Consider the following 103,483-nt stretch of genomic DNA (forward strand, 5'->3'; position numbering starts at 1 on the left):
AAAATGTGTAATCTAATTTTTACAATGTGCACATATTGTCTGCAAAGGACATCATTAAATTTAATGTCTCCTTGTGATTTAACATTTTAATTTTATTATGTAGTGTTTTAGCCACAGAGCCTAAAAGCTTAGCGCGCAATGGGGAGAACTTTTTAAGGTTTTCAGTTGTTCATCTCATAGAAGTTCAACAAAAAAAAAATGAAAAAAGACCTGATAAATCAATGCGGCCAACTATTGATCGAGAAAGGATTGACTATTGCTTTTGCAGAAAGTGCCACTGCAGGACGACTCGCCTCAGAATTTTCGCTGGCGACTGATGCGGGAAAATTTTTACAAGGCGGAGTGGTTTGTTACGATGCGCGTCTTAAAGAGTATCTATTAGATGTGCCGGCCCAACAGATAAAGGAATTTACACCTGAATCTCCCGAAGTAACACGTTCTATAACGTTGGGCCTTTCGAAATTAATTGATGCAGACATCTTTATAGGCGTTACTGGTTTGACTTGTCCAGGGGGAAGTGAAAAACCAGAAAAACCGGTAGGTACAATGTTTATTCACGCAGTGAAAAACGGCAAACAGCTGCTGGCTTCCAGAATATGGTTTGGTGGATCTCAGGAAGCCATCGTGGCCGCAACCGTAGATTATGTCGTGAGGCAGCTGATTACCCTATTGTCGGAATCAGATTCTGTGAAAATTTAATACTGAGGACGGTGAGACTGACCCTATTGAAACATCTGCCAATCTGCAATAGAAAATATTATAAAACGACTAACCCTTATGCAAAATATAAAAAACCTTCAACGTGTCATTTTAATTTTACTGCTTTTTTCGCTTAGCATAGTTATGCTGTATTTCGGAAAAGGCTTCCTTGTGCCTTTAGTGTTATCAGCTGTTTTAGCGATGTTGCTGACAAAGGTATGCCGTAGATTGGAAGCCTTTAAAATACAGCGAGGTCTAGCAGCTTTTATTTCGGTCTTGCTGTTCGTGACAGCGCTGGCGGTACTCGTTTTCTTATTAGGCTGGCAACTCACAAGCTTCGCTGATAATCTGGCGGAGCTAAAACAGCGGATGCTGGAGGTTGTCGAAACATTTAGAGATTGGCTACACGAAAATATGGGTATCGACCGCAAGCAGCAACAGAATATCACAAGTTCTCAAGGAAACTCTTCAGCCGGTGCGGGCGACATGCTAATGCGCTTTGCTACAGGAACTTTAAGTATAGCAGTCGATATGGTACTCGTTATCGTGTACATTTTCCTTTTACTACTGTATAGAGGACGTATCAAAAATTTTATTTTGATGCTTGTTAATACAGAGTACCGCGAAAAAGCTACGCTTATTTTGCAAAAATCGTCTGCGGTAGCTCAGCAATATTTAGAAGGTCTCTCCAAAATGATTGTAATGTTATGGATAATGTACGGCATAGGATTCTCTATACTAGGTGTAGAAAATGCATTGCTTTTTGCCGTGCTCTGTGGAATATTAGAAATAGTCCCTTTTGTGGGAAACCTGGCAGGAACTTCATTCACTATTTTGGCGGTAGCTGCACAAGGAGGCGATAGCAAAACCATAATCGGTGTCATTGCAGTTTACATGCTAGTTCAATTTATACAAACATACGTACTCGAGCCATTGGTAGTAGGCAGTCAAGTGAGGATAAACCCCCTGTTTACAATAATTGCATTGGTGGCAGGAGAACTTCTCTGGGGAATCGCTGGCATGGTGCTAGCGATTCCGCTTGTGGGTGTGATGCGAATTGTATTTGATCACATTCCCCATTTAAAGCCTTACGCCTACTTAATTGGCGCTGACCAGAAGAAACGTAAGCATTTTCTTGCAAAGACAACGAGAAAATGAAGCATCAGTTTATATTTCGAGCATCAGATAATACTTGTGCCACGCTATTTTCCAGATCGGCAAGATCAAAAGGTTTAGCCAAGTAGGTATCGGCTCCTGCTGTTTCAGCAAGTAAATGGATATCATTGTTTGCGGAAACGTAGATTACAGGTAGATGATTGAAATCAGGATGCTGTTTCAGAAGCTGTGTAGCCTTGACGCCTCCAATATCCGGTATCCAGTTGTCCATCAAAATGACATCGGGTCTAATCTCCGTCACTTTCTCAATGATATCATGAGAGGTTTCGGAAACGGCGACACGATATCCACATGCTTCCAATACAATGGAACATACTTCTAAGATGTTCACGTCATCATCAAAAATTAATACAGTTTTGTCTTTCATAAACAGCTAATTTAGTTGGAATATGTTAATTATTGAAATTAATATTGTAAATATTATCTGCACAACCGGTTTATAAATCCAGCCATTTGATCCGGTCTTAGTACATGGTCTGTTTTAACTTGTGATATTGCTTGTTTGGGCATATAATCCACTTCCGCGGTACCTGGCTCTTGAACGACGACAAGTCCGCTATTCTGTTTGATGTACTGTAGTCCATCTACCCCATCTGCATTCGCTCCAGACAACAATAAAGCAGCTGCGCTTTCTTTGAATATTTCCGCTGCCGACTGGAAAGTTACATCTATAGATGGTCGTGAATAATTCAATTTCTCGGATGAGTCCAGAGAGACGGTGTGTTTATCCTCAAAAAGAAGATGGTAATCCGGAGGCACCAGATAGATGCACCGACTTTTTAGCGTCATTTTATCTTCAACTTCGCATACTTCTAAATCCGTGTAGTTAGACAACAGGGCATTTAAAACGGAGTCGGGATGCGATTTACGATGGAGGATAATTATTATAGGAAACGAAATATCATCATTAAGTTGCGGCAATACCTCCAAAAGTACAGTCAGACTTCCGGCCGATCCCCCGATTAGGAATATTTCTGTCCTTTTTACCATATTGCTCCTCTGATTATTTGATTTTCTTCCAGATTTTTTCTGTAACCACTTGTTTATAATGATTTTCCAGGTTAGAGAAACGTATTGTTTCTTTGGCTCCAAGAGCCAGAAAACCAAAATTATCTAGACTATCATTAAATAATTTGAATACTTTATTTTGTAATTCTTTTTCAAAGTAGATTAAGACATTTCGGCATATTATTAATTGAAATTCGTTGAACGAACTATCTGAAACCAGATTATGTGTAGAAAATATCATCTTTTCTTTTAGGTCCGTATCGAATTTTACCATATCATAATTGGCCGTATAATATTGCGAAAAATCCGCTGCTCCACCCGATAAAATATAATTTTCCGAATACTGCTTCATCTGACTAATAGGGAAAATACCCTTTCTAGCTTTTTCCAATACCCCGGGATTAATGTCTGTGGCATATATCAACGACCTGTTGTATAAATTAGCCTCTTTCAATAGTATTGCTATGGAGTAGGCTTCTTCCCCTGTGGCACATCCCGCCAGCCAAATTCTGATAAAGGGGTAAGTTCCTAATTTTGGAAAAACCTTTTCACGTAACGCTTTATAAAAAGATGGATCCCGAAACATCTCGGTTACATTTACCGTTATTTCTTCGATAAAACGTTGTAGGTATTCCGGATGGTGGATAAGGTTATATCTTAGTTCCGCAAAACTGGTAAATTTATCGATTACACAAATTCTGTTTAGCCTTCTTTTTAGCGATGCCCTACTGTACTGGGTAAAATCATAACCATATAACGAAGATACATCTGTTAAAAGAATTTCCAATTCTTCATCTTTAATAATATTTGGATTCAGCATGAACATACTTCTTCTATCACCGCTATCAACTTATCGATGTCAATAGGCTTGGAGACATATCCCCACGCCCCTGCTTCGATACATTTTTCCCTATCTCCATACATAGCTTGTGCCGTAACGGCAATTATTGGAGTCATTTTACATTTTTCGGATGATTTGATAGCCTTTATTGCCTCATATCCATCCATTTCAGGCATCATCATATCCATAAGCACTGCACTAATATCTTTGTTTTCTTGGAGTAACGCTATTCCCTCGGCGGCCCCCAAACAGGATATCGATTTATATCCTCTTGCTTTCAGCGCCAACCCCAATGCAAAAATATTTCTGCTGTCATCATCAATGATTAATATCAACTTGTCTTTGTCCATAGCCTTCATGATTATATTAACTCTCGTATAACCAAACTCTTAATAAAGATAGTAACTGATCCGTATCTACCGGTTTGGAAATGTAATCCGATGCCCCTGCAATAATACATTTTTCCCGATCGCCGGTCATTGCTTTAGCTGTAACGGCCATTATAGGTAGTCTAGTATGTTGGGGTATCTGCCGGATTAGTTTGATGGTTTCATATCCATCCATCTCTGGCATCATCATATCCATCAGTACAATAGAAACATCGGGGTTTTCTTTTAACTGCTGAAGCGCTTCTTTACCGTCGATCGCCGAAATTACTTTCATCTGGTATTTTTCCAACGCCTTTGTAAGTGAAAATATATTTCTGACATCGTCATCGGCTACCAATACTTTTCTACCATTTAATACTTCGCTTAGCGAGCCCAATTTGTTCGATTTCCGTTTTTCGGTATCGGCACCTTTTTCTTCTACGAGATGTAAAAATAGACCGACTTCGTCCAAGATACGCTGATAGGAATGCGCGGTTTTTATGACAATCGAATCCGCATATTGCTTAATTTTTCGTTCTTCGGCTTGAGAGAGATTTTTGCCCGTGAAAATGATAATCGGCAGGTTTTCTAATCCAGTATTCTGTTTGATGGCTTCCAAGGTTTCGTAGCCAATCTTATCCGGTACACCCATGTCGAGGATCACACAATTAACCGCATCGGATGTCAAGGCTTTTACGCTTTCTTCTACATTACTTTTAATTTCTGATACAATATCAAAACTGCTAAGGAAATAGGAGAGCGCCGTCGCATGTTTGGCATTTTCTTCAATAATCAGTACTTTCTTAGGATATCGGGTTAAAGCATCTTCAATTTTTTTAAACATATTGCTTATCTGCTCTAAAGCAATCGGTTTGTTAATAAAATCAATCGCGCCTTTTAACAAGCTTTCTTTTTTCACTTTTAGCGACGACATAATGTGCACTGGAATATGCCTAGTCGCCATATTGCTCTTTATTTCTTCCATTACCTGCCAACCATCTTTGATCGGTAATTGGATATCCAATAGGATCGCCAGTGGTTGGTATTTTACCGCAAATCCAGCCGCTATATCTCCCCGTACGACGACGATTCCTTTGTAATTTTGCTGCCGAGTATATTTCAATAGTGCTTTTGCAAAATTTGTATCGTCTTCTACAATCAATATGATCTTATCCCCCTTCTTAATCGTGTGCCTGTCGTCGTCTATTTCGTCGGGAATTTCCTGTACTGTATAGGAGCTGATCCCTTCCGTAACAAGGGTATTAATTTCTTCCACATCAGAAGATATGCGTTCTATCAATTCTTCGGTTTCAGGTTTTACCACTTGGGTCATTTTGACCTTGGGAATAACGAGAATGAACGTACTACCCTCATTTTCTTTACTTCGTAGTTTTATCTCTCCTCCTAACAGTCGTGCTATTTCACGGCTTATAGACAAGCCCAGACCCGTACCTCCAAATCTCCTTCTAGTTGAGCCGTCGGCTTGCTGAAACGCTTCGAAGATTATTTTTTGCTTTTCTTCTGCGATCCCTATGCCGGTATCGGTAACTGCAAAGACGATATTATCCTTATTGGTATCATCATCAGATATCTCCAGCTTAATACTTCCTTTAGCGGTAAATTTAATAGCGTTTGACAAAAGGTTCCGCAGAACTTGATCAAGCCGCATTTTATCGGTCTCTATCGTATCACATAAATCTGGCTGAATAGTAATCTGTAAATCTAAAGACTTCTCTTTTATGATGGGGAGGAATAAGTTACTAAGCTCTTGCGTCACCTCTGAAAGCACCACCCGCTGATAGTCGAGTTCCATTTTTCCCGCCTCAATTTTGGAAAGATCCAAAATTTCGTCAATAAGGCTTAATAAACTTGTGCCAGAGCTTTGTATCACTTTAGCTGATTCGATCTGGTCTTCATTTAAGTTTTCGTCCGCATTTTCGGTCATTAGCCTTGATAACAACAATATTGAGTTTAACGGTGTCCGCAATTCATGAGACATATTCGCCAAAAATTCCGATTTATATTTAGTACTTAACGCGAGTTCTTCTGCTTTTTGTTGGATATCTAAATTTCGTTCGGCAATAAGATGATTCTTTTCTTCCAGTAATTTAGAGCGTTCTTCCAGCTCTTCATTAGACTGCAAGAGCTCTTCTTGTTGTACTCTCAGCTCTTCTTCGGAGGCTTGAAGTTTTTGGGTCTGTGCTTCAAGTTCGGTATTAAGATTTTCAAGTTCGCTATGCTGCGTCTGTAACTCCTCTGCCTGAGCCTGCGTCTCTTCAAGCAATGTCTGAACCTGCTTCCTACCCTTTGCGGCAGATATCGCAAGCGCAATATTCCGACAGGCCTCTTTATAAAAGGCTATTTCCGTTTTACTAAATTCAGTGTTAGACCCCAATTCAACGACACCTATGCAACGCTGATGTAGAAGTACAGGTAGCAACAAAATATGTTCTACTTTTAATTGTCCATTAGAAAAACTTACAACATAATTTTCATTATTTAAGTTCTCAAATAACTTCTCTTTCCCATCTTTGAAAACCTGTCCTATCATACCATGTCCTGGCACGAAGGATTTTTTCATTCTATCTTCTAAGCCATATGCACTCTGCAATTTTATATTTCCATTATCGAATAGATAAATGGCTCCATTGATACATTCACCGTAATTAATCAGGTGATTAAGGGAATCGGATGTCAGCAACTCTTCGGTTTTATTACCAACAAGCGTTTCATTCAACGTGGCTAAGCCGGTTTGTCTCCACTCATTGCTATTAAGCTCATCAAAAGATGATTTTAAAGCTTCTGTCATTTCATTGAGGGAACTTACTAAACTCCCTAAATCATCTTTTTCGGTATCGTCGATTTTCATCGTATAATCGCCGTGCGCTATTTGATGAGCGATTGCTTGTATAATATTTAGTCGTCGGCTTATTTCTTCGTCTTTTTTCTTTAGTGATGCCTGTAACTCCTCTCTTTTGCTGAAGTCCGCTCGAATTCGCATATACGATATAAGCGTAATAACTAGGGAAACTAGAGCGGCCAGAATGATAAAAATGGACGTGTAACTTGATGACTGATTCAACATTTCAGATCTTCTGCTTAGCAGTACCTCTTCTTCGTTGATAAATCGTGAAATAATATTCCGACAGCTATCCATATACAGTTTCCCTTCCTCCAGTTGGGGTATAGTGACATCACCTCCACTCCGTTTTATAGCTATCAACTCGGTGAGAATGTCTATCCTAGACTTAACCAACGAAGAAAGGCTATCCGCCCGCTGGGCTTGAAACGGATTGCCTAACGTTAAATCTCTTACTACGGCCAGCGACCCCGGCACAAACTTCAAGCTATGCCGATAAGGTTCTAAAAAGCTTTCCTTGCCTGTAAGGTGGTATCCCCTCTGCCCTGTTTCAGCGTTTTGAAGATCGATGAGAACATCATTAACCGCAGCTATAAGACGTCGTGTGTGATCTACCTTCTCTCTATTATCTATTTGTTGTTTGATACTAATATAGGATGCAGTAGAACTTGCCAGAAGGATGATTAAGGAAATTCCAAATCCCAATTGCAGGTTACGTAAAAATGGTCTAGGCATAATGTCTAGTTTAGTTTAAAAGGTATAGTAAAATAAAATGTCGATCCTTGTCCCGGCTGACTGTGTATACCATAAGTTCCGGAATGCTGCCTAATTATTTCAGCACAAATATAAAGCCCTATTCCCAATCCCTGAAATCGGAGTGAAGATTCTTCTACACGATAAAATTTATCGAATATATCTTTTTGTTTGTGCTCAGGAATACCGATTCCAGCATCGATAACACTTACCCGTACTCGAGAATCTTCCCTTTCTGTTTTTATAATTACGCGGTTGGAATTCGGGGAATATTTGATGGCGTTTGTAAGATAATTGATAAGAACCTGTTCGATCCTTATTTCATCTCCATTAATGGGCTGGTCTATTGTATCACCTTCTCTTTCAATTGTTATATTACTTTTCTCATGTGTATGATAAATGGTATCCATTACGCTAGCAAGAAGATGCTCGAAATTGAACGGCTTTTTGTTCATCTGCATCTTACCATTATCTATTTTGGAAATATCAAGCAAATCAGCAATGAAACTGTTTAATTTAGATAACTGAGTCTGTACCCTGCTAATATACATGTTTGTTGTGCTGTCCTGTTTAATATCTACCGTTCGTTCCAGCAACTGTATATAAGCCTTTATACTGGTAAGCGGTGTTTTTAATTCGTGGCTTGCTATACTCAGAAATTCATCTTTCTTTTTTTCGATCTGTTTTTGGTCATCAATATCCGTAAACGTGCCTACCCATTTTACAACAGTATTTTTTTCTTTTATAGGGATAATTCGTAGCAAATGAAACCTAAAAATATCGGAACCTATTTCTTTAAGTCTGATTTCGAGATCGAGAGAACTATCTGTAAGAATGGAGGCTGTCCATTCATCCATTATGTCTTTGTCTTCTGGATGTGTCTTTGGAAAAGCATTTGATGATACAGCGTACTTAAACCATTTTTTATTAACAAATTCGATTTGCCTTTCCGCATTTGCAGTAAAGGCTATCTGCGGAAGAGACTCCAATGTAGAATGCAAATGATCTACTCTTTCTTTTAATTCTGCCTGTGCTTTTTTTCGGGTTTCTATTTCGGATCGTAATGCCTGCTGCGTTTCATTCAGTGCCAAGGTCTGTTCGTATAACCGATAAAACGTTTTCACCTTTAACATTAAAATATCGGAATCCACCGGCTTCGTGACATAGTCTATACCTCCAGAAGCATAACCTCTAGTAATAAATTTCTTATCGGTATTCACAGCCGAAAGAAAGATAATAGGTATATCTTTTGTTTTGTTAAATCCGGACAACGTTTCTGCCACTTCAAATCCATCGATTCCGGGCATTTGAACATCTAATATGATTAATGCATAATTATTTCTTAATACCTTTTTTAAAGCCTCTTCGCCCGATAGTGCGGTATCTACCAAAAAATCTTTGGACTCTAATAATTTTTTTAAAGAATAAATATTCTCCGGTCTATCATCAACAATTAGAATCATACCTGTTTTTCATCTGTATAAATTATTTCGTGAACTCACCTTTCCTCGAGAGGTGGTAAGCTAATTCATCCAATCCTTATGGGACAGTAACCTTGGATTTGAAGTTCTAAAAATAGCTATTTATTATTTGATAATACAAATTACACCATCAAAATCAATTTTCTTAGAAGTCTCCTGCAAAATGTTCACCGATCAAACGCATTCTTTCACCGAATTACCCCGTGCGCTCGTCTATTTCCTATCCGCTCGTAAGATGACCTATCCTACTTTTGAACTAAATATCATAACAATTAAAACACTATCATGAAAAGAATCATCTTCTCCATCACCACCGCACTTATATTAATAAGTCCATTCAGTTCTTCCGCTGTCGAAAAAGCGAATCCATTGAAAAACATGAACACCACTGCCATTGTTGCCGTTTATCTGAATGCTACAGCGCTGGGCAATCCGGAATTTAGCGAACAGCTATTTGCAAGGGATTTCGAATATTATGTTGCAGGCCTCAATGTATTTAAGTTTAACAGAAAACAGTACTTAAAGTTTCTTAAGCAGAATACCGGACTGCAGTTTAATTGTAAAACCACATCTGAAATCTTGGCTGAAAACGGAGACTCCTGCACAGCAAAAACGACAATGCAGTTTGAAAACTTTACGCGTGTGGATTACATCACCCTTTGCCGAAAAAAAGACAGCTGGCAAGTAAGTAAAGTAGTAACAACTTATCCTTAGCGCCTGTTTAAATTTTAGACAGGCTCTCCATATAATTTTACAAAACAATACCTGATTTGCATTGTCATAGTAAGAAACGGAACATGGATTAAACTAAAACAGCATCTATTATGAAAAAGCAAACAGGCCGTACTAAGAATGAGCAACAAAATCCGGAGGAAAAATATCCTCAACCTCCATTTCCTAAACAAAAGCAAGAATTTCCAGGAACTGAATCCGCCATGCGTCCGCAAGCGGACCACGGGCAGAGCAGTTACAAAGGCTCGGGAAAACTAAAGGATAAAACCGCTATCATTACGGGTGGTGATTCGGGAATAGGGAAAGCTGTTGCTATTGCATTCGCAAGAGAAGGCGCCGATGTCGTCATCAGCTACCTGGATGATATGGAAGATGAGGATGCACGCGATACCGCGCATTATGTAGAAGAAGCCGGACGAAGGTGTATATTGATTAAAGGGGATATCACGAGTGAAAAACAGTGCAAAAAAATCGTTTCTACCACAGTAAAAGAGTTTGGAAAGATTGACATCCTCGTAAACAACGCCGCTTTCCAAATGGCGCGTAAGTCTTTAAAGGACATCCCTTCTAGCGAATGGGTACATACTTTTGATGTCAATATTCATAGCATGTTTTATCTATGTAAGGCGGCCGAACCACATATGAAGGCGGGTAGCTCCATTATTAATACCACTTCGGTGAATGCGTATCACCCGTCTGATGATTTACTGCCCTATGCGGCTACGAAAGCGGCTATTCAGAGCTTCACGGCCAATCTTGCTCAAATCCTTTTAAATGAAGGTAAAGGTATACGGGTAAATGCCGTTGCCCCGGGGCCGGTATGGACACCACTGATTCCCGCTACTAAATGGCAGGACATCGATATTTTTGGAGAAAACACACCGGTTGGTAGACCCGGACAACCCGCAGAAATAGCGCCTTCCTATGTTTTCCTTGCATCCGAAGAAAGCAGCTATATCTCGGGAGCAACCCTACCGGCAACGGGCGGACGCATTACAATTTAAGTTTTATCGTAAACACTAAACAAATAAGATTATGGCAAAATATTCAAAAAAAGCTAGCGAAAAGGTAGAAGAAGCGATGCACGAAATGAAGGAAGGAGAGCTTAAAACGGGTACCGGAAAAAAAGTGACATCCAAAAAGCAAGCTGTCGCTATTGGTCTTTCTCAGGCGAAGAAAGAAGGCGCAAAAGTTCCTAAGAAAAAGACCTGACAAGGTCTTTTTTACATTGGTCTCTTGTTCAATAGCTTTCTGCATCGGAACATGCCCGCATGAATGCACATCACCGACGATAAGCCCCTTGACAACAACGTGGCATACGATCTCGGGGAGAGGTCTGTCTGTAGACGATGCCCTAAACCCAAAGCCGTTTCCGAATAAAAATATCTTTTTCCATTCCCCCATAACTTTGTTAGTATCCTTGGAAAGGATAAATTTTACGGCACGTCATCCAGGATGTGCGGATTCAAATTTGTGTTTAATGAAAGATGGTTTAACAAATTGTATTTAGTCGAAAATTTCATTAAGTTTATCCTAACTATGAGACAATTATGATGTAAAGATACCTTCAATACCAAGGAATCTATACAAAATACCTAATTTATGAAAAGACCCATACAATTTGTATTAGAGAATGCAATAGTTAGCCAGCCAAAAAAAAGTCTTGGGTATGTGGGATCGAGCGTTCATAATCTTTTTGGAGGTGTCAGAAGTGTTACCTATTACGGAGGCGCTACCGCCGTGGAGAGTTATAGTGAAGGGTGGGGAGGAATAACTTTAGGTAATTTTGTTATTGGAGAGCGAGATTTACAAGCAGAGCCAGGCAATTCACTGTTTCAGCATGAATATGGGCACTATTTACAAAGTCAAGCTTCTGGTGTATTTTACCTGCCCCGATATGGTGTACCGAGCTTGTTCAGTACAACTCTAGGATCACGGGACATAGAAGCTACTACTTGAAAATTTAACCTATTTTTTGTAGCTTTATTTCTAAATAATAAACCACTCAATTAAAAATTATGAATATGGTTAGGGATTTGTATAAATCGCCCCTAACCCAGCTAACTTAAATTATGCTTTTAAACATCAGTCTACCCCTATTCCTTACCTCCGGTATCTCGGTTAATACATCTTTAGTTTCCAAGGCAAGGTATTTCAACTTTATGCGGGAACAAGATATGCTTTTATCGCATAAAGATGGTTACATTGCGCAGCGAAAAATAGGCCAGCTCTCATTTATCGAAATTAAATGCAACTGTGACATAGATTGGTATTTTACGGTAGCCAACGCCCACCAGACATTTTGGATGGTATTTCAGCTGCTCGGAAACTCTTTTATAGATGATGCGCAAAAACACAGCATCGAACAGCAACAATACCAAGGCTATTTCAACGAAGAAAATACGGTACGGCATCACCTCCGATCGGGAAAGACATGGATGATCCTCATCGGACTGGAAATCAGCGACATGAAACTGCTCTCTACGGAATGGAAAATGCTGTCTGCAGAAAGCGGATCCCAGCTTAGTATACGGCCAGCGCAAAAAATAGCCTTTCGGATATACAAGATCCTGCAGCAGATACAACACATCAAAGATAGCCCCTTTTCACTAAAGTATAAGCTACCGGCCTTAATGGTTCAGCTCATGGACACCTACCACGCCGACATCCTCGAACATGCCCGATCCATGCAACAGGATGATATTCCGCTTCTACACCGCGCTAAGGACTATATCATGAAGCATTATATGGATGCCGATATAGATATTCAAGTAATAGCCGACAAGCTGCTGACCAGTGAACGCACGCTGTATCGCATCTTTAAAGAAAATGGACTGACAGTGAATGCAGCCATACGGACCATACGCATTTACAAAGGCAGGGAGATGCTCCGTAGAACCGACAAGTCCGTAGATATGATAGCCTTCTATCTGCAGTTTTCAACGGCCAGATATTTTATCAAACAATATGTCAACTACTTCGGACACACACCGGCAATGGAAAGAAAACTAAATCAACGTCCCTCCTTGCGGAAGACCAAATGAAGTGCAGATAACAGATACAAAGATTTATAATATCCAACTTTTCCACCCGACAATGCAGTTTCGTCAACAAACTATTTAGCTTTTCCGATCGGCAATTCAACTTCTCCAGTTGGCCATTCAATTTCACCAATCGGCTAACTAACTTGTCCTTCTGACAATGCAACTTTTCCAACCGACTAGGTAGTTTTGCAAACAGACTCTCCATGTTTTCCAGCCGGCTGCCCAACTTTTCCGATCAACTAACTAACTTGTCCAACCGACAAGGCAGTTTTGTCAATTGGCCCTCCGAGTTTTCCGACCGGAAATTTAACTTTCCCAGCTGGTCATGCAATTTCACCAATCGACTAATCAACTTTTCCAACCGACAAGTCGGCTTTATCAACAGACTCTCCAAGTTTTCCGACCGGAAATTTAACTTTTCCAGCTGGTCATTCAACTTTTCCAATCGACAATGCAATTTTTCCGAGTGGTTTACTTCGGTGAAAATTTAGCGCTATGAAGTTCGAAAATCGGCCTAAATAGTGCATACACAAACTTTTTTAACCAAAATAACCGCTCCGACCCTCCAAAAAAGGGGTAAAATTCCGCCAAAAAGTTTTTCGGACTTTGCGAATTTTGGCGGAATTTTACCCCCTCCATGTCATAGCTCTTGTCGTATGTTTGTATCGTTGCTAGCACAAACAAAACGAGCGTGCCCACTTTCCGGACGGTAGGCGAGCTCACAACGTGATTTATTAACATTTTTAAAAAAAAGACATGAGTAAATTAAAATTACCAGGAAAGAAACAGACCGATGTTCAATTGATGCAGACTGCAGAACAGATCTACTCCAAAATGACAGCAGAGTCGACACTGTTTGCAGCGCCAGTACCAGCGCTCGCTACACTAGAAGCAGCATTGACCGCCTTCCGTAACTCCGCGACCGAAGCGGCTTACCGTGATACAAGGGCGATCATGATACGCAAGCAGAAACGGCAAGAACTGGACTATGTGCTTAAAGAACTGAGCAAGTACGTCGATACGGTGGCAAATGGCGACGGCACGGTAGTACTGGCGGCCGGATTCAGCCTACAGAAATCAAATGAATCCTATAGTGGACTGGTCCCAAAAGCCCAGCGCCCTTTAGCTGAACCAGGGCAGATCGGTAGCGGACGTGTACTGATCAAAACGACCTCGTGGACCGGGGCACGTATGTATGAGTTTCAATACCGCATCAAAGGAAGTACGGATGCGTGGACTTCGCAACTGAGTTCGAAAAGCAGCTGTGTACTCGAAGGGTTGGAAACGTTTAAGGAATATGAATTCCGTGTCACGTATATAGGGATTAATCCGACAGCAAACTACAGCGATAGCACAAGCAGCTACGTGCTTTAAAGAGATTGCTTGATACCCGCGGTAAGACATGCACACACCTGTCTTTCCCTGTGGTAAAAATTTTCTTGGACACAATAGAACTTCCCGTTCAGGGAGGTATTTAAACAAGCCTCAGCAAGGCCGCATAATATATGCAAAATGAATATACTTGAATATAACAGCGTCATTTCCTACCTTGACATGGAAAATAGGAAAGAACAGGTCCATACAAAATGGGAAATGACGTCTGTTTCTTTTTGCTATAAATAAAAACACTAAAAATGAAAGAAATCGTCAAAGAACATCCGTTGAGACCCATCATATTACGTGTTGACCTGCAAAAGCCCTTATTAGATTTTGAGAAAAAAGGGCTTGAAGCACATTACCTGATGCACGACCAGACCTGGGATATGCTGCAACAGTTGAAAGCACATTATCAGGCGTTGGAACAATTAGACTTTGAAATTGCGGAGCTCGACTACCTCTTGCTGCCAATTGAACAAGATCTGGATATACTCGAAGTATTCCTCAAAATTAAAGATCCTTCGGTATTGCCGTTCGACGACAAAGATGATAATGCTGAAATAAACATCGACCTGGGGGAATTTTATAAAGGCGTCGCTTATCATAATCAGCGTTTGCAAGATATGCACGAAGATCTCGAAAGCGAATATGACTGGTTCATAAAACACTTTGATATGATCTATGAAAAAGAGAGCTGGATAGACGAGCAGCTGTGGGACGACATCCATCAGGTATACCGAAATTACCTTGACGCTCAAGTTGATATTGTTACGTTGGACCGGGATCAGGAAGAATTCAAGGGAACATTGTCGGAAGTTCACGATTACCAGGATAGGTATAGGGAATACGGGGAAAGCATATTTGCCGCATATAACGAACTGCATAAGCGATCTGAAGAAACCTACCGTCGCACCGAAGTCGTCAATCAAGGTTTGAATAAATTACCGCTTTAAACAATGAAGGCCTTTTTTATCACGAGCACTGTTGTACTTGTGCTCGCGTTGGAGATGGGGCATATAAGATTGCCACACCTTCGTTCCTCAGGTTCGCAATGACGGTACTAGTTCCTACCTGAACGTCACTGCGAGGAGGTACGACGGCAGTCTACTAAGAAGCATTCCCTACCATCCCACCAATCGAAGGGATCTAGACCACGAAGTGCTCTGCAGAGCAAAAAAACCTACTGATCCAAAAGTAGTTTACAGATCCAAAGTTGCATCAGGCCCTCGAACCTCCAACACACCCCTGATGCCTGCTTCGCAGTCACTGTGTTCAGACAAAATGAACGTTATTTCCCGCACTTTAGACGACAAATCGAAGGTTTATCACAATGGGTTGAAAATTATTAGTTTATAATGCATACCTTTGCGCGCATGAAAAAAATCGCAGACTACAGAAAACTTTTGAATGTAGACAAATCAGCAGATCTTCAAACCTTAAAATCGACGTACCGGACGATCATGAAAGAATGCCATCCGGATAAATTTGTAAATGATGAGGAAGGGAAGCAAAACGCGGAGGTAAAGAGCAAAGAAATGATCGAAGCTTATCATTTTTTAGTCAGCATCTGTCCGGAAACCCGGGAACAACAATTGCCTATATACACGAATACGCTGGCGAATTCAAGTATTTATGATTTTGAATGGAAGTCTCAGGTATTGGTCATTACCTTTCAAGACGGCAGTCAATACGAATATTTCGGTGTGTCAAAAAATGAATATGTTAAATTTGTAAATGCGGATTCTCCTGGTCGCTTTGCCAGAAGACATATTTTCCATACGTATCCGTATAGAAATGTTTTAAAAACCACCGCTCCCGTACAATAAATACCTCCTTGTCAATTCCATTTTAATTGATATCTTTGATTGGCTTTAGGGGTATTCCGAAAGGAATTGAGATAGACCCTTTGAACCTGATTCGGTTAATACCGGCGTAGGAAAAAGCAACCTTTCAAAGAAATCCCCTCTTTAGCCATTAATTATTTACAAAAAGATGTAATTAATGGAAAATCAAATCATTAAACAGTTAAAGGAATTACGCGAAAAAACTCCCCTTGTCCACAACATAACGAATTTTGTGGTGATGAACAATACGGCAAATACGCTGCTTGCCGTAGGAGCTTCTCCGGTAATGGTACACAGTGTAGACGAGGTCCAGGATGTCGTAGCATTGAGCAATGCCCTTGTAATAAATATAGGAACGCTGGACCGCAAGTGGGCAAAAGCAATGGCGAAAGCCGCTAAAAGGGCGAATAAGCTTAACCTTCCCTGGATTCTAGATCCGGTTGGAGCCGGTATTTCTCCCCTTCGCAATGAAATTCTTCGCGAATTGTTACTCCTTAAACCTACCGTAATTCGAGGCAACGCATCTGAAATCATAGCATTACATAATAGTAATTTATCTACCAATAAAGGCGTGGATAGTACACAATCGAGTAACGATGCACTCGAAGCTGCAAAAGCATTGAACCAACAATACGGCTGCGTGATCTGTGTTTCAGGAAGGATCGATTATATCCTGTCGGACACGAGAATAGCGGAGGTACACAATGGTGATCCGATGATGACTAAGGTAACGGGTTTGGGTTGTACCTCTACAGCCCTGATCGGTGCTTTTCTCGGACTTAATCGCAATCCTTTTGAAGAGGCGGTTGCCGGTGTAGCGATAATGAGCTTATGCGGTGAACTCGCAGCTCAAGGAGCCAATGGCCCTGGCTCGCTGCAGCTTGCCCTCTATGATACACTCTACCAGTTATCGGATGAACAGATTTCAAAGCACGTGAAACTAACATGCTATGCCAATACATGATGCTTTTCCCTATCCACTGTATCTGGTCATATCCGAAAGGGATTGCACTAAAAAACATTGGCTCACCGTAGCTGAAGAAGCTATTTTAGGTGGTGTGGACATCATACAGCTGAGGGAAAAAGATTGCAGCAGGCACGAGTTGCTGCAGAAAGCCAGGGAGCTCAAAAGACTTACCGATCGCTACCAGATACCTTTGATCATTAATGATGCGGTAGATATTGCCATTGAAATACAGGCATGGGGGGTACACGTGGGAAGAAGCGATATGCCACCTTCAGAAATTATAAGCACCTACGGGCAGCATCTTTCAGTCGGCTGGTCTATAGAACTTATGTCGCAGATGAGGAGTGAGGAGTTACAACATGTACAGCATCTCGGCATTAGCCCCATATTTAGTACAGCTACCAAGAAAGACACGATCTCCACATGGGGAATAACCGGTATACGGGAATTACGGAATTTATCTCCTAAACCATTTATTGCAATTGGTGGAATGCAACTAGCAAATGCAAAAAAAGCTTTTGACGCGGGAGCAAATAGTATCGCTGTTGTGTCGGCAATTTGTGCCAGCGGCGATCCCAGAAAAGCTAGTCATGAACTTAAAGAGTTATTGAAATGAGACCAATGATGAAACTAAAAACAATTAGCGTGCTCAGTATTGCCGGCTTTGACGGTAGTGGTGGGGCCGGAATACAAGCGGATACAAAAACCATTTCGGCATTAGGATGTTATGCCACAAACGTATTAACCGCCCTGCCGGTACAAAATACGCAAGGCGTACGCAATATTTTCGAAATTAGCCCGAAAGCCATCGAAGAACAACTGAGCGCTATCTTTGACGACATCTATCCAGATGCGATCAAAATCGGAATGGTACACAACACAACGCTGGTTAATATCATTGCAGACTTTCTAAAAGATTATACCGGAAAAATTGTATTCGACCCTGTTATGGTTTCCACCAGTGGCCATCGATTGATTGACGAAGACACGATAACGGCATGTATAGAAAGACTATTCCCATTAGTGGATATTATTACGCCAAATCTGGATGAAGTAGCGGTATTGGCTGGCGATAAGATAAAAACCGTTGAGCAGATGGAAGTAGCAGGCAGATCTTTGTTAAATATGGGCTGCCAATCGGTATTGGTAAAAGGGGGGCATCTCGACAGCGACATATTAACATCTCTTTTGGTGCTACAAAATGAGCCTATCCTTTCCTTCCATACACCCAAAATCGCCACCTCGAACACCCATGGTTCTGGATGCACGCTATCTTCTGCTATCGCAACATTCCTAGCTCAGAAATACACGTTAAAAGAGGCTGTTGGAAAAGCACTGAATTTTGTACACGAGGCTATTTTTCATAGCAAAGACCTGATTATAGGCCAAGGTAATGGCCCCCTTAATCACCTTTTTGCACCACAGAAACTTATTACATATGAAATATCCGCGGGCACAAAGCCCGGCAACGGATAAAATACAAGGAATATTCCTTATGACCTTTAAAACATAATTAAATACATATGAAATGGACTAATCTCGCTTGGGACAACATCACACCATTATATCAGAATATTTTGGACATGCCCTTTATTCGGGAATTACAACAAGGAACGTTACCGTTAGAAAAATTTCAGTTTTACATGCTTCAAGATGCTAGATACCTCGAGCACTTTGGCCGTGTTTTAGCATTTCTGGGCTCCAAGTGCCAGGACAATGCACAAGCTTTAGATTTTTTTGACTTTGGAAAGAACGCATTGATCGTCGAAAAGGCACTGCATGAGTCGTATTTCCAAGATTTTGGCCTGACGGTGCAGCAGCATATCCCTATCGAACCGGTATGCCATCATTACATACATTTTCTCAAAAGTACGGCGGCATTCGACAGCTTAGAAGTCGCTATGGCTGCTGTATTGCCCTGCTTTTGGATATACAAAGAAGTGGGCGACCATATCTACAGCAAACAGATGGTAGTCGGAAACCCATACAAAAAATGGATCGATACGTATAGTGGAGATGATTTTGGAGAAAGTGTCCGGAAGGCGATCGACTACGTGGATATAATGGCTGAACAGACTACAGCGAAAGTCCGGGAGCAAATGCTTGACGCATTTGTGACCGCCAGTCGTCTTGAGTTTCAGTTTTGGAATGCCGCATATGATGTAACAAAGTGGTGATCTCAACAGGCACAAGTCTAGCCTATCCTACACACTAAGACTTGCGTCAAGTAGGTACCGTCATCGCGAACCGGAGGAACGATGGTGCGGCGATCTATATTTAAAGACTGCCACGTCGTACCTCCTCGCAGTGACGTATAAGTGGTAACACCGTCGTCATCGCGAACCGGAGGAACGATGGTGCGGCGATCTATATTTAAAGACTGCCACGTCGTACCTCCTCGCAGTGACGTATAAGTGGTAACACCGTCGTCATCGCGAACCGGAGGAACGATGGTGTGGCGATCTATATTTAAAGACTGCCACGTCGTACCTCCTCGCAGTGACGTTCAGGCAGGAACTGGTATCATCACAATTAGCGCAAGTGTTAAGCGTAGCATCACTTGTGCTTGATAACAACAAACACAAGTTTAGCCGATCTCTTGATAAGATATCTATTAATGTAAAAATATTGTATTTTTACCCTCATGAGCATACTGAATGATAAATTTAAAACGGCATATGATACAGCGCCGTTCTCACAAATAGAAACTAAAGATTATATTCCTGCTTTTGAAAAAGCCATACAAGAAACACGAGCAGAAATAAATGCCCTAGTTGACAATTCTGACACACCAACTTTCGAAAACACAATCGAAGCAATGGCCTATTCCGGAATGCCACTCGATCGCCTATCAAATATCTTTTTCAATCTGCATGCTGCAGAAACGAACGACGAAATGGATCAAATTGCACAGGAGATCGCTCCGAAATTATCTGAACTGGCGAATGATATCACGTTGAATTTCGAACTATTCAACCGCATCAAAGCGGTGTATGAAACCAAAGATAGTATTCATCTAAATCAGGAACAGCATACCCTATTGGAAAAATCATATCGGGATTTCGTGAGAAACGGAGCGCTGTTGGATGAGGAAAAAAAAGAGAAGCTGCGCAAGATAGATGCCGAACTTTCTGTATTAAAATTGAAGTTTGGGGAAAATGTTTTGGCGGAGACAAATGCTTATCAACTACACATTACAGAGGAAACCGATCTCTCCGGACTTCCTGAGGGGACTATCGAGGCGGCAAAAGGTATAGCGGAGTCACAAAACAAAGAAGGTTGGATATTCACATTGGATTACCCGAGCTACATTCCTTTTGTAACGTATGCCGACAACCGTGAGCTGCGCAAAGAAATCACCCTAGCTGCAGGAAGAAAAGCATTTCAAGATAACGAATACAACAATGAAGAAAATATACTACGGATCGTTAATCTCCGCTTTCAACGCGCACAACTTCTAGGCTATCGTACACATGCAGATTTTGTACTGGAAGAACGTATGGCACAACATCCGGAGAAAGTAAATGAATTTCTATCCGACCTGCTCATAAAAGCAAAACCAGCTGCTGAAAAAGAATTTCAAGAACTGGCTGGTTTTGCAAAAAAAAGAGACGGATTGGATCAGTTGGAAAAATGGGATTCTGCTTACTATGCTGAAAAACTAAAGCAAGAAAAATTTAGCTTGGATGACGAAAAGTTAAAACCTTATTTTAAATTGGAAAATGTATTAAATGGTGCTTTTGAAGTAGCTAAAAAATTGTTTGGTTTACACTTCAAAGAGGTTAATACCATTGAAAAATACCACCCAGAAGTGCAAACGTTTGAAGTACATCATGAAAACAACGAATTCGTAGCCGTATTTTACGCAGATTTCTTCCCTAGAAAAGGGAAAAGGAATGGGGCGTGGATGACTTCTTTTAAACCTCAATACCTATTAAATAATCAACAAGAACGTCCGCATATCTCTATTGTCTGCAATTTCACCAAACCTACGGCAACCAAACCGTCCTTATTAACATTTAATGAAGTCACTACCTTATTTCATGAATTTGGTCATGCATTGCACGGTATGTTGGCTAATACCACCTATCCCACGTTATCTGGTACTTCTGTGTATTGGGATTTTGTAGAATTACCAAGCCAAATTATGGAAAATTGGTGCTACGAAAAACAAGCCCTGGAATTATTTGCTAAGCATTACGAAACCGGGGAATCCATTCCAATGGATTTGGTGGAAAAAATTAAAGAATCTGCTTCATTCTTGGAAGGTATGGCTACCCTACGTCAATTGAGTTTCGGTTTGTTGGATCTGGGATGGCATGGGCAAGATCCGTCCGAAATAAAAAATGTAAAGTCTTTTGAAAATGATAGATTCGGTTCTACTCAATTATTTCCGGACGTAAAAGAAAATGCAATGACCCCTTCTTTCTCTCATATCTTTGATGGGGGCTATTCCTCTGGTTATTACAGCTACAAATGGGCAGAAGTATTGGATGCCGATGCATTTGACTATTTTAAACAAAACGGAATTTTCAACCGCGAGATTGCTCAGAAGTTCAGCGACAATATACTATCACGTGGCGGGACGGAACATCCGATGGTTCTTTACAAACGCTTTCGAGGTCAAGAGCCGCAAGTAGATGCTTTGCTAAAAAGGGCTGGATTAATAAAATAAAACGTTTAGATTTTGAGGTAAGTGTGAAGTTAAAGGAACCTATAACTTAATCAATTTCTTTTGTCGCTTGGCCCGCGACGGGAGCCTTCTTTTTACCTCAAAAAGAAGCAAAAACTCGTCGCTGTACCCATTTGCCACTGTGGGTAGTGCCTCCTCCTGCTATTGGCAAATGGCTAAGGCGACATCTTGAGTAATTGTAAGGATAGTGCTTTATTCTTAGATATTATTTATACTTCAGCTAGATTTAAAAAGGCGACCTAGGTCGATGTAGCGTTAAGAAAGCTTTTGGATTTGCGTTAAGAACAGATCCCCCAAGTGAAACGGCTTGGAGCTGTTTAGTAAATCCAAAAGCTTTTAGCGTAACATTGACCAAGTCTTGACTCTTTGCTTCTTTCTCGTCAAGGAGAAAGAAGAAGCCTTGTCGTGGCAACGACGGAAAGGCAATGCGGTGGGCAAAAAAGATGATTAAAATAATCCTTCCTTTTTAACACCCAATCCGTTCCTTCAAAATAAACTATCATTTAATAGGGCGAACATGTCTTAAAATTACTCCTTCCGTAATACTTCCAGTGGAGAACGGTTCAAGACGGATAAGCTATTGAGCGTACCAATACCGACGGTAAGTACCGACACGAACAAAATTAATAACAGTATAACGCCGATCCCCGGTACAAAAGCGCTTTGAAAAACAAAAACAGCCAGAAGATTACTGGCCAACAAGGCTACCATAAGACCGGCAACCGAAGAGAATACACCCAAAAATAAATACTCACATACCGTTATGATCACAATTTGTTTGCGGCTGGCTCCCAATGTACGCAATAGCACATTTTCCCGGATACGCTGATACTTGCTTATCATCACAGCAGAAATTAAGACGACGACTCCGGTAAGGATGCTAAAGGTTCCCATAAATTGTATGATAAAACCGATCTTTCCCAAAAGCTCGTCCAAAATCTCTAGAACAGCATTCATATCAATCACAGAAACATTCGGAAATTGATTCACGACCAGCTGTTGAAATGCTGCGGATTCGCTTTCCCCTTCAACCCGTGTCATCAGCACATGAAACTGTGGTGCATCGTCTATACTTCCTTTTGCCAGTACCATCCTGAAGTTGGTCTGAAAGCGATTCCAGTCTACTTCGCGCAAGCTGCTTACAATTGCCGGGATCATAACTCCTTGCACATTCAACAACAAACGATCTCCTATTTGTATACCGATCTGATCCGCATAGCGCTTCTCCAGCGAAACTTGCGCAGTGTCTCCTGACTTAACCTGGCCATGCCAGATACCGGATGTAATTTCCTCCGCATCACTCAAGGAATCACGATAGGTTGCACGGATTTCATTCCTAAACACACGTGATGATATACGGGAGGAGGAGTCTGACGCAATGTCCGCGAGATTGTCTCCATTTACGGCGGCAACTTGTAACGTTACGACGGGAACTTCTTCTAGGACAGGTAGACCTTCAGCTATTATCCGTTGTTTTATAGCCTCCTTTTGAGCAGACTGTATATCGAAAAGAATCATGTTTGCCTGCTTTTCCGAGGAGGACCTTTGGACGCGTTGCAGTAAGATATCCTGTACAAAAAATAAGGTAGCTATCAATGCGGTACCTAATCCAATCGACACAATCAATACCACAGTTTGATTATGAGGCCTGTATAGGTTAGACAGTCCTTGTCGCCAAAGATAAGGCCAACCACTTGGAAAATAACGTCGAACAAGTATGATCAACCCCTGCGATACGGCATACAAAAAGAGAAAAGTAAGACTTATTCCCAATGTGAAGAACAGGGTTTGCATCCAATCATCCAGCTGTAACCTAGCAAATAAAACAATGAACACAAGAATAACCCCATAAATCCACCATTTCAGCGGATCTGTCTTGACGGTGTCTGACTCGTTACCCACCCGCAGCGTATTTAAAGGGGAAATATGCCGGATCGCCATGAGCGGTACCAAAGCAAATAAAACAGCAATAATTATCCCTAAGCTTACACCTTGAGCAATAGCATACCAGGATACCTGATTATCTAACACGATCGGTAAAAATTCCTGCATCACTAAAGGCAATATATACTGCACCGACGTACCCAATAAGGCGCCCACTATACCACCTATAAACCCCATCACCGCCAATTGAATGAGAAAAATAAAAAAAGCCTGTCTGGGCGTTGTCCCCATACAGCGTAGTATGGCTACAGTGACCAATTTTTCGCGCATATAGATGTGTACCGCACTCGAGATACCTATACACCCCAAAAGCAACGCAATAAAACCTATCAACTCCATAAATTGGGTCACATCCGAAAACGATCTACCTGTATCTTCTTTTGTAGACGAGACGGTCGAATGCCTTAATTGCAGATCACTGAAACGGTCGTCCATTTTTTTAACGAACTGATCGACATCAAAATCTGAACTAAATTTGAAGTAATAATAGTAATCGATGCGACTCCCCATCTGTCGCAGACCGGAGCCTTCTAAATACTTAAGTGGAACAAAAACAGTAGGTGCCATGGCACCCGAAATAGTAGTCTGCCCGGGTGCTCCCACTAGCCTTCCCCCGATGACAAAACTATTCAAACCAAGCTGAATCGAATCTTGTAACTGAGCATCAAATTGCAGCATCAGGGAATGATCGACCAGTGCGGAGCGAGTTAGACCAAAATCTTCAGATCCTCCGCTCGGATTAGTCTTCAATTGGCCATAAAACGGAAAAGCGCCAGACAATGATCTCACCTGAACCAAACGGGAACCTTCAGCTTTAGGGAAACGAATCATGGACATAAAGCGTTCTTCTCGTGCATAGCCTTCACTTATCCGTTGAAGGGAATCGATGAATATCAATGCCTCTTCAGAGGGCTTTCGCCTGCTTTCCAATTCGAGATCTGCTCCAATGAGTTGAGCAGCCTGATCATCTATATTACGGGATAAATTTTCATTAAAAGAATTCATCGCGACTAATGCAGCAATTCCCAGTACAATTGATGAGACGAAAAGAAAAAGTCTTGATCGATTTTTTCGACTATCTCGCCATGCCATTAAAACAATCCATCTCCAGTTCATACAATTGTTCCCCCTTTGATCGGTATAATTCGCTGTGTTTTAGCCGCTAATTCCATATCATGTGTCACGATGACCAACGTAGTGCCCAACTCTTCATTAAGTTGAAAAAGCAGGTTCTCCACGAGCAACCCTGTTTCGGCATCGAGATTGCCCGTAGGTTCATCTGCAAAAAGAATCTTTGGACTATTGGCAAAAGCCCTAGCCAGTGAAACGCGCTGCTGCTCTCCCCCAGAAAGCTGTGAGGGATAGTGGTCAATTCTGGCAGAGAGTCCTACTTTATCCAAAAGATCCATTGCCTTGTTCTTCATATTCTTCATTCCGCGTAGTTCCATGGGCACAAGGACATTTTCGAGCGCCGTAAGCGTGGGCAAAAGTTGAAAATTCTGAAATACAAATCCCACGTGCGCATTGCGTACCTGTGCTAACTGATCTTCGTTAAGTTCGTTTAATGAAATACCGTTTAAGATTATAGTTCCTTCGCTGCAATGGTCTAAACCAGCACACAGACCTAACAGGGTTGTTTTTCCACTACCGGAAGGCCCTACAATGGAAACTGTGGCGCCTTCTTCGATATCAAAACTAATATCACGTAGTACAGAAAGATTGGCCGTGCCAATACGATAATTTTTGGAGACCTGATTTAATTGGAGAATATTTGACGACATGAATACGTAAAGTAAATGGTTTTGACTAATTTAGTCTTATGATATCGATTATTAGAAGTTGTACATTTTTATTTTTTATAACATCGTTGTTCTCTTGCAATAATACCGGAAATACGGAAGCCCGAGATCGCAACCATGAATTAAATAAAAATAGTGAAGAAATCGCTGAAAAAAGAATATCCCGAAAGCTTATTCTTTTTTTCGGAAATAGCCTGACAGCGGGATATGGTCTAGATGGTCAGGAAGACGCTTTTCCTGCTCTTATCCAAGCAAAGATAGATTCACTAGCACTACCCTATGACTGTATCAATGCCGGTCTCAGTGGCGAAACAAGTGCGGGGGGAAAAGAACGTATTGATTGGCTTCTGAAACAGCCCATTGATATTTTCGTTTTGGAACTCGGTGCAAATGATGGCCTTCGTGGAATCGCGAACAGTACAACTTATGAAAACCTAAGCAGCATCGTCGAAAAAGTAAAAAAAGCTAATCCCGACTGCAAATTGATACTTGCTGGTATGATGGTCCCGCCAAGTATGGGTAACGCTTATTTTGATAATTTTAAGAATATTTACCCCCGATTAGCTGATGAATATGACATGGCATTAGTTCCTTTTCTTTTGGATAAAGTCGCAGGAATAGAAAATCTGAATCAAACTGACGGCGTACATCCCACAGATGAAGGCCAAAAAATAGTCGCCGAAAATGTATGGTCGGTCTTAAAACCGTTATTGGATTAACATCGCACATCACCTAAATTACTTGCAGAAGCTATTACTCGTCTACAGGTCTAATCCTTATAAAAGAGAAAGCGCAGTTTTTATACTGTGCTTTCTCTTTTATTCACACGATTCATCTCTTTAATCGTGTCCATGTATTTTTACAATTTTATTATAGATACCAAATAATAAAAACGGAGCGACCCATTGCCCTATAAATCATTCAGCCAACTTTCGACTTCTTCTTTAGACTTACCTGTCTTGGTCTGAAGTCTGCCTAATAACTCATCTTCCTTACCCTCTACATATAACAGATCATCGTCTGTCATATCAGCGTAGGACTGTTTTACTTTTCCTTTTAGTTCGTTCCAACGACCTTTCCATGTTAATTCGCTCATAATAATACTCCTTTCTATTTTATTTAATGACAACTGTTTTATTGATTGTATTTACAACACGTCAATCCAGATGTAGTTGTGAAAAATCCGACAACGCGTACAAATCGTGAAGAGACGCGTATATACCGGGGTAAGCCGTAAAAAAGACTCACATATTAAAGTATACGTTTGGTACACATGTTATAACACATCGAAAAATTAAAGATCACGAACTGAAAATAACCTGCTTAACAATTGAGATAAGAAATAAAATACTTTTTATAAACAATTCGCTTCCTTCGACAGTTGTTTTATGCATAGACATTAATTAAAACAAAGTTATTCTACACCTGCGTTAGAATATAGAGGGTAGCATGATTTTATTTTTTTTTAAAAACGCCGTGAAAGGTAAGAATTATGCATAGGAAATGAACAAAAACAACATCAAATAAAAACTAAGAACATGGAGAACAAACGCCATACACGCCAGCAGACCTTGCTTGTACTAAACATATTACAGCAAGAGCAACTAGATCCTTCGGATCAGGAGATTAAAAACCCAAATGAAAAGACACCTCCCGAAACAAATCCAGAGGTACCCAATGAGTTGGAAAAAATTGAGACGGGTGATAATACCCCTCCAAATCTTCCTGAAGAAGAAATAGAAGAGCCGGATCCAGAAGCTCCGGAAATTGAAGAACCCGTAAGAGAACAAGAAATTGAGGATAAAGAAGCTGACGATATCGTCGAAGCGGATAAACAGGGTATACATCCTGATACCGATCCGGGGGGAAATGATGATGAACTTTTTTAAATTAAAAACAACTGCCCGCTGAGCCTGGGATTTCGCTTTTAACTTTTTTGTCCGTTTCTCGTCATCGAGAAGGAGGTACGACGACGAAGCAATCTCATTATTGGCCTTAGACTGCTTCGTCGTACCTCCTCGCAGTGACGAATATTTTTAAAAGCGAAGTCCCTGCTCGCTGAGCGAAGCCGAACAGTATCGATGTATAATACAATCATCATCAAATAGATAACATGCATCTACAACACAAGCAAGATTCAGCACTCAAACTCAAATATGTTCGTGCGGATGCGGAAGGCTATCGTCGGCTGAGAAACAAAAATGGTTTTTTCTACGTAGATTCTGAAGGAAAAAAAATTAAGGATACTGAGATTCTGTCGTATATCGAGAGCCTGGTACTTCCCCCAGCTTGGGAAGACGTATGGATAAGCATGGAACAAAATGGTCATCTATTGGCAACGGGTATTGACGCTTTAGGCAGAAAACAATACCGTTACCATACCAAGTGGATGCAAATAAGAAATCTCAAAAAGTTTGAAAAACTATATGATTTTGGATCTGCTTTACCTAAGTTAAAGCGACGGCTTAAAAAGGATCTCAGAAAACGTACGTTCATTAAGGATAAAATCACGGCCACAGCGATACTCGTCATGTCTGAAACTTATCTCCGTGCGGGAAACACGCTCTATGAACAAAAATACGGTTCCTATGGATTGACCACATTAAAAAATAAGCATGTTAACATCGTGGGTTCCAAAGCATTTTTTAAATTTACAGGGAAGAAAAGCGTACAACAAAATATCGTATTGACGAATTCGGGTCTTGTACGTGTACTCAAGAAGATTAAAGAATTACCCGGACAAAAACTATTTCAGTATTACGATTCGGAAGGTTGCATCCAACAACTTGATTCGGGTAATGTGAATCAATATATCCAAACTTACATGAACGGGGATTTCAGTTGCAAGGATTTTAGAACCTGGGCTGGTTGCTGTATGGCCTTACTATGTATGATCGATACAGAAACAGGAAAAATAAAAGATCCAACACACAAAAACCTGGTAGGTATAATTGACGAGGTAGCCAATAAGTTAGGTAATACACGTAATATAACCCGCAATTATTACATTCACCCACAGTTACAACAGGATTTTCTCGATAATAAATTAAACAAACACATCAATAGACTAATTAACCGCATAAAAAAAGGAAAACAACCAACAGAGAGCGCTGAGCAGATTTTCATGAGCTATCTAAAAGAAAATGGCACTGTGAATTACCAAAAAAGTGCCCGCCCGTAGAAGTACTCAAGTCTGTGGCTTTAAATACTTATTTTTCAACAATGTGGAAACATAAATGATGGAGAACTTGTCTTTATAGCAAACACAAATATTATGGAAAATAGAACAGAAAAAACCACAGAGGTATTGAATGATTTAATTGAAATCAATAATGATCGAATAGAAGGATACGCTAAAGCAATCGAGTTGTTAGATCCTGCAGGAGACATCGATTTGAATTCTTTATTCGAAAAGTATAGACAACAATCCCAACAATTTAAATCCGAATTGACACCGTTGGTGTTCAAGGAAGGAGAAACTCCCGAGGAGGGAACCCGCGTAACAGGAAAACTATTCAGGACTTGGATGGATATAAAAAATACATTAGCTGGCAACGATCGAAAAAGTATCCTGGAATCCTGCGAACGAGGAGAAGATGCTTTTAAAAGAGTATACGAAAATGCCTGGACGGATGCGGATGGTCTGGATGCGGAGGTGCTTTCCATCATTCGGAGTCAGGCAGAACTGCAACTTGCGGCTCACGACGAAATAAAAGCGCTTCGAGATGAGGCTAGATAAAAGTAGTAATTAAAAATGTCTAGAATAAACTAGACATTTTTAATTACTATGCCCAAAGGAATAAATTGATATCTTCTCTACGACATATCAGAATTTAATATGCACCTGTATGAAAAATAGAAACTTTTCTGATTTCTGGCCCGTTCTACTATTGTTGGCGGCAGTATCTTGTGGTCAACGTATCAATAAGGAATCTACACAAACATCCGGAGATAGCGTTGAGTATAGCCATGAATACGGAAAGAATATTGTAATAAACCCCGTCGAGACACCCGTTTCTACAACTAAATATGCAAAAATTGTTGGATGGAAAGAGGGCGAAACACCTAAAGCACCCAATGGATATCGGGTGGTAAAGTTCGCGGAAAATTTAAATAGTCCCCGTAATATCTACGTAGCGCCAAATGGAGATATTTTCGTATCTCAGGCACGCACAGAAAAGGAAGGAGAAGAACAAGAAAAGAAGAATTCAAGAAATATTTTCGAAAGTCCTAGTCCAAATAATATCCTGCGATTCAAAGATGCAAACCAAGACGGTACCCCCGAGATAAAAGAGGTATTTTTGAGTGAGCTAAATCAGCCTTATGGCATGCTGATATTAGGTGACTATTTTTATGTCGCTAATACGGATAGTTTTGTGCGTTATCCATACGACAAAACAAACGTAACGATCACGGGTAAAAGGCAAAGATTAGCCAACTTACCTGCAGGAGGGTATAACAATCACTGGACTAGAAATCTGGTCGCCCATCCCGATGGTACCAAGATTTATATTTCGATCGGCTCGGCCAGTAATGCCGGCGAACATGGAATGGGAGAAGAAAAGCAGCGGGCTAATATCCTCGAAGTGGATTCTAGTGGAAAAAACCTACGCATCTACGCGAGTGGCCTACGTAACCCTGTAGGAATGGACTGGGAAAAGCAAACCGGAAAACTCTGGACCGCTGTAAATGAGAGAGACGAACTCGGAGATGAACTGGTGCCCGATTATATCACGAGTGTTTCGGAAAACAGCTTTTACGGCTGGCCTTATACCTATTGGGGCCACCATATTGATCCGCGTTGGATAGACAAAGCTCCCGATTCCCTAGTTAAAAAATCTATCACTCCAGATTTCGCAATCGGTGCTCATACGGCTTCGTTGGGATTGGCGTTCAACAAAGATTCGAGTTTCAAAAACGGTGCATATATTGGTCAACATGGATCGTGGAATAGATCCTCTTTCGCTGGATATAAGGTCTTGTTTGTGCCGTTCGAAAATGGAGCACCAAGTGGAGAACCCGAAGATTTCTTAACTGGTTTTATTGCAGATGAAGAAAGTAACACCATCCGTGGGAGACCGGTAGCTGTAGTATTTACAACGAATTACATGCTGGTGGCTGATGATGCGGCAAATATTATCTGGGCTGTTATTCCAGATTCAAAGTAGCCTAGTCTGCAGATAGCGTGTTCTAATGGAAATAGAAATAATACATTAAAATAAGCGATTATGAACATAAAGAAACCCGACATCGCTCAAATAAAAATCGATAAAACGTCGCAAAAAAAGACAGATAAGAACACGAAAGTAAAACACGATACCGGTAAAAGGCCTGAGAAGGACACTAATCCTCTACCACCTAATCCAAATAAAGTGGATAATCATGATGATGATTAAGCGATCAGTCCGTTTAATATCGCAAATTTTATCAAAGCAGCTGTATTTTTAGAACCGGTCTTTTGTAAAAGATTTTGACGGTGCCCCTCTACTGTGCGTTTACTTAAAAATAGTTGTTCCGAAATTTCACTATTGGTAAAACCCTCACTTAGCTTTTCTAAAATTTCTATCTCTCTCACGGTAAGATCCATTTGCGGCTTTTCCCGCATATCGATATAATTCAAGGGATTTTGGATTGCCTTGGCTACGAAACGCATTGAAATCTCTTCACACAGGAAGCGTCCACCACTTGCAACGTGTCTTAAACAGAATAGCAATTCATCGGAACTAACATTCTTCACCAAAAATCCCGCGGCGCCGGCTTTAAAAGATTGCGCAATATATTGTTCGTGATCTGTAGTCGATAAAATCACAATAGGTGTAGCAGAAGGAAGACCATTAATGATCTTAGTCAGTTCAAGACCGTCTAAAGAATCGAGATTGATATCGCATAGTAAAACATCCGGGCGAATATCACGTTCCAGGTGCGCTAATACTTCCTGTCCGGTTGTCGCAGTTGCAACAACTTCAAAATCTGGTTGATTTTCCAATAACAGACGAATACCATCCCGCACTAACGCATGATCGTCTGCCAACATTATTTTAATCATTGTCTCCAAATTTTTAAATTCAATCTATTTTATACGAGCAGCTTGTCGACTATCGATTTTATTTTTTACTTAAAGAATCTTTTGCTAAAGAATCTTGTTTCAATGTATCCGAAGTACCGTATAATAGTTCGTCCGAATTATTGAGATTATAGCGCGTCTTATCCATTTCTGTGACTGGACCTGGATCCTGCTGTTCCTGATTGTTTCCGCAAGAAAGGGCACTTATTCCTAGAATAATCCCCATTAAACTATATATAACATTCTTGTTGCGCATAATTTTGTTTTTAGAGTGTTTGTGCTACTGATAGTCTTTCATCTATAAAAGTATTAATTAAGCCCATTCCACTCGGTTCAATTACTATCAAAAATCCGCATGGCAGTGCGTGTTACCACTAGTCATGAAGATCTTGTTTTATAACATTTTATAAATAAAACTGTTATAAAAAAAGTAATATCACGTATAAAAACCTCATTTCCAGTATTAATACCTAAATGTAGGTTGCAATTTAAAAATTGGAATTGCCGGGGTGAAACTATAATTGTACTGTGTAAAACGTCGAGGAAAATCATTCACACGTATTTGAAAACATAATTGTAGAGGAAAATACGCTATTATGCTAGCATAATAATATCAGGATTGTATATATTTGTATTGAACCAGAATAGCATAACTATGACAAGTCAGTTAATATTTGCAATTGTATTGGTTGGAGCTCTTTTCCTATTTTATAAGAATGCGCGTAAAATTTATAGGAATATCCAACTCGGAAAATCTGTAAACCGTTTTGATAACGCATCAGAGCGCACAAAATTGATGTTACTCGTTGCTTTTGGACAAAAAAAGATGTTCAAAAGACCTATTCCGGCGCTACTGCATTTGTGTGTATACGTCGGTTTTTGCATTATCAACATTGAGATGTTAGAAATTTTTATAGACGGATTGTTCGGTACGCATCGCGTATTTTCGTTTATGGGTGGATTTTATGATGTTCTGATTTATAGTTTCGAAATTCTAGCCGCTTTGGTGCTTACGTCCTGCATTATATTTTTAATACGTAGAAATATATTAAAAGTAAAGAGATTGAATCAAGCGGAACTAATGAACTGGCCAAAAACAGATGCTGACTTAATATTAGTTACGGAGATTGCACTTATGACCGCTTTTCTGTTAATGAATGCAGCAGATTTCAAGCTACAGACACTTCAAGCAGCACATTATACGATAGCCGGTTCTTTCCCCATAAGTTCCTCGTTAGCTAATTTTCTTCCAAATAACAGCGATTCCTTGATCTTTATAGAACGTTTCAGTTGGTGGTTTCACATACTGGGCGTATTAGCATTTTTAAATTACCTTCCGATATCAAAACACTTGCATATTATTCTTGCATTTCCAAACACCTATTTTTCAAACTTAAAACCCAAAGGAAAATTTGAAAATATGTCGGCGGTAACGGAAGAAGTGAAAGCAATGTTGGATCCATCACTTCCCTCACCATCCGCAGAGATTTCCCGATTCGGTGTAAAAGATGTACAGGATTTGACTTGGAAAAACCTCTTGGATGCATACACCTGTACCGAATGCGGCCGTTGTACTGCAGCTTGTCCAGCGAACATTACCGGAAAACTCTTGTCACCTCGTAAAATCATGATGGATACGCGGGATCGCCTCGAAGAGGTGGGAAACAATATAGACCGAAATAAATCATTTGTTGATGATGAAAAGTCGTTGTTAGATGATTACATCAGCAGAGCAGAAATATGGGCTTGTACAAGTTGCAACGCTTGTGTAGAACAATGCCCGGTTAATATCGATCCGTTACAGATTATTATGGGGTTGCGCCAATATGTGGTAATGGAAGAGTCACAGGCACCAACAAGTGTTAATGCCATGTTGAGCAATATGGAGAACAACGGTGCACCCTGGAAATATGCACAGGCAGATCGTGCCAATTGGACAAATCAATAAACGAAAAGAACACATGGAAAATCAATTTCATATACCTACAGTCGCTGAATTATTAGCTTTGGGGGAAAGCCCGGACTTATTATTTTGGGTAGGCTGCGCCGGGTCTTTTGATGAAAGGGCGCAACGTATCACCCGTGATATCTGCAAAATACTACAGCATGTCGGTATCAAATATGCGATATTAGGTACGGAAGAGTCCTGTACAGGCGACCCTGCCAAACGCGCTGGTAATGAATTCCTGTTTCAAATGCAGGCGATGATGAATATCCAAGTTTTGGATGGATACGAAATCAAAAAAATCGTAACGGCATGTCCGCATTGTTTTAATACCCTAAAAAATGAATATCCGAGCTTAGGTGGACAGTATGAGGTTATTCACCATACGGAACTCATCCAATCCTTAATCGATGCCGGTAAATTAAAGCCGACTGATGGCCACGAGTTTAAAGGTAAGCGTATCACTTTTCACGACCCCTGCTACCTGGGGCGCGGCAATAACGTCTATGAAGCTCCGCGTAAAGCCCTAGAAATTCTGGATGCCGACTTAGTTGAACTGAAAAGATGTCGCAGTAACGGACTTTGTTGCGGAGCAGGTGGTGCACAAATGTTTAAAGAACCCGAAAAAGGCGACAAAGACGTTAACATCGAACGCATCGAAGATGTGATTGAATCTGCCGCTACTGTGGTTGCGGCGGCCTGCCCCTTCTGTATGACCATGCTTCGTGATGGTGTCAAAGCCAAAGAGAAAGAACAGGAAATCCAAGTTCTTGATATTGCAGAAATTACTGTAAGAGCAAATAAACTTTAGAAGTTTCGGTCAATAAATCACCATATAAGTAAAAAGGCTCGATCTTCGGATCGAGCCTTTTATTGTTAAAAGGACGTTACCTCTCAACACGGGTAAAAAACTAGCCGACATAGGTACCCCTGCTGGTTAAAATACGGTTGTAAAACAAGAGATTGTCGGGATGAATCACTTCTGCGTATCAGTTGGTCCAACTCGCTCTTGCTTAAAATCATTTATACAGAAGGACGGTTTCATGGCTTTTCAAAAACGTACTTTTTAATTGCACCTCAATCCTTTATTTTTCTTGCCCTATGGAAAGAATAAAAAAACAAAATTGAATTATAATTGTAAAGAGAAAGTGATATCCACAATTAAAAATTATAAATATGCACCAGTTTATGAATATTATAGCGATTGCCGGCAACCAGTCATTGATTATATCAGGAAAGCGGATGCTAAAGACCTCCGGAATCATATTAACGATTACCCAACAGGTGTCGTAGATGGTTATCAGGGTCTAATGTTTATTGCCGCACATTGTGCTCGGCACACTAAACAGATCGAAGAAATTAAAGCGGACACTAATTTTCCAAAACAATAAGAATATGAAGAAAATGAATTATCAGATCACAATCGACTCACCTGTCGATCATGTGTTTAACACGATGCTCGGTAAAGAAACGTACAAACAGTGGACAGCCGCTTTCAATCCAACTTCTGATTTTGAAGGTAGTTGGGAAAAAGGAGCTAAGATTTATTTTACAGGCACCAACAAAGATGGAGAAAAGGAAGGTATGGTTGCGGAGATCGCTGATCATATTCCAAATAAATACATATCCATTCGTCATTATGGTGTGTTAGATAAGGGAAAAGAAATTACAGAGGGGCCTGCAGTCGAAGGCTGGGCTGGCTCCTTCGAAAATTATTCCTTTATGGATATTGATGGGAAAACACTATTGAAGGTCGACGTGGACACCAATGAAGAGTATCTAGATTACTTTGATGAAGCCTGGCCAAAAGCTTTACAAATTCTTAAAGAGATCAGTGAAAAATAATAGTTGACAATGTCAATTTCTTGACAAACAAAAGGCCTTGTCGGCAAAATAGAGAAAGGCCAAATCTTATCCAAAGATTTGGCCTTTTAACGTGCCCAGGAGCAGATTCGAACTGCCACGCCCATTCAGGCGCCACCCCCTCAAGATGGTGCGTCTACCAATTTCGCCACCTGGGCTTGTCTCACGCAAAAATATACTTTTTTTGGAAACTTACAACTGTTTTCCTACTATTTATTGTTGTTTTTATCAATCAATGTCTGGATAATTCCGTCTGCTAATCCAACCCGGGGCGCAACGATATTTTTAAGATGTCCTACCTTCATAATTGTCAAGAAAATTTCGGAGGCTGGAATAATGACGTCGGCACGATCGGGCTTTAAACCTAACTCATGGATACGGTCTTTCATGGAAAAAGAAATCAAATAGTCGTATAATGCTTTAAGCTTGGCGTAAGAAATAGGCTTGTCGGCATTTTCATTTGCCAATCGGGATAGCTTATTAATATTACCTCCGGTACCTATTCCGTAGATATTTTTATATCCTTTCGTTATTTCTCTTACCCATCTACGCATTTCATCCCATGTCTCGGGCTTATCCTGATTGTCCAAGATACGAATGGTACCCAAATTAAATGAACAAGAGTCTACGAGTTTGGCGTTGGCAAAAAAAGAAATCTCTGTACTCCCGCCGCCGACATCAATATACAGATACACTTTGTTCTTATCCATTTTATCACTTAAATGTGAATTATAGATAATCTGCGCTTCTACACCGCCATCTATAATCTGGATATCCACGCCGATGTCCTTACAGGCTGCCACGACTTCCTGTCCATTATCTGCATCTCGCATCGCCGAAGTGGCGCAGGCCATGTAGTCTGTAACTTTATATACATCCATCAAATGGCGAAACGCTGACATCGTTTTCACCATATCCTGAAATTTCGGTTCAGAAATATGCTTTTCTATAAATGCATCGTCACCCAAACGAAGTGGAACGCGTAAAAGGGTATTTTTGGAATAGGTAATTTCGTCTTTTTTTTCTAGAATATCTGCAATGAGTAACCTGACTGCATTTGAACCAATATCTATCGCTGCGTATCTCACAAAAATGTTTTATAATAAATTAATATGTAACGAAATAAAGCTACTGATAATTCAATCAATAACAGTACTTTGTGTGTTAAAATAACATTAAGTTAATAAGAAATTTACTTCTTTTTAGCGGGAGCTAGAATTTCCAGCTGACAAAGAATTTGTTCGGCAGTGACGAAATACGGTTCCCGCAAACGAATGGTTTGGTAAACAGCGTCAAATAATTGCATATAATCACCCTTCTCGGGAGAAACGTCGATTTCTTCGGTTACATCGTCCAAAATAACGGTTAATAGACCGTCCTGACCTTCGTGTTCTAAGCCATAAGAGGGATCCAAAGGACTCATTCCAAACTGAAGTTGAGCCTCCTGCACATCGGTACGATCTTTAATAAACGTACCGTTCGCTCCATGTAAGACAAAACTTTTTTGAGGATTAGCGACCAATAGGCTGGTTGTGATAAACACATTCAAACCATCTTGATAATTTAAAATCAACGAAGCATAGTCGTCTACCTTGGTGTTGGGTCTATTTTGAGAGAGGATCTTGGTCGCGGATTTTGGGTTACCAAATAACGATATAACTTGATCCAGTAAGTGAGATCCAAGATCGTAAAGGACGCCGCTAGCAGGACGAGGGGTTTCTTTAAAAATTTTAGGACCAATTTCCGGTTTGAATCGATCAAAGCGCAAATGCAGTTCGATAGGTTTACCTACTAAATTTTTATCCAGAATATATTTTAAAGATTTAAAATCAGAATCAAAGCGCCTGTTGTGAAATGGAAGTACACAACGATCGGTTTGCTTGCCTATTTCAAAGAGTTCCTTTGCTTCAGCTACAGTGGGAGAAAACGGCTTTTCGATCAATACATGTTTTCCCGAGAGAAGCGCCCTCTTTGCAAAATCAAAATGCGTATCATTTGGTGTATTAACAATAACTAACTCGATTTCACTATCACTCAGTAATTCGTCAATACTATCATAACTGATGACATAGGGATAATCCAGTTGTGCATTCTTTTTCGAACGCTCAACGACGGCCTTAAACTTAAAATAGTTACTGTTTTCTATAAACGGCGCATGGAATACCCTTCCGGACATTCCATACGACAATATACCTGTTATGATCGGTTGTATCACCATATCCTATTTGCTTTTAATGATGCGCGTGGGCATCTTCTTTGCCTCCGGCTTGCGCATATAAATCCGAAATAGCCGCTACGTGTTTTTTAGCAAATTTTTGTAGATCTTTATTTGTATTACGTGTTAATCGCTCGAATTGTGTTTTCAGCGTTGCCAATTCGTGTTGTGTATGCGTTACGTAATTGCTAACCGGTTCATGTGCATGTTGTGCCTCTTGCTCAACAGTAACTGTAGCAGAATGAACCGTAGTATCTGATGTAGATTGAGTAGCTGCTGCTGTATGAGCGGCTACACCTTCATCCGAAGAATGTGTCGCTGCAACACCTTTAATGGGATAGTCTACATGGAAAGCCGTTGCGATACTATCCAATTCAGGATCTAATTGTGCATAGAAGTCTTTCAGCTTGGCTCCTAGTTCTTTTGCTTTCGCATCTCCACCATTCTGTATCTGATCTGCATGTACTAATCCTGTCGCAACATGCTCACCTACGATTTGAAAAAACGCGTAGGCATCTCCATCCACCAACGAAGTATGTGTATATTTTAGCTGTCTTTCCTCGGCTGTCTTTTGAGCACATGAGTTTAACAATGCACTTGCACAAACTGCTGCGACAAATAATGTATTGAATTTCATCTGTATAATTTTGTAAGTTCCTTATATATTCTATCTCTCGTGCAACAAAAATATAAAATATCTAATATAATTCTCAAATTAAATGATGTTAAATTATGCTAGGTTTCGTCCTGCATTTACCACACCAAAAATTGTTCTTCCGATGAGTTTTTTATACACATCCTGCTTCTCCTCGCTTATTTTTTTATTCTTTTCCAGCGTACGTATGGCATAATGTTGAATAATTAGCAACGGCAAAACGATTTTCTCTCTTTCCAAAATGGAGGCTCTTTCTACGGGATAATTTTGCATCAAAATTTCAGAATTGCTCAACTTCAAAAGGTATTTCTTTGTATTTTGATATTCATCATGTAGCAAGCTCCAAAACGCCCCAAATGTAGGATCATCTTTCATATATGAAGTGATATGAAAATTTGATTTCGTCATCGACATCATACAATTATCGATAAGCGTGTTGAAGAAACCGGAACTTTCGTACAGGTTCTTAACATAAGACCACAAATTATTTTCTTCGGCCCACTGCAAGGCTGTTCCAACGCCGAAGAAGCCGGGGATATTCTGTTTAAGTTGGCTCCATGAAGTCACGAATGAAATAGCACGTAAATCTTCCAAGCGTAACTCTCGATCGGAATTTCGTTTTACTGGCCTACTACTGATATTAATCGAAGCTAACGATTTTAACGGACTTAGTGTTTCAAGGTAAGATAAAAACTGTGGATGGTGCCTCAAGGCTAAAAATTTCCGGTGGCTTTCTGCTGCCATACCATCAATGACTTCCTTTTGTTTCGACGTAAGCGTATCGGATGTGTTCTGTCTTAACTCGGAAACCAAGCCAGCATGTAATAATTGTTCTATATTAGATTGAGCCGTGTCCAATGATCCATATTGGCTACTAATCGTTTGTCCTTGAATAGTCAATTGAATGTGTTTGTTTTCGATTTCGGATCCCATGGAGGCGTAAAAACGCTGAGTCTTACCCCCACCCCTTGCTGGTGGGCCTCCCCTGCCATCAAAGAATACCAAATCTATACCGTACTCACGGGCAATGGCAGTGAGCTCTATCTTTGCCTTGTAAATCGACCAGTTCGCCATCAAATATCCCCCATCTTTCGTACTATCTGAAAAACCAAGCATAATGGTCTGCTTATTATCTCGTAATTTCAGGTGCTTAGCATATTCTTCATTTGTATACAAGGACTTCATCACATCTGCCGCGCGGGAAAGGTCGTCTACTGTTTCAAACAAAGGAACAAAATCAATGCAAAGCTCTTCCCTCTTCCATCCTTCCCATAAAAATAACTGCATTAACCCTAAGATATCTGATGCCTGTTGGCAATTGGAGATGATAAATCGCTGTGCAGCACGTTCGCTACCAGACTTTTGTATGCCTTTCAACAAACGAATTACATCCACTGTATCCTGGATTAAGCTATCCGCATCATCTGCACAATCTAACATTAACTCATTGAATTTAAATGCCTTCTGCAACTTTTCTTCCGAACTGGTTAAATCCGAAACCTTCAACTTTGTATCGTCGTTTTTCTCAACCAAATAATTTATCGTACTGCGTAAAATACTACTATCCTGCCGAATGTCTAATGTGGTAAAGTAGCATCCAAATGTATTCACTTTACGAATCAAATCTTCCACCAACCCGACAAACAAGCCGTCATGTCGTGCATTCAGAACGTCTTTTATCGCGTTTAGGTTTTCTAGAATCTTAGCTGTATCATCTTCTGGATTTTCTATCGGGTTAAAACTATTCTCGTAAAATAGGTCCTGAAGATTATCTAAATATCCCTCTATACCACGAAAGGTGATCCGCCTCTTAACCTGACGAAAATCGCGGTAATAGCACCTGAAAAGGATAGTGCGCAATAGCGCGGCAACCGTTTTTGTGCTTTCTGCAGTAACATTTGGATTACCATCCCGATCCCCTCCTGGCCAAAATCCCAGTTCGATCAATTGCTTAACTTCTTCAGCAGGCAACTCTAGTGCATCGTCAATTTTCGCCTGTATACCCGACGCTACTTTATAAAAAACATTTTCCAGATACCAAGCTAAACTGATAGCCTCGTCTACCGGTGTTGGTTGTTGCTTGTTTATGAATGGGGTTTTACCCAATTGCTGAAGCAGTAAATGAATATTGGAAATATCATTTAGCTTTATTGCCTCAATCAGATCATTTATAATTCCCAAGACAGGGCCTGGGTAAAACTGCGTAGGATGTGCAGTAAGTACTAATCGTACTGAAAAATCTTTCAGTTTCTCTACCACTTGCTCTTTTAATTTGTCATCGTCCTGAGTGAGCTTAAATAGGGAATTCAAGCCTCCGGCTTCATCTCCCTTGCCGATAACTTGATACGCTGAATCTTCGACGGCATCAAAGAGCACTACCTGACGTTCTACATATTGTACAATTCGAAAAAGTAGATCAAGCCGATCTTCTTCTTGGACGTACTGCTCGTATTGACCGAAGAAACTGTCGATAATATCTTCAGGAGGCAGATGCTCTTCGACTCCTTTTTCACAATGTGTCGTAAAAAACGGTAAAAGTGTTCCTGTATGTTTTACACGTTGAAATGGAAGTGTCAAGAACAAACTCTTAAACAGATCAAATCGCGTAAGTACCTCATTTTCGAAAGTCGCTTTTTTTTGATGTAATTTCATTACTTGCTTTGATTATAAATAACTATAGGGCTTGGGCATATTCTAATCTACCGCACGATGGCAGCCGTTCAAATATATGTAATTTATATTAAAATCATTAATTTTTTACAAAAATTACAATTTAAATTTATTTTTTTTAAAAAAGTATAAATAAACAAATTCTATTTTTGATTGTTTTAATAAATATACATTCTACAGAAACAAATTTAAACAAAAAAATAATGAGCGAGAAACTATATACAGCAGAAGTGACTGCGATCGGCGGAAGAGATGGCGCTGTCAAATCCTCCGATGGTGTTTTAAACTTTGAGGTAAGAAAACCAGAATCTATGGGCGGAAAAGGTGGTGCTACCAACCCCGAACAGTTATTTGCAGCTGCGTGGTCGTCATGCTTTCTCGGCGCCATGGGTGCTGTTAGCGAAAAAGACAATACTGATTTGAAAGATACACAGTTGACGGTAAAAATCTCTTTCAACTCAGAAGGCAACAGCTCATTTCTTTCCGCAGAAATTGAAGCACATGTACCTTCGTTAGATAATGAACAAACGCAAGCTTTAATTGAAAAAGCGCACCGCGTATGTCCTTATTCAAAAGCAACTAGAGGAAATATTGAAACCTCTTTAAAAGCAGTTTGACCGGAAGGCTAACTGCCTGTTTCCTTTTTCACATATCGCCTTTTGTATCTCTTGCGGAAGGTGCCTGCTTTTCACTAGCCCGTTGCCCGTAATAAGGTTCTGATGTGTTTTTATCATTGCGAGGAGGAGAAATGACGACGTGGCAATCTATGTTTTAAGACTGCCACGTCGTACCTCCTCGCAGTGACGTAATTTGTATCTACCCTGAAGGTTTTGTGCTATCTTTGCATAACGAGATGAGATGAACCATTCGTGTTGAAATTTATTTTCTTACGTAGTAGAATAAATCCTGAACATGTAAGTTTATCCGACTGTGGGTTAAAATGAGCGGATAAACCGTCCATGTTTAAAATTATTACTGATGAAAAGGACAGAGGAATTTAGCAGTTTTTTTTATAGTCAATATTTTGCAGATGGCTTACGCATCACGCTTGGAAGTATTGTCCCGATAATGATCTGTGCCTTAATGGGTGAATTCCTTACGGGTACATTGATTTCCCTAGGCGCTCTGATAGTGGGGCTGTCGGATACACCCGGAGCTCCTACACACCGAAGAATGGGCATGCTTTATTGCACCATCTTATGTGTTCTTACCGTTGTTATCACGGCTTTACTTAATAGTTTCTTAATTGCAATGACACTTGCAATTGGCATCTTGTCGTTTCTCTTTTCTATGTTTGCCGTCTTTAATGCAAGAGCTGCTACAGTCGGTACGATGTGTATACTCGTCATGCTTATCAATGTAGACGATATATACTCCTTTAGGGAAGAGCTTACTTACCTCCTTTATTTTGTAATCGGTGCTTGTTGGTATATGATTATTAGCATGTCTCTTACACAAGTAAGGCCCTACAGGCTAGCACAGCAAGAGTTATCGGAAACAATATTACATGTTGCAGATTACATTCGCCTCAAGGCAAATTTTTACGACATCAAGCAAAATTTAGACAGCAACTACCTCAAACTAATTGACAAACAGGTTATCGTAAATATACATCAAGAAAATGTACGAGACATTTTGTTCCAAAGTAAACGCTCAATAAAAGATACGACCAAAGAAGGAAGATATCTGACATTGATCTTTACAGATATTGTCGATTTATTTGAACAGAGTATGACGACCCATTATGATTATGAAACTATTCGTAACAATTATGGAAAAACCGAAATATTAGATCAGATTAGAAACTTACTGTATAAAGTAACGCATGAGTTAGATAATTTAGCGTATAAAATCAATGCAAACAAAACGCCTAAATCTGTTTATGACTTTGAAAAGGAAATCGAAAAGATCAGACACGCTATAGAGAAAGTAGACGAAAAGGAAAAAATTAATTCTATTCCACTCAAAAAAATATTGATTAATATCCGTCAAATAGCACAACACGTACGTGAGATTCACCGTTATAGCCAATTCAAAGGGATTGAAATTCAAAACGAAGACGCAATAGATACGAAAAAATTCGTAAAAACAGATTTAATTAATTGGCAGAATTTCAAAGACAACATCAGTATCGAATCCAGCATTTTTAGACATGCCCTTCGAATGGGCATCGTGCTGTCCGCTACTTATTTGATTTTAAATCTGTTTCAGTATTCAAATTTTGGCACTTACTGGATTTTATTAACAATTCTCGTGATACTCAAACCCGGTTTCGGTCTAACAAAAGAACGAAATCTGCAACGCTTGGGGGGAACTGTTATAGGCGGTATCATTGGCGCGATTATTTTAATTACAATAGATGATATATCTATACGATTTGTCCTGCTCATCTTTTTCTTTCTCATAGCCTATAGTTTATTCCGGATAAACTACATCATGGCAGTTATTTTTATGACACCGTATGTACTCATTATGTCGAGTTTTACCGGCATGAATACTTTTGAAATCGCACAAGAAAGAATTTTAGATACATTTTTGGGTGGAACCATCGCTTTTCTATCAAGTTATATCGTATTTCCAAACTGGGAAAGTTTTCAAATTAAATCAAACATAAAAAATCTCTTAGTTGCAAATTATCAGTATTTAGCGCAGGCCTTGAAGCTGCTATCCGGAAAACCTTTGCCCGCCACAGAATATAAATTAGCCCGCAAAGAGGTTTACATCGCATCAGCAAATATGGGATCTACCTTTCAACGTCTTCTAACGGAACCTAAATGGAGGCAACACATCACGAAAGAAGTAAATAGATTCGTTATTTTGAATCATATATTCTCTTCTTATTCAGCTACATTATTGACTCAACTCAAAGAATCTAAAAACATCGATTTTAATAACGATCACCTAAAGTCTCTTCTTAAAGCCCTTCAAAATCTGGAGAAAACGATCCAGTCTCTTGAATCGGAAAGTGCACAAACTATCCCTCCCATCATCGACATGGACAAAATCGCCCATGCCCCTGTCGACAGCGACGAAGCAAAATTAATTACAGATCAATTACAATTTTTGACGAAAATTTCAGCAGATTTACAAAAGATAACAACCGAAATCATCTTTAAAGATGTACAAGCGGCAGAAGAATCAAGTACGAATGAAAAAAAGATTTGACGTCATTATTATTGGAGGAGGACCTATTGGATTAGCAAATGCAATAGAGGCGAAAAAAGCAGGATTATCCTATGTAGTCTTAGAAAAGGGTTGCCTCGTAAACTCGCTCTACAATTATCCTGTAAACATGACCTTCTTTTCCACGTCGGAAAAACTGGAGATAGGTAATATACCGTTTGTAACGACAAGTCCCAAACCAAAACGAGCTGAAGCGTTGGAATATTACCGTCGAATTTACACCACATTTGATCTGAATGTTCACTTATTTGAAGAGGTACTGTCTGCCGATAAGGGAAATATTGGATTTTTCGATGTAAAAACGACTAAAGCATCGTACGAAGCTGCACACGTTATCGTTGCTACGGGGTTTTATGATGTCCCGACTTTGCTCAATATCCCTGGAGAAAACCTTCCAAAAGTAAGACATTACTACAATGACCCCCATTTTTATGCCGGGCAACATGTTGTTGTGATTGGCGCTAGCAATTCTTCTATCGATGCGGCATTGGAGACCTATCGTAAAGGGGCACAGGTTACGCTAGTAATTCGGGCTGCTGAAATTAGTCCTCGGGTAAAGTATTGGGTGAGACCAGATATCGAAAATCGAATAGCAGGTGGAGAAATTAATGTTTTTTACAACAGTCAGTTAACTGCTATCACGGAAACGGAGGTTGAGATTAAAACGCCAATGGATAAGATCCGCATCCAAAATGACTTTGTACTCGCGTTGACCGGATACCGGCCCAATTTTGCTTTGTTAAAAAAACTAGGCATTACAATTCCCAATGAATCGCCCTGCATTCCAAATCATGATCCCAATACCATGGAAACAAATATCAAAAACATGTATTTAGCAGGGGTGGTATGTGGAGGGTTTAATACCCACTTGTGGTTTATTGAAAACTCAAGAATACACGCCAAAATAATTATTGCTGCTATAACGGAAAAATTAGGCGCCTAATCCCTTTATAAATATTTTAGCCATTTTTTTCTGCATTTCAAGGATTGCATCGAACTCTTCTTTTGTTGGAAAAAAAGAGTGCTTGATATCTTTGATCACGATCAAACGCATCCCCATCAAGGAGAATAGAAATAGACGAGCCGTCTCTTCGTAGTTGTCTATAACGAGTTCACCGCTTTTCGCTCCATTTTTTAGAATTGATATGATCTGCTCATGTTGTTTTTCAAAGGAGCAAATGATTACTTTTCCAAGATCTTCCGGCACATCTTTACCCGTGTTAAACGTATATTCAAAAAGATTATAATATTTTTTAATATACTCCATTCTCTTTTCCAATATAACCATTATGGCCCGTTCGGTATTCGTTATAGGTCTTAATACCTCCAAAATATCTTCTTCCTGTTCTGTAATCACGTAATCCAGGACAGCACAGTATAAACTATTTTTATCTGGAAAGTAATAATATAATAAGGCCTTTGAAAAAGAAAGATCTTTTGCAATCTCCGCCATGGTCGTTTTCGACATTCCATAATGGGCAAAACGCCTTTTCGCAGATTCTAATATTTTAACACGTTTCTCGTCAGCACTTTTAGGCATAATCAGTAAAATAAGTTTGTTCAAAAATTGCTCTTTATCTTATCTTTACAAATAAATTAATTAAAGTTATCATTTTATATTGAATATTTAAAAGAATTGGTCAAATAATACAAACCGTGAATATAGAACAAAACATTTCCTTAAAGTCATTTAACACCTTTGGTGTACAAGCTGTAGCAAAAAAATTCATTGATATAAAAGAAGAAAAAGAGCTTTACGCTTTATATGATAACGGCGTTTTTAACGAAGATTTTTTTGTTTTAGGAGGTGGAAGTAATATCTTATTCACGCAAGATTATGACGGCACAATTGTAAAAATATCCAACAAAGGTATCCAGCATTTTATTGAAGGTAATGATGTATATGTAACAGCACATGGCGGTGAGATCTGGAATGATTTAGTATGGCACTGCGTTAACCAAGGTTTTCCGGGTTTAGAAAACATGGCACTTATTCCGGGTACGGTAGGCGCATCTCCTATTCAAAATATCGGCGCATATGGGGCTGAGCTAATGAATTTTTTTTCCTCTTGCAAAGCTTTTGATACGCTAACAGGAAAATTCACTACGTTTACAAACGAGCAATGCCAATTCACCTACAGAGACAGTATATTTAAAGGAAAATACAAAGGAAGGTTTATAATCACCGCGGTAACCTATCGACTATTTTTGTATAGCAAACGCAATACAAGCTATGGTGCCATTGAGGAAGAATTGGCGAAAAGAAACATTACCGCGCCAACTATTAAAGATGTTGCAGAGGTTGTGTCACACATCCGTGTGGAAAAGCTTCCCGATCCGAGTACAGTAGGAAATGCCGGAAGCTTTTTTAAAAATCCGATTGTAACGCCGGAAAAATTACATGATCTAAAAAGTTTTTTTCCAAATGTTGTCTTCTATCCAACGGAAGACGGTAAAGCTAAAATTGCCGCAGGATGGTTGATCGAGCAGTGCGGATGGAAGGGTAAACAAATTGGCAACGTTGCCGTGTGGAAAAATCAGGCGCTGGTGTTAACTAATATTAATGACGCCACGGGAGTAGAAATCTATGAAGTATCGACCAGAATCATAGACAATGTCCTAAAAAAATTCGGCATTAGACTGGAAAGAGAAGTAAATGTTTTATAAAAAGTTTTCCACATTTCTTGATATTTTTAGATGTTCTAAACATCGAAATCTATCTTTAACATAAATCTAGCACGATTTTCAATAAACTTCCCTCTTCATTAACAAAAAGTTAATATCAATTAACTGCTAAATCTTTATCTCTAGCATAACTTTTGTAAATATTCATACTGAACCGTAGTTATTTATAAACTGATATCATCAGCATCTCTTTATGGAGGATTTATAAATACACAGACCCGTTTGTAAGTAACTACATATTGTTGAACGAGTTAAATCCAATCTAGTATGAACAGAATAGAATTCAACAGCTTAGTAATCCAGCATTCAGATTCGTTAAAATTGTATGCTAAAAACTTCACAAAAGATCATGATGACGCGAATGATCTTGTACAAGACACCTTGTTAAAAGCTGTAACGTATTTCAACAATTTTAGAGAAGGAACGAATCTAAAAGGATGGTTGTACACGATAATGAAGAATACGTTTATCAACAATTATCGTCGCATCGTAAAAACAAATTCATTTATTACAAAAGAAGAAGAAATATCGCCAGCCAACCTCGTGGTATCAGCTACTAAAAACAAAGGCGAAGATAAATTTGTAATGGAGGATATAAATACGGCGTTAACTAATCTTTCGGATGAATATTACATCCCATTTACCATGTATTTTGAAGGGTTCAAATACCACGAAATTTCCGAACACCTAAACATTCCGATAGGAACGGTAAAAACGAGAATACATGTAGCTCGGAAAGCAATGAAAAAAACACTTTCAGCATACAAATACTATGCTTAAGGTTGTATTTTTGCGGAATGGAATGCCGAAAGAAAAATACCGTCTTCACAAAATATACGCGATCGCAGCTAGCGCTTCGAAATGGTCAAGATAAACCATTAATTTGGGTAGCTTACAATGGATACATCTATGATGTATCAGAAAGCAGACTCTGGAAAAAAGGGATGCACTACGAGCATTGGGCGGGCCAAGACCTTACCGAAGAACTCGCCGATGCGCCTCATTCGGCTGAGGTTTTTAGAAAATTTTCAATTATTGGAATTTTAATTTGAGCTAAGCGATTTACTCGCTTAGCTCAAATTTTGAAAGCGCTATAAATTGTTTGAGTCGAAAAGAGATATCTTCTTGCGTTAAATTCTGTAACCGTTCGGTACCGAACTTTTCTACACAGAACGAAGCCAATGCCGAACCATAAATTACCGCATTTTTCATGTTGGTGAAATTTACAGATTTCACTTTAGCGAGATAACCAATAAATCCTCCAGCAAATGCATCTCCTGCTCCTGTTGGATCGAACACATCGGCTAAAGGTAATGCCGGTGCAGAAAAAATTTGCCCATCTCCAAACAATAAAGCGCCGTGTTCCCCCTTTTTGATAATTAAATACTTAGGACCCATTTCCTGAATAATTTTAGCAGCCTTTACCAACGAATATTCTTCCGCCAGTTGTCTTGCCTCAGCATCATTAATAGTAAGTACATCTACTTTTTTCAGTACAGACTTCAAATCGTTCAACGCCACATCCATCCAAAAATTCATCGTATCCAAAACGACCAATTTAGGTGTCTTTTCTAAACGGTTTAAGGTAGATTGTTGCACTTGTGGAGTAAGGTTGCCTAACAATAAAAACTCACAGTCCTGATAAGAAGCGGGCACCTTGGGGTCAAAATCTGCAAGCACATTCAGCTCCGTAATTAAGGTATCACGGCTATTCATATCATTATGATACTTACCAGACCAGAAGAAGGACTTTCCGCCCGGCACCACTTCCACACCTTCAACATCAATACCTTTATTCGTAAGGAGATCAATGTTACTCCCAAAATCCTCACCTATTACACTCACTAACTTCACCTTGTCATATAAATATGATGCCGATAATCCAGCGAACGTAGCTGCACCACCTACGATTTTATCGGTTTTACCGAATGGGGTTTCTATAGCATCAAATGCTACTGTTCCAACTATAACCAAACTCATGCGTAGTATATAATATATAGTAAATAAAAAAACCGGCATCTATGCCGGCTTTATTTTAGCTCCTGAAGCTGGGCTCGAACCAGCGACCCTCTGATTAACAGTCAGATGCTCTAACCAGCTGAGCTATTCAGGATCATATTAGAAGTAATTCCTTCTAAAGTGCTACAAAGATAAAACTTCGCCATTAAAATTCAAAGAAAAACATTTTAAAATTGTTTCCTAACTAATTAATAGCCGTTTCTTCATGCGTTTTCTCATAACTCTCGTTGTGTACACTAGCTACTGCACGACCTGAAGGGTCGTTAAGATTTTGAAATGATGCGTCCCATAGCAACGCTTCCGGTGTACTGCAAGCAACAGACTTAACCGAAGGCACTGTCGACGCAGCTGCCTCCGAAGGAAAATGTGATTCAAAAATTGACCTGTACAGGTATTCTTCCTTATTTTTTGGTGGATTGATTGGAAATCTTTCCGGCGCATTTGCAAATTCCGAATCGGTAACTTTATTTTCTGCTTGTTCTTTCAAGGTATCAATCCAACTGTATCCCACTCCGTCTGAAAACTGTTCTTTTTGACGCCAAGCAATACTTTCTGGCAAGTAATCTTCAAACGCTTTTCGAATCACCCATTTCTCCATTCTTCCATCTTTTATCATTTTATCCGAAGGGTTGATTGTCATGGCCACGTCCATAAACTCTTTGTCCAAGAATGGCACACGGCCTTCCACACCCCAAGCAGCTAAAGACTTATTAGCTCGTAAACAATCGTATAAATAAAGCTTTTTGAGTTTCCGAACTGTTTCTTCATGGAATTCTTGTGCGTTTGGTGCTTTATGAAAATACAGGTACCCGCCGAATAACTCATCGGATCCTTCTCCCGACAGAACCATTTTAATACCCATAGATTTGATCACCCTTGCCAACAGATACATCGGTGTAGATGCACGAATTGTTGTCACATCATAAGTTTCCAAATGATAGATTACGTCGCGTATTGCATCTAATCCTTCTTGGATGGTAAAATTAATTTCGTGGTGAATAGTACCAATATGATCCGCTGCCTTTTGCGCAGCAATTAGATCTGGAGCACCGCTTAACCCTACCGCAAAAGAGTGCAGCTGCGGGTACCAGGCTTCTTCCTCGTCTCCAGATTCAACCCTCTTGGATGCATACTTTTTAGTAATCGCCGCAATTACGGAAGAATCTAACCCGCCGGATAAAAGCACACCATAAGGCACATCTGACATTAATTGACGATGCACAGCATCTTCCAAAGCTTTCCGTAGCTTAGCAATATCCGTTTCATTTTCTTTTACACTATCGTATACCTCCCATTCTCTAGCATACCATCTTTGCGGCTCAGTACCCTCGAAACTATATATATAATGTCCCGGAGGGAATTGTTCTATTTTAGTACAAAATCCTTCCAATGATTTTAATTCGGAAGCAACAAAAAACTGTCCCTTTTCATCGTAGCCATAGTAAAGAGGGATAATTCCCATATGATCGCGAGCGATAAAGTAAGAATCATTGCGCGAATCATATAAAGCAAAACCAAATATACCATTCAAATCCTCCACGAAAGAAGGACCTTTTTCCAGGTATAGGGCAAGTATAACTTCTGAATCTGATTGTGTAGCAAAATTATAATTAGGCAAGGAATTCCTTAATTCCTGATGATTATAGATTTCTCCATTTACAGCCAATACAACTGTCCCATCAGGACTATATAATGGTTGACTTCCTGATTTAGGATCTACAATAGCCAACCGTTCATGGGCTAAAATAGCTTTTTTTGAACTGAAGATACCGGACCAATCCGGCCCGCGATGTCTAATTCTTTTAGACATTTCTAAGGCTTGGGGTCTGATCTTACCTTCTTCTTCTTTTAAATCGAATGCTCCTATAATTCCGCACATACATGTAACTTTTTATCGTTCATTATTTTAACAATACAAAGAAAACAATAAAAAAACGAAATTCATAACAATTTTTATTTTTCTTTAATAATTTAATAAAAAAACAGACATTTCATTATAAATAAGATTAACAAAATAATAAATTCCTACAAATTAAAATTGTTTATAAACGTACATAGTACATTTTATAATACGACAATCCACCCCAAACACAAGGCAAGAAAAATGGGTAAAAAAAAAGAGTAGCAAATCAGCTACTCCATATATACGTTATATCATATTCTTTAGAAGAATACCAGCTAGATCAGCTTTTCTTACTACCAAATCCTAAAATAGCGAAGACAACTTTAAAAGCTAAAAATGACGCTATTAGAATTGCTAAATTCGCAATCAGAGAAAATATAAAAGTTGATTGACCTAATGAAGGAATCACATCAGGAACGAATCTCACGAATACACCAAATAAACCAATAACGATAGCAATGGTTAATGCTACATAATAACTTGTTTGATTGGCGTTGTTATCCGTCTTTTTTGGTTGTCTCTCAATAGCTGTATTTTCCATATCAGTGCTTTGTCTTTATTAATAGCACAAACTTAGATAAATTCGTTTTTATATCCAATTATAATTGGATATAAAAACGAATTTATCTTTCTATAGTGAGCTCGTCTGTCCTCCGAGAAACGGGGTGGCTCGGTTCTCCGTTGCTATTTAAACCTCATTAATAGTGCAATCCAAAACGTAATCCATCAATAATATTATTCTAATCTAAAAATGCAGAAGTGCTATCGGTTTTTTTTTCTTTAATATTGTAATAAATTTCTAAAATGAAACACATACTATATTTTGTACTTGCAATCGTTCCTTTTCTTTCTGGTGCTCAAGAACAACGGATAGACAATTTTATTGTAAAAGAAAATTTAACACAAAATGGTAAAATAGCAGTTATAGCCGTTGATTCAGCAGAGGTTGCAGACGAACGTATCGACGGCACGTTTCTGTTTTCCATGAACGGGCTACAACAGACCCTACAATTTCATCAAGGTGTAGCCGTACCTTCTCAAAAAATAGATGGATCGACGTTTGTTTTTTTTAAGCATAAAAACCAAGACAATTCGACAGGTCGACTTTATTTTATCTATAAAAAAGATAATAGTTTAACACCTTACAAAATAAATGGCTTATTACTACTGATTATTCCCGCATTACTGTTATTAATAGCATACGTTTTCAAAAGAATGCTATTGACCCTAGTCATCCTTGGTTTAATTTACGGGTATTTATCTTTTAGCAAAGGCTTAGCATTCACGCAGATCATAGAAAGTGCATTGCAGATTATAAAAAATCTATTCTAAAACGGTAAGCCAACTCCAAAATTATATTGGATAAAATTATAACGGTCTGGGCGATTAGAGTTGTAATATCCTCGCTTAAAATCCTTGGCATCGAATACCTTCCGTATCACCCATTGATCGCTGCCTTCAAATTGCGGGTCTTTTACTTTTAGCCCGGCATCAAGTCGCATGATAAAATAATCCATATCAAAGCGTAAACCGAACCCTGTACCTATTGCGATCTGCGAAAAGAATTTATTTATTTCAAATTGGCCGTTCGGATTAAACCGATCTTCCCGAAGGCGCCAAATATTTCCCATATCTACGAATGTGGCACCGTTCATTTTGGCACCTAAAAAGTTACTGAGCAATCGAAAGCGGTATTCCAAATTTGTTTCTAATTTCACCTCTCCCAACTGATCTAGGTTTCGTAAACTCAGTCTAAGATTTTCGGGTATTCCTTCTCGGTTATAATTACCGGGGCCCAACGTACGTGCTTGCCACGCCCGGATCCCGTTCATTCCTCCAGCAAAAAAGCTCTTCTCAAAAATAAGCAATCTGGAGTTATTTCCATATGGCACGGCCAATCCCCCATTGAAACGTAATACAAATTGTCTATTTCCCTCAAAATGCTTGTACCACCGGTAATCGAGCTCCCCTTTAATATATTGCAGATAGGGAACTTTAAATAAAATACGTTGATTGTCTTCGTTCCGCTGAAAATTGAAAGCCTGACTGACTAAACCCAGTAGATTACCACTTAAATCGAGTGAACTTCTCAAATAGGAAAAATTTTCCAGCTTAAGCAGCTTAGGCGCATTCCAGGTGATAGCATATTGCGATCCTAATCCAAAATACTCCCGGTCGTTAGATTCGACATATAGATTATATCCCTCATTGATTAAATTCTGCTTAAAACTCTCATTGAATTTCCCCACGCGATATTCTAATACCACAGGGGTATAACTATGTTGTAAATTAGGCGATTGCCACCAAGAATAATTCAACGTGTTAATCAAATAACGATTAGAATATGTATTATCTTGATTGAACAACTGTAAACTAGATGAAAAAGTCGTCCGAGGCAAGCCGTATTTCCCAATCCCGCGTACTTGAAAAGGCAATAATAACCTAGGCACCACCAAGTTGACACCTACTTGAAAATCATTATTAAAAATTTTTTGGGAAAGATTGCCTTCCAAACGAGGATCGAATAACACACCATAACGTAGTTTTACCTCCAGTAATTCTGCACCTCCAAAAACGTTTCGATGCGAAAAAGTATTTCCGATATTAAAACCACTCATCCCAGAACTGAAAGTATATTCGCCCTCCACTTGATTGGCCATCAGCGAACGAGGTATCAATTCATATTTCACGTCCAACAAACTACTATCTACTTTTTCGAAGTTAATTTTCACGCTGCGAAAGCCATTCATTTCATATAAACGGTCATAGGACAAGTTTTCACTACTTAAACTATACGTTTGCCCCGTTCGAAGGTACATATAACGCGAAATCGGGCGCAACCTGAAACGACCGGTTTCGTCCATAAAATCCACATCTATAACGCTATCGCGATATGCATTTACATCCCTCTTCATTTCCTCCGAATTAGGTCGAATTAAAAGGGAAACGTTATTAATTTTATAGATACGGTGCTTATCGTTTTCCGGATTTAGCACTTGAATAGTTAGGTCCACCCGATCAGCCCTTACATTAGTATCTACACCTACGCGCATATACTGCCTTACATAATCGTAATAACCCTTATCTTTTGTAGCGATGTAAAGTCTTTCACGTTCTTCCAGTAGCTTAGCAGCGTCGTATTTTTCGCCGATTTTGATCTTGGTAGTCGGCAATACCTCATTTTTATATATAAGGTGCATCGAGGTATCTTGAAATTCATAATCTATTTTATCCAAAAGGTATGGATTCCCAAGATTGGCATTAAAATCAAGACGTGCTTTTTTTTTGTTTATATCTATTTGTGTATTTACCGAAGCATTGAAATACCCTTTCGTCTTAAGGAAACTTTGAATCTGATTAGTAGATAGTTCTACCAAAGAGGAATCTAAAATATGGGGAGCCTCGCCGACCTGTCTTATATTATCTGTTTTATACTTCCCTTTGTAGGTATTAAAAATATTATAAATTGTCAAATTCAACGCAGAGTTGGGTCTAATTTCGTTAGAAATATAAAGAGAGGATTGTTCTTTTAACTCTTGGGGAATACCGGTTAAATCTATATCGGTTACTAAAGCTTGATCATCCTCCAAATATTTTGCAGAACGGCAGGATGTAAAAATTAACAGTAAAAGCGCTATACTTGTAAAAATTAAAAAGCTTCTATTTTTAGTCATTAAATATGTTGTCAAAAGCGCAGATCAGTTTCATAACATCACTGCAACATAAAAAATTCCGAACACAATACAATTTATTTGTGGTCGAAGGTATCAAATCTGTCGTAGAATTTGTTCACTCTTCTTACAATGTACAAAAAATATTCACTACACAAGATATACGCGTAAAATTGGGTAAAATCTCTCAAAATATAAAATGTGAAGAAGTTACTGAAGCGGAGCTTGCTAAGATAAGTAGTCTTAAAAATCCGCAGGGGGCATTGGCGGTCGTAGAAATTCCGCTGACAACACAGCTGGATGTAAGTACACTAAAAGGCAAACACAGCATCATTTTGGACGACATTCAAGATCCGGGCAATCTAGGTACGATCATACGCACGGCTGAATGGTTTGGCATCGGTACTATTTTATGCTCGACAGGTACTGTAGATACTTACAACCCAAAAGTAGTTCAGGCAACGATGGGCTCGCTTTCCAGAATACAGATCTATTATATCGACATCGAAGCATTCATGTCACAATGTACTTTACCCACGTTCGGCGCCCTATTCGAAGGGGACAATATTTACGAAACTAATTTCGGGAAGGAAGGGGTAATTATTATGGGGAACGAAGGAAATGGAATTCGAAAAAATCTAATTGACAAAATACAACAGGCTGTAACTATTCCGAGAATCGGTCGTGCTGAATCATTAAATGTCGCAGTGGCTACGACTATATTTTGTTCCGAAATAGCGAGACAAAACATGTTAACAAAAAAGTAATAAAATGTCCGAAAAGCCGGAATCGATATATACTTTACAATTTGGATTGCTGTGCTTGAGTTCATTGTTATTCTCGGCAAGTTTTAACATGATCATTCCAGAACTTCCAAATTACCTCACCTCTTTAGGGGGAGCGGAACACAAAGGATTGATCATTGCACTCTTCACGCTTACGGCTGGCATATCGAGACCCTTTAGTGGTCGACTTACTGACAAATGGGGAAGAGTACCTGTGATGGCAATCGGATCAATTGTCTGTGTAATCTGTAGTCTACTCTATCCGCTTTTAAGTTCTGTTGCCGGATTTTTCCTTTTACGATTAATTCACGGTTTTTCTACAGGTTTTAAACCCACCGCAACGTCGGCCTATGTTGCGGACATCATTCCTGCTCACCGATGGGGCGAAGCTTTAGGTATGCACGGATTATGCTTTAGCCTAGGGGGCGCAATTGGACCAGCCGTGGGAAGTGCCGTAGCACAAGCATTTGATATACATACCATGTTTTACTGTTCGTCTGCATTCGCCTTACTTTCCATCGTTATTGTGATGAACATACGGGAAACATTAATTCCAAAACAGAAATTTTCGAGGACTATGCTTCGCATTTCGCGATCCGATATCATTGAACGACGGGCAATTCCTGCTGGAATCGTAACGTTACTATCCTACTCGGCTTACGGTGTAATCCTTACGCTGATTCCCGACTGGAGTGAACACTTAGGAATTGGAAACAAAGGATTATTTTTCACCGCATATACACTAACGTCTATAGGTGTCCGATTCGTTGCTGGCAAGATTGCAGATCGTCATGGAAGAATCAAGGTCATGCTAACTGGACTACTAATTATCTCGGTCTCTTTATTTTTAATGGGTTTAGGAGATAGTATTAACGGTCTCCTTCTTGGAGCTTCCCTATATGGAATAGGTACTGGTATCCTTTCGCCTGCACTAAACGCCTGGACGATTGACCTTTCATTACCGCAATATAGAGGAAAAGCGATGGCGACTATGTACATTGCTTTGGAAATGGGAATCGGCGGCGGAGCCTTGTTTGCAGGTTACATCTATCACGACGATATTTCCCGCGTACCTTATATTATGTATGGAAATGGAACAGTCATCTTATTTTCCGTAATTTATATTATATATTGGGATTTGATAAACAAAAAACAAACTTAACTGTTGTTTAACAAACTAAATCGTATGGAAAATAATTCATCAAAAAGGCCGTATTCACTAGGTTTGGCTTCAAGCTTATTAGCAACCCTGCTTATCATTGCATTTATGTATTTAACGCAAAGTGTGCTGGTACCATTATTGTTCTCTATTCTGATATCGATTACGCTATTCCCTTTAGCACGTTTTTTTGAAAGGCTGCGCTTGGGGAAAGCCTTATCCGCAATCCTATCCGTTATCGTCGCTATTGCCATCATCTCTACCATTGGCTGGTTTATTGTTCACCAAAGTATTATTATAGGTAAGGATGCCTCCGCAATTACAGAAAAAGTTCTTTCCGTATTCGAGCGGTTACAAGTGTGGATTCAACAAACATTTGGCATTGAACGCAACCAAATGATGGATAAACTTCAGGAACAGGGCAATAAAGCATTGGAAAATACCGGCAGTCTTCTATCAAGCACTTTCGGCTCCATAGGCAATACCTTAGCAGGCACGGTGTTAGTACCTCTTTTTAGCTTTTTCTTACTTTACTACCGTGATTTCTTCCGTGAATTTTTCTTCAAGACATTTAAATCTACTCCGCAACGTAAGGTGAACGAAGTATTAAATAAAATTTACGAAGTAGTACAGAGTTATTTACTGGGACTCGTGACGGTAATGGGAATAGTAGCCGTTTTAAACACAGCTGGATTGATGTTGATGGGAATTGAATATGCATGGTTTTTTGGATCTTTGGCCTCCCTGTTAATGCTGCTTCCGTATATTGGTATTGCTATTGGATCCATTCTTCCTGCGCTGTTCGCATTAGCCGTTAAAGATAGTGCCTGGTACGCAATAGGGGTAATTGTTTGGTTTCAGATTGTTCAATTTTTAGAGGGCAACATCATTACGCCAAATATAGTAGGCAGTAAGGTCAGCATCAATCCGCTAATGGCTATTATAGGTATTCTGCTAGGCGGTATGCTGTTCGGTTTGTCGGGTCTGATATTAGCATTACCGTTTTTCGCTACACTAAAAGTCATTTTTGACGCCATCCCAAGTATGCAAGCTATCGGATTTTTAATTGGCGAACCAGAAAAGGAACACTTGAAAACGAATTCCACACAGGAACTGTTGATGAAATGGGGAATAGTACGGAAACCCAGAAATAAAAAGAAAGTTCAACTGGACATCCATGTAGAAACCGAATCTACGCCTGCAAAAACGTCGTTAAATTATAAAGAAGTTAATGAATCAGAGCAAAATCCGTATGAGAACTTAAACCAAGAGTCAGGTAACGAAAAAGCTGATGAAAAATAAAAGAGCGATTACTCGGCCTTTTATTTTCACCAGCTTTTTATACTCTCGTTAGGTTTAAGGCAATTTTGCAAAATCAATATTTGGAGCGTTATTTTTATTGTTAAATGAAAAGGTACTACCAGGTGTTACGACTTCATTAAAAAAACCTCCATTTTTCAGAAAGTATCCGTTTGGGGTTACTCCTCCTACGGCATCTATTCTTTGTTTAGCATGATACGTATTGTCTACTGTAAATCGTGCTGACGTAATTTTATTCCACTCGCCATTGTACACCCACTGATTTTTGAATTCTACCTGACGTTCCAGATATCCTTGATTAGGACTGAAATTCTCTAAGAAGCTGTGAAAACTAGTCAAATAGGTATTCGTCTTCGGGCGCTTGAAACTTGCGACAATTTGCCACTGCTGGGTATCGGGATTAAAAAACCATGCTGAATAATCGGTGTGGCCATTTCCGTCAGGAGTTCCATTTAACAGAAAGCGGTAGGTTATACCGGCTTTCCAATTATAGCGCAAATAACTTTGGCCTCCCGATCCTTCATTGCCAAATTCTCCGGCATGAACATCTGTACCTTTTTTATTTAAGACAATTTTCTGATCATCAGGAATTGTTTTTGGATCATCTGTATGAAATGGACTCCATACCGAAAATAGTATCCTTCTTTCTCGTTCGGAATTCACCTGGATACCGAAATAACCCTGTCCGAAACCTATGGCCATAAAATATGACCCAATCTTGTCTTCCCCCTTTGGAATTGTAATTTCATTATAGTAATAGGTAGCATCTGATATGTCTGATACATTGTAATTCATATGACACGAAGGTCCTCTTCTCGCCCAGTAGTAATAATTTGGATCATCGGAATACAACACACCGTCTGCTAGGGCTTCACCCGAAATTAAGAGATGCGAAATCTCGCCGTAGCTATTGCCTGAAGTATTCAAACCTTGAACACTGACTTTCACGTAACCTGCTTCCGCTACGCGAAACTCGCCTACACTCATATCCTCGAAACGAGGTGAAACTAGTTCAATTTCTTCAGATTTTTCACCGACAGAAACACGAATCTTAGATTGTTGACCTTCGGCTGTTTTGGCGCGAAGTTTTAAAGAAAAATTCCCTCCTTTCGAAGTTCTAAAGTAAATACTGGTAACGGTAGAAGATTCCGACCAATTAGTCAAACCGGCACTAGAAATAGTTTCTTTTGCATGAGTGGCTTTATGGGTAAAGAACGCATTTCCTGCTAGCGGAATTTCAAATATTTTGCTCTCAAATCTAATAGCTGAAGAAAATCGATCTGCTGAAATATCAGCTGTTACTGAATGGCTGTTACTGAGGAGTGCGGTACCTAACAGAATAACACTTCTTAAATATTGTCTTATCATACGTTTAGAATTAGAATAAGCGTTAAAAATACAACATGCATTCTGTTAAAAATATACCCGCTGCATCATCAAACGTTTGCGCAAAAAAACGTTTTAAAAATATTACAGATAAACCAACAAGAAAGCCAATTCCGGATGGAATTGGCTTTCTTATATAGTGGCTAAATTGCTCCTTAAAACCCGATCGACTTCAGATTCAAGCCAGTACGCTCATCCAAACCAAACAACAGGTTCATATTCTGCACGGCCTGACCGGAAGCACCTTTTAACAAGTTATCCGTCGCATTCAATATCAACAGCTTATTACCGTGTTTTTCTAGATGGATAATACTTTTATTTGTATTGACCACTTGTTTTAAATCAATATTCTGATTAGAAACATGTGTAAAAGGATGTACAGCATAGTACCTTTCGTACAATTCGTAAGCATCTTCTTCTGGCAAATCCGTTTCGAGGTAAATCGTCGAAAAAATTCCCCGGGCGAAATCCCCACGTTGAGGCACAAAATTAATTTTTTCAGAGGCTCTATCTAATAAAGACTTTTTCGATTGCGGTAAAAATCCCTTTTGTAGTTGATCTAGCGATTCTGATATCTCCTGTAAATGTTGGTGTTCAAACGATTTATATGCGGAAAGGTTATTATTACGCCAAGAGAAATGGGTTGTCGGCCCTGGCTTTTGACCAGCTCCCGTAGAACCTGTAGTCGCGTTAATATGAATTTGATCAGGTAATCCCCCTACACTAGCTAATGGTAATAACGCCAACTGAATATTCGTGGCAAAACAACCTGGATTAGCGATATACCGTGCTGACTTTATAGCGTCTCGATTTAATTCGGGTAAGCCGTAAACAAAGTTCTCTCCTTGATATATTGTATTTGCACGGAGACGAAAATCTTGTGACAAATCGATAATTTTTACAGAAGCATCAACAGAATGAGCATCTAGAAATTTTCGCGCGTCTCCATGGCCTACGCAGAGGAAAAGGACATCAATATCCGAATGAAAATCAGAAGAAAATGTCAGCTCCGTATCACCCAGTAAGTCGTTATGTACCTGATACAACTTATTACCGGCATTAGAAGCACTGTTTGCAAATACAATTTCTACATTGGGGTGGTAAATAAGTACGCGCAACAGTTCACCACCTGTATATCCTGCAGAACCTACGATCCCTACTTTAATGTTATTCATTAGTCTCCTTTATTCACTTTGTGCCAAATCAGTGTTTGATTTCCAAATATCTTAGAGAAACCTTTCACGTCATCACCCGTATAACCTTTGTTCATCTCACCGTAGCTACCAAATTTATTGGACATTAAATCATGATCCGACTCAATACCAATGATTACAAAGCGGTAAGGATGTAATTCGACAATGACGCGACCTGAAACCGTTGATTGAGCACTTTGTAAAAAAGCTTCAATATCACGCATTACGGGATCGTGCATCTGACCTTCGTGCATATAATTCCCATAGAATGCAGCAATCTGGTCTTTCCAGGACAATTGCCATTTCGTCAATGTATGTTTTTCTAATGTATGGTGCGCTTTAATTAAGATCAAAGGGGCAGCCGCTTCAAAGCCAACACGACCTTTGATACCGATAATCGTGTCACCTACGTGAATGTCGCGACCAATGCCGTAAGGTTGAGCAAGATCTTGTAACTGTTGAATTACTTTTACAGAACCGATTTTTTGTCCGTCTAAAGCGACTGGTTCACCATACTCAAAATCAATCGTTATTTGGCGGGGTTCCGTCGACGTCACTGCTGTAGGCCACGCTGTCTCCGGAAGATATTGGTTCGACGTCAACGTCTCTGCCCCTCCCACTGAAGTACCCCACAGCCCCTTATTAATCGAATATTTCGCTTTTTCGGCCGAATATTCTACACCGTGGCTATTTAAATAGTCAATTTCTGCTTCACGGCTTAATTTTAGATCACGAATTGGTGTAATGATTTCTATTCCCGGAATTAACGTTTCGAAGATCATATCAAAACGAACCTGATCATTACCTGCTCCCGTAGAACCATGAGCCACACATTCCGCTCCGATTTTTTTTACATAATTGGCGATAGCCGTTGCCTGGCACACACGTTCTGCAGATACCGATAAGGGGTAAGTGGCATTTTTCAGTACATTTCCAAAAATCAGATATTTTATAGTTTCGCGGTAGTAGTTTTCAGTTTCGTCGATCGTAGTATGTGATTTTACACCTAATTCATAAGCACGCTTTTCAATCTGTTGAATTTCTTCTTCTGAAAAACCACCTGTATTCACAACTACCGAATGAACTTCTAAACCTAGATCTCGAGTTAGATAAATACAACAAAATGATGTATCTAAACCACCACTAAATGCTAAAACTACTTTTTTCATGCTTCTTATAAAGATTTATACACGGCTTGCTATTAAGCCGAGCAAAGTTAACAAATTAATATCCTTTTATCGGTTTTGCACCGATGGGAATTACGGACGCTACGAATTTCTTAGTAGATTTCCACAATTTTGCTTCAATACGTTTTAAAAGTGATTGCTTTTTAGCGATACGATCCAAACGTTCTTTTGCTTCAGCCTTACGTTGAATCTTTTCTTTGAGTTCCTTTTCTTTTTCTACTGGATCCCATAGCATCGCCGTACACATACAGTTTTTACGGTCTTTACTCATCAGGATATCGTAATTAATACAACTCTTACAACCTTTCCAGAACTCTTCATCCTGCGTAAGTTCAGAATAGGTAACGGGCTCGTAACCTAAATCTGAGTTGATTTTCATCACCGCCAATCCCGTAGTCAGACCAAATATTTTAGAATTCGGATATTTCTCCCGAGAAAGGTCGAAAACACGCTTTTTAATCGCTTTCGCCAATCCAACCTTTCGGAATGCTGGATTGACTATTAACCCGGAATTGGCAACATAATCACCATGCCCCCATGTTTCAATATAGCAAAACCCAGCCCAAGTGCCGTCCTTGTGCAATGCAATCACAGCCTTTCCTTCGTCCATTTTCTTTGCTACGTATTCAGGTTTACGACGGGCAATACCTGTCCCCCGAGCTTTGGCGGATTCAAACATTTCCTCACAGATTTGCTCAGCATAATGCAAATGGGCAGATGTAGCGGGCGTAATTAAAAAATCTGAAATTGTCATCTAAGATGTCGACCTAAAAATTAATGCACTTGAGTGCTTTATGATATAAACTAAATTTAAAAAGAATCACCGAGCCGAATGATCTTAAAAAGATGGAATTAGCCTGCCTCCGCATCAAGCTCGAGGCAGAATAGGTCGTCGAAATCGCAAAATTGGACAGTTCAATGTATATATTTCGGCCATATAAGAGCCAACAAACTTTCTCGAAGTTTGTTTTGCCCATCCCATATTTACCTTATTACAATACATTTAAACGATATGTTCTTTCTTTAAACTGACAGCGCAAAAGTAAAAAATTATTTTTTTCTTTTATGCAATCTTTTTGTAGTTTTTTTGAATATTAATCAATTATATAAAATATACTTCAACATACTATCAATTTGACATCACTTCTGTTAAAAAGTTTAAAATCCCTAGCAGTTGTAAATTATTTGTCATTCGACAAAAAGAGCTTTAGATTGTATAATAAATAGCCTAATTTTGGGAAATTAAATATAATTATAATGGTCGGACCAAGTATTATCTTCTATATCATCTTTGCAGTTCCTTATATCTTCGTCATGTACTGGCTTGTAAAACAAGATAAAAAGAAATATGCATGGGGACTAGCGGTTGTGACTATTATTGCGCTCTTGGCAATCTACGTATCACAGGTAGCAAGCAGAAATGCCATCGAGAATTATAAACAACATCAAATAGACTCCCGGAAAATCGAGCAGGAACAATTACAAGACTCCTTAAAATAGAAGAGGTACTGTCCTCACGCTACTCATAAATACCCTCAAGTTTAAGAAAAAAAGCGTATTCCAATGCTTGATCTTTTAGGTAATCAAAACGCCCCGAGGCACCTCCATGGCCAAAATCCATATCGGTTTTCAATAGGATCACTTGATTTCCAGTTTTAGTAGCACGCAATTTAGCAACCCATTTCGCGGGCTCGAAATATTGCACTTGGCTGTCGTGTAAACCAGTTGTGACGAGTAGGTTAGGATAATCTTTAGCTTCTACATTTTCATATGGAGAATAAGACTTCATATATTCATACGCTGCTTTATCATTGGGATTTCCCCATTCATCGTATTCATTCGTAGTAAGCGGAATGCTCTTATCTAACATTGTATTTACGACATCCACAAAAGGTACAGCAGCAATTACACCATTCCACAAATCAGGAGCCATATTAATCACTGCCCCCATCAACAATCCTCCGGCACTTCCGCCTTCAGCATACAGGCGTCCTTTTGACGTATAGTTTTGTGCAATCAGATATTCTCCGCAATCGATGAAATCCGTAAACGTATTGATTTTCTTCATCATCTTTCCATCTTCATACCATTGGCGTCCCATTTCCTCCCCTCCACGTATGTGCGCTATGGCAAAAATAAATCCGCGATCCAGCAAAGACAACCGACTAGAGTTAAAGGTTGCATCCATTGATGCTCCATACGAACCATATGCATACAGGAGCAACGGAGCAGTGCCGTTTTTCCGTATACCTTTTTTATGAACCAACGAAATAGGTACTTTTGTCCCATCCTTTGCCGAAGCAAACAAGCGTTCAGTAACGTATTGTGCTGCATCGTATCCACCCAACACTTCCTGTTGTTTCAATAACACTTTCTTCTGGGTCTCCATGTTATAATCGTATGTAGACGAAGGCGTAACCAATGATGTATACCCATAACGCACCACATTAGAATCATATTCTTCATTTGTACTGGAAAACACCTTGTAAGCAGGTTCACCCATATCCAGATAGTGCTGTGAATGACTGCTTAGATTGCGAATAGCAAGGTTAGTCAGTCCATTTTTACGTTCTGAAATAACGAGATGATTCTTAAATTCATCAATCCCCTCAACCAATACATCCGAGCGATGGGGAATAAATTCCGTCCAATTTTCTTTTCCAGTTTTATCTAAAGGACATTGCATTACTTTAAAGTTTTTAGCGTCATCGTTGGTCAAAATCAAGAAACGATCTACCAAAGGAATTACGGAGTACAGTACTTCTTTCATGCGTGGCTGAAAAAGCTTAAATTCCCCATTTGGGTGGTTTGCATCCAAATAAAAGACCTCCGAGCTTAAGGTAGATCCTGAATAGATGAATATATATTGGGCATTTTTTGACTTACCTACTCCTATATAATTGGTATTGTCTTTCTCCTCATATACCGTTACATCCTGTTTGCTATCCGCACCCAAAGTATGTCTTTTTATTTTTTCAGAAAGAAGTGTAACCGGGTTTTTAGACGTATAGAAAATTGTTCTATTATCCGCTGCCCACGTTGCAATTCCTGAAGTCCGGTCAACTCTTTCCTCATATACTTCTCCTGTTCCAAGATTTTTAATATAAATTGTGTACTCTCTCCTGGAAATTGTATCAACTCCATAGGCCAGTAATTTGTTATCCGGACTTACCGACGATCCACCTACGGCAAAATAGGGATATCCTTTGGCCATTTCGTCGACATCCAACAGTACTTCTTCTTTTGCATCCAAACTTGCTTTTTTACGGCACAACTTATAATACTGCTTCCCTTCATCCGTACGCCGGTAATAATAATATCCATTTTTAAGATAAGGAACAGATTCGTCCTTTTCTTTGATCCGGAATTTCATTTCATCAAATAGTTTAGTCTGCAGATTTTCCGTACTCCTCATCATTTCCTGCGTGTAAGCATTTTCTGCTTCCAAGTATTTTACCACGTTTGTGGAATCTGGACCTTTTTTGAAATAGTCGTTCAACCAGTAATAATTATCTACTACCGTATCACCGTGCATAATACGATTAAAGGGCTTAACGGCAGCAACAGCAATTTCTGCTTTGGGCCAAGCGACAGGAGATTGTTTCGACTGCTGCGAACAGGAAGTTAAAATAGCACCAACTAGAATCATATAATTAATTTTTGTTATTTCCATCATGTTATGAAGGGCTTGTATAGCGTAAAGTTATGTAAAAAGGATATGACTTTTTACCTTTTTTAACAAGCTGAAGCAATTAATAGCACTATATTTGTCGTGTAGAGAAACCGACATGAGGTGTCACTCAAAAATGGACATGAATAAACCGTCAGCTCATGCAAGTTTCATGTCCGTTAGTAAACAGTTTTAGTCGGATGGAAATAACAAAAAAAACCGCAATATATGCTTAGAAACAAACACTTGATTGCCTTATTAGGCATCGGTATATTACCTTTTATGGGTTTTGCCCAAGACAAAAAAGATACGCCTCCAGCAAACTGGTTTAATTTGGACTATAAAAGGGACGGTATTATGGGTATCAGCACTGAAAAAGCTTATGAACTACTGAAAGGAAAAAAGCCTACTCCCGTAGTTGTAGCAGTGATAGATGGTGGTGTAGATGTTGAACATGAAGATTTAAAAGAGGTATTATGGATCAATAAAAAGGATTCAAATAATGATGGGAAAGATGATGATGGGAACGGGTACATAGATGACAAATATGGTTGGAATTTTATTGGGGGAGCCAGCGGCGAGAATGTAAACCACGACAACCTCGAAGTGACTCGATTGATTGCAAAGTACGAACCAAAATACATCTCCGTTTTACCTTCCACCCCACTTTCTGAATCCGAACGTAGAGAATTTGTTGCCTATCAAAAAATGATTTCGGATTATACCACCAAAATGGACGAAGCACAATTTGGAGAAACAAACTACGGTCGCTTAAAACAGGAATTGGACAATATTGTATCTGCTATCGGAAAAGATCCAAAAGATATTACGAAAGCGGATTTCGATATATTTAATGCTATATCTGACCGTCAGAAAATGGCCGTACGCATTGCGAAAAAAGAATTGGAAAAAAACTCGTTCGAAAAATTCTATGCTGATATCAAAGATGCGGACACCTACTTCGGAGATCAAGTAAAATATCATTTAAATAAAGATTTTAATCCACGTCCTATTGTGGGCGATAATTATGAAAATGCAATGGAGCAATTTTATGGCAATAATGATGTAAAAGGGCCCGACGCAGACCATGGCACGCACGTTGCGGGCATCATTGGTGCAAAACGGGATAATGGAAAAGGAGTAAATGGTGTTTCAGATCAAGTAAAAATAATGGCAATCCGTGTAGTTCCGAATGGAGATGAGCGAGATAAAGATGTAGCAAATGGAATCCGGTATGCTGTAGATAACGGTGCCAAAATCATTAACATGAGTTTTGGTAAAGGCTATTTTTACAACAAAAAAGTAGTTGATGAAGCTGTTAAGTATGCAATCGAAAAAGATGTTTTACTCGTGCACGCTGCGGGAAACGATGGCAAGAACGTTGATATATCCAAAAATTATCCGACCAAATACTTCACAGATAGCTTGGGTGCTATTACCGGAGAAGCTACTTCCTGGATTACGGTTGGTGCGACCTCTTGGAAATTAGATGGAGATCTATTGGCAGAATTTTCAAATTACGGATACAAAACGGTAGATGTGTTTGCTCCTGGCGTAGCCATCCATTCCACTATGCCAGATTCTAAATACAAAGACCAGCAAGGAACGAGTATGGCTGCACCGGTCGTTTCTGGATTAGCAGCTCTACTGAGAGCCTATTACCCGCAACTTACTGCACAGGAAACAAAAGATATTATCCTAAAATCAGTAACGAAGGTAGATCAAAAAGTAAAAATAAATCAAGATGGATCATCTAAAAAAGTTTATTTAGACGAGATCAGTACCGGAGGTGGAATCGTAAACGCTTATAATGCCATTGTAGAGGCAAATAAATATATTTCAAATAAAAAGTAAAAAAATGTTAAATTTTCTATAATATTAATTCTTAACTTGCGTTATGTAAGTGTATTGTAATTAATAAGATGCGTATGGTAGAAAATTTTACAAAAAATGAAAGTCTAACTTACGAAGGGATAGAGGGGTATAACAAAATTGAGACGGAAGAGCAATTTGAAGAAAAGCTAAAAGCATCTATCAAAAAATTAACTAAAGCTCCAGGTGATCATATCATTGAAAAAATACTCAATTACTCCAAATCGCTCAAGTAAGTAATAACAAAAGCTACTCTAATCATAGAGTGGCTTTTGTCTTTTTGCTATCTTTGTAACATGTTAAAGAAAAAACGGTATAAAGAATTTGTAGACTATTTTTCCACGCATAATCCAGATGCACAAACCGAACTGAACTATCGTAATCCTTATGAGCTTCTTGTAGCCGTAATCCTTTCTGCACAATGCACAGATAAGCGTATTAACCAAGTAACACCCGCCCTATTCGAACGATTCCCGGATGTGGAATCTCTTGCAGCTAGTAATACAGAGGAGGTGTTTACCTATATTCGCTCGGTAAGTTACCCGAATAATAAAGCAAAACATCTGGTGGGTATGGCTCAAAAACTGCAATCTGAATTCAAGGGAGAGGTACCTGAAAAAATAGAAGATTTAGTGAAATTACCTGGAGTCGGACGCAAAACTGCAAATGTAATATCGTCTGTAGTCTTCCACCAACCTGCAATGGCAGTAGATACGCACGTATTTAGAGTGAGTAATCGATTAGGTTTGACTAGCAATGCGACTACCCCACTAGCCGTAGAAAAACAGTTAGTAAAATATTTACCGAAAGACACAATTGTCATTGCGCATCATTGGTTAATTCTTCATGGCCGGTATATATGTCTCGCACGAAGACCCAAATGTGAGAAATGCCCTATTACATACATGTGTAAGTATTTCGAAAAGACTCATAAGGTCGTTTCAACGGGTAGTTTCACCAATAAGGATATGTAGCAGGAATATTGTTTATAGTTAAAGAACCAATGCAAATTCCCTTGATAGTAAGGGCATCAGAAAAATCTGTCTGGGGGATTAACTGAGTTTCTTTGTGAAAAATGAATAAACTTTTCAACAATTCGTTTAACTATCTGAATTAGACCTTATCTTTATTAGATAAAAATAATGAGCTAATTTTTTTAGTATTATATTTGGTTATACAATTTTAATATACTATTTTTGATTTATAAATACTAATAATATGAGTAAAGAAGACAAGTTAAAAGCGTTACAGCTTACATTGGATAAACTGGACAAAACGTACGGTAAGGGCGCAATAATGAAACTAGGCGATTCGGCTGTAGAACCTATTGAATCTATTTCCACCGGTTCATTGGGATTAGACATCGCTTTAGGAATTGGGGGTGTCCCGAAAGGACGTGTGATCGAAATATACGGCCCCGAATCTTCCGGAAAAACGACCTTAGCAACCCATATTGTCGCAGAGGCTCAGAAAAAAGGTGGTATAGCCGCAATCATTGATGCTGAACATGCCTTTGACAAGTACTATGCTCAGAAGTTAGGCGTTGATATTGAAAATCTCTTAATCTCTCAACCGGATAATGGTGAACAGGGACTAGAAATTGCAGACAATCTGATTCGCTCAGGTGCAATTGACGTTATTGTCATCGATTCTGTTGCTGCTTTAGTTCCTAAAGGGGAAATTGAAGGGGAAATGGGCGATTCAAAAATGGGTCTTCAAGCGCGTTTAATGTCGCAGGCGTTACGTAAATTAACCGGTACAATTTCCAAAACAAATTGCTGTTGTATCTTTATTAACCAATTACGTGAAAAAATCGGTGTAATGTTTGGTAACCCTGAAACGACAACAGGTGGTAACGCGTTAAAATTCTATGCGTCAGTACGCTTGGATATTCGTCGTACTTCACAAATCAAAGATGCAGACGAGGTTTCAGGAAATCGCGTAAAAGTAAAAATTGTAAAAAATAAAGTAGCGCCTCCTTTTCGTATAGCTGAATTCGACATCATGTTCGGAGAAGGTATTTCTAAAGTTGGCGAAATCATCGATTTGGGAGTAGAGTATGGCATTGTCAAAAAATCAGGATCGTGGTTTAGCTATGGTGATACAAAACTAGGCCAAGGCCGTGATTCGGTGAAATCTTTATTGTTAGACAACCCAGATCTTAGCGATGAAATAGAAGCTAAGATCAGAGCAGAAGTTAGCGGAGTCAATTTAGATCAATCTGTTTTAGGTAAGGAGGAATAAACTTCATTCCAGTATAAATGAAAAAGCGACCAGTGCATGCATTGGTCGCTTTTTCATTTATACTATCTAATCTTCAGAACTCAAAAACGGATACCGATAATCCGTATCCGGAGTAAACGTTTCTTTGATTGTACGCGGAGATACCCAACGCAATAAGTTAATCATCGAACCTGCTTTATCGTTAGTACCCGAACCGCGTGCTCCTCCAAAAGGCTGTTGACCTACCACTGCACCAGTACATTTATCATTGATATAAAAGTTACCAGCGGCATTACGTAACGCATGTGTCGCTTCTTGGATAGCATAACGATCTTGAGAAATTACAGCACCTGTCAGTGCATAAATCGATGTGCTATCGACTAATTTTAACGTCTCACTCCAATCCTTGTCTTCATAAACATAAATCGTTAATACAGGACCAAATAATTCTTCAGATAATGTTTCATAATCCGGTGTTTTGGCTAGAATAACAGTTGGTTCAATAAAATACCCTTTGGATTTATCATAAGTGCCACCGATAACTACATCTGCGTCCGCAGAGTCTTTTGCCTTATCGATGTATTTCGTAATCTTGTCAAATGCTTTTTCATCAATGACAGCATTAATGAAATTACCAAAATCCTCGGTTCCACCTATTTTGAAAGATTTAATGTCTTTTTCCATAGACAGCTGTAATTGCGACCATAGCGATTGAGGAATATAGGCACGTGATGCCGCTGAACACTTTTGTCCCTGATATTCAAATGCTCCACGCACTAAAGCAGTATTCAATACCGCCAAATCCGCAGAAGGATGGGCTAATATAAAATCTTTACCGCCTGTCTCTCCTACGATGCGGGGATATGTTTTATAGAGATGAATATTTTGTCCAATTGTTTTCCAAATATTTTGAAATACCCCCGTAGAACCGGTAAAATGGATACCCGCGAAATCTGGATGTTTGAAAATAACATCCCCCGCATCTGGTCCAGACACGTATACTAAATTGACTACGCCATCGGGCAGACCAGCTTCTTTAAAAATTTGCATTAAAATATTCGCAGAATAGATTTGTGTATTTGAAGGCTTCCATACGACCACATTTCCCATCATCGCTACACACGAAGGCAGATTACCCGCAATAGCTGTAAAATTGAACGGTGTTAATGCAAAAACAAAACCTTCTAATGGACGTTGTTCGACGCGATTCCATATACCTTTACTATTTGCTGGAGGTTGTTGTGCATAAATCTCGCTCATATACTGCACGTTAAAACGCAAAAAGTCAGTAAACTCACATGCCGAGTCGATTTCAGCTTGATACGCATTTTTCGATTGCCCCAGCATCGTTGCGGCATTCAACTTATACCGGTATTTAGTAGAAGCCAATTCCGCTGCCTTCAAGAAAATAGCCGCACGTTGCTCCCACGGCAGGTTCTCCCAATCTGCTTTAGCTGCTAACGCAGCATTAATAGCATCCGTCACATGTGATTTTGTACCTTGAGAATAATATCCCAATACATGCTGGTGATCGTGTGGAGGGGTTAATTTCACCTTATTTTCTGTACGAACTTCCTCGCTACCGATATACATCGGAACGTCGATTTCATTTGCTCTCGCCTCGGAAATAGCTGCTCTTAATAAACTTCTTTCTTTCGTCCCCGGAGCGTATGTATATACTGGCTCATTTGCAGGAGCCGGAACATTAAAAAAACCTTTTAACATAATTCTATTTTTGTTTATGTAAAATTACATCATAGTTGATTCCCCGGGTATACCACATTTGTCCATCACTTAACTTATTTTATCCATAAACAAATATATCGCAAAAACAATATAGCGATTGAACATAGCACACCGAACCCTTCATAACATACTAACATACAGATCAAAAAAAACAAAGACATGGTTTAACAAGCACAACACATCTTACTTCAATGGCGCAATAAACTATTTCTGGGGGATCAGCCAAAAGGCAAATTATGTTATGTATTAGTAATAAATAGCTTACGAAATTGTGTGCAGTTGTATGTAACTATGGGGAGAAAGCCTCATAATACGCTTAAAAACGCGATTAAAGTGAACAATATTATTAAACCCTACCTTGAAGGCCGTTTCTGAAATACTTTCAGTCTTTTTGTTAAGGAGAAGCTGACAGGCTTTTTCAATTCTAACTTCATTCAGAAAACCAATATAAGTTTTCATCGTATGTTTTTTAAAAAACTTACAAAACGACGTGGGAGTCATATAAACCAAAGAAGCAACTTCACCAATGCTAATGTCATGATCAAAATTGTCTAAGGTGTATTTGAACACAGAACTTATCCGCTCTCCGTCTTTATCTGAATAAATCAAATTTCGGATACCGGAATACAAGGATATGCTGGCATTACGATATTGCAAAAGGGTATGCAAAAGTGTTATGAATTCAGTAAACCTCGGGATCCCTACTTTGTGCAATAAGTTTAAAAAATTACCTCGAAAAGACCGAGCAACAGATGACTCTATTCTCTTACTTGCATCTAGTTGTAGAAAGTATGTACTGAGATCTGCAAATTCGGCCAATGTAAAAAATTTGGTCATCCTATCGAGATTGATAAATAAATGAATGGCATGAATCGTATCTTCCTCTGTCACTTTTTGGGCTCCGTATTTATCAAACATGTGCGGTTCATTCGGTTTCAGGATGAATACATCGTCCTGATTAAAAGATTGAACAATGTTACCAATCATGATGGTTCCCCTCCCCTTCAGAATATAGGTAATTTGAAGTTCCTCGTGCCGATGATAATAGCCATAAAAATTATCCTTCTTATCCTCCAAAAGGGCAAACAGATCATCCCCATACACGGGAACAGTAAATTGTATCGCCTTCATAATTGGGTAATAATTCCTATTTTAATTTATCTGCAAATACCTTTTTAAACTTGTCCATTTTTGGTTTAATAACTAACCTGCAATACATTTCATTCGGATTCAGTTCATAATAATTTTGGTGGTAATCTTCGGCCTTATAAAATTCCGTGGCTTTCTCGATCGTGGTAACGATTACGCCATCATAAGCTTTAGCCTCGTTTAATTTTTCAATATAATATCGTGCTTTTTTTTCCTGCTCCTCATCTAACGGAAAGATAGCAGAACGATACTGCGTTCCTACATCATTACCTTGTCTATTAAGCTGTGTGGGATCATGTACTAAGAAAAAGGCTTCCAATAATCCATCGTAGCTTATTTTTGAAGGGTCAAATTTTATCATAACGGCTTCGGCATGCCCTGTATTACCCATTGAGACTTGCGTATAATTCGGATTCGACACGTGACCACCGATATATCCTGATACTACAGTATCTACACCGTCTAATAACAATAATGGCGCTTCCACGCACCAAAAACATCCAGCAGCCAATATGGCCGTATTCGACGCATTTTCCATATTTTTAACGTGTTTAATTTCCATTGTCTTCGAATTCATATTTTGACAAGATCCTAAAACTGGCATTAACAACAACAGCAATCCTATCTTTTTCATCTTACTTGACTTAAATATTACGAGAATAAAAAAGGCGACATAGAATACTATATCGCCTTCTTTAACCTTCTAAAATTATTATTTAGCAGAAGCATAATTTTGTGCCACCGCATCCCAATTAACAACATTAAAAATTGCATCTAGGTAAGCTGGACGTTTATTTTGATACTTCAAATAATAAGCGTGTTCCCATACATCGATTCCAAAAACCGGAGTACCTTTTACCTCAGCCACATCCATTAACGGATTATCCTGATTTGGAGTAGATGTAACCGCTAATTTACCATCTTCACCAACGATTAGCCAAGACCAGCCCGAACCAAAGCGGGTTGCTCCAGCTTCTTGCAATTTCTTTTTTAATTCATCAAAAGATCCGAAAGTCTCATCAATAGCCTGCGCCAATTCGCCTGTAGGAGCACCACCTGCATTAGGTCCTAAAACAGACCAAAACAACTTGTGATTGAAGTGTCCTCCTCCATTATTACGAACAGCTGGCGAATACTTACTTACATGTTTAAGGATCTCTTCCAAAGATGCATTTTCAGCATCCGTTCCGGCGATAGCTTTATTTAAGTTATCGATATAAGCCTGATGGTGACGGTCATGGTGGATTTCCATGGTCTCTCTATCAATATGTGGTTCTAATGCCCCTGCATCATATGGTAATGCTTCTAATTCAAATGCCATAGTTTTAACGTTTATGTTTATTATTTTTTTAAAATTGAATGCACGAATATAACAAATTTCGTTCGAGGTTTGTTTGTCCAGCTCGTCATTTTATGGATAAATCAGCGTTTATTACGAAAAAATGATTTAATTAATGTTGCACAATCTTCTTCCATCACTCCTCCAATTATTTCTGTCTTAGGATGAATAATCTGTTGGCTAAATTTAGCAAAACCTCTCTTCTCATCTTTCGCACCATACACAATTCGAGATATCTGCGTCCAATAGGATGCTCCTGCACACATTACGCAAGGTTCTATTGTCACGTACAATGTACAGTCTTTCAAATATTTCCCCCCCATAAAATTAGAAGCGGCGGTAAACGCTTGCATTTCCGCATGCGCCGTCACATCATTTAGGCGCTCAGTCAAATTATAGGCTTTTCCAATGATTTTCCCTTGTGAAACAATTACAGCACCGATCGGCACTTCATCCTCTTCAAATGCACGCTGAGCCAAACGTAGCGCCTCTTTCATATACAATTCGTCTGTCGACAAAGACGGTTCGTTTTCAAAATTATAAATTCGCATTTTTATTTCAGTTTAGCGCCATTCGGTAACCGGCGCTCTACGCTGGAGAGCACGATATTTCCATTCTCATCTTCAAATCCAGTGACCAGACATTCGGACAGAAACTTACCGATCTGCTTTATAGGAAAATTGACAACTGCAATAATCTGCCGGTTTATTAATTCTTCTTTGGTGTACAGTCCCGTAATTTGAGCACTGGATTTTTTAACGCCTATTTCTCCAAAATCAATAAGAAGTTGATACGCTGGTTTACGTGCTTCGGGAAAGTCATTCACCTCTACAATTGTACCTACACGAAGATCAACTTTTTCAAAATCTGCCCAACTTATCTGCTCCATGTCCGTTACAACCTATTACTGTCTAAGTCACTCAATTCTTTAGAAAGTGTAAAGAGAACATAATCCCTATCTCTACGCAACCTACCTGCGAGCCTGTTTAAAAGCTCTTCTTCTTCACCTTCTTGATAGTGCAAATCAGCATCTGTAAGGTGGTTATATTTTCGTTGTAATTTTATTTTTAATGTTTCCCAATCAGAATCTGAGATTTTAAACGTTATCATATTATAATCATTTATGTCAATTAAGGATTAATTCTTATTTTAGTTGCTAATTTAACACTTATCACATGAAAAAACTAATACTTGCAGCAATTGTATGCGTACTATCAGTAACCTATTCGCAGGCACAATTACTTCCATCGTTTAAACTGGGCGTAAAAGGTGCTCTCAATTTCTCCTCTCTACATTCAGAAGGCAAATTATTCAACTCCGATACGAAAACCGGCTATCAACTGGGTGTATGGGGGCGTGTAGGCATCGCAGGATTCCACGTTCAACCAGAAGCTTATTTTGCCAGCAAAAGAGTCGGGATTACAGAAAACTCAGAGGATGGCGAAGGTACATTCAAGAGTTTAGATGTCCCAATCCTATTAGGAACCAGAATTGGATTGGGTCCGTTAGGATTCAGAATTCAAGCGGGGCCTGTATTTTCCTTTGCGCAGGATGGCGAAATTAAAATAAACAACGTTACGCGTTGGGAAGACTACAAAAAAAGTTCAACAGGGATAGTTGGCGGTCTAGGTGTAGATGTAAGCAGCTTTACGGTAGATCTACGCTATGAACACGGCCTGACTAATATAGGGCAAAATGCCACTCCTGATCAAAAAATAAGGATGTGGTCTATAGGTGTAGGCTACGCCTTTTTGTAAGCTCTATTTTAAGGGATATAAAGACGGATAAGGTCGGATGTTAGCGCATTCGGCCTTTTTTTACACATCGAAATTAGAACAATTCTAAATTATAGGTTTTTTGCGTTATAACAGGATTTATTATAAGATAAATAGATATTTTTGCACTTAAAATAAATTATAAGGATAATGAGTAGTAAATCGAAGCCAGTTTTAAGTTCTTCTATTGGGAAGAAGCTGATCATGAGCTTAACAGGACTATTTTTATGTACGTTCTTGGTTATTCACTTGATCGGTAACTTGCAGTTATTTAAAAGCGATGACGGATATGCATTTAATAATTATGCATATTTCATGACACACTTCACACCTATTAAAGTAGTTTCTTACTTACTTTATGCTTCTATTATCATCCATGCTGTTTATGCAATAGTATTGACCATGAATAATAGAAAAGCCAGACCTATTGGATACAAACAATATGACGGGCAATCAAACAGTAAATGGAATTCTCGGAATATGGGTATATTAGGTACTATCATTTTAGTATTTTTAGCTACGCATTTGCAAAATTTTTGGTGGAAGTATCATAACGATCAGGTGCCGTATGTAGAATATCATAAAGACCTTTCTACAGGAACTGTAACGACCCACGAGCTGCAAGCCAGTGACTTCACGGAGTATGCGGTAATCACTGAAAATGGCGTAGAGGTAACAAAGGCCCGCGACTTGTATAAGCAAGTGGATTTTGCATTTCAAAACATAGGGCTGGTCGCCTTATATGTTATTGCCATGGCAGCGTTAGCATTCCATTTAATACATGGTTTTGGTTCGGCATTTCAGACTATAGGTTTTAACCATAAGAAATATGTCCCTATCATCCGATTCTTAGGTATTTGGATATTTGGTGTTATTATCCCTGTCGCATTTGCATTAATGCCGTTATATTTCTATTTCATTAAGTAGTATTTTAAGATAGCGTATTACGCTATATCTATTAAAATAAATAAAGAATATGTTAGATTCAAAAGTACCTGCAGGCCCACTGGCTGAAAAATGGTCCAAACATAAATTTGAAATGAAGCTCGTTAATCCAGCTAATAAACGTAAATTCACAATTATCGTTGTTGGTACTGGTTTAGCCGGAGCTTCCGCTGCCGCTTCGTTGGCAGAATTGGGTTACAATGTAAAGACTTTTTGTTATCAAGATTCCCCTCGCCGCGCACATTCTATTGCAGCGCAAGGTGGTATCAACGCAGCAAAAGATTATCAAAATGATGGAGACTCCGTATTCCGTTTGTTCTATGACACGATCAAAGGAGGCGATTATCGTGCACGTGAAGCTAACGTATACCGCTTAGCGGAAGTTTCGACAAATATTATTGATCAATGTGTTGCACAAGGTGTCCCTTTTGCGCGCGAATATGGTGGATTACTAGACAACCGTTCATTCGGGGGAGCTCAAGTATCCCGTACGTTTTACGCGCGTGGCCAGACTGGTCAACAACTGTTGTTGGGTGCTTATTCCGCATTAAATCGTCAGATTCAAAAAGGAAAAGTACAGTCATACACACGCCATGAGATGCTCGATCTAGTGAAGATTGACGGTCAAGCACGTGGTATTATCACGCGTGATATGGTAACGGGCAAGATTGAAGCGCACGAAGGACATGCCGTATTATTGTGCACTGGTGGATATGGAAACGTATTCTTTCTATCTACAAATGCCATGGGATGTAATGTAACGGCGGCTTGGAGAGCCCACAAGCGAGGAGCTTTTTTTGCAAATCCTTGCTATACGCAAATTCACCCTACTTGTATTCCTGTAACAGGCGATCACCAGTCCAAATTGACATTAATGTCGGAATCATTGCGTAACGACGGCCGTGTATGGGTTCCTAAAACAAAAGAACTATCTGAGAAACTGCGAAGAGGAGAATTGAAGGCCGCGGATATTAAGGAAGACGATAGAGATTACTTCTTAGAGCGCAAATACCCGTCATTTGGTAACTTAGTTCCTCGCGACGTGGCGTCCCGAAATGCAAAAGAAGCAGTAGACGATGGCCGTGGCGTAGGTAAATCAGGTGTCGCTGTATTTTTGGATTTCGCAGATGCTATCCAACGTTTGGGAGAAGACACCGTACGTGCCAAATATGGTAATTTATTTGATATGTACTACCAAATCACTGACGAAAATCCGTACAAGCAACCGATGCGTATTTATCCTGCAGTGCATTACACGATGGGTGGAGTATGGGTAGATTATAATTTGATGACGACAGTACCTGGTCTTTACGCATTAGGAGAATGTAACTTTTCCGATCACGGCGCTAACCGATTAGGAGCCTCCGCATTAATGCAGGGATTATCAGATGGCTATTTCGTCATTCCATATACAGTGGGAGACTATTTGGCAAAATTAGGAAATTTCAATCCGATAGATAAAAACCATCCTGCATTCGAGCAGACCCGTAAAGAAGTAGAACAGAATATTAATGCATTATTAGCACTAAAAGGGGAAAAAACTGTTGACGATATCCACAAAGAGTTAGGTCACATTATGTGGGAATACTGTGGTATGGCGCGTACAGCCGAAGGACTAACCAAAGCGAAAGGACTAATTCAAGAATTGAAAAAAGAATTTTGGAGTAATGTCAAAGTTTTAGGTGAAAACGAAGAATTAAATATGTCTCTTGAAAAAGCCGGTCGAGTGGCCGACTTTATCGAACTAGGAGAACTAATGGTGGATGATGCTTTAAATCGCAGCGAATCTTGTGGAGGGCACTTCCGTTTAGAGTCACAAACGGAAGAAGGTGAAGCATTGCGTATCGATGAAGAGTTCACGTATGTATCTGCATGGGAATATACAGGCGATAATCAACCGGAAGTACTTCACAAAGAAGAATTAATATTCGACAACGTTAAGTTAACACAAAGAAGTTATAAATAGTATGGAGTACAAAGTATTAAGTGCAAAGTATAGAATATTTCTATGCTTAACATTCCACCAAAAGGCATGCACGGTACTTAATACACACTACTCAATACTCAATACTATACAGATATGAGTGCACATATGAATTTAACGCTAAAAGTATGGCGTCAAAAAAATGACAAATCGAAAGGTCAGTTCGTGACTATTCAAGCAAATGACATCGCTGATGATATGTCCTTCTTGGAGATGCTTGACATCGTAAACGATGATCTAACACGTAAAGGAGAAGATCCCATATATTTTGATCATGACTGTCGGGAAGGAATCTGTGGTATGTGTTCGTTGGTCATTAACGGACGCCCTCACGGACCTAAATACGGAATCACCACTTGTCAACTTCACATGCGTTCGTTTCATGACGGACAAACTATCGTCATCGAACCATGGAGAGCCTCGGCTTTCCCAGTGTTAAAAGATTTGGCGGTAGACCGCACCGCATTTGATCGTATCCAACAAGCGGGAGGATATGTAAATGTAAATACCGGAGGAACTCAGGACGCAAACAATATCTTGATCCCGAAACGTATTGCAGACGAAGCTTTCGAATCGGCTACATGTATCGGATGCGGAGCTTGCGTAGCTGCATGTAAAAATGCGTCTGCTATGCTTTTTGTATCGGCCAAAATATCTCAATTTGCCTTGTTACCTCAAGGTCAAACCGAGCGTTACGAGCGCGCTCAGGCTATGGTCGACCAAATGGACGCAGAAGGTTTCGGTAACTGTACAAATACAGGTGCTTGCGAAGCGGAATGTCCGAAGGGTATTAAATTAACAAATATCGCTCGTATGAATAGAGAATATTTGACCGCAAAATTCTTCAGAGAAGAAGATATTCATAATTAATTTCTTCTTTATAAATTATTTAAAGTCCTCGTAAAAGTATTTACGAGGACTTTTTTAGTTATATTTCCTCTGTAGCTAAGTTTTCGAAGGCACAGGAGAACCGAGCTTGCGAGCTCACCGTAGGTAAATCGAAAACCGCGTAGCGCTCATTCATGCGATTCTGAACATATCGTTATGAATAATTTGCCTTTATATTCAACACGATTATAATTGCATATAAAGGCAAATTACGAAATGTATTTTTTTCTATCTGGTATTCGTGAATGCAAAGCATTTTATCTAAGTTTACTACGTTTAATAGCATAGCCGATCTTAAAATGGGATACAAAATTCGAATTCTATTACTTCTTCTTACCTTATGTTTCGTTGCAACGGCCATTACAGTTCACAATCGAGTGAGTAAAGAGGATCTTCTGGAACTTGATACCAAAACCCTCACCAAAAATATTCATCAGAAAGAGGATATCATTGATAAAATTTTCTCGGATACGCTACTATTAAAAACACTGAGCAACTTTGAAAGATATCCCCTCCAGGTGAGAGAGTATGCTAAAATGTATACTAAACAATCTATATATCTTTACATCTATAAAAACAATAAGCCTGTTTATTGGGTTTCGAATGTATACGTACCGGAGACGCACAACGGGCTAAAAAACGATATAAATTTCATCAAATCTGATAATCGTTCATTCATCGTTCAACAAAAACAAATAGACAGTGAGATCACCGTGCTTGCTCTCTTACCTGTCAAAAGAAATTTTAATACGAATAATGAATATCTAAAAAATTCTTTTCTTGATTGGATATTAAAAACGGAGAATTTAGAAATTGCGGAATTTAATGATACCGGAAGCATTCGGAATATTTATTCCAAAAATAAAACTTATCTATTTTCCGTAAAACTAAAACCCGGAAAACACAATAACATTTATATTCAAATTCAATTTATTTGCTGGATTTTCGGCACGTTGCTTTTTATCATTCTAATGAGTAGCATCTGCTATGAATTGGCGAAAAAAGGCAGAGGCTGGTTGTCCGCATTATTGTTTGCTGCAGTTATCGTTGGAATACGCTTAGTGGATCTAGAAACAAATTGGCTTGCACAGAATTCAAGCTTAGCGATTTTTGACCCGAAATACTACGCATATAACAGATTCTTCCCTCATCTGTGGGCCTTTATTATCAATAGCATAAGTATGCTATGGTTTATTTGCTACCTTATTTCCATTAAAAAATTTCTTACGGTCCCCCAATCGATGATAAAAACAGTTAAGGGAATAGTGGTCTATTATTTACTACTTTCCTTATTGTATGTTCTTTTTAATGGCGTTTTTTTTCAGCTGAACACGTTAACGACAAATACTTCTGTAAGGAACAATGACCTAACCCATTTACTAGACCTAAACTCTATTACTTTTGTATTTGTTGCCATCTATTGTATAAATATATTGTCCTTAGTTGCCTTCTCCGATCTGGTGCTAGACTTGGGGAAAAAAATAATAGAAAAAACGACCGCCAATCTTAATATTCAATTATTTGTATTGGTACAAGCGATTATCATCTCAGCGCTATGCGAAGATTACAGCTTATTTAATATCATTTTGGGGCTATTGATCATGATCAGGTCCTTTGATAATCACAAGATACACGAGAACAATTTTTCTTCTCATATTGCTGCTTTGGTATTGATTGCATTTATTTCTACGATAAAATACACAGAGGCTTGGAAAGTCAATCAAGAGGAAGAAATGAAGCTTATTTTGACCAATCTAGAAGCAGAAGATGATATAAATGCCATTACACTTTTCAGCGAAATAGAAGGCGAAATCCTTAATGATCAAAAACTAAAACATCTCTTTACTTTAGGCATCCCCTCTAAAGAAGTTAGCTTTATCGATGATTATATAAAAAGACAATATCTAAGTGGATACCTCTCCAAATATGAATTCCAAGGCTATTATTATTTTGACAATAATTCGCTGGGAAATTACAACAAAAACAAAATAGACGAATATCGAGAAAAAGTAATTAGCAGATCATCTCGTCTAAATGCAACGGAATACTTTTATAAAGTCGCGAGTGAAATCGGGACACATGAGTATTTTGCTCAAATAGCCTTACCTATTAGTGAAACACAAACCGTGTTGTTGTTTCTAAATTTTAAAAACAAGGCATTTAGTCCAACTATTCCCTATCCCGTTATTTTAACAGACAATAGACTAGACTTTATTAATCAAGAGAATATCAATGAAGATAGTTTTGCGTTATACAAAAATGGATCGCTCATTACCCAAAACGGAAAATTCACTTATCCAAACACGGATAAAGAATATCCTAAAAATGAAAACGAATTTATTAAGTTAAATGATAGTTTTGGATTCCATCATATGTTGTATAAACCGAATTCATTCACGACCATTATTGTAAGTAAACCCTTTCAATCCTATTGGGAATTTATAGCAGTGGCGTCACTTACTTTTTTAATTTTATACATTTCCACGACCATATTAAAATTCTTGAATTCAATATATGCTGTTTTCAGCTCAAGGAGGTTTAGATTCAAAAATCTAAAATATCAACTCCGATTACTCTTCAGTAATATTCAATATAGTACGCGCATCCAAACGCTAGTAATTGCATCGGTATTATTTGCTATAATTATTTCCGGTATTATTACCTTTTTTAGCATAAGCTATCAATCCGAAAACAACAAGAAAAATGATAGGTTGAATTATATTTCTGAAATCAGTAAACGAATAGAGAACACAATATCCTATTCCAATACAGTTCCCCTTGATCGATTAGAAGGTATTCTTCAGTATCTTACCGATATTCTCGTAACGGACTTTAATTTATACAACAAGAATGGGAAATTGATTTACTCAACACAATCTAAGATTTACGATCAAAAATTATTATCTGAGTACATTAATCAAGATGCCTATATTGATCTAAATGTGCTAAAAAAAACAGAAACATTACACACGGAAAGGATCGCAAATTTCGAATATTCTGCGACCTATTCTACCATTCGTAACAGCGAATACCAAACAATAGCATACTTAAGCGTTCCTTACTATGCGGCTAAAAAGGAAGATACGTCGAATCAGAATATTATTCTAAATACCATTCTGAATATCTATACCATTATTATTATAGCATTTGCATTTTTCTCAGCTTTTATTTCCAACAAAATTACCGCGCCACTAAATATTATAAGCAAAAAGTTATCTCAAACTAACCTAAGTGGCAAACCAAATGAACCACTATATTGGGAGAAAAATGATGAAATAGGGGCCTTAATTAAAGAATATAATTACATGTTAGTCAAGCTCGAAGAAAATGCCAAACAACTTCGGAATGCGGAGCGCGAGATAACATGGCGAGAAATGGCAAAACAGATTGCGCACGAAATCAAAAATCCGCTTACTCCCATGAAATTAGGTATTCAACAGCTTAGCCGATCTTTCTATGAAAAAGACCCTAAATTGGAGGAACGATTCGGACGCATATCTACTTCTTTTATCGAACAAATAGATGCCTTATCACGTATTGCCTCCGAATTTTCAGCTTTCGCAAAGCTACCTGAGACTAAGTTAGTTGAAATTAATTTAATTGAAAAAATATCAAAATCTATCGATTTATATAACAATAATCACAATACACTTATTCAATTGGTTAATAATACCAACCTAAAAAAAATCATTGTATTGGGTGATCGCAACCAATTATTAAGATCATTTAATAACCTGATCAAAAATGCTATTGAAGCTAGTCCTACAAAACGCAAACATCGGATTACTATTCTAATTTATTCTATGCCCGATTACTGGATAGAAGTACAAGTTAAGGATAACGGTTTAGGCATTGCTGATGATGCTTTACCCAATATCTTCAGACCAAACTTCACCACTAAAAGCTCCGGTACGGGATTAGGACTCGCCTTTGTAAAACAAACTATTGATGGAATGGGTGGAAATATTAGGTTTGAGACCGAATTAAATGTCGGAACAACTTTCTACATTCAGCTTCCATTAATAAATGGATTGGAGGACTCATAATAATATTTTTACAAAAACAACAATGAAATAATTGTTCAATCAACTATATTCGTGCGAATTAAATTTAAGAAGTTATGAATTGGAGAAAATCTCTATTAGCTGCCGCTGCATTAGTTGTATGTACGGCTCAATCATATGCACAGGACAACCTAATTAATGCTTTAAAAGCGAACGTAAGTGATAAAAGTAAGGAAGGATTTACGTTCACTGAGGTTATCAACCTTAGAAATACTTCTATTAAAGATCAAGGTTCATCGGGTACATGCTGGTCCTATTCGGGAAACTCTTTCCTTGAATCTGAAATGATTCGAATGGGAAAACAACCTGTTGAGATTTCCCAGATTTTTACTGCCTATTATACTTATCTCGAGAAAGCCAAAAACTATGTAAGGCTACATGGTGATCAAGCTCAAGGCGAGGGTGGTCAATTACATGATGTTTTAACGATATTCCGTCAATATGGAGCTGTACCTAGAGAGGTATATACCGGGCTGCAAGAGGGACAGACCCGAAACAATTTTTCGGAAATGAGCAATATCCTTCAAGGCATGAACGAGAATATTGTAAAAAATAAAAAATTAACACCCAAGTGGCAAAATGCGGTAACGGGAGTGATGGACGCTTATTTAGGAACTCCTCCTACAGAGTTTCAGTATAATGGCAAGACGTACACCCCCCGCACATGGGCCGACCAAATAGTAGGTATCAATCCAGACGACTATATAGGCATATCATCATTTGATGCCTACGCGTATTACAAACCATTTGTTCTATTAATACCAGATAACTGGTCTTTTGAGCGTTTTTATAACGTGCAGATCAACGATTTGACAAACATTATTGATAATGCCTTGCAGAACGGATATACAGTGGCTTGGGCATCTGATGTTTCAGAAAAGTCCTTTAGCTGGAAAAATGGCGTTGCATATGTCCCTGAAAAACCTATTGAACAGCTAACAAAAGAAGAACAGGAAAGTATGTTTAATGGTCCAAAACCAGAAGCGAAAATTACTCCTGCGCAACGTCAAGCTGCGTTTGATGATTACTCAACAACGGATGACCATGGTATGCACATAGTAGGAATAGTAAAAGATCAACATGGAAAAGAATACTATATCGTTAAAAATTCATGGGGCGAATCCAATGATTATAAAGGATATATGTATGTAACAAAAGAATTTGTGCGCTACAAAACGATTTCAATTTTGGTCCATAAAAATTCTATCCAAAAAGAAATTACATCGAAGCTCGGTCTTTAATACTATTCGAAGGTGGTTAAAAACCACCTTCTTTATTTTCAGCCCTACTTCCACCAACGTGCAAACACCTGATTTTCATTTCGAAAATCAACCAACTCTCCTATCTTGGGTGTTATTACATGGAGTTTCGGACCCTCGTCGTTCAACGAAGTCACTTTTTCCAAAGGTTCTTTCCACGGATGGTTAGCCAATTTAAATTTCCCCGAATGAACCGGTAACACACGTTTAGCGGACAAATCAATCGTTGCCAGCAATACTTCTTCGGGCATCATATGAATATACTTCCATTTATAGTCATATTGTCCGTTCTCTAAAATCGCCAAATCAAATGGCCCGTATTTCTCGCCAATCATCTTGAAATGCGTACCATATCCGCTATCTCCACCGACAAATATCTTTAGATTGGTCGTTTTTAGCACATACGATGTCCAAAGCGTTTGATTTCTTTTAAAGCTTCTGCCCGAAAAGTGCCTCCCCGGTGTAGAAGTAAGCGACATACCATGCTCTAGTTCAACAGTTTCGTACCAATCTAATTCCGTTATCTGTTTAGAGGGATATCCCCAGAACTCCAAATGTGCTCCAACTCCCAAAGGACAAATAATATGACTTACCTTATCTTTAAGTTGTTGAAATGTGGTATAATCTAAATGGTCGTAATGGTCATGCGTAATGATTAAATAATCCAGATGCGGCATATCGCCGGATAGTGTCAGATCCGCTCCTTTAAAAGCATTATTCGTACCATAAAGAGGCGAAGCATTCTTCGTAAATACTGGATCGACCAAAAATTTCACTCCATCTATCTGCATATAATAAGACGAATGCCCGAACCAGACTAATCCATCCATATCCGCCGGTAACTCAGTTAAATCCGTTTTTACATGTGGAACGCTATCAATGGGATAAGCCTCTTTTACGTTAGCAAATAATAATTCCTTTATTACGCTAAAATAGGTAACACCTTCTGCCATTGCAGGTGTATGTGCGAGATTCTGAAACTCACCATCGCGAAAGTTCTTAGATTGTTTGATGCGCTGAAGTCTTTCTCCCGAGGCTGCTTTGCCAAAGAGTGGATGTTTTAAAAAAACGACACCAACTCCCAGCAAAACAGCAATTATAATAAAGAAGATATACATTTTTCTATATTTGTTTTTTTTAGTATTTTTCATTTCGCTGCTAAAATACAAAATAAGCAATTCCGGATTTTGTACCAATTGTTGATTTAATGTAGAAATAAAATGAAACCAATTTAACTATCAGACGTTATCCTACAATAGCGCGCATTAAATAGAAATTGGCATTTCGAAGATTCGACAGAAATACCAATTGAGAATTTTTACATATCTTCAACAATACTAACAGATTAGAAACATGAAAGCACTACATACAATTATTTTAACGATCCATATCCTTTTTGCAAATTCTGTTTTTTCCCAACCATCATCGTCCCTAAATGGAGTATACCATGCTAAGACATCAGACATAAATACCCTGTGGCTTTTTGCAGACGGTTACAGTTCGCAGATCGTTTATAAAGACAACGCATACATGTCTACAAAGGGAGGCCCCTATCAATATGATGGAAAAACTTTATCCCTCATATTGGAATACAGTGACAAAGACAGCAGTGAAGTAGGAAAAACACAGGAATTACATATACTATTAGAAGGTTCTGATCTAAAAAACGATAAGGGAGTTCTTTTTAAAAAACAACCCGCCAAATCCCAAGATCTTGATGGTGTATGGCGGATCAGTGGCCGAAAACAGGGAAATGAAATAAGTACGATACAACGGGGAGACCGAAAAACAATAAAAATTCTGGTGGATGGCTATTTTCAATGGGTTGCCATCAATCCCGCTGTAAAAGGATTCTATGGAACGGGCGGTGGCCATTACGTACACAAAGACCAGCAATATACCGAACACTTACTGTTCTTCTCTCGCGACAACTCACGTGTAGGCAATCATTTAAATTTCAAAGGAGAAATCAAAGAGAACGAATGGCATCATTCGGGAAACAGTTCAAAAGGAGAACCGTTATACGAGATTTGGAGTAGAGAGTAATTTCCAATCGATCTCGAGCTAAATAAGAGGTTACCAAAATCCTTAACCTCTTATTTAAAATATATAATTTGAGATCTAACCGAACAAATCGGAGCTTAAATACCGATCTCCCCGATCGCAGGAAATGAATACAATCACCCCCTCCTCAATTTCATTTGCGACCTGCAACGCAGCATGGAAAGCACCTCCTGTACTCATACCTGAAAATATACCTTCCCTTTTTGCTAGCTCCCGTGCTTTTTCGGTCGCATCGTGTTGGGAAATATCGATGATCTTGTCTACTCTCGACGCATCAAATATTTTTGGTAAATATGCCTTAGGCCATCTTCTAATCCCCGGAATAGAAGATTCTTCCGTAGGCTGACATCCTATAATCTGGATTGCCGGATTTTTATCTTTCAAAAAAATGGAATTCCCCATTATGGTACCTGTAGTACCCATTGCGCTAACAAAATGTGTTATTTTACCTTGTGTATCGCGCCAGATCTCAGGACCGGTAGTTTTGATATGTGCCTTATAATTATCTGGATTAGAAAATTGATTTAGGATAAAATATTCTCCTGTCGCTGCCTTTTCTTCTGCATAATCCCGACAGATTTCCATTGTATCTAACAAGGTCACTTTGGCTCCAAAGGCCTCCATCGTCAATGTTCGCTCGCGAGTAGAAGTCGATGGCATAACCAATTCTAAACTCAAATCGTACATACCCGCAATCATTGCCAATGCGATACCCGTGTTGCCACTCGTTGCTTCAATAAGCTTGGTATCGGTTGAGATCTCTCCTCTTTCTAAAGCTGAACGAATCATATTTAATGCTGCACGATCTTTTACCGATCCTGCCGGATTATTGCCTTCCATTTTTGCATAAATTTTTACATTCGGATTGGAATGAAACGAGGTGATTTCTACTAAAGGTGTGTTTCCTATAGAATCGATTATATTTCCCATTATACAAGTGGTTTTGAGTCAATAAATTTTGAATTGGGTAAATGATATACGGTGGTATAGGGTTCTACGCTATTGGTAAGCCAAACATTACCACCGATAACAGAATGATGTCCGATAACTGTTTCTCCACCCAAAATAGTTGCCCCTGCATAGATAATCACATCATCTTCTATAATGGGATGTCTCTGCGTATCCACCATTGATTTTGCAACACTCAGCGCGCCCAAGGTAACACCTTGATACAATTTCACATGGTTTCCTATGATACAGGTCTCCCCGATTACAAGCCCTGTACCGTGATCTATATATAAATATTCGCCAATCTTTGCACCTGGATGAATATCTATCCCCGTCTTGGAATGTGCATGCTCTGTTAAAATCCGCGGAATTAAAGGTACACCTAATGTCCAAAGCTGGTGTGCTATACGATACATACAGATAGCAGTGAATCCTGGATAGGTTCGGATCACTTCCCGGATACTACGTGCAGCCGGATCACCATCCATTATTGCTTGAGCATCCGTCAACATACGCGCATAAATCTTCGGCAATTCCACAAAAAAAACTACGGCGACGTTTCGATTATCACAGTGTGAGCACGCTTTGGTTTTCAGCAGGAGCTCAAATAATTCAACTTCCGCCTGTTCAAAAGCTAATTTTATTTCTTCCACACTTTGGAAACTTTTCGAATTTCGCTCCGGAAACAACAAATGAAGCACATGCGTGGCCCACTCGGCAATACGTCTGTTGCTCGGCATATCCTGGACTTCGAGTTGCTTTTGATATAAGTGATTATAAAAATCTTTCATAGTGTTTGCTAGACATATACTTCTCTAGATAATCAAAGGTAACAATCCTTTCGATAAGATCTATCAAGCCTATAGAACTAATTTTTCAAATAATTCCTGATGAGTTTCTTCTGCCGAATAACAGAGACCAGGATGAGCCGGTGAAGACTGGATAATTGTACTCCTTTTTGCGGTGAGCCAACGAAACCGTTCAGTCTGATCCAATTCGGCAATTTTCCCAGCTTCTTTTTCTCCTGCACATATTTTTACGAATGACTCCAAATGACGATGAATCAGTTCTAAGTCTATCGTAGCATCCAACGCGATACACTTGGATGCATCTACGTAAACCTTTACATGAGCATACCGTTGTTTCCTACAGTACAGTGCTACTCCGACATTTACAAACTCCTCTCGCTCAACCCGAGGGACCACCCGCACTATGGCATACTCATATACGGTTCTCTCGTTCATGTTCTATCTGTTTTATAAAATTTTGGGAATGGGCAATTCTACGCATAAAAAACTCAGTATATATCGCTCGAGATTCTTCTGGCGAAATGTGGCGTCCTTCTTGCAATAACCATTCATCAGGTATAATAGCCAATATATTATGAATATGCTCTTTTGTAAACAATGGTGTATATTCTTCATCTATCCTCCTCACTTGCGAGGCATTTTTTAGTAAAACATGGTCTTTTATTTGAATAAACGGTTTCAAGGCCTGTTCTTCCCAATTGTCCCACGAGTGATGAAAATACAGCGAAGCTCCATGGTCTATCAACCACAGCTCTTTATGCCAAATCAACATATTCGTATTACGAGGAGTACGATCGACATTCATCAACAGCGCATCTAGCCATACAATTTTTGATGCTTCCTCCTCACTAACAACATCTACATTGGCATCGAAAGTGATCGCACCGCTCAGAAAATGTACCCCTAGGTTCTTACCCACAGAAAATTTCAATAAATCTTGGATTTCTTCATCTGGCTCCGTGCGGCCAAACGATTCATCCAACTCAGCAAATACCATTTCTGGCATTCGTAAACCCAGATATCGAGCCAATTCTCCTCCGATCAATTCAGCTATTAAGGCTTTTTTGCCCTGCCCAGCACCTCTGAATTTAATGACATAACTAAACCCGTCATCGGCATCCACTAAAGCAGGAAGTGAACCTCCCTCTCGGAAAGGTTGTATATAACGGATGATGTTTACGTGTCGTATTTCTGGTTTTTCTATCTTCATCTTACAAGTAAAGTCAAGAAGCCCCCTGACAAGGATCTCCTGATATTTTCAATAATTTTGCAAAAGCAAGTTCTGTTTTCAAATAAGGCGTTCCATTTCGAGGCAATCTATTGTACTGAATTATGCGCTATTTATTTATCTAAAGTAATATAATTATTCCTTTTCTTGAAATTTATGCCCTTCTATACAATATTTCTGGCTCCGACAGTATATTTAAACGCGTTTATAATTGCATAAACAGCAAATTACACGTCGTATTTTTCTATTAGGCTTTCGTGAATGCAAAGCATTTTATCTAATTTTGCGTCAATGCTTTGCGTAAATAGCAATATAAAATTATATGGACACGACTACGGAATACAATAGTGTAATAAACTATTGTCAAGATTTATTTATCAAAAAAACCAAAGATTATGGCACAGCTTGGCGTATCTTACGACTTTCATCGATCACAGATCAGCTCTATATCAAAGCACAGCGTATACGGACGTTGGAAATAAAAAAGGTATCCAAAGTAGGTGAAGGCATCATAGATGAGTATGTAGGCATCATTAATTATTGTGTTATTGCGTTAATGCAGCTTGAGCTTGGTGAGGATGGAAATGAAAACCTCGATTCAAGATGGGTGGCTCAACAGTACAACGAAAAAGTTAGTGAGACGCGAGACTTAATGTTCGCCAAAAACCATGATTATGGCGAAGCGTGGCGTGATATGCGTACTTCGTCCATGACAGATCTCATTTTGATGAAAATCCATCGTGTCAAACAAATAGAAGACAATGATGGTCAGACCTTAGTATCAGAAGGTCTGAAAGCCAATTATCAAGACATGCTAAATTATGCCGTTTTTGCGTTAATAAAATTAGGATTAGCTGAACAAAATTAGAAGGAAATGTCAAATTCATATTACACTGCTTACAACACCAGATCCGAAAAACCCAATATCCTACTTTGGATATCACGGTTATTCGTAGGTCTGCTTTTTATTTTTTCTGGATTAATCAAAGCCAATGACCCCATGGGATTTGGTTTTAAATTGCAGGAATATTTTCATGTATTTCACATGAATTTTCTCAATGATTACAGTACGTGGATTGCTGTGATTATTTGTGCATTGGAAATTATTCTAGGCGCATTATTAGTACTTGGGATTTCCGGAAAAAAAGTAGCCTGGGGATTATTGCTTTTAATTATTTTTTTTACATTTTTAACGTTTTATTCGGCTTTTTTTGAAGTCGTGACATCCTGCGGATGCTTTGGAGATGCCATTCCACTTACTCCATGGCAATCTTTTATAAAAGACCTTATCCTGTTGGCTTTTATACTCTATATATTTGTGTACAGAGCGCAACTAAAGCCATTCATTCAAAACAGTTTCTCCCGTAATTTAGCCACATTTTTGATTATCGTTGCTTCCTTCGGATTAGGCATCTATACCGTTTATTTTTTACCTTTCATTGACTTCTTACCTTACAAAGTGGGCAACAATATCCCAAAACTCATGGAGATTCCAGAAGACGCACCGCAAGATGAATACGAACATATCTACTCCATAAAAAATAAAACTACAGGCGAAAATAAGAAGGTAACCGATAAGGTATATATGGACGAAAAAATATGGGAAGATGAAAACTGGGAAATTGTTGGAGAACCGGAATCTAGGCTAATAAAAAAAGGGTATCAAGTAGCAATCCCTGATCTGAATATTTCTGATGCAGAAGGGAATAATGTAACTCAGGAAATCGTCACAAACCCCTATTACAATTTTGTAGTAGTAAGTACAGATGTAACAAAATTGTCGCCCACGGATTTCCTTGCCTTGGATAAGATTAATGAAACCATACGAGACCTTTCCAAAGATTACAATATTAGAGCCACATTACTAACATCAAGTTCTTCTAGTGACAGCAACTACTTAAATGATCAATTGGATCTGGTACTGGAGATCTTTTATGCTGATGCTGTGCCGCTAAAAAGTATGGTGAGATCCAATCCCGGGGTATTATTGCTACAAAATGGCGTAGTGATAAACAAATGGTCTAAGCAGTCATTTCCGGACAAAGAAAATTTAGAAAAAACTTATTTCCAAGGTCAATAATATGGGAAAACCAATATTTTTAGTAGGCTTTATGGGAAGCGGGAAGACAACTTGGGGCAAGAAAATCGCTCAAGCGCTGCACATTCCATTTATTGATCTCGATCACGACATCGTCGCACATATTGAAATGTCTATTCCTGAATATTTTGCACTACACGGAGAGCAGCGATTCCGCGAATTGGAAAGTCAGTTCTTAAAGAAGCAGTTCGGTAAGGATGCTGTAATTTCGACGGGAGGAGGAACACCTTGTTTCTACGACAATATGGAGTGGATAAAACACAACGGACTTTCTTTATATCTCTATCATACACCAAAATCACTTTACGCTAGACTAAGTCAATCCGACGTCAATAAACGCCCAGTGTTAAAAGGATTGTCAAACGAAAGCTTGTTAGCATTCATTGAAAGCAAACTTCAAGAAAGAAAAGGATATTACGAGCAAGCTCATATCAAGTTTGAGCAAATCCACACTCCTTTGGAAGAAATAATAGATCTTATACATCAACATCAGGGCGAGGATATCCAATATTAAGCGTATGTCCATTCAGGTAAAAAATCTCATAAAAACTTACGGTAGCCAGAAAGCATTGGCATCGATAAGTTTTGAAACTCAATCCAATCATATCATTGGTTTTCTTGGCCCGAATGGGGCAGGAAAATCTACAACAATGAAAATTTTATCAGGTATTCTTCCTTTTGATCAGGGAGAATGTCTTATCAATGGCATCAATATACACCTTGACCCCATCAAAGCGAAGAAAATAATTGGTTATCTTCCCGAGAATAATCCGTTATATCTGGATATGTACGTTCAAGAAATATTAACGTTTGAAGCCAATTTGCATGGTATACTCCATCCTAAAAACCGAATCCAAGAAGTAATATCGCTCACGGGCCTAACAAAAGAACAGCATAAGCGCGTGAATCAGCTATCGAAAGGATACAGACAACGTGTTGGTCTTGCAATGGCTATTATACACGATCCTCGAATTTTAATTTTAGACGAGCCTACATCTGGACTAGATCCTAATCAAATACTTGAGATAAGGGCGCTTATTAAAGAGTTGAGCAAAAATAAAACCGTGCTGTTATCTACGCATATTATGCAAGAAGTAGAGATCCTATGTGATGAAATCATTATTCTTGATAGGGGAATATTAAAAGATCATTTCCTTAAATCTAATGCCGCTACAAAATTTCCCAATCAAAGTATGGAGGAAATTTTCGTTCAACTTACCCACCACTAAAACTTTTTTTTCTACCTGTTGTTTATAAGCTAACTAAAAAGAACAAAGACATGAAAAAATATTTACTATCATTGGCTATTGCTATCGGTATTATTTCCCTCGCAGGCGCGCAACAAATTAACACGACTCCCCAGAGTTCGGCAAATGTAGGTCTTACTCCTATAAAAGCAGGAAATTGGATGGTCGGCGGATCCATTGGCAACATCGGTTATAGTTTCGAAGCCGAGTCCTTCAATGCTGCCATCCAGCCTAGAGCCGGATATTTTATTTCTGATGGAATCGCTTTGGGAGCAGAAGTCAATCTCGGTCTTAAAACTATCCCTGATACCGACAATGAGTGGACTTATGGAGTAGCTCCTTTTATACGCTATTATTTTCCAGAGGGTGCGAGTTCAACTGGAAGGTTTTTCGCGCACGGAAATGTGGGTATTGCAGGAAGTAGCGCCGGTAGTAATGTAGGGCTTGCGTTAGGTGCAAACGTAGGTTATGCACATTTTATCACGCAGACCGTCGCGCTCGAAGCAACTTTAGGGTATAATTATTCAAAGGCAAATGTCAATATAAGTGAAAAACAGACCGGATTAGGAGTTGGGATTGGTTTCCAGATTTACTTGCCGGGAAATAGATAAAAACATGCTTAATTTTTTACAACTTGAGAGAGCACAGATCGCGAGGATTTGTGCTCTCTTGCTTTAGCGCGATCATTTTCCTATTTTCGAAGCAAATTAAAAAGAAAGAGTATTGTTTAGCATTTATAAAAAAGAGATAGCAAGTTATTTTAATTCGCTCATCGGATATTTAGCCATTGGGATGTTCCTTCTTTTGACCGGCCTTGTACTATGGTTTTTTCCAGATTCTTCTATTTTAGAGACAGGTTATGCATCGTTAGAAGGCTTTTTTTCAATTGCTCCTTATTTACTCTTATTTTTGGTTCCCGCTATCACCATGCGAAGTATTGCTGGAGAAAAAGCGGATGGCACCTACGAATTGCTCTTGAGTAGACCCATTTCATTGAAACAAATTGTTTTGGGAAAATATTTGGGCAGTTTAACCATTGTTACACTAGCGATATTACCAACATTAGTATACGCAGTTACAATCTATTTACTTGCGTTTCCGAAAGGTAATATTGATTTGGGAGCAACTATCGGCTCTTATCTAGGCTTAATATTACTTTCCAGTACCTTTGTAGCATTAAGTATTTTCTGTTCATCGCTTACACAAAATCCCATTGTAGCCTTCTTAGTTTCGGCACTTCTCTGTTTCGTTGCTTACTACGGTATTACGGCCATAGCTCAGCTGACCGTTTTTACCGCAATTGCCGACAGCCTAAAGAATGCCGGCATACAATCCCATTACGATGCCATTAGTAGAGGAGTTTTGACAGCAAAAGATTTTATTTATTTCGTTAGTTTTTCTGTTTTGTTTCTGACGTTTTCCATCGGTCATCTGGGTAGGTTTTTCAATACGAGAAAAAAAACTTTCACGGCTTATTTGACAGTGGTTGTCATCCTCCTACTCCTAAATCAATCCTTTTTTTATAATCAATTCGACCGATTAGACTTTACCGAAGACAAACGTTTTACGCTCACAGAAACCTCGAAAGACCTTGTCAAAAGCTTAGACAAAGAGGTTTACATTACGATTTTTTTAGGCGGGGACTTACCCAGTGGATTCCAGCAGTTACGTCTCGCGGCCATTGACATGGCCTCCGACCTAAGAGCCTATTCTAATGGACGTATTAAAATAAATCTGGTTGACCCATTGGAAGGGGATCAAAACCAGCAACAGGAATATACACAAGCGTTGATAAACCGAGGGTTGTATCCCACCAATTTAAGCGTTAAATCTGAAAGCGGATTCTCTCAAAAACTCATTTTTCCTGCTGCTATTGTCAATACGGAAGAGTTGGAGGTCAATGTAGACCTGCTTCAAAATAAAACGGGCGCAGATCCTGAACAGGTATTAAATAATTCCATTCAAAACCTGGAATATGCTTTCGCTTCAGCGATTAAAAAAGTTATTGAGCGAAAAACCTCCTATATTGGGTTTACCGAAGGACATGGCGAACCTACTGATTTGGAGTTATACGATGCCATGCATACCCTAATGACGGGAAACCAAGTAGGAAGAATTAATTTGGATTCAATAGATTTTAGCGGATTGAAGCAAATACAGGTTATTATCATAGCTAAGCCTACTCAACCTTTTTCGGAAAGTGAAAAGTACAAATTAGATTTTTTTATCCGCCACGGAGGAAATGTCATTTGGGCTGTCGATCAGCTCGACGCCAGTCTTGAAAACCTAAGATCAAAAGGTAGCCAACCTCTAATAGGGAGACAACTAAATATAGATGATCAACTTTTCCTATACGGCGCCCGGTTAAACTATAACATGGTAGCCGATCTAAACTGCGGGCAGATCCCTTTATCCGTTGGAAATATTGGTGGAAAAGCACAAATCGAACTCGCACCTTGGTATTTCTTTCCGATTATCATGCCGACCAACACACATCCAGTCGTGAGAAATTTAGATGGGATACACACTGAATTTATCGGCACCATAGATACCATTGCGACTGCAGGAATAAAAAAAGAAGTGATTTTGCAAACCTCCCCTTTTACCCGCATACTTAACACACCTGCTACGCTATCCTTACAAATGGTGGAAGAACAGCCTGACCCTACTAAATTCCGGACAAAACCCGAGCCTGTTGCTGTACTACTTTCCGGAAAGTTCCCTTATATCTTTGAAAATCGCCCTGCCCCATCCGGTATCATGTCGCCGGTCGATCTATCGAATACCTCGAATCCCGCGAAAATGCTTGTAATCTCCGATGGGGATTGGTTAATAAATCAAGTAAATACAAAAGATCAATCTCCTTATCCGTTGGGTTGGGATCGTTATACGGAACAACAATTTGCCAACAAAATATTCTTAGAAAATATCGTTGATTACCTCATGAATGAAGAAAGCTTGATTTCGTTACGAAATAGAGATGTCAAGCTTCGCTTACTCGACCAAGCCAAAGTAAAGGACGAAAAATTGGAATGGCAGGTGACTAACATCGTGCTTCCCCTCCTTCTCTTGTTCGTCATCGGCTTCGTTCAACAATACATACGCAAGAGGAAATATACATAACCTATTTTTTCATCGACCCCGCATCCATTAGTCGTAGATGCCAACTAAAGGCTTCCTCCAATAAATGCGGGGTATGTCCTCCACGTTCACTGGCGCGGTCAAAATACGATTGAAGCTGTTCCCTATAATCGGGATGCACACAGTTGTCAATAATCTTTTGTGCGCGTTCACGAGGTGCTAAACCTCTTAGATCAGCTAATCCAATATCTGTAACCAAAATATCTACATCGTGCTCGGTATGGTCCACATGTGATACCATCGGCAAGACGTGCGAAATTGCATTTTCTTTTGAAGCCGCTTGCGTCACAAAAATACTTAGGTATGCATTACGCGCAAAATCTCCAGATCCACCTATGCCATTCATTATTTTTGAGCCCGAAATGTGTGTAGAGTTTACGTTACCATAAATATCAAATTCAATCGCCGTATTAATCGCAATAACTCCCAAACGTCTGATCAGCCCCGGTGTGTTGGAAATATTCTGAGGTCTTAAAACAAACTTATCTCTGTATTTTTGCAAGTTGCCAAATACACGTTGATAGCAGTCTTTCGAAACGGTAACTGAAGAAGCTGAAGCAAAACTTAATTTACCCGCGTCGATTAAATCAAATGTACTATCCTGTAGTACCTCCGAAAACATCGTAAGATCGTAAAAGTTACTATCTTTAAATCCCATTAATACCGCATTCGCTACTTTACCGATCCCCGCCTGTATCGGCAGGAGACGATCCGTTAAATGACCGAGAAGAACCTCATTTTCAAAAAATTCCAAAATATGTTTTGCAATAGCCGTGGTTTTCGGATCAGCGGGTGCAATATCGGCTGGACTATCCAACATATCTGTAAATACGATACCAACAACCTTGCTGGGATCTAATGGAATCGTTTTACGACCGATCTTATTCCAAGGTGCTACAATAGGGATAACATTACGATATGGATAATCCTCCGCCTGATAAATATCGTGAATACCATACACCTCTTCAGATACAGCGGTATTAATTTCCAAAATAACTTGTTTCGCCAGTGCAGCAAATGTAACGGAGTTACCTACCGAAGTAGTCGGAACAATACTTCCATCCCGGTCTATATAAGCCACTTCTATCACAGCAATGTCAACAGGAGGTAAGTTTTTGTTATGCAGCAATTCTGCACTTTCGCTTAAATGCTGGTCGATAAAAAGTACTTCTCCAGTATTTATTTTACTACGTAAAGCGCGATCCACTTGAAAGGGCATACGTTTAGACAAAGCGCCAGCTTCCGCCAATTTACCATCTGTATCATGACCTAATGACGCACCGGTCATTAATGTTATTTTTAAATTCTCACTTTTTGCACGCGCTGCAAATGCCGGAAGGACCACTTTACTATCACCTGCTTTTGTAAAGCCGCTCGAGCCCACAACCATACCGTTATTAATAAGAAGAGCTGCCTGCTCAGCAGTCATTACTTTATCTTTTAAACTTTCTAAACGTATTCTTTCGTATGCCATTTTATGGTTCAATATTTTATGATTAATTTCTTATCAATAAGGTATCTATCCCGACGATAAAAATGATCTACAATATTAACAATTATTATGCTTAGCATTTTATTCAAACAAGACAATTACTTAATGAACGGAACCTCCTTAGCCTTAACCTCTTAATAATCCCCTACTTTTTTGGTTTTCTGGCTAAAATTAAGGAGATTTAGAGATTAATATAAGGATTTATGCAAAAGGAATATGTAAATAAATATTACATAACTGAAGTAGATGCCGTCGAAGATAGTATATATTGTCATCATGCGCTTTTGGGGGACAGCGTGATTACCGAACACAAGCACAAGAAAGGTCAATTCCTATATACAGAAGGAGGAGTCGTATTTCTGAAAACATCCCAAAAATCATATTTTCTACCTGCAAGACATTATATATGGATCCCACCGGGCATTAAGCACAGCATCCATCCAAGTTCTCCAAATGTGGTTATGCGCAACCTCTATTTCCCAATATTTGATACAGATACAGATTTCTATGATAAAATTAATATATACCCTGTAAATGATCTTTTGATTGAACTTATTATGTTCACGAACCGTTGGAACGGTAATATATTCCCAGCAGATGAAATCAAATACACCATTGCAAAAGCCTTTAAGCTCGTATTACCTGAACTTTCAAGTTCCAAACTTCCATTGGCCTTACCTTACCCACGACATGACGCATTAAAAGATATCGTTGCATTCTTGGAAGCTAACATTTCTGAAAATATCAGCTTTAAAACACTAGCTACGAAATTTGATCTTAGTGAGCGCACGTTAGCCCGTTTATTCCAAAATGAACTGAACATGTCTTTCATCCAGTACTATACAATCTTAAGGATGTTAACGGCGTTAAAACTTCTACTAGATGACAAATTAAGCATCAATGAGGTCGCGTTAGAAGTAGGGTATAGTAGCTTACCCACATTCAGCAATACATTCAATAAAATCATTGGCGTGAGACCCAGTGATTACGTAAAAAATAAAAACACCTTAATATAACCTTTTATCAACATGAAATTAAACTCCATAATACTAAGCCTATTTATGTTATCAACCATATCATACGGAACGAACTCCCGTGTTGATCATCCAAACGTAGCAATACCTCTTCCTATCCAACTTTTTAATGGAAAGGATATGAACGATTGGACAGCAAAAATCAGACTTCACGAAACCGGTGAAAATTATGCTCAAACTTTTCGTGTAGAAGACGGATTATTAAAAGTAAGATATGATGGGTATGATAATTTCAATCAGCAATATGGACACATAGCCTATAATAAACCATTTGGTCATTATATACTCCGTGTCGAATATCGGTTTGTGGGCGAACAAGCAAAAGGCGGCGAAGGCTGGGCATGGCGCAATAGTGGGGCAATGCTTCATGGGCAATCTCCACAAACTATGTTAAAAGATCAAGATTTTCCGATTTCGATAGAAGGACAGTTTCTGGGTGGTGATGGCACAGCTGAGCGCACTACTTCAAACCTATGTACTCCAGGTACCAATGTATACTACATGAATGAACTTTTTACGCCACACTGCACTAGTTCTACCTCCAACACTTACCATGGCGACCAGTGGGTAACAGCTGAGTTCGTTGTATTGGGAGACTCTATTATACGACATGTATTGGAAGGAAAAACTGTATTGGAATACACGAAGCCTCAAATTGGAGGCGGCAATGTATCTGACTTTGACAAAAATGCAAAACCAGATGGAAAAGCATTAACAGAAGGTTATATTTACCTGCAGAGTGAGAGTCATCCCATCGATTTTAGAAAAGTCGAATTATACGATCTATCGCCCTACAAAAACAATCCAGAAAAGTTGAATAATATTATCCAAAAGGTCATTAAATAGCTGTATTGACCGGAACCTTATCAGTAGATCTTTACTGATTCACGAATAAACAAGAAAAGGGATGTAAATTAATACATCCCTTTTCTTGCTTTATGTCTAAAAAATTAACCTAATTTATTAACTAATTTAGTCAATTTAGATTTGTTGTTAGAAGCTTTTTTCTTGTGAATTACGTTCTTCTTAGCCAAACGATCAAGCATTGAAATTACACGAGGTAGTAATGCTTGTGCTTCCTCTGCAGAAGTAGTAGTACGTAATTTCTTAATTGCGTTACGCGTTGTTTTTGCTTGGTAACGGTTTCTTAGACGCTTCGCAGCGTTAGCTCTAATTCTTTTGATCGCTGATTTATGATTTGCCATTTCTCTTAGCTAATTTTATTTTCTTTTTTACTATATTTCGGACTGCAAAAATAACGAGTTAATTCCATTATTCAAAATCTATTTTAAAGTTTATTTTAATTTCTCTTTAACAAGTCCATTTTTGATTTTTTAACGGAGCTTTAGCAAGCTCATCAAAGATAATCTTTACTTTTGATTTTTTAATTTGAAGATATGCAAAAATTATCGATGGATCAGTTGAATCGTACAGATCTAGAAACCTTCAAAAATCAGGAGAAAATACGAATTACTATCGTGTTAGACAATGTACGTAGTATGCATAATGTAGGATCGTCATTTCGAACAGCTGATGGATTTGCCATAGAACAGATTTTTCTTTGTGGTATCACAGCCACGCCGCCGCACCGTGAAATCGAAAAAACAGCACTAGGGGCAACACAATCTGTCCAATGGTCCTATCAGAAAGAAAGCCTGCAGGCGATAAGAGGCTTAAAGGAGCAGGGCTATAAAATTATTGCCATTGAACAAGCAGAAGGAAGCATCATGTTAAACAATTTTAAACCCATCACAGCAGAAAAATATGCGCTGGTATTTGGCAATGAAGTAAATGGTATAAGCGAGGAGATTATGGAAGTAATAGATGCGTGCATTGAAATTCCGCAATTCGGAACGAAGCATTCTTTTAATGTATCCGTAACGATCGGAATGGTGCTGTGGGATTTTGTAACTAAAATAAAATTTTAATAATTATTTTGGTATTTATACGCAAGCAAATTTTCGAAAGTCAATGCAAAATGGTAGATTTGCTATGCAAAAAATCAGAACAAATGAGTGTATTAGTCAATAAAGATTCTAAAGTTATCGTGCAAGGTTTTACAGGAACCGAAGGTACTTACCACGCAAGTCAAATGATTGAGTACGGAACACAAGTTGTTGGAGGTGTGACTCCTGGCAAGGGAGGTCAAACCCATCTCGATCGTCCTGTATTCAATTCTGTACAAGATGCCGTAGACAAAACTGGTGCTAACGTTTCTATCATATTCGTACCTCCTGCTTTCGCTGCCGACGCTATTATGGAGGCTGCAGCTGCAGGTATTGAAGTAATTGTATGTATTACTGAAGGTATTCCTACGAAGGATATGATTCAGGTAAAATCATATTTAAGTGATAAAAACTCTCGTTTAATTGGCCCCAACTGTCCGGGCATTATTACTGCTGAAGAAGCTAAAATTGGTATCATGCCAGGATTTATCTTCAAAAAAGGTAATGTAGGTGTGGTTTCTAAATCGGGTACATTGACGTACGAGGCTGTTGATCAAACCGTAAAAGCGGGACTGGGTATTACGACAGCTATAGGTATTGGTGGCGACCCTATTATCGGTACTACCACGAAAGAAGCTGTAGAACTGCTAATGAATGATCCAGAAACTGAAGCTATCATTATGATTGGCGAAATCGGCGGTGGAATGGAAGCAGAAGCAGCGCGTTGGATTAAAGAGTATGGTACAAAACCAGTAGTTGGCTTCATCGCAGGACAAACCGCGCCTCCGGGACGTCGTATGGGACACGCTGGTGCAATCGTTGGTGGTGCAGATGATACTGCCGCAGCGAAAATGAAGATCATGGCAGAATGCGGTATTCGTGTGGTAGAATCTCCTGCTGAGATTGGAAAGGCAATCGCTGAAGAACTAGCAAAATAAACTACTCCTTTATTAATATAAAAAAAGCTCGAAATAATTTCGAGCTTTTTTTATGTTTTGAATTTTTATCTGTTCTTTCATAAGACAATTTTTATTTAATTTCACTTGATCATTAAATAATTCCAAATTCGCCGTTATGAATAGATCTCTCTTTACCGCATTATATTGTCTTCTCGCCATTATCAGTTACGCGCAGGAGATCGATGAGGAATACGTCAAAAACAACTACACAAAGATTGAACAATACATTCCGATGCGAGATAGCGTGCGTTTATTTACTTCCATCTATATCCCAAAAGATAAGGCACAAAAGTATCCCATTTTATTAAATCGGACACCCTACACCGTTGCACCTTACGGAATAGAAAAAATGAAAAGATACCTAGGAAATTTCGCAGAAATGACAAAAGCCTGCTATATTTTGTCTATCAAGATGTACGCGGTAAGTGGATGAGTGAAGGTACGTTTGAAAACATCAGGCCAACCGGTACGATTGAAAACGGCCTTAAAATAGACGAAAGCACGGATACATATGATACCATTGACTGGTTGGTTAAGAATCTAAAAGAAAATAATGGTAATGTAGGTATGTATGGTATATCCTATCCAGGGTTCTATGCTACAACATCTCTGATCAACTCTCATCCCGCTTTAAAAGCAGTTTCCCCACAAGCCCCCGTTACCGATTGGTTTATAGGCGATGACTTCCATCACGGAGGAGCCCTTTTCTTGATGGATGCATTCAGATTTATGTACACCTTTGATGCGCAACGACCTCAGCCTATTACAAATATAAACAGTCCCAAAGGATTCGAATTACTTTCCAAAGATTACTACAAATTCTTTTTGGAAAACCCAACACTAAAGGTTCTTAAAGCGAAATATCTAAATCATACAGTAAAATTCTGGGATGACCTAGCTAAACATCCAACTCTCGACACATTTTGGATGAATAGAACAATCACCAATCACCTCAATTCTGTAAAACCCGCTGTAATGGTTGTAGGGGGTACTTTTGATGCAGAGGACGTTTACGGCACCTTTGAAACCTATAAGGCCATCGAAAAACAAAATATTAACAATAATAATATACTAGTTATTGGCCCATGGTACCACGGAGGTTGGGTAAGATCGGAAGGTGATAGCTTTGGAGATGTTCGATTCGGTGAGAAAACAAGTCAATATTATCAAAAAAACATAGAACTGCCTTTCTTCGAGTACCATTTGAAAGGAAAAGGTGATTTCAAGCCCGCCGAAGCTACTGTATATGTATCGGGATCTAATGAATGGAAAAAATTTGGACAATGGCCTCCGAAAGAAGTGACATCTACCCAATTATTTTTGCTTCCAAATGGAAAATTAGACAAGCAGGAAAATAAATCGCAGCAGAGCTACATCCAATATTACTCCGATCCGGCTAAACCCGTTCCATTTCAGGAAGGTATAATTACCGATCGAACGAGGGAATATATGATTGATGATCAACGTTTCACCTCGAATAGACCAGATGTAATCGTATTTGAAACGGAGCCATTGGCAGAAGATCTGACTATTGTTGGTCCTGTTACCGCCGATTTAAAGGTGTCAATGACAGGAACAGATGCAGATTTTGTCGTAAAAGTAATTGATGTTTATCCCGATACGAGCCATGCCACATCTCATTTATCCGAAAAGACTGTTATGTCTGGTTATCAAATGCTGGTAAGAGGTGAAGTTCTAAGAGGAAAATTCAGAAATAGCTATAGTAATCCGGAGCCATTCAATCCGGATGAAATTACCAGTGTTAATATCAAATTGCCGGATGTAGCACATACCTTCAAAAAAGGTCATAAATTGATGATCCAAATACAGCACAGTTGGTTTCCACTAGTAGACAGAAATCCAAATCAATTTATGGACATCTATAAAGCTGAACCCGAAGATTTCAAGCCAAACACACATCGCTTATATTTCGATCAAGATAATAGAAGTGTAATTGGATTTTCAATACTGAATCCCTAGAAAAATACACTAAGGATTAATCATTTGAGGACTTATGTCACTCCTCACAATAGATAATAGCCAATTTTGCAAGAAGTTACAAAAAACTTCCGGGTTAAATTAAATACAGGGGCAAAAAAAAAGAGCCCTTGCTG

The 103,483-nt window shown here is 39.0% G+C and carries 98 protein-coding genes, 2 tRNA genes and 1 riboswitch; of the genes, 58 read left to right on the top strand and 42 right to left on the bottom strand.

Annotated elements, in window-relative coordinates:
- The first annotated feature begins 198 nt into the window (after positions 1-198).
- Complete coding sequence (locus tag C4F40_RS20080) at positions 199-699, top strand: CinA family protein (RefSeq protein WP_196941216.1); 501 nt, start codon at positions 199-201, stop codon at positions 697-699.
- A 78-nt stretch (positions 700-777) separates the two neighbouring features.
- Positions 778-1,857, top strand: coding sequence for an AI-2E family transporter (locus C4F40_RS20085; RefSeq protein WP_231390156.1), 1,080 nt, complete (start codon positions 778-780; stop codon positions 1,855-1,857).
- A 4-nt stretch (positions 1,858-1,861) separates the two neighbouring features.
- Here C4F40_RS20085 and C4F40_RS20090 read toward each other — a convergent pair whose 3' ends face one another.
- From C4F40_RS20090 to C4F40_RS20115, 6 genes are read right to left on the bottom strand one after another with little or no spacing between them, the layout of a single operon-like run.
- Complete coding sequence (locus C4F40_RS20090) at positions 1,862-2,242, bottom strand: response regulator (RefSeq protein ID WP_196941217.1); 381 nt, start codon at positions 2,240-2,242, stop codon at positions 1,862-1,864.
- Between the two features lie 53 nt (positions 2,243-2,295).
- Positions 2,296-2,865: a chemotaxis protein CheB gene (locus tag C4F40_RS20095; protein WP_196941218.1), complete on the bottom strand. Its 570-nt coding sequence runs from the start codon at positions 2,863-2,865 to the stop codon at positions 2,296-2,298.
- 13 nt (positions 2,866-2,878) lie between these two features.
- A complete protein-coding gene (locus C4F40_RS20100; protein WP_196941219.1) occupies positions 2,879-3,703 on the bottom strand; it encodes a CheR family methyltransferase in 825 nt (274 codons plus the stop codon).
- On the bottom strand, positions 3,697-4,074 hold the full coding sequence (locus C4F40_RS20105) for a response regulator (RefSeq protein ID WP_196941220.1): 378 nt from the start codon (positions 4,072-4,074) through the stop codon (positions 3,697-3,699). Before C4F40_RS20105 ends, C4F40_RS20100 begins: the two co-directional genes overlap by 7 nt.
- Before the next feature lie 16 nt (positions 4,075-4,090).
- On the bottom strand, positions 4,091-7,687 hold the full coding sequence (locus C4F40_RS20110; protein ID WP_196941221.1) for a response regulator: 3,597 nt from the start codon (positions 7,685-7,687) through the stop codon (positions 4,091-4,093).
- A gap of 5 nt (positions 7,688-7,692) precedes the next feature.
- Positions 7,693-9,168: a hybrid sensor histidine kinase/response regulator gene (locus C4F40_RS20115; RefSeq protein ID WP_196941222.1), complete on the bottom strand. Its 1,476-nt coding sequence runs from the start codon at positions 9,166-9,168 to the stop codon at positions 7,693-7,695.
- A gap of 303 nt (positions 9,169-9,471) precedes the next feature.
- Between C4F40_RS20115 and C4F40_RS20120 the strand changes: the two genes are divergently transcribed.
- From C4F40_RS20120 to C4F40_RS20140, 5 genes are all read left to right on the top strand, one after another.
- Positions 9,472-9,900, top strand: a complete 429-nt coding sequence (locus C4F40_RS20120) for a nuclear transport factor 2 family protein (protein ID WP_196941223.1) — start codon at positions 9,472-9,474, stop codon at positions 9,898-9,900.
- A 110-nt stretch (positions 9,901-10,010) separates the two neighbouring features.
- Positions 10,011-10,922, top strand: coding sequence for an SDR family oxidoreductase (locus C4F40_RS20125; RefSeq protein WP_196941224.1), 912 nt, complete (start codon positions 10,011-10,013; stop codon positions 10,920-10,922).
- Between the two features lie 31 nt (positions 10,923-10,953).
- Positions 10,954-11,130 carry a DUF6496 domain-containing protein gene (locus C4F40_RS20130; RefSeq protein WP_196941225.1) on the top strand — a complete coding sequence of 59 codons (177 nt, stop codon included), beginning with the start codon at positions 10,954-10,956 and terminating at the stop codon, positions 11,128-11,130.
- Between the two features lie 390 nt (positions 11,131-11,520).
- Positions 11,521-11,877: a hypothetical protein gene (locus tag C4F40_RS20135; RefSeq protein WP_196941226.1), complete on the top strand. Its 357-nt coding sequence runs from the start codon at positions 11,521-11,523 to the stop codon at positions 11,875-11,877.
- 113 nt (positions 11,878-11,990) lie between these two features.
- Positions 11,991-12,962, top strand: a complete 972-nt coding sequence (locus tag C4F40_RS20140) for an AraC family transcriptional regulator (protein ID WP_196941227.1) — start codon at positions 11,991-11,993, stop codon at positions 12,960-12,962.
- Between the two features lie 471 nt (positions 12,963-13,433).
- Here the strand turns inward: C4F40_RS20140 and C4F40_RS20145 are convergent, their stop codons facing one another.
- Positions 13,434-13,703 (bottom strand): hypothetical protein, encoded by a 270-nt coding sequence (locus C4F40_RS20145; protein ID WP_196941228.1) that lies wholly within the window; start codon positions 13,701-13,703, stop codon positions 13,434-13,436.
- Between the two features lie 15 nt (positions 13,704-13,718).
- Here C4F40_RS20145 and C4F40_RS20150 point away from each other — a divergent pair, with 15 nt between their 5' ends.
- The 8 genes from C4F40_RS20150 to C4F40_RS20185 all read left to right on the top strand — a co-directional run bounded on the left by C4F40_RS20150 (position 13,719) and on the right by C4F40_RS20185 (position 21,825).
- Positions 13,719-14,336: a fibronectin type III domain-containing protein gene (locus tag C4F40_RS20150; RefSeq protein WP_196941229.1), complete on the top strand. Its 618-nt coding sequence runs from the start codon at positions 13,719-13,721 to the stop codon at positions 14,334-14,336.
- 260 nt (positions 14,337-14,596) lie between these two features.
- Positions 14,597-15,292: a hypothetical protein gene (locus C4F40_RS20155; RefSeq protein WP_196941230.1), complete on the top strand. Its 696-nt coding sequence runs from the start codon at positions 14,597-14,599 to the stop codon at positions 15,290-15,292.
- A 420-nt stretch (positions 15,293-15,712) separates the two neighbouring features.
- Positions 15,713-16,165, top strand: a complete 453-nt coding sequence (locus C4F40_RS20160; protein ID WP_196941231.1) for a KTSC domain-containing protein — start codon at positions 15,713-15,715, stop codon at positions 16,163-16,165.
- A gap of 37 nt (positions 16,166-16,202) precedes the next feature.
- Positions 16,203-16,295: riboswitch (TPP riboswitch) on the top strand.
- A 45-nt stretch (positions 16,296-16,340) separates the two neighbouring features.
- On the top strand, positions 16,341-17,147 hold the full coding sequence (thiM, locus tag C4F40_RS20165; protein WP_196941232.1) for a hydroxyethylthiazole kinase: 807 nt from the start codon (positions 16,341-16,343) through the stop codon (positions 17,145-17,147).
- Positions 17,134-17,766, top strand: coding sequence for a thiamine phosphate synthase (gene thiE, locus C4F40_RS20170; protein WP_196941233.1), 633 nt, complete (start codon positions 17,134-17,136; stop codon positions 17,764-17,766). Before thiM ends, thiE begins: the two co-directional genes overlap by 14 nt.
- A 5-nt stretch (positions 17,767-17,771) precedes the next feature.
- A complete protein-coding gene (gene thiD / locus C4F40_RS20175) occupies positions 17,772-18,626 on the top strand; it encodes a bifunctional hydroxymethylpyrimidine kinase/phosphomethylpyrimidine kinase (RefSeq protein ID WP_196941234.1) in 855 nt (284 codons plus the stop codon).
- A gap of 47 nt (positions 18,627-18,673) precedes the next feature.
- Positions 18,674-19,327, top strand: a complete 654-nt coding sequence (gene tenA, locus C4F40_RS20180) for a thiaminase II (protein ID WP_196941235.1) — start codon at positions 18,674-18,676, stop codon at positions 19,325-19,327.
- 467 nt (positions 19,328-19,794) lie between these two features.
- On the top strand, positions 19,795-21,825 hold the full coding sequence (locus C4F40_RS20185) for a M3 family metallopeptidase (RefSeq protein WP_196941236.1): 2,031 nt from the start codon (positions 19,795-19,797) through the stop codon (positions 21,823-21,825).
- Positions 21,826-22,371: 546 nt separating this feature from the next.
- Here the strand turns inward: C4F40_RS20185 and C4F40_RS20190 are convergent.
- Entirely contained in the window at positions 22,372-24,903 is a 2,532-nt protein-coding gene (locus C4F40_RS20190) for an ABC transporter permease (protein ID WP_196941237.1), read from the bottom strand.
- Positions 24,900-25,568, bottom strand: a complete 669-nt coding sequence (locus tag C4F40_RS20195; protein WP_196941238.1) for an ABC transporter ATP-binding protein — start codon at positions 25,566-25,568, stop codon at positions 24,900-24,902. The genes C4F40_RS20190 and C4F40_RS20195 overlap by 4 nt, the downstream gene beginning before the upstream one ends.
- A gap of 38 nt (positions 25,569-25,606) precedes the next feature.
- Here C4F40_RS20195 and C4F40_RS20200 point away from each other — a divergent pair, with 38 nt between their 5' ends.
- A complete protein-coding gene (locus tag C4F40_RS20200; RefSeq protein ID WP_196941239.1) occupies positions 25,607-26,305 on the top strand; it encodes an arylesterase in 699 nt (232 codons plus the stop codon).
- Between the two features lie 191 nt (positions 26,306-26,496).
- On the opposite strand, the gene C4F40_RS20205 is transcribed toward C4F40_RS20200, so the two are convergent.
- Complete coding sequence (locus tag C4F40_RS20205) at positions 26,497-26,682, bottom strand: CsbD family protein (protein WP_136822092.1); 186 nt, start codon at positions 26,680-26,682, stop codon at positions 26,497-26,499.
- A 442-nt stretch (positions 26,683-27,124) separates the two neighbouring features.
- Here C4F40_RS20205 and C4F40_RS20210 point away from each other — a divergent pair, with 442 nt between their 5' ends.
- From C4F40_RS20210 to C4F40_RS20230, 5 genes are all read left to right on the top strand, one after another.
- Complete coding sequence (locus tag C4F40_RS20210) at positions 27,125-27,475, top strand: hypothetical protein (protein ID WP_196941240.1); 351 nt, start codon at positions 27,125-27,127, stop codon at positions 27,473-27,475.
- Between the two features lie 224 nt (positions 27,476-27,699).
- Positions 27,700-28,767 (top strand): DNA topoisomerase IB, encoded by a 1,068-nt coding sequence (locus tag C4F40_RS20215; RefSeq protein WP_196941241.1) that lies wholly within the window; start codon positions 27,700-27,702, stop codon positions 28,765-28,767.
- 93 nt (positions 28,768-28,860) lie between these two features.
- Positions 28,861-29,325 (top strand): ferritin-like domain-containing protein, encoded by a 465-nt coding sequence (locus C4F40_RS20220; protein ID WP_196941242.1) that lies wholly within the window; start codon positions 28,861-28,863, stop codon positions 29,323-29,325.
- Positions 29,326-29,434: 109 nt separating this feature from the next.
- Positions 29,435-30,754 carry a PQQ-dependent sugar dehydrogenase gene (locus tag C4F40_RS20225; RefSeq protein ID WP_196941243.1) on the top strand — a complete coding sequence of 440 codons (1,320 nt, stop codon included), beginning with the start codon at positions 29,435-29,437 and terminating at the stop codon, positions 30,752-30,754.
- A gap of 60 nt (positions 30,755-30,814) precedes the next feature.
- Positions 30,815-30,982, top strand: coding sequence for a hypothetical protein (locus C4F40_RS20230; RefSeq protein WP_196941244.1), 168 nt, complete (start codon positions 30,815-30,817; stop codon positions 30,980-30,982).
- Here C4F40_RS20230 and C4F40_RS20235 read toward each other — a convergent pair.
- Both C4F40_RS20235 and C4F40_RS20240 read right to left on the bottom strand, forming a co-directional pair.
- Complete coding sequence (locus C4F40_RS20235; RefSeq protein WP_196941245.1) at positions 30,979-31,632, bottom strand: response regulator transcription factor; 654 nt, start codon at positions 31,630-31,632, stop codon at positions 30,979-30,981. The two genes, C4F40_RS20230 and C4F40_RS20235, sit on opposite strands and share 4 nt — an antisense overlap.
- A 58-nt stretch (positions 31,633-31,690) precedes the next feature.
- Positions 31,691-31,906 carry a hypothetical protein gene (locus tag C4F40_RS20240; RefSeq protein WP_196941246.1) on the bottom strand — a complete coding sequence of 72 codons (216 nt, stop codon included), beginning with the start codon at positions 31,904-31,906 and terminating at the stop codon, positions 31,691-31,693.
- A 399-nt stretch (positions 31,907-32,305) separates the two neighbouring features.
- Here C4F40_RS20240 and C4F40_RS20245 point away from each other — a divergent pair, with 399 nt between their 5' ends.
- The 3 genes from C4F40_RS20245 (at position 32,306) to C4F40_RS20260 (ending at position 35,440) form a co-directional block, all read left to right on the top strand.
- Entirely contained in the window at positions 32,306-33,598 is a 1,293-nt protein-coding gene (locus tag C4F40_RS20245) for a 4Fe-4S dicluster domain-containing protein (protein WP_196941247.1), read from the top strand.
- A 13-nt stretch (positions 33,599-33,611) separates the two neighbouring features.
- Positions 33,612-34,406: a (Fe-S)-binding protein gene (locus C4F40_RS20250; protein ID WP_196941248.1), complete on the top strand. Its 795-nt coding sequence runs from the start codon at positions 33,612-33,614 to the stop codon at positions 34,404-34,406.
- A gap of 584 nt (positions 34,407-34,990) precedes the next feature.
- Positions 34,991-35,440: an SRPBCC family protein gene (locus C4F40_RS20260; protein WP_196941250.1), complete on the top strand. Its 450-nt coding sequence runs from the start codon at positions 34,991-34,993 to the stop codon at positions 35,438-35,440.
- 92 nt (positions 35,441-35,532) lie between these two features.
- Here C4F40_RS20260 and C4F40_RS20265 read toward each other — a convergent pair.
- From C4F40_RS20265 to C4F40_RS20285, 5 genes are all read right to left on the bottom strand, one after another.
- Positions 35,533-35,616 (bottom strand) — tRNA-Leu (locus C4F40_RS20265).
- Between the two features lie 51 nt (positions 35,617-35,667).
- Positions 35,668-36,546, bottom strand: a complete 879-nt coding sequence (locus C4F40_RS20270; RefSeq protein ID WP_196941251.1) for a Ppx/GppA phosphatase family protein — start codon at positions 36,544-36,546, stop codon at positions 35,668-35,670.
- A 104-nt stretch (positions 36,547-36,650) separates the two neighbouring features.
- Positions 36,651-37,676, bottom strand: a complete 1,026-nt coding sequence (locus tag C4F40_RS20275; RefSeq protein WP_196941252.1) for a Gfo/Idh/MocA family oxidoreductase — start codon at positions 37,674-37,676, stop codon at positions 36,651-36,653.
- A 13-nt stretch (positions 37,677-37,689) separates the two neighbouring features.
- Positions 37,690-38,310, bottom strand: coding sequence for a hypothetical protein (locus tag C4F40_RS20280; RefSeq protein ID WP_196941253.1), 621 nt, complete (start codon positions 38,308-38,310; stop codon positions 37,690-37,692).
- Positions 38,311-38,403: 93 nt separating this feature from the next.
- Positions 38,404-40,980 carry a phosphoenolpyruvate carboxylase gene (locus tag C4F40_RS20285; protein ID WP_196941254.1) on the bottom strand — a complete coding sequence of 859 codons (2,577 nt, stop codon included), beginning with the start codon at positions 40,978-40,980 and terminating at the stop codon, positions 38,404-38,406.
- 221 nt (positions 40,981-41,201) lie between these two features.
- Here C4F40_RS20285 and C4F40_RS20290 point away from each other — a divergent pair, with 221 nt between their 5' ends.
- The 3 genes from C4F40_RS20290 to C4F40_RS20300 all read left to right on the top strand — a co-directional run bounded on the left by C4F40_RS20290 (position 41,202) and on the right by C4F40_RS20300 (position 45,124).
- The gene (locus C4F40_RS20290; RefSeq protein ID WP_196941255.1) at positions 41,202-41,615 is read left to right on the top strand and encodes an organic hydroperoxide resistance protein; all 414 of its coding nucleotides are present in this window, start codon (positions 41,202-41,204) and stop codon (positions 41,613-41,615) included.
- A 361-nt stretch (positions 41,616-41,976) separates the two neighbouring features.
- A complete protein-coding gene (locus tag C4F40_RS20295; RefSeq protein WP_231390157.1) occupies positions 41,977-44,163 on the top strand; it encodes an FUSC family protein in 2,187 nt (728 codons plus the stop codon).
- Positions 44,147-45,124, top strand: a complete 978-nt coding sequence (locus tag C4F40_RS20300) for a YpdA family putative bacillithiol disulfide reductase (protein WP_196941256.1) — start codon at positions 44,147-44,149, stop codon at positions 45,122-45,124. The genes C4F40_RS20295 and C4F40_RS20300 overlap by 17 nt, the downstream gene beginning before the upstream one ends.
- Here the strand turns inward: C4F40_RS20300 and C4F40_RS20305 are convergent.
- A complete protein-coding gene (locus tag C4F40_RS20305; RefSeq protein ID WP_231390158.1) occupies positions 45,113-45,745 on the bottom strand; it encodes a TetR/AcrR family transcriptional regulator in 633 nt (210 codons plus the stop codon). The two genes, C4F40_RS20300 and C4F40_RS20305, sit on opposite strands and share 12 nt — an antisense overlap.
- 92 nt (positions 45,746-45,837) lie before the next feature.
- On the opposite strand from C4F40_RS20305, the gene murB reads away from it, so the two are divergent.
- The 3 genes from murB (at position 45,838) to C4F40_RS20320 (ending at position 47,918) form a co-directional block, all read left to right on the top strand.
- A complete protein-coding gene (gene murB, locus C4F40_RS20310) occupies positions 45,838-46,848 on the top strand; it encodes a UDP-N-acetylmuramate dehydrogenase (RefSeq protein WP_196941257.1) in 1,011 nt (336 codons plus the stop codon).
- 285 nt (positions 46,849-47,133) lie between these two features.
- Positions 47,134-47,646, top strand: a complete 513-nt coding sequence (locus C4F40_RS20315) for an RNA polymerase sigma factor (RefSeq protein ID WP_196941258.1) — start codon at positions 47,134-47,136, stop codon at positions 47,644-47,646.
- A gap of 17 nt (positions 47,647-47,663) precedes the next feature.
- Positions 47,664-47,918: a cytochrome b5 domain-containing protein gene (locus C4F40_RS20320; RefSeq protein ID WP_196941259.1), complete on the top strand. Its 255-nt coding sequence runs from the start codon at positions 47,664-47,666 to the stop codon at positions 47,916-47,918.
- Between the two features lie 10 nt (positions 47,919-47,928).
- Here the strand turns inward: C4F40_RS20320 and C4F40_RS20325 are convergent, their stop codons facing one another.
- From C4F40_RS20325 to C4F40_RS20340, 4 genes are all read right to left on the bottom strand, one after another.
- Positions 47,929-48,846: a PfkB family carbohydrate kinase gene (locus C4F40_RS20325; protein WP_196941260.1), complete on the bottom strand. Its 918-nt coding sequence runs from the start codon at positions 48,844-48,846 to the stop codon at positions 47,929-47,931.
- A gap of 59 nt (positions 48,847-48,905) precedes the next feature.
- Positions 48,906-48,979: transfer RNA gene (locus C4F40_RS20330), tRNA-Asn, on the bottom strand.
- 90 nt (positions 48,980-49,069) lie between these two features.
- The gene (gene asnB, locus C4F40_RS20335; protein WP_196941261.1) at positions 49,070-50,764 is read right to left on the bottom strand and encodes an asparagine synthase B; all 1,695 of its coding nucleotides are present in this window, start codon (positions 50,762-50,764) and stop codon (positions 49,070-49,072) included.
- 304 nt (positions 50,765-51,068) lie between these two features.
- Complete coding sequence (locus tag C4F40_RS20340) at positions 51,069-51,329, bottom strand: hypothetical protein (protein ID WP_196941262.1); 261 nt, start codon at positions 51,327-51,329, stop codon at positions 51,069-51,071.
- 263 nt (positions 51,330-51,592) lie between these two features.
- On the opposite strand from C4F40_RS20340, the gene C4F40_RS20345 reads away from it, so the two are divergent.
- Positions 51,593-52,120 carry a hypothetical protein gene (locus C4F40_RS20345; protein ID WP_196941263.1) on the top strand — a complete coding sequence of 176 codons (528 nt, stop codon included), beginning with the start codon at positions 51,593-51,595 and terminating at the stop codon, positions 52,118-52,120.
- Here the strand turns inward: C4F40_RS20345 and tamL are convergent.
- Positions 52,117-54,462 (bottom strand): translocation and assembly module lipoprotein TamL, encoded by a 2,346-nt coding sequence (gene tamL / locus C4F40_RS20350; RefSeq protein ID WP_196941264.1) that lies wholly within the window; start codon positions 54,460-54,462, stop codon positions 52,117-52,119. The genes C4F40_RS20345 and tamL overlap by 4 nt on opposite strands.
- A 5-nt stretch (positions 54,463-54,467) precedes the next feature.
- Here tamL and C4F40_RS20355 point away from each other — a divergent pair, with 5 nt between their 5' ends.
- The 3 genes from C4F40_RS20355 to C4F40_RS20365 are packed head-to-tail and all read left to right on the top strand — an operon-like array spanning position 54,468 to position 57,705.
- Positions 54,468-55,226, top strand: a complete 759-nt coding sequence (locus C4F40_RS20355) for a TrmH family RNA methyltransferase (RefSeq protein WP_196941265.1) — start codon at positions 54,468-54,470, stop codon at positions 55,224-55,226.
- Positions 55,227-55,230: 4 nt separating this feature from the next.
- Positions 55,231-56,406, top strand: coding sequence for an MFS transporter (locus tag C4F40_RS20360; protein ID WP_196941266.1), 1,176 nt, complete (start codon positions 55,231-55,233; stop codon positions 56,404-56,406).
- A 24-nt stretch (positions 56,407-56,430) separates the two neighbouring features.
- Complete coding sequence (locus tag C4F40_RS20365; RefSeq protein ID WP_196941267.1) at positions 56,431-57,705, top strand: AI-2E family transporter; 1,275 nt, start codon at positions 56,431-56,433, stop codon at positions 57,703-57,705.
- A 54-nt stretch (positions 57,706-57,759) separates the two neighbouring features.
- On the opposite strand, the gene C4F40_RS20370 is transcribed toward C4F40_RS20365, so the two are convergent.
- The 4 genes from C4F40_RS20370 to C4F40_RS20385 form a co-directional block, all read right to left on the bottom strand.
- Positions 57,760-59,091 carry a DUF3472 domain-containing protein gene (locus C4F40_RS20370; protein ID WP_196941268.1) on the bottom strand — a complete coding sequence of 444 codons (1,332 nt, stop codon included), beginning with the start codon at positions 59,089-59,091 and terminating at the stop codon, positions 57,760-57,762.
- Positions 59,092-59,264: 173 nt separating this feature from the next.
- Positions 59,265-60,284, bottom strand: a complete 1,020-nt coding sequence (argC, locus tag C4F40_RS20375; protein WP_196941269.1) for an N-acetyl-gamma-glutamyl-phosphate reductase — start codon at positions 60,282-60,284, stop codon at positions 59,265-59,267.
- Positions 60,284-61,471, bottom strand: coding sequence for an argininosuccinate synthase (gene argG / locus C4F40_RS20380; RefSeq protein ID WP_196941270.1), 1,188 nt, complete (start codon positions 61,469-61,471; stop codon positions 60,284-60,286). Before argG ends, argC begins: the two co-directional genes overlap by 1 nt.
- 55 nt (positions 61,472-61,526) lie before the next feature.
- Positions 61,527-62,243 carry a GNAT family N-acetyltransferase gene (locus tag C4F40_RS20385; RefSeq protein WP_196941271.1) on the bottom strand — a complete coding sequence of 239 codons (717 nt, stop codon included), beginning with the start codon at positions 62,241-62,243 and terminating at the stop codon, positions 61,527-61,529.
- A gap of 503 nt (positions 62,244-62,746) precedes the next feature.
- On the opposite strand from C4F40_RS20385, the gene C4F40_RS20390 reads away from it, so the two are divergent.
- A complete protein-coding gene (locus C4F40_RS20390) occupies positions 62,747-62,989 on the top strand; it encodes a hypothetical protein (RefSeq protein ID WP_196941272.1) in 243 nt (80 codons plus the stop codon).
- Positions 62,990-63,008: 19 nt separating this feature from the next.
- On the opposite strand, the gene C4F40_RS20395 is transcribed toward C4F40_RS20390, so the two are convergent.
- Positions 63,009-65,165: a S9 family peptidase gene (locus C4F40_RS20395; RefSeq protein WP_313785885.1), complete on the bottom strand. Its 2,157-nt coding sequence runs from the start codon at positions 65,163-65,165 to the stop codon at positions 63,009-63,011.
- 222 nt (positions 65,166-65,387) lie between these two features.
- Between C4F40_RS20395 and C4F40_RS20400 the strand changes: the two genes are divergently transcribed.
- The 4 genes from C4F40_RS20400 (at position 65,388) to recA (ending at position 69,275) form a co-directional block, all read left to right on the top strand.
- The gene (locus tag C4F40_RS20400; RefSeq protein WP_196941273.1) at positions 65,388-67,013 is read left to right on the top strand and encodes a S8 family peptidase; all 1,626 of its coding nucleotides are present in this window, start codon (positions 65,388-65,390) and stop codon (positions 67,011-67,013) included.
- Between the two features lie 68 nt (positions 67,014-67,081).
- Positions 67,082-67,267, top strand: a complete 186-nt coding sequence (locus C4F40_RS20405; protein ID WP_196941274.1) for a hypothetical protein — start codon at positions 67,082-67,084, stop codon at positions 67,265-67,267.
- Positions 67,268-67,327: 60 nt separating this feature from the next.
- Positions 67,328-68,005, top strand: a complete 678-nt coding sequence (gene nth, locus C4F40_RS20410; RefSeq protein ID WP_196941275.1) for an endonuclease III — start codon at positions 67,328-67,330, stop codon at positions 68,003-68,005.
- A 244-nt stretch (positions 68,006-68,249) separates the two neighbouring features.
- Positions 68,250-69,275: a recombinase RecA gene (gene recA / locus C4F40_RS20415; protein WP_196941276.1), complete on the top strand. Its 1,026-nt coding sequence runs from the start codon at positions 68,250-68,252 to the stop codon at positions 69,273-69,275.
- A 66-nt stretch (positions 69,276-69,341) separates the two neighbouring features.
- Here recA and pruA read toward each other — a convergent pair whose 3' ends face one another.
- From pruA to C4F40_RS20450, 7 genes are all read right to left on the bottom strand, one after another.
- Positions 69,342-70,979, bottom strand: a complete 1,638-nt coding sequence (gene pruA, locus C4F40_RS20420) for an L-glutamate gamma-semialdehyde dehydrogenase (protein WP_196941277.1) — start codon at positions 70,977-70,979, stop codon at positions 69,342-69,344.
- Positions 70,980-71,261: 282 nt separating this feature from the next.
- On the bottom strand, positions 71,262-72,131 hold the full coding sequence (locus C4F40_RS20425) for an AraC family transcriptional regulator (protein WP_196941278.1): 870 nt from the start codon (positions 72,129-72,131) through the stop codon (positions 71,262-71,264).
- A 16-nt stretch (positions 72,132-72,147) separates the two neighbouring features.
- Positions 72,148-72,783 (bottom strand): peptide-methionine (S)-S-oxide reductase MsrA, encoded by a 636-nt coding sequence (gene msrA, locus C4F40_RS20430; RefSeq protein ID WP_196941279.1) that lies wholly within the window; start codon positions 72,781-72,783, stop codon positions 72,148-72,150.
- A gap of 78 nt (positions 72,784-72,861) precedes the next feature.
- Positions 72,862-73,470: a superoxide dismutase gene (locus C4F40_RS20435; RefSeq protein WP_196941280.1), complete on the bottom strand. Its 609-nt coding sequence runs from the start codon at positions 73,468-73,470 to the stop codon at positions 72,862-72,864.
- Between the two features lie 101 nt (positions 73,471-73,571).
- Positions 73,572-74,039 carry a nucleoside deaminase gene (locus C4F40_RS20440; protein WP_196941281.1) on the bottom strand — a complete coding sequence of 156 codons (468 nt, stop codon included), beginning with the start codon at positions 74,037-74,039 and terminating at the stop codon, positions 73,572-73,574.
- Between the two features lie 2 nt (positions 74,040-74,041).
- Complete coding sequence (locus tag C4F40_RS20445; protein ID WP_196941282.1) at positions 74,042-74,377, bottom strand: tRNA-binding protein; 336 nt, start codon at positions 74,375-74,377, stop codon at positions 74,042-74,044.
- 5 nt (positions 74,378-74,382) lie between these two features.
- A complete protein-coding gene (locus tag C4F40_RS20450; RefSeq protein WP_196941283.1) occupies positions 74,383-74,598 on the bottom strand; it encodes a hypothetical protein in 216 nt (71 codons plus the stop codon).
- 65 nt (positions 74,599-74,663) lie between these two features.
- On the opposite strand from C4F40_RS20450, the gene C4F40_RS20455 reads away from it, so the two are divergent.
- The 6 genes from C4F40_RS20455 (at position 74,664) to C4F40_RS20480 (ending at position 84,385) form a co-directional block, all read left to right on the top strand.
- On the top strand, positions 74,664-75,245 hold the full coding sequence (locus C4F40_RS20455; RefSeq protein WP_196941284.1) for a porin family protein: 582 nt from the start codon (positions 74,664-74,666) through the stop codon (positions 75,243-75,245).
- 168 nt (positions 75,246-75,413) lie between these two features.
- The gene (locus C4F40_RS20460) at positions 75,414-76,190 is read left to right on the top strand and encodes a succinate dehydrogenase cytochrome b subunit (RefSeq protein ID WP_196941285.1); all 777 of its coding nucleotides are present in this window, start codon (positions 75,414-75,416) and stop codon (positions 76,188-76,190) included.
- A gap of 49 nt (positions 76,191-76,239) precedes the next feature.
- The gene (locus C4F40_RS20465; protein WP_196941286.1) at positions 76,240-78,174 is read left to right on the top strand and encodes a fumarate reductase/succinate dehydrogenase flavoprotein subunit; all 1,935 of its coding nucleotides are present in this window, start codon (positions 76,240-76,242) and stop codon (positions 78,172-78,174) included.
- Between the two features lie 114 nt (positions 78,175-78,288).
- On the top strand, positions 78,289-79,062 hold the full coding sequence (locus C4F40_RS20470; RefSeq protein ID WP_196941287.1) for a succinate dehydrogenase/fumarate reductase iron-sulfur subunit: 774 nt from the start codon (positions 78,289-78,291) through the stop codon (positions 79,060-79,062).
- A gap of 317 nt (positions 79,063-79,379) precedes the next feature.
- Positions 79,380-83,126: a sensor histidine kinase gene (locus tag C4F40_RS20475; protein WP_196941288.1), complete on the top strand. Its 3,747-nt coding sequence runs from the start codon at positions 79,380-79,382 to the stop codon at positions 83,124-83,126.
- A 74-nt stretch (positions 83,127-83,200) separates the two neighbouring features.
- Positions 83,201-84,385, top strand: coding sequence for a C1 family peptidase (locus C4F40_RS20480; protein ID WP_196941289.1), 1,185 nt, complete (start codon positions 83,201-83,203; stop codon positions 84,383-84,385).
- A gap of 44 nt (positions 84,386-84,429) precedes the next feature.
- Here C4F40_RS20480 and C4F40_RS20485 read toward each other — a convergent pair whose 3' ends face one another.
- Complete coding sequence (locus tag C4F40_RS20485) at positions 84,430-85,554, bottom strand: MBL fold metallo-hydrolase (RefSeq protein ID WP_196941290.1); 1,125 nt, start codon at positions 85,552-85,554, stop codon at positions 84,430-84,432.
- Positions 85,555-85,756: 202 nt separating this feature from the next.
- On the opposite strand from C4F40_RS20485, the gene C4F40_RS20490 reads away from it, so the two are divergent.
- Entirely contained in the window at positions 85,757-86,449 is a 693-nt protein-coding gene (locus C4F40_RS20490) for a hypothetical protein (RefSeq protein WP_196941291.1), read from the top strand.
- A 75-nt stretch (positions 86,450-86,524) separates the two neighbouring features.
- On the opposite strand, the gene cysM is transcribed toward C4F40_RS20490, so the two are convergent.
- The 4 genes from cysM to C4F40_RS20510 form a co-directional block, all read right to left on the bottom strand.
- The gene (cysM, locus tag C4F40_RS20495; RefSeq protein ID WP_196941292.1) at positions 86,525-87,397 is read right to left on the bottom strand and encodes a cysteine synthase CysM; all 873 of its coding nucleotides are present in this window, start codon (positions 87,395-87,397) and stop codon (positions 86,525-86,527) included.
- Positions 87,397-88,206 carry a serine O-acetyltransferase EpsC gene (gene epsC / locus C4F40_RS20500; protein WP_196941293.1) on the bottom strand — a complete coding sequence of 270 codons (810 nt, stop codon included), beginning with the start codon at positions 88,204-88,206 and terminating at the stop codon, positions 87,397-87,399. The genes cysM and epsC overlap by 1 nt, the downstream gene beginning before the upstream one ends.
- Before the next feature lie 69 nt (positions 88,207-88,275).
- The gene (locus tag C4F40_RS20505; protein ID WP_196941294.1) at positions 88,276-88,659 is read right to left on the bottom strand and encodes a DUF3037 domain-containing protein; all 384 of its coding nucleotides are present in this window, start codon (positions 88,657-88,659) and stop codon (positions 88,276-88,278) included.
- Positions 88,637-89,434 (bottom strand): HipA family kinase, encoded by a 798-nt coding sequence (locus tag C4F40_RS20510; protein ID WP_196941295.1) that lies wholly within the window; start codon positions 89,432-89,434, stop codon positions 88,637-88,639. Before C4F40_RS20510 ends, C4F40_RS20505 begins: the two co-directional genes overlap by 23 nt.
- A gap of 340 nt (positions 89,435-89,774) precedes the next feature.
- Here C4F40_RS20510 and C4F40_RS20515 point away from each other — a divergent pair, with 340 nt between their 5' ends.
- The 6 genes from C4F40_RS20515 (at position 89,775) to gldG (ending at position 95,920) form a co-directional block, all read left to right on the top strand.
- Complete coding sequence (locus C4F40_RS20515) at positions 89,775-90,320, top strand: DUF1599 domain-containing protein (RefSeq protein WP_196941296.1); 546 nt, start codon at positions 89,775-89,777, stop codon at positions 90,318-90,320.
- 6 nt (positions 90,321-90,326) lie between these two features.
- Positions 90,327-91,532, top strand: a complete 1,206-nt coding sequence (locus C4F40_RS20520; protein ID WP_196941297.1) for a BT_3928 family protein — start codon at positions 90,327-90,329, stop codon at positions 91,530-91,532.
- Between the two features lies 1 nt (position 91,533).
- Positions 91,534-92,064: a shikimate kinase gene (locus C4F40_RS20525; protein WP_196941298.1), complete on the top strand. Its 531-nt coding sequence runs from the start codon at positions 91,534-91,536 to the stop codon at positions 92,062-92,064.
- Between the two features lie 4 nt (positions 92,065-92,068).
- Positions 92,069-92,779: an ATP-binding cassette domain-containing protein gene (locus tag C4F40_RS20530; RefSeq protein WP_196941299.1), complete on the top strand. Its 711-nt coding sequence runs from the start codon at positions 92,069-92,071 to the stop codon at positions 92,777-92,779.
- Positions 92,780-92,829: 50 nt separating this feature from the next.
- A complete protein-coding gene (locus C4F40_RS20535; RefSeq protein WP_196941300.1) occupies positions 92,830-93,408 on the top strand; it encodes a hypothetical protein in 579 nt (192 codons plus the stop codon).
- Between the two features lie 112 nt (positions 93,409-93,520).
- Entirely contained in the window at positions 93,521-95,920 is a 2,400-nt protein-coding gene (gene gldG, locus C4F40_RS20540; RefSeq protein ID WP_196941301.1) for a gliding motility-associated ABC transporter substrate-binding protein GldG, read from the top strand.
- 1 nt (position 95,921) lies between these two features.
- On the opposite strand, the gene C4F40_RS20545 is transcribed toward gldG, so the two are convergent.
- Positions 95,922-97,412, bottom strand: coding sequence for a succinate CoA transferase (locus C4F40_RS20545; RefSeq protein WP_196941302.1), 1,491 nt, complete (start codon positions 97,410-97,412; stop codon positions 95,922-95,924).
- Positions 97,413-97,633: 221 nt separating this feature from the next.
- Here C4F40_RS20545 and C4F40_RS20550 point away from each other — a divergent pair, with 221 nt between their 5' ends.
- Positions 97,634-98,446: a helix-turn-helix domain-containing protein gene (locus C4F40_RS20550; protein WP_196941303.1), complete on the top strand. Its 813-nt coding sequence runs from the start codon at positions 97,634-97,636 to the stop codon at positions 98,444-98,446.
- 45 nt (positions 98,447-98,491) lie between these two features.
- Positions 98,492-99,310, top strand: a complete 819-nt coding sequence (locus C4F40_RS20555) for a 3-keto-disaccharide hydrolase (protein ID WP_196941304.1) — start codon at positions 98,492-98,494, stop codon at positions 99,308-99,310.
- Positions 99,311-99,414: 104 nt separating this feature from the next.
- Here C4F40_RS20555 and rpsT read toward each other — a convergent pair whose 3' ends face one another.
- Positions 99,415-99,669 carry a 30S ribosomal protein S20 gene (gene rpsT / locus C4F40_RS20560; protein WP_136903277.1) on the bottom strand — a complete coding sequence of 85 codons (255 nt, stop codon included), beginning with the start codon at positions 99,667-99,669 and terminating at the stop codon, positions 99,415-99,417.
- 192 nt (positions 99,670-99,861) lie between these two features.
- Here rpsT and C4F40_RS20565 point away from each other — a divergent pair, with 192 nt between their 5' ends.
- The 4 genes from C4F40_RS20565 to C4F40_RS20575 all read left to right on the top strand — a co-directional run bounded on the left by C4F40_RS20565 (position 99,862) and on the right by C4F40_RS20575 (position 103,349).
- Positions 99,862-100,392, top strand: coding sequence for an RNA methyltransferase (locus C4F40_RS20565; RefSeq protein WP_196941305.1), 531 nt, complete (start codon positions 99,862-99,864; stop codon positions 100,390-100,392).
- A gap of 83 nt (positions 100,393-100,475) precedes the next feature.
- The gene (gene sucD, locus C4F40_RS20570) at positions 100,476-101,348 is read left to right on the top strand and encodes a succinate--CoA ligase subunit alpha (RefSeq protein ID WP_196941306.1); all 873 of its coding nucleotides are present in this window, start codon (positions 100,476-100,478) and stop codon (positions 101,346-101,348) included.
- A 136-nt stretch (positions 101,349-101,484) separates the two neighbouring features.
- A complete protein-coding gene (locus C4F40_RS21710) occupies positions 101,485-101,802 on the top strand; it encodes a CocE/NonD family hydrolase (RefSeq protein ID WP_313785886.1) in 318 nt (105 codons plus the stop codon).
- Entirely contained in the window at positions 101,799-103,349 is a 1,551-nt protein-coding gene (locus C4F40_RS20575; protein ID WP_313785887.1) for a CocE/NonD family hydrolase, read from the top strand. The genes C4F40_RS21710 and C4F40_RS20575 overlap by 4 nt, the downstream gene beginning before the upstream one ends.
- Positions 103,350-103,483 lie beyond the last annotated feature (134 nt).

Origin of the sequence: Sphingobacterium pedocola (assembly GCF_015209965.1) — a bacterium.
Lineage (GTDB): Bacteria > Bacteroidota > Bacteroidia > Sphingobacteriales > Sphingobacteriaceae > Sphingobacterium > Sphingobacterium pedocola.

Bases quoted from the DNA above. Each gene is read 5' to 3' on its own strand.
- C4F40_RS20080 (WP_196941216.1), top strand. From the start codon at position 199: ATGAAAAAAGACCTGATAAATCAATGCGGCCAACTATTGATCGAGAAA.
- C4F40_RS20085 (WP_231390156.1), top strand. From the start codon at position 778: ATGCAAAATATAAAAAACCTTCAACGTGTCATTTTAATTTTACTGCTT.
- C4F40_RS20090 (WP_196941217.1), bottom strand. From the start codon at position 2,242: ATGAAAGACAAAACTGTATTAATTTTTGATGATGACGTGAACATCTTA.
- C4F40_RS20095 (WP_196941218.1), bottom strand. From the start codon at position 2,865: ATGGTAAAAAGGACAGAAATATTCCTAATCGGGGGATCGGCCGGAAGT.
- C4F40_RS20100 (WP_196941219.1), bottom strand. From the start codon at position 3,703: ATGCTGAATCCAAATATTATTAAAGATGAAGAATTGGAAATTCTTTTA.
- C4F40_RS20105 (WP_196941220.1), bottom strand. From the start codon at position 4,074: ATGGACAAAGACAAGTTGATATTAATCATTGATGATGACAGCAGAAAT.
- C4F40_RS20110 (WP_196941221.1), bottom strand. From the start codon at position 7,687: ATGCCTAGACCATTTTTACGTAACCTGCAATTGGGATTTGGAATTTCC.
- C4F40_RS20115 (WP_196941222.1), bottom strand. From the start codon at position 9,168: ATGATTCTAATTGTTGATGATAGACCGGAGAATATTTATTCTTTAAAA.
- C4F40_RS20120 (WP_196941223.1), top strand. From the start codon at position 9,472: ATGAAAAGAATCATCTTCTCCATCACCACCGCACTTATATTAATAAGT.
- C4F40_RS20125 (WP_196941224.1), top strand. From the start codon at position 10,011: ATGAAAAAGCAAACAGGCCGTACTAAGAATGAGCAACAAAATCCGGAG.
- C4F40_RS20130 (WP_196941225.1), top strand. From the start codon at position 10,954: ATGGCAAAATATTCAAAAAAAGCTAGCGAAAAGGTAGAAGAAGCGATG.
- C4F40_RS20135 (WP_196941226.1), top strand. From the start codon at position 11,521: ATGAAAAGACCCATACAATTTGTATTAGAGAATGCAATAGTTAGCCAG.
- C4F40_RS20140 (WP_196941227.1), top strand. From the start codon at position 11,991: ATGCTTTTAAACATCAGTCTACCCCTATTCCTTACCTCCGGTATCTCG.
- C4F40_RS20145 (WP_196941228.1), bottom strand. From the start codon at position 13,703: ATGTTAATAAATCACGTTGTGAGCTCGCCTACCGTCCGGAAAGTGGGC.
- C4F40_RS20150 (WP_196941229.1), top strand. From the start codon at position 13,719: ATGAGTAAATTAAAATTACCAGGAAAGAAACAGACCGATGTTCAATTG.
- C4F40_RS20155 (WP_196941230.1), top strand. From the start codon at position 14,597: ATGAAAGAAATCGTCAAAGAACATCCGTTGAGACCCATCATATTACGT.
- C4F40_RS20160 (WP_196941231.1), top strand. From the start codon at position 15,713: ATGAAAAAAATCGCAGACTACAGAAAACTTTTGAATGTAGACAAATCA.
- thiM (WP_196941232.1), top strand. From the start codon at position 16,341: ATGGAAAATCAAATCATTAAACAGTTAAAGGAATTACGCGAAAAAACT.
- thiE (WP_196941233.1), top strand. From the start codon at position 17,134: ATGCCAATACATGATGCTTTTCCCTATCCACTGTATCTGGTCATATCC.
- thiD (WP_196941234.1), top strand. From the start codon at position 17,772: ATGATGAAACTAAAAACAATTAGCGTGCTCAGTATTGCCGGCTTTGAC.
- tenA (WP_196941235.1), top strand. From the start codon at position 18,674: ATGAAATGGACTAATCTCGCTTGGGACAACATCACACCATTATATCAG.
- C4F40_RS20185 (WP_196941236.1), top strand. From the start codon at position 19,795: ATGAGCATACTGAATGATAAATTTAAAACGGCATATGATACAGCGCCG.
- C4F40_RS20190 (WP_196941237.1), bottom strand. From the start codon at position 24,903: ATGAACTGGAGATGGATTGTTTTAATGGCATGGCGAGATAGTCGAAAA.
- C4F40_RS20195 (WP_196941238.1), bottom strand. From the start codon at position 25,568: ATGTCGTCAAATATTCTCCAATTAAATCAGGTCTCCAAAAATTATCGT.
- C4F40_RS20200 (WP_196941239.1), top strand. From the start codon at position 25,607: ATGATATCGATTATTAGAAGTTGTACATTTTTATTTTTTATAACATCG.
- C4F40_RS20205 (WP_136822092.1), bottom strand. From the start codon at position 26,682: ATGAGCGAATTAACATGGAAAGGTCGTTGGAACGAACTAAAAGGAAAA.
- C4F40_RS20210 (WP_196941240.1), top strand. From the start codon at position 27,125: ATGGAGAACAAACGCCATACACGCCAGCAGACCTTGCTTGTACTAAAC.
- C4F40_RS20215 (WP_196941241.1), top strand. From the start codon at position 27,700: ATGCATCTACAACACAAGCAAGATTCAGCACTCAAACTCAAATATGTT.
- C4F40_RS20220 (WP_196941242.1), top strand. From the start codon at position 28,861: ATGGAAAATAGAACAGAAAAAACCACAGAGGTATTGAATGATTTAATT.
- C4F40_RS20225 (WP_196941243.1), top strand. From the start codon at position 29,435: ATGAAAAATAGAAACTTTTCTGATTTCTGGCCCGTTCTACTATTGTTG.
- C4F40_RS20230 (WP_196941244.1), top strand. From the start codon at position 30,815: ATGAACATAAAGAAACCCGACATCGCTCAAATAAAAATCGATAAAACG.
- C4F40_RS20235 (WP_196941245.1), bottom strand. From the start codon at position 31,632: ATGATTAAAATAATGTTGGCAGACGATCATGCGTTAGTGCGGGATGGT.
- C4F40_RS20240 (WP_196941246.1), bottom strand. From the start codon at position 31,906: ATGCGCAACAAGAATGTTATATATAGTTTAATGGGGATTATTCTAGGA.
- C4F40_RS20245 (WP_196941247.1), top strand. From the start codon at position 32,306: ATGACAAGTCAGTTAATATTTGCAATTGTATTGGTTGGAGCTCTTTTC.
- C4F40_RS20250 (WP_196941248.1), top strand. From the start codon at position 33,612: ATGGAAAATCAATTTCATATACCTACAGTCGCTGAATTATTAGCTTTG.
- C4F40_RS20260 (WP_196941250.1), top strand. From the start codon at position 34,991: ATGAAGAAAATGAATTATCAGATCACAATCGACTCACCTGTCGATCAT.
- C4F40_RS20275 (WP_196941252.1), bottom strand. From the start codon at position 37,676: ATGGTGATACAACCGATCATAACAGGTATATTGTCGTATGGAATGTCC.
- C4F40_RS20280 (WP_196941253.1), bottom strand. From the start codon at position 38,310: ATGAAATTCAATACATTATTTGTCGCAGCAGTTTGTGCAAGTGCATTG.
- C4F40_RS20285 (WP_196941254.1), bottom strand. From the start codon at position 40,980: ATGAAATTACATCAAAAAAAAGCGACTTTCGAAAATGAGGTACTTACG.
- C4F40_RS20290 (WP_196941255.1), top strand. From the start codon at position 41,202: ATGAGCGAGAAACTATATACAGCAGAAGTGACTGCGATCGGCGGAAGA.
- C4F40_RS20295 (WP_231390157.1), top strand. From the start codon at position 41,977: ATGAAAAGGACAGAGGAATTTAGCAGTTTTTTTTATAGTCAATATTTT.
- C4F40_RS20300 (WP_196941256.1), top strand. From the start codon at position 44,147: ATGAAAAAAAGATTTGACGTCATTATTATTGGAGGAGGACCTATTGGA.
- C4F40_RS20315 (WP_196941258.1), top strand. From the start codon at position 47,134: ATGAACAGAATAGAATTCAACAGCTTAGTAATCCAGCATTCAGATTCG.
- C4F40_RS20320 (WP_196941259.1), top strand. From the start codon at position 47,664: ATGGAATGCCGAAAGAAAAATACCGTCTTCACAAAATATACGCGATCG.
- C4F40_RS20325 (WP_196941260.1), bottom strand. From the start codon at position 48,846: ATGAGTTTGGTTATAGTTGGAACAGTAGCATTTGATGCTATAGAAACC.
- asnB (WP_196941261.1), bottom strand. From the start codon at position 50,764: ATGTGCGGAATTATAGGAGCATTCGATTTAAAAGAAGAAGAAGGTAAG.
- C4F40_RS20340 (WP_196941262.1), bottom strand. From the start codon at position 51,329: ATGGAAAATACAGCTATTGAGAGACAACCAAAAAAGACGGATAACAAC.
- C4F40_RS20345 (WP_196941263.1), top strand. From the start codon at position 51,593: ATGAAACACATACTATATTTTGTACTTGCAATCGTTCCTTTTCTTTCT.
- tamL (WP_196941264.1), bottom strand. From the start codon at position 54,462: ATGACTAAAAATAGAAGCTTTTTAATTTTTACAAGTATAGCGCTTTTA.
- C4F40_RS20355 (WP_196941265.1), top strand. From the start codon at position 54,468: ATGTTGTCAAAAGCGCAGATCAGTTTCATAACATCACTGCAACATAAA.
- C4F40_RS20360 (WP_196941266.1), top strand. From the start codon at position 55,231: ATGTCCGAAAAGCCGGAATCGATATATACTTTACAATTTGGATTGCTG.
- C4F40_RS20365 (WP_196941267.1), top strand. From the start codon at position 56,431: ATGGAAAATAATTCATCAAAAAGGCCGTATTCACTAGGTTTGGCTTCA.
- C4F40_RS20370 (WP_196941268.1), bottom strand. From the start codon at position 59,091: ATGATAAGACAATATTTAAGAAGTGTTATTCTGTTAGGTACCGCACTC.
- argC (WP_196941269.1), bottom strand. From the start codon at position 60,284: ATGAATAACATTAAAGTAGGGATCGTAGGTTCTGCAGGATATACAGGT.
- argG (WP_196941270.1), bottom strand. From the start codon at position 61,471: ATGAAAAAAGTAGTTTTAGCATTTAGTGGTGGTTTAGATACATCATTT.
- C4F40_RS20385 (WP_196941271.1), bottom strand. From the start codon at position 62,243: ATGACAATTTCAGATTTTTTAATTACGCCCGCTACATCTGCCCATTTG.
- C4F40_RS20390 (WP_196941272.1), top strand. From the start codon at position 62,747: ATGGTCGGACCAAGTATTATCTTCTATATCATCTTTGCAGTTCCTTAT.
- C4F40_RS20395 (WP_313785885.1), bottom strand. From the start codon at position 65,165: ATGATGGAAATAACAAAAATTAATTATATGATTCTAGTTGGTGCTATT.
- C4F40_RS20400 (WP_196941273.1), top strand. From the start codon at position 65,388: ATGCTTAGAAACAAACACTTGATTGCCTTATTAGGCATCGGTATATTA.
- C4F40_RS20405 (WP_196941274.1), top strand. From the start codon at position 67,082: ATGCGTATGGTAGAAAATTTTACAAAAAATGAAAGTCTAACTTACGAA.
- nth (WP_196941275.1), top strand. From the start codon at position 67,328: ATGTTAAAGAAAAAACGGTATAAAGAATTTGTAGACTATTTTTCCACG.
- recA (WP_196941276.1), top strand. From the start codon at position 68,250: ATGAGTAAAGAAGACAAGTTAAAAGCGTTACAGCTTACATTGGATAAA.
- pruA (WP_196941277.1), bottom strand. From the start codon at position 70,979: ATGTTAAAAGGTTTTTTTAATGTTCCGGCTCCTGCAAATGAGCCAGTA.
- C4F40_RS20425 (WP_196941278.1), bottom strand. From the start codon at position 72,131: ATGAAGGCGATACAATTTACTGTTCCCGTGTATGGGGATGATCTGTTT.
- msrA (WP_196941279.1), bottom strand. From the start codon at position 72,783: ATGAAAAAGATAGGATTGCTGTTGTTGTTAATGCCAGTTTTAGGATCT.
- C4F40_RS20435 (WP_196941280.1), bottom strand. From the start codon at position 73,470: ATGGCATTTGAATTAGAAGCATTACCATATGATGCAGGGGCATTAGAA.
- C4F40_RS20440 (WP_196941281.1), bottom strand. From the start codon at position 74,039: ATGCGAATTTATAATTTTGAAAACGAACCGTCTTTGTCGACAGACGAA.
- C4F40_RS20445 (WP_196941282.1), bottom strand. From the start codon at position 74,377: ATGGAGCAGATAAGTTGGGCAGATTTTGAAAAAGTTGATCTTCGTGTA.
- C4F40_RS20450 (WP_196941283.1), bottom strand. From the start codon at position 74,598: ATGATAACGTTTAAAATCTCAGATTCTGATTGGGAAACATTAAAAATA.
- C4F40_RS20455 (WP_196941284.1), top strand. From the start codon at position 74,664: ATGAAAAAACTAATACTTGCAGCAATTGTATGCGTACTATCAGTAACC.
- C4F40_RS20460 (WP_196941285.1), top strand. From the start codon at position 75,414: ATGAGTAGTAAATCGAAGCCAGTTTTAAGTTCTTCTATTGGGAAGAAG.
- C4F40_RS20465 (WP_196941286.1), top strand. From the start codon at position 76,240: ATGTTAGATTCAAAAGTACCTGCAGGCCCACTGGCTGAAAAATGGTCC.
- C4F40_RS20470 (WP_196941287.1), top strand. From the start codon at position 78,289: ATGAGTGCACATATGAATTTAACGCTAAAAGTATGGCGTCAAAAAAAT.
- C4F40_RS20475 (WP_196941288.1), top strand. From the start codon at position 79,380: ATGGGATACAAAATTCGAATTCTATTACTTCTTCTTACCTTATGTTTC.
- C4F40_RS20480 (WP_196941289.1), top strand. From the start codon at position 83,201: ATGAATTGGAGAAAATCTCTATTAGCTGCCGCTGCATTAGTTGTATGT.
- C4F40_RS20485 (WP_196941290.1), bottom strand. From the start codon at position 85,554: ATGAAAAATACTAAAAAAAACAAATATAGAAAAATGTATATCTTCTTT.
- C4F40_RS20490 (WP_196941291.1), top strand. From the start codon at position 85,757: ATGAAAGCACTACATACAATTATTTTAACGATCCATATCCTTTTTGCA.
- cysM (WP_196941292.1), bottom strand. From the start codon at position 87,397: ATGGGAAATATAATCGATTCTATAGGAAACACACCTTTAGTAGAAATC.
- epsC (WP_196941293.1), bottom strand. From the start codon at position 88,206: ATGAAAGATTTTTATAATCACTTATATCAAAAGCAACTCGAAGTCCAG.
- C4F40_RS20505 (WP_196941294.1), bottom strand. From the start codon at position 88,659: ATGAACGAGAGAACCGTATATGAGTATGCCATAGTGCGGGTGGTCCCT.
- C4F40_RS20510 (WP_196941295.1), bottom strand. From the start codon at position 89,434: ATGAAGATAGAAAAACCAGAAATACGACACGTAAACATCATCCGTTAT.
- C4F40_RS20515 (WP_196941296.1), top strand. From the start codon at position 89,775: ATGGACACGACTACGGAATACAATAGTGTAATAAACTATTGTCAAGAT.
- C4F40_RS20520 (WP_196941297.1), top strand. From the start codon at position 90,327: ATGTCAAATTCATATTACACTGCTTACAACACCAGATCCGAAAAACCC.
- C4F40_RS20525 (WP_196941298.1), top strand. From the start codon at position 91,534: ATGGGAAAACCAATATTTTTAGTAGGCTTTATGGGAAGCGGGAAGACA.
- C4F40_RS20530 (WP_196941299.1), top strand. From the start codon at position 92,069: ATGTCCATTCAGGTAAAAAATCTCATAAAAACTTACGGTAGCCAGAAA.
- C4F40_RS20535 (WP_196941300.1), top strand. From the start codon at position 92,830: ATGAAAAAATATTTACTATCATTGGCTATTGCTATCGGTATTATTTCC.
- C4F40_RS20545 (WP_196941302.1), bottom strand. From the start codon at position 97,412: ATGGCATACGAAAGAATACGTTTAGAAAGTTTAAAAGATAAAGTAATG.
- C4F40_RS20550 (WP_196941303.1), top strand. From the start codon at position 97,634: ATGCAAAAGGAATATGTAAATAAATATTACATAACTGAAGTAGATGCC.
- C4F40_RS20555 (WP_196941304.1), top strand. From the start codon at position 98,492: ATGTTATCAACCATATCATACGGAACGAACTCCCGTGTTGATCATCCA.
- rpsT (WP_136903277.1), bottom strand. From the start codon at position 99,669: ATGGCAAATCATAAATCAGCGATCAAAAGAATTAGAGCTAACGCTGCG.
- C4F40_RS20565 (WP_196941305.1), top strand. From the start codon at position 99,862: ATGCAAAAATTATCGATGGATCAGTTGAATCGTACAGATCTAGAAACC.
- sucD (WP_196941306.1), top strand. From the start codon at position 100,476: ATGAGTGTATTAGTCAATAAAGATTCTAAAGTTATCGTGCAAGGTTTT.
- C4F40_RS21710 (WP_313785886.1), top strand. From the start codon at position 101,485: ATGAATAGATCTCTCTTTACCGCATTATATTGTCTTCTCGCCATTATC.
- C4F40_RS20575 (WP_313785887.1), top strand. From the start codon at position 101,799: ATGAGTGAAGGTACGTTTGAAAACATCAGGCCAACCGGTACGATTGAA.